Annotated in this window: 94 protein-coding genes, 4 tRNA genes and 2 pseudogenes (2 of these 100 only partly in view); 59 read left to right on the forward strand and 41 right to left on the reverse strand. The window is 65.9% G+C overall.

Annotated features, from left to right (window positions below; all coding sequences use genetic code 11):
• A protein-coding gene (locus tag ACVILH_RS20025; protein ID WP_456714433.1) for a type II toxin-antitoxin system ParD family antitoxin crosses the window boundary here: on the forward strand, nt 1-252 show its 3' portion. The gene continues 9 nt to the left of window position 1, outside the view; the window shows 252 of its 261 coding nt (coding positions 10-261); its start codon lies beyond the left edge, outside the window; the stop codon is at nt 250-252.
• Nucleotides 242-448 (forward strand): type II toxin-antitoxin system RelE/ParE family toxin, encoded by a 207-nt coding sequence (locus ACVILH_RS20030; protein WP_456714434.1) that lies wholly within the window; start codon nt 242-244, stop codon nt 446-448. Before ACVILH_RS20025 ends, ACVILH_RS20030 begins: the two co-directional genes overlap by 11 nt.
• A 199-nt stretch (nt 449-647) precedes the next feature.
• Here the strand turns inward: ACVILH_RS20030 and ACVILH_RS20035 are convergent.
• Nucleotides 648-734: transfer RNA gene (locus ACVILH_RS20035), tRNA-Leu, on the reverse strand.
• A 413-nt stretch (nt 735-1,147) separates the two neighbouring features.
• On the opposite strand from ACVILH_RS20035, the gene ACVILH_RS20040 reads away from it, so the two are divergent.
• The gene (locus ACVILH_RS20040; RefSeq protein WP_456714435.1) at nt 1,148-1,606 is read left to right on the forward strand and encodes a hypothetical protein; all 459 of its coding nucleotides are present in this window, start codon (nt 1,148-1,150) and stop codon (nt 1,604-1,606) included.
• Nucleotides 1,607-1,633: 27 nt separating this feature from the next.
• Here the strand turns inward: ACVILH_RS20040 and ACVILH_RS20045 are convergent, their stop codons facing one another.
• Together ACVILH_RS20045 and ACVILH_RS20050 are read right to left on the reverse strand one after the other, a co-directional pair.
• Nucleotides 1,634-2,833, reverse strand: coding sequence for an FAD-dependent monooxygenase (locus tag ACVILH_RS20045; RefSeq protein WP_456714436.1), 1,200 nt, complete (start codon nt 2,831-2,833; stop codon nt 1,634-1,636).
• Nucleotides 2,834-2,843: 10 nt separating this feature from the next.
• A complete protein-coding gene (locus ACVILH_RS20050) occupies nt 2,844-3,086 on the reverse strand; it encodes a zinc-finger domain-containing protein (RefSeq protein ID WP_006611181.1) in 243 nt (80 codons plus the stop codon).
• A gap of 319 nt (nt 3,087-3,405) precedes the next feature.
• Here ACVILH_RS20050 and ACVILH_RS20055 point away from each other — a divergent pair, with 319 nt between their 5' ends.
• The gene (locus ACVILH_RS20055) at nt 3,406-4,548 is read left to right on the forward strand and encodes a hypothetical protein (RefSeq protein WP_456714437.1); all 1,143 of its coding nucleotides are present in this window, start codon (nt 3,406-3,408) and stop codon (nt 4,546-4,548) included.
• Between the two features lie 44 nt (nt 4,549-4,592).
• Nucleotides 4,593-5,342, forward strand: a complete 750-nt coding sequence (locus tag ACVILH_RS20060) for an alpha/beta fold hydrolase (protein ID WP_456714438.1) — start codon at nt 4,593-4,595, stop codon at nt 5,340-5,342.
• A gap of 153 nt (nt 5,343-5,495) precedes the next feature.
• On the opposite strand, the gene ACVILH_RS20065 is transcribed toward ACVILH_RS20060, so the two are convergent.
• Nucleotides 5,496-6,893 (reverse strand): hypothetical protein, encoded by a 1,398-nt coding sequence (locus ACVILH_RS20065; protein ID WP_456717029.1) that lies wholly within the window; start codon nt 6,891-6,893, stop codon nt 5,496-5,498.
• Nucleotides 6,894-7,288: 395 nt separating this feature from the next.
• Between ACVILH_RS20065 and cysE the strand changes: the two genes are divergently transcribed.
• Nucleotides 7,289-8,116 (forward strand): serine O-acetyltransferase, encoded by an 828-nt coding sequence (gene cysE, locus ACVILH_RS20070; protein WP_006611185.1) that lies wholly within the window; start codon nt 7,289-7,291, stop codon nt 8,114-8,116.
• 270 nt (nt 8,117-8,386) lie between these two features.
• Complete coding sequence (locus ACVILH_RS20075; RefSeq protein ID WP_006611186.1) at nt 8,387-8,599, forward strand: DUF3126 family protein; 213 nt, start codon at nt 8,387-8,389, stop codon at nt 8,597-8,599.
• Nucleotides 8,600-8,912: 313 nt separating this feature from the next.
• Here the strand turns inward: ACVILH_RS20075 and ACVILH_RS20080 are convergent, their stop codons facing one another.
• Nucleotides 8,913-9,611, reverse strand: a complete 699-nt coding sequence (locus tag ACVILH_RS20080) for a hypothetical protein (protein ID WP_456714439.1) — start codon at nt 9,609-9,611, stop codon at nt 8,913-8,915.
• A 194-nt stretch (nt 9,612-9,805) separates the two neighbouring features.
• Here ACVILH_RS20080 and ACVILH_RS20085 point away from each other — a divergent pair, with 194 nt between their 5' ends.
• Nucleotides 9,806-10,135 (forward strand): DUF6949 family protein, encoded by a 330-nt coding sequence (locus tag ACVILH_RS20085; RefSeq protein ID WP_006611188.1) that lies wholly within the window; start codon nt 9,806-9,808, stop codon nt 10,133-10,135.
• Nucleotides 10,136-10,220: 85 nt separating this feature from the next.
• Entirely contained in the window at nt 10,221-10,751 is a 531-nt protein-coding gene (locus ACVILH_RS20090) for a gamma carbonic anhydrase family protein (RefSeq protein WP_456714440.1), read from the forward strand.
• A 36-nt stretch (nt 10,752-10,787) separates the two neighbouring features.
• On the opposite strand, the gene ACVILH_RS20095 is transcribed toward ACVILH_RS20090, so the two are convergent.
• Both ACVILH_RS20095 and ACVILH_RS20100 read right to left on the reverse strand, forming a co-directional pair.
• Nucleotides 10,788-10,955, reverse strand: coding sequence for a hypothetical protein (locus ACVILH_RS20095; protein ID WP_006611190.1), 168 nt, complete (start codon nt 10,953-10,955; stop codon nt 10,788-10,790).
• On the reverse strand, nt 10,952-11,242 hold the full coding sequence (locus tag ACVILH_RS20100) for a hypothetical protein (protein WP_456714441.1): 291 nt from the start codon (nt 11,240-11,242) through the stop codon (nt 10,952-10,954). The genes ACVILH_RS20095 and ACVILH_RS20100 overlap by 4 nt, the downstream gene beginning before the upstream one ends.
• A gap of 75 nt (nt 11,243-11,317) precedes the next feature.
• Between ACVILH_RS20100 and ACVILH_RS20105 the strand changes: the two genes are divergently transcribed.
• The 3 genes from ACVILH_RS20105 (at nt 11,318) to ACVILH_RS20115 (ending at nt 12,665) form a co-directional block, all read left to right on the forward strand.
• Nucleotides 11,318-11,932 carry a hypothetical protein gene (locus tag ACVILH_RS20105; protein ID WP_456714442.1) on the forward strand — a complete coding sequence of 205 codons (615 nt, stop codon included), beginning with the start codon at nt 11,318-11,320 and terminating at the stop codon, nt 11,930-11,932.
• A 155-nt stretch (nt 11,933-12,087) separates the two neighbouring features.
• On the forward strand, nt 12,088-12,387 hold the full coding sequence (locus ACVILH_RS20110; RefSeq protein ID WP_456714443.1) for a hypothetical protein: 300 nt from the start codon (nt 12,088-12,090) through the stop codon (nt 12,385-12,387).
• 137 nt (nt 12,388-12,524) lie between these two features.
• Nucleotides 12,525-12,665 carry a hypothetical protein gene (locus ACVILH_RS20115; RefSeq protein WP_456717168.1) on the forward strand — a complete coding sequence of 47 codons (141 nt, stop codon included), beginning with the start codon at nt 12,525-12,527 and terminating at the stop codon, nt 12,663-12,665.
• A 264-nt stretch (nt 12,666-12,929) separates the two neighbouring features.
• On the opposite strand, the gene ACVILH_RS20120 is transcribed toward ACVILH_RS20115, so the two are convergent.
• The 6 genes from ACVILH_RS20120 to ACVILH_RS20145 all read right to left on the reverse strand — a co-directional run bounded on the left by ACVILH_RS20120 (nt 12,930) and on the right by ACVILH_RS20145 (nt 18,001).
• Nucleotides 12,930-13,742, reverse strand: a complete 813-nt coding sequence (locus ACVILH_RS20120; protein WP_456717030.1) for a dienelactone hydrolase family protein — start codon at nt 13,740-13,742, stop codon at nt 12,930-12,932.
• A gap of 407 nt (nt 13,743-14,149) precedes the next feature.
• On the reverse strand, nt 14,150-14,668 hold the full coding sequence (locus ACVILH_RS20125) for a hypothetical protein (protein ID WP_456714444.1): 519 nt from the start codon (nt 14,666-14,668) through the stop codon (nt 14,150-14,152).
• A gap of 264 nt (nt 14,669-14,932) precedes the next feature.
• Nucleotides 14,933-15,364, reverse strand: a complete 432-nt coding sequence (locus ACVILH_RS20130) for a hypothetical protein (protein ID WP_456714445.1) — start codon at nt 15,362-15,364, stop codon at nt 14,933-14,935.
• A gap of 322 nt (nt 15,365-15,686) precedes the next feature.
• Nucleotides 15,687-16,313, reverse strand: a complete 627-nt coding sequence (locus tag ACVILH_RS20135; RefSeq protein WP_456714446.1) for a transglutaminase-like cysteine peptidase — start codon at nt 16,311-16,313, stop codon at nt 15,687-15,689.
• 332 nt (nt 16,314-16,645) lie between these two features.
• A complete protein-coding gene (locus tag ACVILH_RS20140; protein ID WP_456714447.1) occupies nt 16,646-17,260 on the reverse strand; it encodes a PilZ domain-containing protein in 615 nt (204 codons plus the stop codon).
• Between the two features lie 183 nt (nt 17,261-17,443).
• A complete protein-coding gene (locus ACVILH_RS20145) occupies nt 17,444-18,001 on the reverse strand; it encodes a PAS domain-containing protein (RefSeq protein WP_456714448.1) in 558 nt (185 codons plus the stop codon).
• Between the two features lie 517 nt (nt 18,002-18,518).
• Between ACVILH_RS20145 and ACVILH_RS20150 the strand changes: the two genes are divergently transcribed.
• Both ACVILH_RS20150 and ACVILH_RS20155 read left to right on the forward strand, forming a co-directional pair.
• The gene (locus tag ACVILH_RS20150; protein WP_456714449.1) at nt 18,519-19,313 is read left to right on the forward strand and encodes a rhomboid family intramembrane serine protease; all 795 of its coding nucleotides are present in this window, start codon (nt 18,519-18,521) and stop codon (nt 19,311-19,313) included.
• A 288-nt stretch (nt 19,314-19,601) separates the two neighbouring features.
• Entirely contained in the window at nt 19,602-20,030 is a 429-nt protein-coding gene (locus tag ACVILH_RS20155) for a CBS domain-containing protein (RefSeq protein WP_456714450.1), read from the forward strand.
• Here the strand turns inward: ACVILH_RS20155 and ACVILH_RS20160 are convergent.
• A complete protein-coding gene (locus tag ACVILH_RS20160; protein WP_456714451.1) occupies nt 20,017-21,036 on the reverse strand; it encodes a patatin-like phospholipase family protein in 1,020 nt (339 codons plus the stop codon). The two genes, ACVILH_RS20155 and ACVILH_RS20160, sit on opposite strands and share 14 nt — an antisense overlap.
• 261 nt (nt 21,037-21,297) lie before the next feature.
• Between ACVILH_RS20160 and ACVILH_RS20165 the strand changes: the two genes are divergently transcribed.
• Together ACVILH_RS20165 and ACVILH_RS20170 are read left to right on the forward strand one after the other, a co-directional pair.
• On the forward strand, nt 21,298-22,395 hold the full coding sequence (locus tag ACVILH_RS20165; RefSeq protein WP_456714452.1) for a hypothetical protein: 1,098 nt from the start codon (nt 21,298-21,300) through the stop codon (nt 22,393-22,395).
• A 301-nt stretch (nt 22,396-22,696) separates the two neighbouring features.
• On the forward strand, nt 22,697-22,867 hold the full coding sequence (locus ACVILH_RS20170; protein WP_456714453.1) for an RNA polymerase sigma factor region1.1 domain-containing protein: 171 nt from the start codon (nt 22,697-22,699) through the stop codon (nt 22,865-22,867).
• A 164-nt stretch (nt 22,868-23,031) separates the two neighbouring features.
• On the opposite strand, the gene ACVILH_RS20175 is transcribed toward ACVILH_RS20170, so the two are convergent.
• A complete protein-coding gene (locus ACVILH_RS20175) occupies nt 23,032-23,685 on the reverse strand; it encodes a TetR/AcrR family transcriptional regulator (RefSeq protein ID WP_456714454.1) in 654 nt (217 codons plus the stop codon).
• A 96-nt stretch (nt 23,686-23,781) separates the two neighbouring features.
• Here ACVILH_RS20175 and ACVILH_RS20180 point away from each other — a divergent pair, with 96 nt between their 5' ends.
• Nucleotides 23,782-24,624, forward strand: a complete 843-nt coding sequence (locus ACVILH_RS20180) for a class I SAM-dependent methyltransferase (protein ID WP_456717031.1) — start codon at nt 23,782-23,784, stop codon at nt 24,622-24,624.
• Nucleotides 24,625-24,742: 118 nt separating this feature from the next.
• On the opposite strand, the gene ACVILH_RS20185 is transcribed toward ACVILH_RS20180, so the two are convergent.
• The gene (locus ACVILH_RS20185) at nt 24,743-25,213 is read right to left on the reverse strand and encodes a hypothetical protein (protein WP_456714455.1); all 471 of its coding nucleotides are present in this window, start codon (nt 25,211-25,213) and stop codon (nt 24,743-24,745) included.
• A gap of 911 nt (nt 25,214-26,124) precedes the next feature.
• Between ACVILH_RS20185 and ACVILH_RS20190 the strand changes: the two genes are divergently transcribed.
• Entirely contained in the window at nt 26,125-28,641 is a 2,517-nt protein-coding gene (locus ACVILH_RS20190; protein ID WP_456714456.1) for a putative bifunctional diguanylate cyclase/phosphodiesterase, read from the forward strand.
• A gap of 165 nt (nt 28,642-28,806) precedes the next feature.
• Here ACVILH_RS20190 and ACVILH_RS20195 read toward each other — a convergent pair whose 3' ends face one another.
• Complete coding sequence (locus tag ACVILH_RS20195) at nt 28,807-29,370, reverse strand: nitroreductase family protein (protein WP_456714457.1); 564 nt, start codon at nt 29,368-29,370, stop codon at nt 28,807-28,809.
• A gap of 301 nt (nt 29,371-29,671) precedes the next feature.
• Between ACVILH_RS20195 and ACVILH_RS20200 the strand changes: the two genes are divergently transcribed.
• Nucleotides 29,672-30,571, forward strand: a complete 900-nt coding sequence (locus ACVILH_RS20200) for a hypothetical protein (RefSeq protein WP_456714458.1) — start codon at nt 29,672-29,674, stop codon at nt 30,569-30,571.
• Nucleotides 30,572-30,734: 163 nt separating this feature from the next.
• Here the strand turns inward: ACVILH_RS20200 and thrS are convergent, their stop codons facing one another.
• Nucleotides 30,735-32,801 (reverse strand): threonine--tRNA ligase, encoded by a 2,067-nt coding sequence (gene thrS / locus ACVILH_RS20205; RefSeq protein WP_456714459.1) that lies wholly within the window; start codon nt 32,799-32,801, stop codon nt 30,735-30,737.
• A 199-nt stretch (nt 32,802-33,000) separates the two neighbouring features.
• Between thrS and ACVILH_RS20210 the strand changes: the two genes are divergently transcribed.
• The 3 genes from ACVILH_RS20210 to ACVILH_RS20220 all read left to right on the forward strand — a co-directional run bounded on the left by ACVILH_RS20210 (nt 33,001) and on the right by ACVILH_RS20220 (nt 36,272).
• A complete protein-coding gene (locus ACVILH_RS20210) occupies nt 33,001-34,479 on the forward strand; it encodes a hypothetical protein (RefSeq protein ID WP_456714460.1) in 1,479 nt (492 codons plus the stop codon).
• A 96-nt stretch (nt 34,480-34,575) separates the two neighbouring features.
• Nucleotides 34,576-35,763 (forward strand): MFS transporter, encoded by a 1,188-nt coding sequence (locus ACVILH_RS20215; RefSeq protein ID WP_456714461.1) that lies wholly within the window; start codon nt 34,576-34,578, stop codon nt 35,761-35,763.
• A gap of 146 nt (nt 35,764-35,909) precedes the next feature.
• Nucleotides 35,910-36,272, forward strand: a complete 363-nt coding sequence (locus tag ACVILH_RS20220; protein ID WP_456714462.1) for a hypothetical protein — start codon at nt 35,910-35,912, stop codon at nt 36,270-36,272.
• A 32-nt stretch (nt 36,273-36,304) separates the two neighbouring features.
• On the opposite strand, the gene ACVILH_RS20225 is transcribed toward ACVILH_RS20220, so the two are convergent.
• Nucleotides 36,305-37,435, reverse strand: a complete 1,131-nt coding sequence (locus ACVILH_RS20225; RefSeq protein ID WP_456717032.1) for an alpha/beta hydrolase — start codon at nt 37,433-37,435, stop codon at nt 36,305-36,307.
• Between the two features lie 453 nt (nt 37,436-37,888).
• Between ACVILH_RS20225 and ACVILH_RS20230 the strand changes: the two genes are divergently transcribed.
• Both ACVILH_RS20230 and ACVILH_RS20235 read left to right on the forward strand, forming a co-directional pair.
• Entirely contained in the window at nt 37,889-39,277 is a 1,389-nt protein-coding gene (locus ACVILH_RS20230) for an APC family permease (RefSeq protein WP_456714463.1), read from the forward strand.
• A 2-nt stretch (nt 39,278-39,279) separates the two neighbouring features.
• Nucleotides 39,280-40,515: a hypothetical protein gene (locus ACVILH_RS20235; RefSeq protein ID WP_456717033.1), complete on the forward strand. Its 1,236-nt coding sequence runs from the start codon at nt 39,280-39,282 to the stop codon at nt 40,513-40,515.
• A gap of 151 nt (nt 40,516-40,666) precedes the next feature.
• On the opposite strand, the gene ACVILH_RS20240 is transcribed toward ACVILH_RS20235, so the two are convergent.
• Nucleotides 40,667-40,894 carry a hypothetical protein gene (locus ACVILH_RS20240; RefSeq protein WP_456714464.1) on the reverse strand — a complete coding sequence of 76 codons (228 nt, stop codon included), beginning with the start codon at nt 40,892-40,894 and terminating at the stop codon, nt 40,667-40,669.
• Nucleotides 40,895-41,042: 148 nt separating this feature from the next.
• Nucleotides 41,043-41,396: a membrane protein insertion efficiency factor YidD gene (gene yidD / locus ACVILH_RS20245; RefSeq protein WP_456714465.1), complete on the reverse strand. Its 354-nt coding sequence runs from the start codon at nt 41,394-41,396 to the stop codon at nt 41,043-41,045.
• Nucleotides 41,397-41,658: 262 nt separating this feature from the next.
• Between yidD and ACVILH_RS20250 the strand changes: the two genes are divergently transcribed.
• Nucleotides 41,659-42,546 carry a hypothetical protein gene (locus tag ACVILH_RS20250; RefSeq protein ID WP_456714466.1) on the forward strand — a complete coding sequence of 296 codons (888 nt, stop codon included), beginning with the start codon at nt 41,659-41,661 and terminating at the stop codon, nt 42,544-42,546.
• Between the two features lie 113 nt (nt 42,547-42,659).
• Here the strand turns inward: ACVILH_RS20250 and ACVILH_RS20255 are convergent, their stop codons facing one another.
• The gene (locus ACVILH_RS20255) at nt 42,660-43,118 is read right to left on the reverse strand and encodes an iron-sulfur cluster assembly scaffold protein (protein WP_456714467.1); all 459 of its coding nucleotides are present in this window, start codon (nt 43,116-43,118) and stop codon (nt 42,660-42,662) included.
• A gap of 238 nt (nt 43,119-43,356) precedes the next feature.
• Between ACVILH_RS20255 and folE the strand changes: the two genes are divergently transcribed.
• From folE to ACVILH_RS20275, 4 genes are all read left to right on the forward strand, one after another.
• Complete coding sequence (gene folE / locus ACVILH_RS20260) at nt 43,357-44,064, forward strand: GTP cyclohydrolase I FolE (RefSeq protein ID WP_006612926.1); 708 nt, start codon at nt 43,357-43,359, stop codon at nt 44,062-44,064.
• Nucleotides 44,065-44,093: 29 nt separating this feature from the next.
• Nucleotides 44,094-44,522, forward strand: coding sequence for a phosphoribosyl-AMP cyclohydrolase (gene hisI, locus ACVILH_RS20265; RefSeq protein ID WP_456714468.1), 429 nt, complete (start codon nt 44,094-44,096; stop codon nt 44,520-44,522).
• 151 nt (nt 44,523-44,673) lie between these two features.
• A complete protein-coding gene (locus ACVILH_RS20270; RefSeq protein ID WP_456714469.1) occupies nt 44,674-45,702 on the forward strand; it encodes a transglycosylase SLT domain-containing protein in 1,029 nt (342 codons plus the stop codon).
• A 279-nt stretch (nt 45,703-45,981) separates the two neighbouring features.
• Nucleotides 45,982-47,157 carry a DUF2336 domain-containing protein gene (locus ACVILH_RS20275; protein WP_456714470.1) on the forward strand — a complete coding sequence of 392 codons (1,176 nt, stop codon included), beginning with the start codon at nt 45,982-45,984 and terminating at the stop codon, nt 47,155-47,157.
• 154 nt (nt 47,158-47,311) lie between these two features.
• Here ACVILH_RS20275 and ACVILH_RS20280 read toward each other — a convergent pair whose 3' ends face one another.
• From ACVILH_RS20280 to ACVILH_RS20300, 5 genes are all read right to left on the reverse strand, one after another.
• Nucleotides 47,312-47,896 carry an Hpt domain-containing protein gene (locus ACVILH_RS20280; RefSeq protein WP_456714471.1) on the reverse strand — a complete coding sequence of 195 codons (585 nt, stop codon included), beginning with the start codon at nt 47,894-47,896 and terminating at the stop codon, nt 47,312-47,314.
• 111 nt (nt 47,897-48,007) lie between these two features.
• Entirely contained in the window at nt 48,008-48,553 is a 546-nt protein-coding gene (locus ACVILH_RS20285) for a response regulator (protein WP_006612921.1), read from the reverse strand.
• A gap of 114 nt (nt 48,554-48,667) precedes the next feature.
• A complete protein-coding gene (locus tag ACVILH_RS20290; protein WP_456714472.1) occupies nt 48,668-49,447 on the reverse strand; it encodes an NAD kinase in 780 nt (259 codons plus the stop codon).
• Nucleotides 49,448-49,606: 159 nt separating this feature from the next.
• On the reverse strand, nt 49,607-51,754 hold the full coding sequence (locus ACVILH_RS20295) for a CHASE2 domain-containing protein (RefSeq protein ID WP_456714473.1): 2,148 nt from the start codon (nt 51,752-51,754) through the stop codon (nt 49,607-49,609).
• Between the two features lie 18 nt (nt 51,755-51,772).
• Nucleotides 51,773-52,435, reverse strand: coding sequence for a hypothetical protein (locus ACVILH_RS20300; RefSeq protein WP_456714474.1), 663 nt, complete (start codon nt 52,433-52,435; stop codon nt 51,773-51,775).
• A gap of 221 nt (nt 52,436-52,656) precedes the next feature.
• Between ACVILH_RS20300 and ACVILH_RS20305 the strand changes: the two are divergent.
• Nucleotides 52,657-54,244, forward strand: a pseudogene (locus ACVILH_RS20305) (S10 family peptidase).
• 37 nt (nt 54,245-54,281) lie between these two features.
• On the opposite strand, the gene ACVILH_RS20310 reads toward ACVILH_RS20305, so the two are convergent.
• Both ACVILH_RS20310 and ACVILH_RS20315 read right to left on the reverse strand, forming a co-directional pair.
• The gene (locus ACVILH_RS20310; protein WP_456714475.1) at nt 54,282-55,670 is read right to left on the reverse strand and encodes a serine hydrolase domain-containing protein; all 1,389 of its coding nucleotides are present in this window, start codon (nt 55,668-55,670) and stop codon (nt 54,282-54,284) included.
• A gap of 136 nt (nt 55,671-55,806) precedes the next feature.
• Nucleotides 55,807-56,343 (reverse strand): tetratricopeptide repeat protein, encoded by a 537-nt coding sequence (locus tag ACVILH_RS20315; RefSeq protein ID WP_456714476.1) that lies wholly within the window; start codon nt 56,341-56,343, stop codon nt 55,807-55,809.
• A gap of 294 nt (nt 56,344-56,637) precedes the next feature.
• Here ACVILH_RS20315 and ACVILH_RS20320 point away from each other — a divergent pair, with 294 nt between their 5' ends.
• The 4 genes from ACVILH_RS20320 to ACVILH_RS20335 all read left to right on the forward strand — a co-directional run bounded on the left by ACVILH_RS20320 (nt 56,638) and on the right by ACVILH_RS20335 (nt 59,090).
• Nucleotides 56,638-57,024 carry a hypothetical protein gene (locus ACVILH_RS20320; RefSeq protein ID WP_456714477.1) on the forward strand — a complete coding sequence of 129 codons (387 nt, stop codon included), beginning with the start codon at nt 56,638-56,640 and terminating at the stop codon, nt 57,022-57,024.
• A 163-nt stretch (nt 57,025-57,187) separates the two neighbouring features.
• Nucleotides 57,188-57,634 (forward strand): hypothetical protein, encoded by a 447-nt coding sequence (locus ACVILH_RS20325; RefSeq protein WP_456714478.1) that lies wholly within the window; start codon nt 57,188-57,190, stop codon nt 57,632-57,634.
• A 284-nt stretch (nt 57,635-57,918) separates the two neighbouring features.
• On the forward strand, nt 57,919-58,647 hold the full coding sequence (locus ACVILH_RS20330) for an outer membrane protein (RefSeq protein WP_456714479.1): 729 nt from the start codon (nt 57,919-57,921) through the stop codon (nt 58,645-58,647).
• A gap of 203 nt (nt 58,648-58,850) precedes the next feature.
• Nucleotides 58,851-59,090, forward strand: coding sequence for a hypothetical protein (locus ACVILH_RS20335; RefSeq protein WP_456714480.1), 240 nt, complete (start codon nt 58,851-58,853; stop codon nt 59,088-59,090).
• Between the two features lie 222 nt (nt 59,091-59,312).
• On the opposite strand, the gene ACVILH_RS20340 is transcribed toward ACVILH_RS20335, so the two are convergent.
• Nucleotides 59,313-59,561, reverse strand: coding sequence for a hypothetical protein (locus ACVILH_RS20340; protein WP_456714481.1), 249 nt, complete (start codon nt 59,559-59,561; stop codon nt 59,313-59,315).
• A gap of 181 nt (nt 59,562-59,742) precedes the next feature.
• Between ACVILH_RS20340 and ACVILH_RS20345 the strand changes: the two genes are divergently transcribed.
• Nucleotides 59,743-59,850 (forward strand): glucose transporter, encoded by a 108-nt coding sequence (locus ACVILH_RS20345; protein WP_456714482.1) that lies wholly within the window; start codon nt 59,743-59,745, stop codon nt 59,848-59,850.
• A 45-nt stretch (nt 59,851-59,895) separates the two neighbouring features.
• Here ACVILH_RS20345 and ACVILH_RS20350 read toward each other — a convergent pair whose 3' ends face one another.
• The 3 genes from ACVILH_RS20350 to ACVILH_RS20360 form a co-directional block, all read right to left on the reverse strand.
• Nucleotides 59,896-60,399 carry a hypothetical protein gene (locus tag ACVILH_RS20350; protein WP_456714483.1) on the reverse strand — a complete coding sequence of 168 codons (504 nt, stop codon included), beginning with the start codon at nt 60,397-60,399 and terminating at the stop codon, nt 59,896-59,898.
• A gap of 275 nt (nt 60,400-60,674) precedes the next feature.
• Nucleotides 60,675-60,749, reverse strand: a tRNA-Thr gene (locus tag ACVILH_RS20355).
• Between the two features lie 283 nt (nt 60,750-61,032).
• Nucleotides 61,033-61,494: a hypothetical protein gene (locus ACVILH_RS20360; RefSeq protein ID WP_456714484.1), complete on the reverse strand. Its 462-nt coding sequence runs from the start codon at nt 61,492-61,494 to the stop codon at nt 61,033-61,035.
• Nucleotides 61,495-61,777: 283 nt separating this feature from the next.
• On the opposite strand from ACVILH_RS20360, the gene ACVILH_RS20365 reads away from it, so the two are divergent.
• Together ACVILH_RS20365 and ACVILH_RS20370 are read left to right on the forward strand one after the other, a co-directional pair.
• Entirely contained in the window at nt 61,778-62,239 is a 462-nt protein-coding gene (locus tag ACVILH_RS20365) for a hypothetical protein (protein ID WP_456714485.1), read from the forward strand.
• Between the two features lie 54 nt (nt 62,240-62,293).
• Nucleotides 62,294-62,809: a hypothetical protein gene (locus tag ACVILH_RS20370; protein WP_456714486.1), complete on the forward strand. Its 516-nt coding sequence runs from the start codon at nt 62,294-62,296 to the stop codon at nt 62,807-62,809.
• 66 nt (nt 62,810-62,875) lie between these two features.
• Here the strand turns inward: ACVILH_RS20370 and rlmB are convergent, their stop codons facing one another.
• Nucleotides 62,876-63,718 (reverse strand): 23S rRNA (guanosine(2251)-2'-O)-methyltransferase RlmB, encoded by an 843-nt coding sequence (gene rlmB / locus ACVILH_RS20375; RefSeq protein WP_456714487.1) that lies wholly within the window; start codon nt 63,716-63,718, stop codon nt 62,876-62,878.
• Nucleotides 63,719-63,953: 235 nt separating this feature from the next.
• Between rlmB and ACVILH_RS20380 the strand changes: the two genes are divergently transcribed.
• From ACVILH_RS20380 to ACVILH_RS20410, 7 genes are all read left to right on the forward strand, one after another.
• Nucleotides 63,954-64,039: transfer RNA gene (locus ACVILH_RS20380), tRNA-Tyr, on the forward strand.
• 129 nt (nt 64,040-64,168) lie between these two features.
• Nucleotides 64,169-65,728, forward strand: a complete 1,560-nt coding sequence (locus ACVILH_RS20385) for a TolC family outer membrane protein (protein WP_456714488.1) — start codon at nt 64,169-64,171, stop codon at nt 65,726-65,728.
• A gap of 153 nt (nt 65,729-65,881) precedes the next feature.
• The gene (locus ACVILH_RS20390) at nt 65,882-68,182 is read left to right on the forward strand and encodes a type I secretion system permease/ATPase (RefSeq protein ID WP_456714489.1); all 2,301 of its coding nucleotides are present in this window, start codon (nt 65,882-65,884) and stop codon (nt 68,180-68,182) included.
• A gap of 1 nt (nt 68,183) precedes the next feature.
• Complete coding sequence (locus tag ACVILH_RS20395; RefSeq protein ID WP_456714490.1) at nt 68,184-69,518, forward strand: HlyD family type I secretion periplasmic adaptor subunit; 1,335 nt, start codon at nt 68,184-68,186, stop codon at nt 69,516-69,518.
• A gap of 450 nt (nt 69,519-69,968) precedes the next feature.
• Entirely contained in the window at nt 69,969-70,805 is an 837-nt protein-coding gene (locus ACVILH_RS20400) for a transglutaminase-like cysteine peptidase (protein ID WP_456714491.1), read from the forward strand.
• A gap of 82 nt (nt 70,806-70,887) precedes the next feature.
• Nucleotides 70,888-71,238 (forward strand): hypothetical protein, encoded by a 351-nt coding sequence (locus ACVILH_RS20405; RefSeq protein WP_456714492.1) that lies wholly within the window; start codon nt 70,888-70,890, stop codon nt 71,236-71,238.
• A gap of 411 nt (nt 71,239-71,649) precedes the next feature.
• Nucleotides 71,650-87,291, forward strand: coding sequence for a T1SS-143 repeat domain-containing protein (locus ACVILH_RS20410; RefSeq protein ID WP_456714493.1), 15,642 nt, complete (start codon nt 71,650-71,652; stop codon nt 87,289-87,291).
• Between the two features lie 88 nt (nt 87,292-87,379).
• Here the strand turns inward: ACVILH_RS20410 and ACVILH_RS20415 are convergent, their stop codons facing one another.
• A complete protein-coding gene (locus ACVILH_RS20415; protein ID WP_456714494.1) occupies nt 87,380-87,862 on the reverse strand; it encodes a hypothetical protein in 483 nt (160 codons plus the stop codon).
• A 285-nt stretch (nt 87,863-88,147) separates the two neighbouring features.
• On the opposite strand from ACVILH_RS20415, the gene ACVILH_RS20420 reads away from it, so the two are divergent.
• Both ACVILH_RS20420 and ACVILH_RS20425 read left to right on the forward strand, forming a co-directional pair.
• Complete coding sequence (locus tag ACVILH_RS20420; protein ID WP_456714495.1) at nt 88,148-90,052, forward strand: acyltransferase family protein; 1,905 nt, start codon at nt 88,148-88,150, stop codon at nt 90,050-90,052.
• A 165-nt stretch (nt 90,053-90,217) separates the two neighbouring features.
• On the forward strand, nt 90,218-92,116 hold the full coding sequence (locus tag ACVILH_RS20425) for an acyltransferase family protein (protein ID WP_456714496.1): 1,899 nt from the start codon (nt 90,218-90,220) through the stop codon (nt 92,114-92,116).
• A gap of 21 nt (nt 92,117-92,137) precedes the next feature.
• Here ACVILH_RS20425 and ACVILH_RS20430 read toward each other — a convergent pair whose 3' ends face one another.
• Entirely contained in the window at nt 92,138-94,021 is a 1,884-nt protein-coding gene (locus tag ACVILH_RS20430) for an acyltransferase family protein (RefSeq protein WP_456714497.1), read from the reverse strand.
• 239 nt (nt 94,022-94,260) lie between these two features.
• Here ACVILH_RS20430 and ACVILH_RS20435 point away from each other — a divergent pair, with 239 nt between their 5' ends.
• The 3 genes from ACVILH_RS20435 to ACVILH_RS20445 all read left to right on the forward strand — a co-directional run bounded on the left by ACVILH_RS20435 (nt 94,261) and on the right by ACVILH_RS20445 (nt 96,440).
• Nucleotides 94,261-95,196: a hypothetical protein gene (locus tag ACVILH_RS20435; RefSeq protein WP_456714498.1), complete on the forward strand. Its 936-nt coding sequence runs from the start codon at nt 94,261-94,263 to the stop codon at nt 95,194-95,196.
• A gap of 141 nt (nt 95,197-95,337) precedes the next feature.
• Nucleotides 95,338-95,940, forward strand: a complete 603-nt coding sequence (locus tag ACVILH_RS20440) for a TMEM175 family protein (protein ID WP_456714499.1) — start codon at nt 95,338-95,340, stop codon at nt 95,938-95,940.
• 426 nt (nt 95,941-96,366) lie between these two features.
• A tRNA-Gly gene (locus tag ACVILH_RS20445) sits at nt 96,367-96,440 on the forward strand.
• Nucleotides 96,441-96,494: 54 nt separating this feature from the next.
• Here ACVILH_RS20445 and ACVILH_RS20450 read toward each other — a convergent pair.
• Together ACVILH_RS20450 and ACVILH_RS20455 are read right to left on the reverse strand one after the other, a co-directional pair.
• Nucleotides 96,495-96,818 (reverse strand): hypothetical protein, encoded by a 324-nt coding sequence (locus ACVILH_RS20450; RefSeq protein WP_456714500.1) that lies wholly within the window; start codon nt 96,816-96,818, stop codon nt 96,495-96,497.
• A gap of 72 nt (nt 96,819-96,890) precedes the next feature.
• A pseudogene (locus ACVILH_RS20455) lies at nt 96,891-97,818 on the reverse strand (LysR family transcriptional regulator).
• 110 nt (nt 97,819-97,928) lie between these two features.
• On the opposite strand from ACVILH_RS20455, the gene ACVILH_RS20460 reads away from it, so the two are divergent.
• From ACVILH_RS20460 to ACVILH_RS20495, 8 genes are all read left to right on the forward strand, one after another.
• Nucleotides 97,929-98,810 (forward strand): NAD(P)-dependent oxidoreductase, encoded by an 882-nt coding sequence (locus tag ACVILH_RS20460; protein ID WP_456714501.1) that lies wholly within the window; start codon nt 97,929-97,931, stop codon nt 98,808-98,810.
• A gap of 8 nt (nt 98,811-98,818) precedes the next feature.
• The gene (locus tag ACVILH_RS20465) at nt 98,819-100,348 is read left to right on the forward strand and encodes an aldehyde dehydrogenase family protein (protein WP_456714502.1); all 1,530 of its coding nucleotides are present in this window, start codon (nt 98,819-98,821) and stop codon (nt 100,346-100,348) included.
• A 74-nt stretch (nt 100,349-100,422) separates the two neighbouring features.
• The gene (locus ACVILH_RS20470; protein ID WP_456714503.1) at nt 100,423-101,379 is read left to right on the forward strand and encodes an N-carbamoyl-D-amino-acid hydrolase; all 957 of its coding nucleotides are present in this window, start codon (nt 100,423-100,425) and stop codon (nt 101,377-101,379) included.
• A 263-nt stretch (nt 101,380-101,642) separates the two neighbouring features.
• The gene (locus tag ACVILH_RS20475; protein ID WP_456714504.1) at nt 101,643-103,244 is read left to right on the forward strand and encodes an ABC transporter substrate-binding protein; all 1,602 of its coding nucleotides are present in this window, start codon (nt 101,643-101,645) and stop codon (nt 103,242-103,244) included.
• A 14-nt stretch (nt 103,245-103,258) separates the two neighbouring features.
• Nucleotides 103,259-104,200 (forward strand): ABC transporter permease, encoded by a 942-nt coding sequence (locus ACVILH_RS20480; RefSeq protein WP_456714505.1) that lies wholly within the window; start codon nt 103,259-103,261, stop codon nt 104,198-104,200.
• Nucleotides 104,197-105,111, forward strand: a complete 915-nt coding sequence (locus ACVILH_RS20485; RefSeq protein WP_456714506.1) for an ABC transporter permease — start codon at nt 104,197-104,199, stop codon at nt 105,109-105,111. Before ACVILH_RS20480 ends, ACVILH_RS20485 begins: the two co-directional genes overlap by 4 nt.
• 502 nt (nt 105,112-105,613) lie before the next feature.
• Complete coding sequence (locus ACVILH_RS20490) at nt 105,614-106,603, forward strand: oligopeptide/dipeptide ABC transporter ATP-binding protein (RefSeq protein ID WP_434875581.1); 990 nt, start codon at nt 105,614-105,616, stop codon at nt 106,601-106,603.
• Nucleotides 106,600-107,574, forward strand: a complete 975-nt coding sequence (locus ACVILH_RS20495; RefSeq protein WP_456714507.1) for an ABC transporter ATP-binding protein — start codon at nt 106,600-106,602, stop codon at nt 107,572-107,574. The genes ACVILH_RS20490 and ACVILH_RS20495 overlap by 4 nt, the downstream gene beginning before the upstream one ends.
• A gap of 339 nt (nt 107,575-107,913) precedes the next feature.
• On the opposite strand, the gene ACVILH_RS20500 is transcribed toward ACVILH_RS20495, so the two are convergent.
• Entirely contained in the window at nt 107,914-109,617 is a 1,704-nt protein-coding gene (locus ACVILH_RS20500) for an EF-hand domain-containing protein (RefSeq protein WP_456714508.1), read from the reverse strand.
• A gap of 1,234 nt (nt 109,618-110,851) precedes the next feature.
• Between ACVILH_RS20500 and ACVILH_RS20505 the strand changes: the two genes are divergently transcribed.
• Together ACVILH_RS20505 and ACVILH_RS20510 are read left to right on the forward strand one after the other, a co-directional pair.
• Nucleotides 110,852-111,223 carry a tRNA-binding protein gene (locus tag ACVILH_RS20505; protein ID WP_456714509.1) on the forward strand — a complete coding sequence of 124 codons (372 nt, stop codon included), beginning with the start codon at nt 110,852-110,854 and terminating at the stop codon, nt 111,221-111,223.
• A 14-nt stretch (nt 111,224-111,237) separates the two neighbouring features.
• Entirely contained in the window at nt 111,238-113,199 is a 1,962-nt protein-coding gene (locus ACVILH_RS20510; RefSeq protein ID WP_456714510.1) for an alpha amylase C-terminal domain-containing protein, read from the forward strand.
• A 308-nt stretch (nt 113,200-113,507) separates the two neighbouring features.
• Here the strand turns inward: ACVILH_RS20510 and ACVILH_RS20515 are convergent, their stop codons facing one another.
• Nucleotides 113,508-114,437 carry a sugar kinase gene (locus ACVILH_RS20515; protein ID WP_456714511.1) on the reverse strand — a complete coding sequence of 310 codons (930 nt, stop codon included), beginning with the start codon at nt 114,435-114,437 and terminating at the stop codon, nt 113,508-113,510.
• Nucleotides 114,424-115,343 carry the 3' portion of an SPFH domain-containing protein gene (locus ACVILH_RS20520; RefSeq protein ID WP_456714512.1) on the reverse strand. The gene runs 118 nt beyond the window's last position, so the window shows 920 of its 1,038 coding nt (coding positions 119-1,038); the start codon falls outside the window, past its right edge — the gene reads right to left on this strand; the stop codon is at nt 114,424-114,426. The genes ACVILH_RS20515 and ACVILH_RS20520 overlap by 14 nt, the downstream gene beginning before the upstream one ends.

Here is a 115,343-nt window from a genome sequence, read left to right on the forward strand (position 1 = left end):
AGCTACACCATCGGCAAGCACTACGAGGAGTTCATCAAGGGCCTGGTGGACAGCGGTCGTTATTCGACCGTCAGCGAGGTCATGCGCGAGGGGCTGCGGCTGGTCGAGGAGAAGGAAGAGCGACGCAAGGCCAAGCTCGAGGCGCTTCGGAGCGCGATCAAAGACGGTCTAGACAGCGGCCCTGCCGAGAGCTGGGACGTCGAAGACCTCATCGCGGAGGCGAAACGTCGGAAGGCGGCGCGTGCAGAGTAGCCGCCTGCTGCGCCCGCAAGCGAGGGAAGACGCGCTGGAGATCTGGCAGTACATCGCCGCCGACAACGAGACGGCGGCCAGCGCGCTCCTCCACCGCTTCGATCGTGCGGTCCAGACGCTTGCCGCCAACCCGTTCGCCGGACGAGAGCGTGCCGAGCTCGGCCCCGGCATCCGCAACTTTCCGGTCGGCAACTAGATCTTCTTCTACGTTCCCGGCGCAAATGCCATCGAGGTCGTCCGCATCCTGCACGCGGCTCGGGACATCACGACTGAAGATCTGGGCTAGCCGACGCCAGCCTATCCGCTGTACCGACCCAATCCTCCGGCAGAGGACATCTTCGGCGACGGCGTGTCCAGGTGCCCGGTGGGCGGCGCGCTTCGTGGCTTACGGACCTTGGTGCGGACGGTGGGACTCGAACCCACACGACGTTGCCATCGAGGGATTTTAAGTCCCTTGCGTCTACCGATTCCGCCACGTCCGCCTTTGTGATCAGAGACCTAGCGCATCATTCGCCAAGACGGAATGAGCTTGCTTGGGCCTCTCGGCTCATCTTGTGCTTAAGCCGGCGCGGCTGCCTTGGTAAAGCCTCAATCCGGCCGTCACCAGCTGCTTTGAAGGCGTGTCTGCCGTGCCGCAGTGGACCGCGACCGATCGGGTGCGGGACATTGTGCAGGACACGAGCGAGGTTGTCGGTGTAAGCCTCGCCGCCGTCAGCGGAAAACGATTCTGGCGGACCGCGGCGCAGGTTGTCGGCACCGGCTGAGGTCCGCGAAGCGGTCGCGCAAGGTCGCGTCCTACGGCGTGGATCGCCGCCGAATGGGCGGCATCGTTGACCGGTCCGTCTCCGGTCGTCGATCGCGGGAAGGTTTAGGACGGTTGGATGATCGAGGCCTCATGACGACCGACTGCCATCGCCTGGGCTATCACCGCCTCGCGCTTGCCGCGGGATTGTTTGCGCTTGCGTCGCTGCTGTCCGGTTGCGCCGGCATGAGCGACAGCGTGTCGACGGCGTTCGCCGATCCGGCCAAATACGAGCTCTACGACTGCAAGCAGCTCGAGGCGGAGCGCAAGTCGCTCGCGGCGCGGACCGCCGAGCTGCAGGGATTGATGGCCAAGGCGGAGACCGGGGCAGGCGGCGCCGTGGTCGCCGAGGTCGCCTATCGCAACGATTACATCGCTGTCCGCGGCCAGTCGCAATTCGCCGAGGAGGCCTGGCGCCGCAACAAATGCGTCGAGACGCCGCCGACGCCGGTCGCGGCCAAGGGCAAGCCGGCGAAGCCCGCGCGCACCGCGCGGCCGATGGCAAGCTCCGGCGGACCGTCGACCTTGCCGCGCGACGGCTCGGTGTATTGAGGATCGGCGTCTTGGGCGCTGCGGCGCCTATAGCCGCCAATCGTAGATCCAGCGCTGTCGGGCCGACAGCCGCTGCGGCCCCAGCGCCTGGATGCTGAGGTCGCGCGCGAGCGCCAATGGTCCGGCCATGTGGTAGATCCGGCCCTGGCTGCGCGCCGTGCGCTGCACCCGGCCGACCCGGGGGCGGCGGAGCTTGGCATAAAGCTTCAGCGCGCCCTCGACCGCGGCCGGCCCGTCCGGGCGCGCCTCGCTCAGCGTCTTGGCGAGCACGGCTGCATCCTCGATCGCCATGCCGGCGCCCTGCGCGGCGAACGGCAGCATCGCATGGGCCGCATCGCCCAGAAGGCCGATATTGCCCTTGGTCCAGTCGATGCCCTCGGGCACGCCGAACAGCGCCCATTTGCGCCAGCCATCGACGGCATTGAGCAGAAGCCGCGCCGAGGCCGGCCAGCGCGGCGGACCGAACACAGCCTTCAGCTCGTTCGGATCGCCCTCGGTGCTCCAGCCGGGCCGGTTCCAGGTGCCGGGCAACACGGCCACCACATTGACCTGCCGGCCGGCGGAGATCGGGTAAGCGACCAGATGGGCGGCTGGGCCCATCCACAGCTGCACCCGCGCGCTGGTAAAATCACGCGGCAATTGCCGGGCATCGAGCGTGCCGCGCCAGGCGATCAGCCCGGAGAATTCGGCGCGGACCTGCGGAAACAGATGGTGCCGCACCGCCGACCACACGCCGTCGGCGCCGACCAGCGCCAGCACCACGTCCTGCCGCCGCTCGTTGCCCTGGCGATGCACCACGGTCAGCCCCTTGGCATGGGCGGCGACGTCCTCGAACTGGCAGCCGAGCTTGAGCTCGATGTCCGGATGCGCCATCGCCTCGGCGGCCAAGGCCGCCTGCAGGTCGGCGCGGTGGATCACCCAATAGGGCGCACCGGCGGCCTCGCTCGCGGCCGATCCGAGCGGCAGCCTCGCGATCTCGCCGCCCGCCCGTGCGCTCATGATGCTGACGGCCTCGGGCACCACGGCGCGCGCCGAGAGCCGGGGCCCCAGGCCGAGATCGAGCAGGATGCGGCTGGCGTTGGGCGAGAGCTGCAGGCCGGTGCCGACCTCCTCCAGCCGCTCGGCCTTCTCCAGCACGACGACGCGAAAGCCCTTGGTGGCGAGCGCCAGCGCGGCGGTCAGGCCGCCGATCCCGGCCCCCGCGACGGTGACGGTCCGCAGTGCCACGACAAGCCGGTCAGGCGACGTCCTTCAGCACGCATTCCGGCGGCCGTGCCTCGCCCGCGGCGAGGTCGGGCGCGTAGCGGTACAAGGTCGAGCAGTACGGGCAGATGATCTCTTTGTCGTTGCCGAGATCGAGGAACACGTGCGGATGGTCGAACGGCGGATTGGCGCCCACGCACATGAACTCATGCGAGCCGATCTCGATGACCGGCACACCGGCATCGTTGTGGAAATGCGGGACGATGTTATCGGCCATCGGTTTCACCTCGAGTGGCAAGAAGAGAGAAGTCGAATCAGCACGGGGAAGCGGCCGACGGACAGTATCGAGGCGCCAAGCCGTCGTGAGGACGGCGGCGCACCCTGCTGAGCCATAAGGCCAATTCCTCGGGTTGGGAACCTCGTCGGGCGTGACGCACGCCGATATTTTTGCGCTTGTGGATTCGACACAAACGGGAGCTTCCCGAGAAGCCCTTCTTTCGTCGGGGCCGTTGTCTCCCGGGCCGGATATCCTATGTCTTGGAATGGATCGATGCGCGAAAACGTGAAGGCGGCGTGATCTCGATGCGGTTCAAGTGATGCGAATCAATTGGAGGCTCAGCCTGGCCGTGACCGGCCTTGCCGTCAGCGCCGCGATCGGCGCTGCGCTGTGGCCGCATGCCCAGGCCTCGCTGGCGGTGGTCGCGGCACAGGAGGATCCGGCACGGCTGTCGGAGCTTCAGGTCGCATCCCTGCTGCGGGACGATCCGGCGCGGATCGCGCGCGGTATCGACGAGGCGCTCGCCGCCGGCGATCCCGATCTCGCCGAGAGCTTCGTCGCGCTTGCGAGGGAGGATCAGGTTGCGCTCGATGACGCGCAGGTCCAGCGCGTGAGCGATGCCGTCGCTGCGGAGAAGGCGCCGACGAGCGTTGCCAAGCGGTTCGCGACCGGGCTCGTCACCGGCCAGGCAGATGACGTGGCCAGCCTCTCCGGCACCGTGGCCGGCGATCTCTTTGTCTTCGGCGACATTCGCGACGCCATTCGCGAGGGCAAGCATCTGGTGATGGGCGAGGAGACCGATCGCCTCGTGCTTGGCCTGGCGACCGCCGGACTTGCCGTGACCGCGGCGACCTATGTCTCGGCGGGCGGCGCCGCGCCGGTGCGGGCCGGGCTTACGCTGGTCAAGGATGCGCGCAAGGTCGGCCGGCTGGGCGAGGGGCTGGCGGCCTGGGCCGGACGGTCGGCGCGCGAGGTGGTCGATACGCCGATGCTGCAGCAGGCCGTCGCCTCGGGCTCGGTGCTGCGTCCGGGCGAGACGGCGACCGCGATCCGCGCCGCGTTCCGGGCCGAGAAGGCCGGCGCGCTGGTGCGGCTGGCCAAGGATGTCGGCCGCATCACCGAGAAAGTGGGCACGCGCGGCGCGCTCGATTCGCTCAAGCTCGCCGACGGTCCGAAGGACATCGCCCGCGCCGCCCGCCTCGCCGAGGCCAAGGGCGGCCAGATGCGGGCGATCCTCAAGCTGCTCGGCCGCGGCGCGCTGCTGCTCACGGCCGGCGCGTTCAACCTGGCGCTCTGGCTGTTCGGCGCGCTCATGACGCTGGTCAGCGCCGTCGCCTCGCTGAAGGCGATGACCGAGCGTACGACGCAGGCGGTGATCGACCGCGGCAAGCGCCGGCGGCTGCGCCGCATGCAGGCCACGGCGGCGAGCGGCCAACTGGTCGCCGCCGCGCCCTGCGGCTAGACTTCACGCATAACCATCACTCCAGATTCCCGGGACCACGTCCGATGCCGAGCTTTTCCAACGGCGCCGTCGAAATCGCCTTCATCGATGAGGGGGAGGGCGATCCGATCGTGCTCGTGCACGGCTTCGCCTCGACCAAGACCGTCAACTGGATCTATCCGGGCTGGGTGACCGAGCTGCGCAAGGCCGGCCGCCGCGTCATCGCGCTCGACAATCGCGGCCATGGCGACTCGGCCAAGCTGTACGATCCCGCGCAGTATTCCATCGCCGAGATGGCGAGCGACGTCACCGCGCTGATGGATCATCTCGGGCTCGCGAGCGCCGACGTGATGGGCTACTCGCTCGGTGGCCGCATCGCCGCCCATATCGCGCTCACCACGCCGGAGCGCCTGCGCTCGGCGATCTTCGGCGGCATCGGCATGGCGATGATCGAGGGCGGTGGCCCCGGCGAGAACGTCGCCGCGGCGCTCGAGGCGCCGTCGCTCGACGACGTCACCGATCCCGTCGGCAAGACGTTTCGTGCCTTCGCCGACCAGACCCGCTCCGATCGCCTCGCGCTCGCCGCCTGCATGCGCGGCTCGCGCGGCCTGATCACGCGTGAGGATGCCGGTCGTATTGCGGTGCCGGTGCTCGTCGCCGTCGGCACGACCGACGAAGTGTCCGGTTCGGGACCTGCGCTCGGCGCGCTGATCCCCGGCGCCGAAGTGCTCGACATCCCCAACCGCGACCACATGCGCGCCGTCGGCGACAAGGTCTACAAGGCCGGCGTCGTGGATTTTCTTTCGCGGCGTTGAAAGCGCGGCTGCTGTAGGGTGGGCAAAGGTGCAGCCGCGCTCTCTCCACAGACGAGCTTTCGGTGGCGCCGTGCCCACCATCTCACCGCAGATGATGCGGCGTCACGGTGGGCACGCTGCCGCCTGCCGCGGCCGCTTTGCCCACCCTACAGGTTATGACTCTGTCGTCCGCTCGGCCCCGAACCACCCGGCCACGGCAATCAGCACGGTGAACGTCGCGATCCACACCAGCCTTGCGCCGTAGCGGTCGTGCGGGCCGGAGATGACGCCGCAGATCACGGCGTTGCCGAGCAGCGCGAGCGTCACGGTGGCGGCGAGCAGCGTGATGTCGTCGCGGCGGCGGCGCCAGATCGCATGGGCCGCGATCGCGGCGGCCGCGAGCATCGAGCCCAATGCCACCGGCACATGCAGCCAGTTCACGACCGCGAAATTGATCTCCCAATGCTGCTGATGCGCCGCGCGCATCTGCCGGACCTGGGAGGGGATGTAACGCTCGATGATCCCATAGGTGTGCGGCACCCAGCCGCTGGTGCCTTCGCCGGTCGCCACATGCATCAGCTGCTCGCCGGTCGCGACCGCCGCCGCCTTCGCCTGCCACAGCGGGTAGGCGGCGAGCGACTGCTTGACGATGAAGCCCATCTCCTCGTTCATGCCCTCGAAGCGGCCGAGCTTGTTGAACATGGAGTTGCCCCACAGGAAGTCGTCCGCCGTGGGCGGCAGCTCGTTGCGATAAGGGCAGAGCTTGAGCTTCTCACGCCCGCAATGGTCGTTGAGATATTGCGCGACGATGCCGTCCTGGAGCATGCGGCCGAAGGCGACGCCGGTGCCGCCCGGCGTCCAGGCCAGCTGGCCCGACAAAGCGAAGTTGGCGGCGAGCAGCATGGCGGCGCCGGCGACGATGGTCAGGCTGGCCTGGATCAGCCCGGACAGCGCGATCTGCCGGCGCAGCCACGGATAGGCGATCCAGCCGGCGCAGCACAGTCCGAACAGCACGCCGAGCGTGGCGCTGTGGGTCGCCGAGGCGAAGGCGACGAACACGAACAGCGCGGCTTTTTCCAGCGCCGAGATCCGGCGCGCCTGCGTCACCAGCAGGAACAGCGCGAGCACCGACAGCCCGGCGAAGATGTCGGTCAGCAGCATGCTGGCGAGCCAGGGCAGGGCGGTGGTTAGGATCAGCAGGAGGCCGATCCACAGCAGGCGCAGCGGCTGGTAGAGCCCGAGGACGCGCAGCGTGAGCTGGAGGATCCATAAGGTGGCCAGCGCCTGCAGGCCGAGATTGAGCCAGAAGCTGGAGCCTTCGCCATAGTGCAGATAGAGCCCGAACACGGTCGACCGGCTCGGCACCAGATAGCCTTCATACCAGCGCGCGAGATAGCCGCCGGTGTCCCACTGCAGCAGCGGGTAGCCGTTCCACAGCGCCGGCGCGACCAGGAAGAGGGGGATGACGATGACGGGAAGCCAGGCCGAGCCGGCCTCGCTTGCGCGTTCGTCGAGGATCTGAGTGTTACTGATGCCTTTATCCCCCGGTTCGGAGCACCATGGCCAAAACATGGTCAAGGCGGTATTCACCAATAGACGCAGGCTGATGGATGGTAAAGTCAGCCCCGTGATCCCGCGGGGGACGCGCCTCCCTCGGTAGCCGACTGGTTCCTTTTTGCCTCAGGGTGGTCGCTGGCGCCCGCTTTTATCCCCAGGGAACCGGAGGTCTTTGTTTCGGGTCTCGTCCCCGGAGCGCCTTGATTTCCGGTTCCCACCGACCACCTTGAGCCGACCGCGGCCTTCCCGCTGGCGGGGTCACCTTGCGCGTAACGGAAATGTCTCAATCCCGTGGTCTCCTGGCGGCGCGGCCGGAGAGAAGGGATCGATGGCCTCGCGCAGCGTGTAGAGGACATCATTCCACGCGCCGTGCTATATTGCCTGCCCACTGAACTCCGCGAGACGCAGCCATGGCTATGCATCAGACCCATCCCCAGAGCGGGAAGCTGGCGACGCTCGATCCGATCTGGGATCGGATCCGCAGCGAGGCCGAAGAGATCGTCCGCCGCGAGCCGGAGCTTGCGACCTTCATCTATTCGACGGTGCTGCATCACAGCCGGCTGGAGGATTCGGTCGTGCATCGCGTGGCCGACCGGCTCGATCATTCGGCGCTGTCGGGCGACCTGATCCGCCAGACCTTCGACGATGCGCTGCGCGACGAGCCGGATCTCGGCCACGCGTTCCGCGCCGATCTCGTCGCCGTGTACGACCGCGATCCCGCGACGTCGCGCTTCATCGACCCCTTGCTCTACTTCAAGGGTTTTCACGCGCTGCAGACGCACCGCCTTGCGCATTGGCTGTATCGCAAGAACCGCAAGGATTTCTCGTTCTATCTGCAGAGCCGCTCCTCGGCGGTGTTCCAGACCGACATCAATCCGGCCGCGCGCATCGGCCGCGGCATCTTCCTCGATCACGCCACCGGCTTCGTCTGCGGCGAGACTGCGATCATCGAGGACAATGTCTCGATCCTGCATGGCGTGACGCTCGGCGGCACCGGCAAGGAGAACGAGGACCGTCATCCGAAGATTCGTCATGGCGTGCTGATCGGCGCCGGCGCCAAGGTGCTCGGCAACATCGAGGTCGGTCATTGCGCGCGCATCGCCGCGGGATCGGTGGTGGTGAAGCCGGTGCCTAACAACGTCACGGTGGCCGGCGTGCCGGCCAAGATCGTCGGCGAGGCCGGTTGCGCCGAGCCGTCGCGCACCATGGACCAGATGATCAACGCGATCGGCATCTGAGCCGCGGCGCGCGCTCGCGCAATCTCGAAGTCAAGAGCTTTTCAACCACGGGATTTCGTGCGAACACATCGCTGATCTGTGGATCTGACGATCCGCCATTGCCGCGGCGGACTGAATGTGAGATCCACTCCGTCCCTTTTCAGATGCGTTCGATGACGCTGGTGTCAGTGGTGGGCATCGACCGGCTGAACTAACAAGCTTCGAGGACACGGACGTGCCGCGCTGTCACGTCCTGAACAACAAGCAACCCGCTGCAATTGGAGATCTCCCGTGGACGTTCAGGAAGTCAGGAAGCTCGACGCGTATCTGAAGCGCGTGTTCGGCAATCCCAAGATCCGCGTCGTGCCGCGGCCGAAGAAGGAAGATTCCGCCGAGGTCTATATCGGCGAGGAGTTCATCGGCGTCCTGTTCGTCGATGACGAGGACGATGATCGCTCGTTCCAGTTCCAGATGGCGATTTTGGAAGACGATCTGGTCGAGTAAGTCGCGGAGCATTCGCGCGCGGTCCAAGTACAACTGCGGGCGCGGTGCAAGCGAATGCGCCCTCTCCCCTTGCGGGAGAGGGCATGTTCGGCCTTTCCACGTACGCGGTCGGGTGAGGGGTATCTCTCCGCAAGCAACGTTGGTGGAGAGATACCCCTCACCCAACCGAATATGTTGAGCTTTCCTACATGCCCTCTCCCGCAAGGGGAGAGGGCGCACATATGAGCACCGCGCCAATCTCTTGAGGCTCGTCAGCCGAAGTTCAAGCGCAGTGGTGATGAGCCTATGAGTTCGGTAAGCTGGCCACGCCCAGCTACTTCACCGCATGCATCTGCGCGGTCAGCCGATCCATCGCGGTCGCGACGTCCTGCCATTGCGACAGCCAGCTGCGCGGGAAGCGAAACACGAGGTCGGCGCCGTCGATGCGGCGCTCGCTGAGGCACATGCCGGGGGTGGCTGCGTCGCGGGTGCAGCGCGCCACCAGCGCCGGCTGGTCCGCCATGAACAGGTCCTCGACATCGTAGGGCGTGCCGGCGCGGAAGCCGCGCATCGTCAAGCCGTCCTGCACCGACACGGGCGCAGTGTTGAGATAGCGCGGATAGATCGTCTTCAGCCGCGCCTCCGGCGACAGCGCGTCGTGATGCGCCGAGATCGACACGAAGATGCGATCGATCGGATGCGGCGCCTGGTCGACCTGGTCGGCGGAGACGTGATGCGGCGCCTCGGGCGGGGTGAGGGCGGGATAGTCGAAGCCGAGATCGACCCGCTCCTGCGGGCCGGTGTGGCGCTGGATCTTCACCCGGATGGCGGCCGAGGGCACGTTGAAGATGGTCCCGCCGATGCTGACGGGCAGGCGCTCGGGCCCCTTGAAGGCGCCGGCCTGCCATGTCGGCCACAACAGATAAGCGACCACGGCCACGGCCGATGCCGCCAACGCGCAGCCGATCGCGATCGGCACGGCATGGCCGTGTCCGTTCGAAGGGCGGGCACTGCGGACTGAAAACATCGTCATGCGGGCGGGGATCTCGACGGCGAATCAGCCGCGACTATGCCACGGCGATGCGACTTTCTGCAGAATCTTACCGGTACGGACCGCACATTTGCCGCAGGCTGGATTAACCCTTTCTTAAGGATAATGTGGCGGGCGGCGCTGGATTTTGCCAAACCAGCATCGGGCAGTTCTGCAAGTTTGTGTGAGTGCGTACGATGTCGGCAGAGGCGTTCAATTCCCTGTTCTCGCTCCTGATCGGGTTTGCCTTGGCGGGGGCCTTGGCCAGCGGCTATCAGGCCTATGCCGAGCGGCCGCCGGGCTTCGAGCTGCTGCAGGAGGGCGTGACCCCGCGCCGCTTCGCCGCCGTGCCGTTCCTGGTCTTTGCCGCGCCCTTCATCATCATGCGCAACACGCTGCGCGGCGCCCGCATCGAGCGGCGCCGTTTCGAGTTCGTGATGCTGGCGACGGTGATCGCCGGTTTCTGGAGCATGATGTCGGGCACCTTCATCGTGATGACGCTGCGCGCCGCCGGCGTGCTGGCCTGAGTTCCGGGCGCAGCGCGCAAGCGCCGCGGTTGCTTGAATTCGTCGTTCTCGCTGTGCCAAGGTCTCCCGCGAATGGGAGACCTCGATGGCCATCTACGAACTCGACGGGCAGGCGCCCGAGCTGCCGGCGGACGGCAACTATTACATCGCCGACAATGCCACCGTGATCGGCCGGGTGAAGCTCGCCCGCGAGGTCACCGTCTGGTTCGGCGCGGTCATTCGCGGCGACAATGACGTGATCGAGATCGGCGAGAGCTCCAACATCCAGGACAACGCCACCTGTCACGTCGATCCCGGCTTTCCGCTTCGCGTCGGCCGCAACGTCACCGTGGGCCATAACGTCATCCTGCACGGATGCACCGTCGAGGACGACGCGCTGATCGGCATGGGCTCGATCATCATGAACGGCGCGCATATCCGCCGCGGCAGCGTCGTCGGCGCCGGCGCGATCATCACCGAGGGCAAGGACTTTCCCGAATATTCGCTGATCATCGGCGCGCCCGCGCGCGTCGTGCGCACGCTGGAGCCGGCGCAGGTCGAGCGCATGGGCATCGCGGCCAAGGCCTATGTCGCCAAGGGACCGCGCTACACCAAGGGCCTGAAGAAGATCGGCTGAGGCTGTCTGATCAGCGATATGCTGATCACGCCCGGCTCACGTCCCCTCGGACTCGCTGGCCTCGCGCGCGCTGGCGATCCGCTCATGGCCGCTCGCCCAGAGCGCATGCTGCTCGCTGCCGTCCTGATAGGGGTTGGCCTCGGCCGGAATGTTCTCGCGCGCGGCGCGCTCGCCCTGCTCGAACGGATCGGGGTCGGTGCTCATGCTGAGATCTTGCTCCTCTGCTTGCGTGTGGGGCGGACTCTGGTTTTCGGTTTGACCTTGCGTGCGGGTGGGGTGTCGTCGTCGGTCGCGTCCTCCGCCGCGCTCCGGCGCAGCGCGTCCTTCAGGTCGGCCGGCACGCCGTGCTTCTCGAGCAGGTCCATGAAGGCCTCATCCGCGAGATCCTGCAGGCCGAGCATCTGGTCGCGGCCGAGCTGCTTGAGCTTGTCGAACGTGTCCTCGTCGAAGGCGATCAGCTTGCGCACCTGTCCTTGCTCTCCTCGCGCCATCAATCCTCTCCCGTCAGCGTTGGTTCCGGAACGCGGCCTGCCCGGTCGGGTTGAAGCGTAAAGGGAGAGCCTCCGATGACCAGACATTCCTTGCGCGCATTGATCGTGATTGCAGGTCTTACCGCGGCGACGGCCGTCTTCGCCCAGGGTGGTGGAGGCGGCGGCGGTGGTGGCGGTGGCGGGAGCGGGGGAGGTGGCGCGGGCGGCGGTGCAAGCGCCGGTGGTGCGGCCAGTGGTGGCGCGGCAGCGGGCGGCGGCGCTGCCAGCAGCGGAGCTGGCGGCAGCAGCTCCAGCGCGGCCGGTGCGCCCAATGCCGGGACCACGACCGGGACGGCGGGAGCAGGGACGAGCGGCATTGGTGGCGCGGCCTCCGGAAATGCCGCCGGCCTCGGCAACACGACAGGCAACCCGAACGGGATCAACAATGGTGCGCAGCTGTCGCAACCTGGGGCGGCCGGCGCCAACGGCACCAACAGCCTCGGCACTGCGCAGTCGAGCGGTTCGGGCGCGAGCGGATCCGGCTCGTCGTCGGGCAATTCCGGCGTGACGACCGGCGCCGGCCGGGGCGCCGCCGGCGGCACCGGCGCGACCGGACCCAACCGTACGGGCGATGCCACTGACGATGCCGAGATCCAGCGCGAGAACCGGAAGGTCGATCAGACAGTGAAGAGCATCTGCCGCGGTTGCTGATCGTTGCTGCGGCCGTTGACGTGACGATCAGACATCAGATCGCGCAGATGTGAGCGCCGCTGCCCGCGAGCTGTTCCAAATGAGGCCTTAAGACATCTGCGTTGCAATGGCCGTGATCATTGCCGCTGAAGCGGGCTGAATTTGGAGACGGATCGATGCGTAAGACTTGGATGGGATTGCTGGCGGCCGCTGCGCTGGCGGTGCTCGTGACGCCTGGCACGGCGTCGGCCCGCGGCGGCTTTCATTACGGCGGATTTCATCACGGCTTCTACCACCACGGCTTTGGCCCAGGCTTCGGGATCGGCTTTGGCTTCGGCTATCCCTATTATTACGGCGGCTATCCCTACGACTACTACCCCTACACCTATGAAGACCTCGGCGGCTGCTACGTCGTGAAAAAGCGCGTGCGGACAGCGCATGGCTGGCGCCTTCGCCCCGTTGAAGTCTGTGAGTGAGCGGTGAACCTGCTGATGGGGTGACGCGTTGGCCAGTCACTTCGCCTTAACGATATCCCGTCACCATTTCCTGCCGCTGCGATGCACGACGCGGCCATGGAGCAAGAGCTGGCGCAACGCTTGCATGGAATCCAGGCATGATGAACTCACTCACATCCCCTGAACTCACCTTCGTCTTCATGGGCGTCGTCGTCAGCCTCGGCGCCGCTTTGGTCTGGATGGCCTGGGAGCTCGAGCAGGGCGCCCGGCAGCCGGCGAAGGTCCGTCGTCGGCGCTAGAGCATGATCCGGAAAAGTGGAAACCGGTTTTCCGAAAAGATCATGCTCAAACAAAGAGATAAGATCATGATGCGTTTCCGCCGAAACGCATCATGATCTAGCCGTGACGCTCGCGCGTAAGGGTAGGCAAAGGCGCTCCTGTGCTGTCACCGCACGCGAGATTGCGAGCGCCGTGCCCACCATGCCGCTTGCTGATGAGTTCGCGGGCCTGCGGTGGGCACGCAGCCGCCTGACGGCGGCCGCTTTGCCCTACGTGGGTGTCGATCAGCTCAGCACGCCGTACCTCTTGAACCACGCCTGCATCTTCGACCACGCATCCTCCGCCGCCTCCTTGCGGTAGCTCGGGCGGTAGTCGGCGTGGAAGCCGTGCGGCGCGCCGGGATAGAGCTTGAACTCCGCGGTCTTCTTGTTCTCCGCGAGCGCTGCCTTCATCGCCTCGACGCTGGTCACGGGAATTCCGGTGTCGGCCTCGCCGTAGAGACCGAGCACGGGTGCCTTCATCTCGGGCGCGAGCTGTGTCGGGCTCTTTGGCCAGGCCGGATTGGGCGGATCGATCAGCGGACCATAGAACGCGACACCGGCCTTCAGGCCGGCATTGTGCGCGGCATATTCCCAGACATTGCGGCCGCCACGGCAGAAGCCGACGATGCCGAGCCGCGAGGTGTCGCCGCCCTGTGACTTGGCCCAGGGCACCGTCGCGTCGAGATCCGACAGCAGCTCGGCATCAGGCTTCGCATTCACGATCGGGAGCAGGTCCTTGATGTCGCTGATCTTGGTGAGCTCGGTGCCACTGCGGAAGTAGTAGTCGGGCGCCACCGCGAGCGCACCGAGCTTGGCGAGGCGTCGCGTTACGTCCTTGATGTATTGGTGCAGGCCGAAGATCTCCATCGCCACCAGGATGACGGGCGGGTTGCTGGCGCTGGCCGGCCTGGCGAAATACACCGGCATCTCGCCGTCGGCGACCTTCACCTTGGCGTCGCCGGCATTGAGGCCGTTGGTGTCGGTGGTGATGGCCTCGGCCCGGACGGGGCCCGCGGCCAGCGTGTAGCCGGCGGTGACGGCTGCGGACGCGGTCATGAAGCCGCGGCGGGAGAATGGGGTGACTTTGGTCAGTCCGATCACGTCGGACGTCAGTGCGGGGTCGGCGGACATGGCGGCTTCTCTCCACGGGTGAGGCGTGCATTCAGCCGAGAAGCGGCTGTGAAAAGCAAGTCACCAGCCGGCGAGGGCGCCGTGCGCACAGCGCAGTTCCGAGCAGGTTATGCGGTCAAGGGGGCCTACAAAGAACAAGGCCGTCGGCGCAGTATGGCGCCGACGACCTTGCCAGCCCCGGATCGAAATTGGCCCTGCGCCATCCTGAAATTGGCTCGCCATCCGGTGATCACAAGATGGCCCGAATCCGCGGCCCGCTATGTGAAGCACTTCACAAGCCACCGGGAATTTTCGGCAGGGATTGTACCGGCTCTACGACTAAGGACTAACGACTAACCGCGGCTGCGGCGATGCCGGTGCCCGCTGCGGCTCGCATGGGCGCGCTCGCGGATGTTGCGATTGCGCGGGGGCGGCGAGGCCTGCTCGGAGGATTGCGTGCTGGCGAACGACTGGCGCAGGCCGTCGATCGAGTCCCGCAACGTCTGGACCTGCTCGGACAGACGCTTGGAGTCGGCCTGCTGGGCAGCGAGCAACTGGCGCATGCTCTGCAACTGCTCCTGCATCATCTGTAGCTGGTCGATCGATTCCTGCTGGGTGGCCTCGAGGCCCTTGGTCTTCTCCACCAACTGCTCGGACGCCTGAACCGTGCGCGCCTGGAGCTGTCGCGTCACCGCGCCGCGCTCCGCCTCGACCGGTGAGCCGCCATAGGCGCGCCACAGCAGGATGCCGCCGATGCCGGCGACCAGCACGAGCAGGGTGGCGGCGGCGAGCGCAATCGGCTGCGTGCTCTTGACGGCGCTGGCGCCGGACTTGTCGAGATAACGTCTGGTGTCGCGCGTCACCGGATCCATCACGAAACCACCCTAACGAAAAAGCTTCGGAAGGCCGTTCCGGAAAATGGAGCGGCCCAGAAAGGCATGCTCGGCGGGAGCAGCCTATGAGCAGCAAAACGCATGCCCAGCCATGCCGATCCCGACGGCAGGACTTTATGAGCAAATCTGACAAAAGAGAGGCCGGCAAGCCGCAAAAGCGCCGCCGGCGGCATCCTCGCCGTGAGAGCAGGTCGCCGTCAGCCGGTCTCGGCCGACGCGTTGAAACCGAGCCGCGTCAGCGGCTTACTGGGTCGTGTTGCAGTTCCGGCAGATATTGAGCTTCTGCTTGAGGCGGGTCTCGTCGGCGAGATCGGCCGCCTGTTCCTCCTCCCAGCTCATCCGGCCGCGAGAGCTCGCCCCCGACTGCGAGGACATCACGTCGACGCGCGAGTCGCCGCGGCGCTTGCCGGTCTTGCGCGGGGCGGCGCCGATGTCGGGCTCCATCACCATGTCGGTGTCGGCCTCGGAGGAGGCGACCCGGCCGTCCCAATCGGCGGCGCCCATTCCGGCCTGCGGTGCTGTCATCGCGGCGGGTGTGGCCGCAGGCGTTGCAGCAGCCATGGCCGGCGTGTTGGCCGAGGCCAGCGGGCCCGAGCAGCCGCTGCCCGACATGCAACAGTTCGCCAGGGTCAGGGCTGCAGCCACGAGCGCCGCGCTTCGCAGGATCATCATCATGCCGACAACCTAAACCCGACCGTCGAGGGAAAACAAGGTTGGCCGGCGATCGCCGCGCCCCGCCTGCGACATATCGTCAAAGCAAGGCCAAAACAAGTTGGGTCAGGATGGGGCGAGCACCTGATGCCATCCAGCAGCCGCCCGTTCAAGACAGCCGCTCCATGCTCGGCGGTCATGAAGGCCGCCGCAAAAAAAGGTGCGGCCAGCCCTTGGGGGAGAGCTGGCCGCGCGCGAACCGGTCTGGGACGGGGAGGGGTGGGGATGTGACCGGGTCGCGTAACTCGAATTCTGTCTCGCCTCTGGTTCAGCGCTCTCGAACGCGTCAGCGCTCTCTTGCGCTTGCGGTGGCCACTGCCGGGCGGCCATCGCCGAGCGAGACCCAGACGTTCGGGTCGCTCTGCGACTGCCGCTTGACGAAGCGGTAGCCGGTCTCGGTCCAGGCGACGACGTTCTCGTTCTGATTATCGAGCACGTATTCGCCCTTGTCGGTCTTCACGGTGAGGACGGCATGTCCTTCACCCTTCTTGTCGCGCACCACCGTGATCAGCAGCGCCTCGCGGGGCCAGCCGGCATCGATCAGCAGCTTGCGCTTCAGCAGCACATAATCCTCGCAGTCGCCGTAGCCATCAGTCGGCAGCGACCATTTCTCGACCACGCCCCAATGGTCCATGTCGGTGATGGGCTTGACGTTCTCATTGACCCAGCGATTCACCTTTAGCAGATCACGCCAGGCCGTCTGGGACAGCACGATGTCGCGGGGCTGCGACGCGCCGCCGCGGCATTCCTCAGGGGTCTCGGTGCAGAACTCGATCCAGCCGATCGGGGCCCGCGTGGTGTCGCCAAGGCTCGCATAGAGCACCCGGTCATCACCGGCATGCGCCATCGTCCCCATCGCCATCAGGATGGCTGCGACCGCCAATCCCTTCGCCTGTCCCGTCCGCTTGACCATTTTGGCCCCCGTTTTCGTTGGGACCATGTGTCTCACAAAGATTTTTCGCTGCCGCTAAATCGCCACGATGGATTTGACGAAAACCCAATTCAAACAAGGCGATAATTCGAATATCTGTTGAATCAAATAAGCGTAAAATTTGAATCGATCGGAGTTGATTCAAATGCGCTGCATTAAGGTGCGGACCGCTGTGATTGCAGTCTCATCGATGCGTTTCAGGCTGCGTATTAACTGCGCCGGCCGCCACGTGCGGTCGTCGAACGCCACACGGCGCCCGTGGTGGCGGGCGCCGTGTGCTCCGGAGAGTTGCGGGATTTGGGCGAGTTGCGGCTTTACCGCGCGGTAACGCTCTCTTCGAGCGTTTCGGCGAGCTGCGCGTGCATGAACTCGATGGCGAAGCCGCCTTCGAGATTTCGCACCACGCGCGCCTGCACGCGGCCGAGCATGACCTGCGATTTCAGCGGCGGCTTGGTCTCGGCCGCGATGGCTGCGCCCGACAGCGACATGTCGATGATGCGGCAGGTCATCTTGGTGCCGTCCTCGAGCGTCAGCACCGCGATCGGGTTGCGCGGAATGATACGGTCGTGGCGGCGATCCTCCGGCAGATTGAGGATGTCGCGGTTGGCGAGCCAGGTCAGCTGCGCGGCGAGCTTGTCACGCTTGCGGGCGGTGGCGCCGATCGTCATCGCAAAACCGTTGTCGATGATGCGGGTGATCTTGCCCTCGACGCGGCCGATATGGTCGAGATAGGCGATCACGCGGTCGCCGACATTGCCGATGCCGGGCGCGAGCAGCGCGAGACCCCCGGGCGACATGTTGATCACCTGACAGGGAAACTCACGGCGATCCGGCAGCATGTAGCGGCCGAGCAGGTGGACCTTGACCCGCTGGAAACGGCGGCGCTCCTCGGCGGCCGGAAGGGATTGTTTGATGTTCGGCAACGCCATGTTTCGCCACTCAAAGCCGGCTCTTTACAGGACCGGACGATCCAGCAACGAAACTAAATGCTGCACGGTTAATTCAGCGTTATCGCAGCGCTGCGGGCGTTCATGTTGTTCGCGCTTTGCGCGAGGCGGGGCGCGGCATGACGCCGTCGCAGCTCGGATGCGAGCTCCGACGGCGATCTGAGATCAGCGCAGGCCCTCATACACCATCAGCCCACGCGCCAGCGCCAGCTTGCGCAGCGCGCGCGGCACGATCGGCTGAACCGGCGGATGGACGTAGCGCCACGACACCATCTCCAGCGGACCGAGCGCGCCTTTCGGCGTCTCGAACGGGGCGAGCAGGCCGGTCAGGCTGATCGGCTCATGCGCGCGCATGGCGAACGGCAACAGCAACAGCTCGAAATGCGCCGTCGTGCGATCGGGCGCCTGCGCGCTCACGCCGGCGATGGCGGGAAGCGTCTCCTCGCAGACCACGGTCGCGATCTCCTCGATCTCGCGACGGCTTTGGTGCGAGAACTGCGCGGCGAAGCTCTTGTCCTTGACGTCGCCGCCGAGCAGGGCGCACAGCCGCGTGCCCGCCATCCGGAACGGAAAGCCGCTGTCGAGATCGCACGACAGCACGAAGATGTCGCCAAGCAGCTCGCGCACGGCCTGCGGCTCGAAGTCGCCGCGCTCGGGCGCCTTGGCATGGCCGCGTCTGTCGTTCCAATAGGCGAAGAGCTCGCGATTGGACGGATGTTTCATCGGATGGACCCCTCGCGCCCTCGACGTCGTCAGGACATCGCTGTCCCGCTTTCGTCCAGGCGCCTCCCTGGTTGTTTGTGCAGGAGGGGCTTTGCAGCGTCCATGCCGATGGTGCGATCGTGCCGGCTTTACCCCGACCTTCCGCGCGTTAAGGTTAAATTAACGATGTGCTTGGCGCCGGACGGGGGATCGTTAAAAAAGCGTTCATGCCATCGCGGCCGGACGAGGTCCGCCGCGACCGGTAGAGGTACACGAAGGCGGCGTCAAACAAGTCCGGTCGTCGCGACGGGGAGGGGTGGGGACAACAACCCCGGGCTCTCCGGACGCGCAAACAAAGCCGGCGAATCTTGCGAGGGAGAGCTTTCTCAGGGCTCTCCCTCTTTTCTTTTCGAGCCTGCTCGTTTCGCGCCCGCGAGCCATTGGGCCGCACATCAACTCTGCATGTGTGCGCTTGCACAAATCCGCCAAAGCCGCCTATCTGACAGATCTGTTCCTCTCGTCGAAGGCGTGCGGCCCGTTGGATTCTCCGTCAGACGTCACCCAAGATCCGCCGTTGCAGGCCGCGCGCGAGCCCGTCTTGAACCTGCCGGGCGCGCTGACGGCCTATATCGCCCTGATCGCCGTGATCCATCTGCGCGTGCTGCTGCCAGAGGAGTGGGACGGCTGGATCCTGGACCTGTTCGCCTTTGTCCCGAAACGATACGACCAGACGCTGCTCGACGGCGCGTTCCCCGGCGGCACGCCGGCGAAGATCTGGACCTTCGTCAGCTACTCGCTGCTGCATGCCAATCTGACGCATATCGGCTTCAACGTGCTGTGGCTGCTGCCGTTCGGCAGCGCGTTGGCGCGCCGGTTCGGCGCAATGAGGTTCTATCTGTTCATGGCGGTGACGGCGGCGGCGGGCGCGCTCGCCCATCTCCTCACCCATGAGCATGCGCTGGCGTCGATGATCGGCGCCTCGGCCTCGGTGTCCGGGGCGATGGCGGCGGCGATGCGCTTTGCCTTCGTGCGCGGCGGCTTCCTGTCGTTCGGCCGCGGCGATGCCGATGCGGCGGCCAAGGTGCCGGCGCTGTCGCTGTCGCGTGCGCTGCGCAATCCGCGTGTGCTCGGCTTCCTGGCTGTGTGGTTCGGCGTCAACATCCTGTTCGGCGCCTTCGGCCTCACGCCTGGCGCTGATGGTGCCGATGTCGCCTGGCAGGCGCATATCGGCGGCTTTGTTGCCGGACTGGTGCTGTTTGCGCTGTTCGATCCGATCCCGCATGTGCGTGAGGATGCTGCACCTGCGTTGCCGTCGGAGCCGGTCGACAGTTAGTTGCCGCTCAACTGCGCTTGCGGGCGCGGGTGATTTCATTCATCATTTGCAGTCATGCAACCGGGGCACGATTCCGGGCAAATAAGGCAGGCTGTTTTCGTGGCCATCGGCCGGGCCTGCCGAGCGCAGCGCAACCAGAACGCGACTGGGGCATTGCTACCTCTTGATTGCCAGCTGTTGATTGGCACTCGTGACCATCGAACTCGCTTGAACTGAAGACTTCTGCAGGCATCGGCCGCAACGACGCCTCGCGCAAGAAGGCGCATCGGCCTCTCAAGGAGACGAGCAATGACAGTACGTGCGATCCTCGACATCAAGGGCCATCAGGTCGAGAGCGTCGACCCGAAGACCTCACTCGCCGACGCCGCCAGGCTGCTCGCCGAGCGCAAGATCGGCGCGGTGCTGGTGATGTCGGGCACGCGGATGGAGGGCATTCTCTCCGAGCGCGACATCGTGCGCGCGCTGGGCGAGCGCGGCGCTTCTGTCCTCACCGAGCCGGTCTCGGACGTGATGACGCGCCGGGTCGTGAGCTGCAAGCCGGCCGACACCGTCGCCTCGCTCATGGAGACCATGACCAACGGCAAGTTCCGCCATCTGCCGGTGATCGAAGGCGGTCTCGTGGTCGGCCTGATCTCGATCGGCGACGTCGTGAAGTGGCGCGTCCAGGAATACGAGACCGAGCAGGAAGCGCTGCGCCAATACATCAAGACGGCGTAGGCGCTCCGCCGGCGGCCGGCGCCGTTGCGCCGATCGCCTCATGGATCGAATCCAGCGCGCGTTCGGCCGCCTTGGTGCCGAACGCGATGAGATCGGCCGCGCGATGAAAATCGAACCAGCCGATCTGGCCGACGCGCGGCGAGATCAAGAGGTCCGGCGGATCGCCGGCGAGCCGCGCGCGCGTGATGCGGTCCTGCATGATGTTGAAGGCATCGACCATGACCGATGAGATCCCCGGCCGGCCGCCTTCGCCGAAGAACTGCCGCTTCACCGCGCGCTCCGGCGAGAACAGCCGGCGGAAGCGCCGCTTCTGCGGCGCGCTTTCCATCACCGTCTCCGGCACCTCCACCGGCTGGCCATGCGAATAGATCGTCGTCGAATGCGTGAACACGTCGCTCGACAGATTCGCGGCGATCACGATCTCGGCACCGAGCGCGCGCGCCGCCGACACCGGCACCGGATTGACCATCGCGCCGTCGACCAGCCAGCGGTCGCCGATCAGAACCGGCGCGAAGATGCCGGGCAGGGCGTAGGAGGCGCGCATCGCGTCGACCAGGCTGCCATGCGTGAGCCAGATCTCGTGCCCGGTGCGAATCTCCGTCGCCACGGTCGCGACCTTCATCGGCAGCTCCTCGATGGCGACGCGGCCGAGCGAAGCCTCGAGCTGCGCCGCCAGCTTCTCGCCGCCGATGAGGCCGGAGCCGTTGAGCCGGATGTCGAGATAGCCGAGCACATTGCGCATCTGCAGGCTGCGCGCCCATTCCTCCAGGGTGTCGAGCTGGCCGGCCGCATAGGCGCCGCCGACGACCGCGCCGATCGAGGTTCCCACGACCACGTCGGGCACGATGCCATGCGCCATCAGGGTGCGGATCACCCCGATATGAGCAAAGCCGCGCGCCGCGCCGCCGCCGAGCGCCAACCCGATCACCGGCTTGCGGATCGTCCCGAGCCCGACATTCACGCCGTCTGTTCCGCCCTGACGGCGTCCCATCAACATGTCCAGCACCATCATCTCCACGCAAACGCCATTCACGGACGAGGCCACGCCGTGCCCCATTGCCGCGATTCCGGGCATCAACCTAGCAGAAGCATCCTTCATGCCGGTTGACGGCGCCATGAGATGCCGTCGATGTGATGGTCTCGCGATGTCCGCGACGATCGTTCTGCGGCATTCCGGCTGCGGCCAAGCCGCGCGCCACGCCCCACCAATCCCGGATCGGTTCAGTACAGGCTTGAATTTGCCCCGTTTTCGGTCAAAACCAGCGTGATGACGAGCGGTCGCGGTTTCTTCGGAGTCCGGCGTGGCGTGCGGCAATGGCCGGCGCTCGTGCGGTCATGTCTCGTGGCCGTCTCTCTCGTGGCCGTCCCGGGTCTCACCGCCGCGCAGGCGCAGTTGTTCAGCGACCGGCCGCCGCCGATTCCGCCGGCCTCGGTGCCGGATCCCGGCGCGGCCGTCAGCCTGGCGCCGCCCTCCGGGCCCGGAGCGGGGCCCGTGGTTCCGCCGCCGCCGCCCGCGCCGCAGGCCATTCCGGGCCCGCCCGTGGCCGCGATCCCGCCGGGCGCGCCCGCCGCCATTCCGCCGGTGGCTGCTCCCCCCGCGGCACCGAACCAGGGCGTGCTGTCGCTGTCGGCCCGCTATGGCAAGGACCTGCCGAACATCAATGGCGGGCTCGTCTGGCGCGTATTCGCCGACCGGCCCGACGAGACCGGCGCCTTCAAGATGCTGCGCGAGGATCGCGGCGCCACGCCGAACATCGTGCTGCCGCCGGGCAACTACGTCGTCCATGTCGCGCTCGGCCTGGTCAGCGCGGTCAGGACGGTGAGCCTGAAGACGGAGACCGATCGTGAATCCTTCCTGCTGCCGGCCGGCGGCCTGCGGCTCGAGGGCCGGGTCGGCGCCAGCAAGATTCCGCAGAATCAGATCTCCTTCGCGATCTACAAGGGCAGCCAGTTCGACGGCCGCGAGCGCCCGCCGCTGGTGCCGAACGTCGCCGCCGGCGACATGCTGATGCTGCCGGAGGGCACCTATTACATCGTCTCCAACTATGGCGACGCCAACTCGGTGGTGCGCTCCGATATCCGCGTCCAGGCCAGCAAGCTCACCGACGTCACGGTGACGCATCGCGCCGCGGTCATCACCCTGAAGCTTGTCTCCGACAAGGGCGGCGAGGCGCTCGCCAACACCGCCTGGTCGGTCATCAACCCCGGCGGCGACGTCATCAAGGAATCGGTCGGCGCCTTCCCCAAGGTCGTGCTGTCCGAAGGCGACTACCGCGCCATCGCCAAATACGAAGGCAAGGTGTTCGAGCGCTCCTTCAACGTCGTCAACGGCGTCGACGGCGAGGTCGAAGTGCTCGCGCGCTAGCGCGAAGCAGGTGCCCAAAAATACAGCGCCCTCTCCCCTTGCGGGAGAGGGCATCGCCCGGCCCATCCGCGCATGCGCTTGGGTGAGGGGTCTCTCTCCGAGAGCGACACACGTCGAGAGAACCCCTCACCCAACCGAGCTTGCAGCGCTGTCCTACATGCCCTCTCCCACAAGGGGAGAGGGCGCAGTCACTGGCACCGCGCTCGTCGTCTGATCATCAAACAACACGGCGTGAGCTCAACGCTTGCTGCGGAAGCGATTCCTCTTCCCATCTATGAGAGCCATTCATCGGGAAGCTTACATGCACATCTCCGAGATCATCCGCCGCGCAATCGACATCGGGGAGCGTAAAGGCTGGATCACGTTCGACGAGCTCAACGCCATCTGTTCCGGCAGCACCGTCGCGCCCGAGGACATCGAGCGGGTCATGCAGGCCCTCAGCGACGCTGAGATCCGCGTGGAGGAAGACTGACACAATGGTGGAGTTTCTGCATGGGCGGGGTCTGGTCACCAGTCGTCCCGACGAACGCCGGGACCCATGCCGCGGAATCCATCGAGGAACGTTCTGTCAGTGGCCTTCCTTCGTCGCGGCTGGTGCCACGTGCAAGAGCAGGCGGCGAGCCTGTCTTGATTGCCTTAAGCTGAGCGCTTTCCCGGTCGCGGTGACGGCGGGCCCGCTTTTCCGTCGTCATGTCCTCGGCCATGCAGCAGTCCCGTTCCAGCCAGCGTCAACACCCGGCGGATGATGTCCTCGATGTCGCCGTCCCGAACGATCTGGCGATCGACGAGCAGCAGCCCCAGGCCGTGCACCAGCGCCCATAGAAACAATCCGGCAATCGGCAGCTCCGACGCCGGCAGGCGCTGTTCGAGACTCGCTTTCATGATCTCGTAGCTGCGCGTCCGCAGCGCGCGGATCGCTTTGCTGTGCTGTGAGACTTCCGGAAAACCTTCACCGAACATCAGCCGGTAGAGCGCCGGATTGGCACGCACGAACGCGACATAGGCCTCGCCATAGGTCAGCAGCGAGCCGCCGGCATTCGGGGGCGCAGCGGCGAGGCATGCGGTAAGCTCCGTGGCGCCTTGCTCGGCAAGGCCGAGCGCGATGGCATCGCGGCTCGGGAAATGATGATAGGCCGATGGTGCTGACACGCCGACCCGGCGCGAGATCTCGCGCAGGCCGAGGAATGATGGGCCGCGCTCTTCCAGCACCTCGCGCGCCGCCGTCAGCAGCGCGTTGCGTAGGTCGCCATGATGATAGCTTTTGCGCGGCTTCCTCGCTGGCCTCGCCATCCGGACCTCGATCAAATCTTTACAGTGTTAGGATTGTGCGCTATCTCGCTAGGATGCGCAACCGGATGCCCCGGTTTCAGAAGGGGACGCTTCGTCATGCAGATGGGACAGCCCAGCCGTACTGCCTTGGGGGCCGCGGTTCACCGCGCCACGCATCAAGCCGTCGACGGCGCCAGCATCTTTGCTGATCCGCTGGCCCGTGTGCTTCTCGGCGACGAGGCCGACGCGCTCATCGCCGCTGCCTCAGCGGACGAGAGCAGGCATCGCCTGCGGTTGTTCATCGCCGCGCGCAGCCGTTTCGCCGAGGATGCCCTGGCCATGGCCGTGTCCCGCGGCGTTCGTCAGGTCGCGGTCATTGGCGCCGGCCTCGATACGTTCAGCCTGCGCAATCCGCACGCAGCCGATGGGCTGCGCGTGTTTGAGGTCGACCATCCGGCCACTCAGGCGTGGAAGCGGGAGCGCATCGCTGCCGCCGGCCTCACTTTGCCTGCCTCGCTTGTCTTCGTACCGGTCGATTTCGAGCGGCAAAATCTCGGCGATGCGTTGGCTGACGCCGGCTTCCGAACCAGCGAGCCCGCTTTCTTTCCCTGGCTCGGGGTCGTGCCCTATCTCAGGCGCGAGGCGATCCTGGCGGTGCTGACATTCATGGCGAGCGTGCCCGGCGCGGAGGTCGTGTTCGACTACACCGAGCCGCTCGACAACTACGCTCCGGCGCGCCGCGCCAATGTCGCCGCGCTCGCCGCGCGCACCGCCGCGATCGGCGAACCCTGGCTGAGCCGGTTCGATCCTTCGGATCTGCGCCGCGACCTGCTGGGCTGCGGCTTCAATGAGATCGAGGACATCGGTCTCGCCGACATCATCGGCCGCTACCTCGGCGCGCCCGTCGGCAGCGCAAGAGAAGCAGGACCGCATGTCGTGCACGCGCGACGAGTCGTGTAGGGCGGAGCCGGAGCGCGTCGGTCGAAGCAACAGGCGCGTCACCCGGATGAGCGCCGCGACATCCGGGGTCTCACCCGCAGCCCGTTGAATATGCGCGTCCGCCGAAACGCATCATGATCTAGGGCACGCAGCCCCACAGCATCGACGTCTTACCTTTACCCAGCGCCTTTGCCGCGCCGGCAAGCGAAAAAGTTTCCACCAGACCGTATTTGGGAAATTCGACCGTGAACGACTTTGCACGGCTCGCAGCGAGGGCTGCGACCAGTGCCTGGAAGTCCTGCATGCCGGGACGTGACTCAGCTTTGAATTGCTGCCCATCGAGGTCGAACGCATAGTTGTGACCATCAACGATGATCCGCGCCGCCACACGCTCGCCCGCTGCCGGATGAAGTCCACTCGCGGTGATGAACATGCCTGGTGTGTGGTCCTCCTGCTCGCTTGGGCAGTAGATGTTGAGGTTCGATCCGCGCGCGTTCCTGATGATCGCCTCCACCGTTCCCTGCGCGAAGCCCGCTGTCCAGCGATAGTCCTCGGCCTGCGCGTCGGCTGCACCGAGGCAAATTGCCAACAGAACGATTTTGCTCCTCATATCACTTTCCCCTTAGCGCGCTCGCGATGCTCGTGGCGATGAACCAGATCCTCTGTATCATCGCTCGCGCGCGTGTACAGCCTCGTTTTGCGTTCAGAAGTTGAATTTCAGAATCCGAACCCGGCGCAGTCGGAAGACAGGATCTTAGCTTGAGCCGTTAGTGTTGCGTCACGTTGGATGACGTCGCATCTCGCGTGAATTTTGCCGCAACTCCAATCCCGCAAACGTCAGCATCTGCCCGTCGGGTTACTTTGTCGCACTTATTAGTCCTTGCCTCGTCGGGCAAATCAGATCGATGCTCTTGCGCATCCCGTCCCGGGATGAGGGGCGTATCGCGGTCGTCACGGCACGCGGGGCGGGGAGCGGTGGGCGTGGCGGATTGCAGCGCGGGTCTCTCGTGCGGACGAACAATCTGCTGCGCACGGTCAAGTCGCGCGGTCCTGATATCCCGAAGCTGATATCACCCGTGCAAGGCGCGCGAGCGCGTTGCACGGCATGGTGGCCAGAAAGCCCGGCGCACCAGGGAGAACGCGAAGCAGCCGTTAAAGCCATCGCGCAGGGAGGGCCGGGTCTGTCCGGCTGAACCTGTGGTACCTGCCGCCTGCATTTTTTTCAGCAGGCGGGCCACGGGCCTCAGTCGAGGTCCGGTCCTCCTTGCGCCCTCACATTCATCGAGGGTCTCGCCGATGCATCGCTCGGGCGGATCTCCGCCGCGGGATCGCATGGTTATGTCAGGTTGTCGCAACTCATCGCAACGAGCGCAGGATGTTACCGCATCGGCAATCTGAGGCGCGGCGCGGCTGTCATAGTCTCTAATGCGCGATAACCATGGAACGACTTCGATCTGTCATATTCGCTGCACGCGATTGCACGGACAATGCGGATTCACAACCCGTTAAAAACAAATCTGCATGGGATACCGCTTCGAGAAGCTGGCGATTGAGTACGATGCGATGAGTGCCGCGAAGAAGAAGACGTCCGCGACGGTCAGCAATGATCTGTTCGAGGACATCCCGGTGCTCAAGCGCAAATGGCACGCCGCCTTGAAGCCTGGCCAGAGCCTGCCGCGCTACGAGGACGTGATGCTCGGAAGCCTCGGCCGTCTCGCCGACCACGTGGCGCTGCTGCGCGAGGAGGACGACCGGCTGGAAATCACCCGCAGCGGCCGCTACGTCCAGCAATGGCTCCAGAACGACGGTTGGGACATTCCGGTCGAATGCGTGTCGCCGGATTGCGCGACGGTGCTGACGGAAGCGGCGATCTGTGCGGCGACGAGCTGCAAGCCGCATCTGTCGACGGCGCATTGTGTGCGGGACGGCATGGTGCGCACCTATGATGTGCTGGCGCTGCCGACCTGCTCGCGCTGGGGCAGGACTCTCGTCGGCGTGTATGTCAACGAGCGCGCCACGCAATACAATCTGCTCGACTCGATCTTCTCCACCACCGAGGATGGCGTCGTCTCGCTGGCGACCATTCGTGATAGCACAGGTCAGCCTTGCGACTTCCAGGTCGTGCATCACAATCAGTCTGCGGCGAGCCTCCTCAAGCTGTCGGCGGCCGAGCTGCAATGGCGCCGGCTGCGGCAGGGCGGGACGATGCTCGGCACCGCCGAGGTGCTCGCGCGCCTGTTTGCCGTGGTGACGCAGAGCGGCCGCGATCAGCTCGAGCTCGATTGCGACGATCGCAGCCTGCGCCTCGGCGTGCATGCGTTCGGCGACATCGTCTCGCTGACGGTCTCCGATGTTACGGCGCTGAAGCGGCGCGAGGCGTCGTTCCGGCTGCTGTTCGATGCGAACCCGCTGCCGATGGGCATCTTCGACACCGAGACCGGGCGCATCCTGAAGGTCAACGCCGCGGCGGAGGAGCATTACGGCTACGACCGGAGCAGCCTGCTGGAGATGACGATCTGGGATCTCTGGCCCGAGAGCAAGACGTCCAATCTCGATGAGGCGATGGCGCGCCTGACGGCGCGGGACGATTTTCACCGCGAATGGCAGCACTACAAGGCGGATCGCTCGCTGATTGACGTGCTGGCCTATGGCCGCAGGATTCGCTACGAGGGACGCGACGGCTTTCTCGTCGCCATCGTCGACATCACCGAGCGGCGCAAGGTCGAGGCCCGCATCGCGCATATGGCGCATCATGACGGCCTGACCAATCTGCCCAATCGCGAGCTCTATCAGGAGCGCCTGAGGCGGGCGCTGCAGCCGGGACCGGCCGGCAACAAGCCCGTCGCGGTGCTGTGCATCGATCTCGACCTGTTCAAGAACGTCAACGACTCGTTCGGCCATCCGATGGGCGACCGCCTGCTGCAGGCCGTGGCCGACCGGCTGAGGGAGCGGGTCGACGGCGGCAATCTGGCGGCCCGGCTCGGCGGCGACGAGTTCGCCGTCATTCTCGGCGATGCGCCGTCCGTGAACGAGGCGAGCGATGTCGCGGCCAGGCTGATCCAGGCCTTGAGCGCGCCGTATGAAATCGACGGCCAGGAGCTGGTCATCGGCGCCTCGATCGGCATTGCGCTTTCGCCGTCCGATGGCGCGACCAGCGAGGAGCTGATGAAGAATGCCGACATGGCGCTGTACCGCGCCAAGGAGGAGGGCGGCGGGGTGCATCGCTTCTTCGAGAAGGAGATGGATCTCCAGGCGCAGAAGCGTCGCGACATGGAGCACGATTTGCGCCACGCCTACGCGCAAGGTGAGTTCGAGCTGCACTATCAGCCGCTGGTCGAGGTCGCGACCAACGCGATCTCCGGCTTCGAATGCCTGCTGCGCTGGCGCCATCCGGACAAGGGCATGATCTCGCCGGCCGATTTCATCCCGGTCGCGGAGGATATCGGCCTGATCGTGCCGCTCGGCGAATGGGTGCTGCGCGAGGCCTGCCGCGAGGCGGCGCGCTGGCCTGACGGCATCAAGGTCGCGGTGAATCTGTCGGCGGTGCAGTTCCGCAGCCGCAACCTGGTGCAGGTCGTGATGCAGGCGCTGGCGCAATCCGGCCTGGCGCCGGATCGGCTCGAGCTGGAGATCACCGAGTCGATCCTGCTCGCCGAGACCGAGGCCAATCTGGCGATCCTGCATCAGCTGCGCGGGCTCGGCATCCGCATCTCGATGGATGATTTCGGCACCGGCTATTCCAGCCTCAGCTATCTCCGCAGCTTCCCGTTCGACAAGATCAAGATCGACCGCTCCTTCGTGAAGGACCTGGCGCAGCGCTCGGACTGTCTCGCGATCGTCCGCGCCATCTCCGGCCTCGGCAAGAGCCTCAACATCACCACCACGGCGGAGGGCGTCGAGACCTCCGACCAGCTCGACTGGCTGCGCGCCGAAGGCTGCAACCAGGTGCAGGGCTATCTGTTCAGCGCGGCACGCCCGGCCTCGGAGATCGCGGGCCTCCTGGCGCAGTTCGGCGCGAGAGCATCGAAGGCCGCGTGAGAGAGGGGCCGTAGGGTGGGCAAAGGCGCACACACCACTGCTTCATCCGAGCGAGATCGCTGTGGCGCCGTGCCGACCGTCTGGCCGCGCATGGGTGGCCCGACGGTGGGCACGCGTCGCCTGCGGCGCCGCTTTGCCCACCCTATGGCAGGGTGCCCGTGGCGATCAGAACCGCGTTACGATATCCGCCAGCGCCGGGCGCGGGCGATCCTCGCTCGGCTTGGTGGGCTTGCCGATATGAATGAGCCCGGCGAGCTTCTCCTCCGGCCTCAAGCCGAAGCCGTCCATCACGTCGCGGTCGAACATGAACCAGCCGGACAGCCAGCAGCCGCCATAGCCGAGCGCGGTCGCCGCGGTGAGGATGTTCATCGCGCTGGCGCCGGCCGAGAGCTCCTGCTCATAGGCGGGCACCTTGGGATGCGGCTTGGTGAAGCTGACGAGGCCGATCACGAGCGGCGCCTCCATGAAGCGGTTCTTCTCGACCTCGAGCTCGGCGGCGCTGGCCTGCGGGTTCTTCCTGGCAAAGGCAGCAGCAATCACCTCGCCGGCGCGGCGGCGGCCGTCGCCCTCGAACACGATGAAGCGCCAGGGCGCGAGCTTGCCGTGGTCGGGCACGCGGGCCCCGATGGTCAGGATGGTGTCGATCTCGCTGGGCGAGGGACCGGGGCCGCTCATCTCACGCGGCTTCACGGAACGGCGGGTCTTCAGGAGTTCAAGAGCATCGGGCACGTCGGTGGATCTCGTTCGTTGCACGCCGGACAGATAGCACGCACCTCCGCCTGCCACGAGGCCGTGCCACGGCGTTTTGATCGGTTCTACCGGCTCGGTATCAGCAGCTTTCCAGCCCCGCCGCATCTGCAGCTTGGGCGGGTTCCGGCGAAGGGCCTCGCGAAATGCGAGGCGGGCGGAGCGGCTGCGGCCATCTGTCCAAAACGGCTCGATCCGGTGCGAATTGTCGAACCTGAGGGGGACCGGTAAAAACATAATGCTGAGAGCTGAGGCTGCATTCCTTGCAAGATCCGACCTGCCGATGACTGCATTGAGACCGTCACCTGACGCCGTCGCGCGGCTGCGCGAGATGCCCGGTTTTGCCCAGGCGATGCGGGCATCGGCGGCCGCTGCCGTCCGGCTGTATCGTGGCGACCGCATCCTCAATGCGCTGTTGAGCGACCGGGCGCGCGCGCTGTTTCCGCATGTCGCGCTGTACCTGCACTTCGCCGAGCAGCGCGACGGCGAGCTCGGCCTCACTGTCGGCGCGATGAAGGAGATGTGCGCCAGGCTGGATTTGTGCAGCGCCGGCCGCTGCGAGGCCATGCTGGCCCTGATGCGCGCGACCGGGCTGGTGGCTGCGGCCGCAAACCTCGACCGCCGCAGGCGGCCGCTGGTGCCGACCGACAAGCTGATCGCGTTGCATCGGGAGCGCTGGGGCGTGCAGTTCGACGCCATGAGCGCGGTGCTGCCGGCCGCCGTGGCCTATCGGGCCGGATTGAACGACCCGGCCTTCGTGAAGCACTTCGTGCTCGAGCTCGGGCGCCGCTTCATCGCGGGCGCGCGGGTGCTCGACGGCGCGCCGGAGCTGGAGCCGTTTGCCGAGCGCACCGCCGGCATGGTGATCCTGTTCAGCCTGGCCCAGAGCGCCGGGCCGGACGACGCGTTCCCGCCCGACAGTGCCGTGCCGTACTCGATCAACGGCCTGGCGACGCGCTTTTCGGTGTCGCGCAAGCATGTGCTGACCTTGCTGCGCGAGGCCGAGGAGAAGGGGCTGCTCGTCCGCGGCACCGACGCCATCACCATCCTGCCGCTGGGCCGCGAGGCGATCGAACGGATGCTCGCGACGATGTTTCTCTACATGGCCGAATGCGCCGAGGTGGCGCTGCAGGCGGGTCGGGAAGGGAGTGCGACCGATGCTGTTGCCACTCTGTCCGCCTAGCAGTTCGCAACAGCCGGCGCAGCAAGCGAGGTCTCTCCGCGCGCTATTGCGAGCGCAGCTCGCACTAAGGGGACATGAGAGCGTCGCGTTTCGAACTGCAAGCAGCCCCCGGGGATGCTGTCCCCGGAGGCCGCTGCACACCTTCAGTCGGCGAGCGACGACGTCACGCCGCCTCGCGAGCGCGGCGCCGCACGTCCGGCGGCGTGGCCTCGTCGACCAGCGCCGCAATCGCGTCGGCGGTCGGCATCACCGTCTGGCCGTCGCGGCCGAGCCGACGCACGGAGACCGAATGCGTCTCGGCCTCCTTCTTGCCGACCACGAGCAGGGCCGGGATCTTCTGGAGCGAGTGCTCGCGGACCTTGTAGTTGATCTTCTCGTTGCGAAGATCGATCTCGGCCCGCAGACCCGCCCGCCGCAGCGCCGCCAGCACCTGCTTGGCGTATTCGTCGCCTTCCGAGGTGATGGTGGTCACCACGACCTGGGTCGGCGCCAGCCACAGCGGGAAGCTGCCGGCATAGTGCTCGATCAGGATGCCGATGTAGCGCTCCATCGAGCCGCAGATCGCACGATGCACCATGACCGGCGCCTTCTTGGCGCCGTCCGCGTCGATGTAGAACGCGCCGAACCGCTCCGGCAGGTTGAAGTCGACCTGCGTGGTGCCGCACTGCCAGTCGCGGCCGATGGCGTCGCGCAGAACGTATTCGAACTTCGGCCCGTAGAACGCGCCTTCGCCGGGATTGATCTCGGTGCGGATGTTGTTCCGCTGCGCCTTGATCTCGTTCAGCACGGTCGCCATCACGCGCTCGGCGTGATCCCACATCTCGTCGGTGCCGACGCGCTTCTCCGGCCGGGTCGACAGCTTCACCGTCAACTCGCCCTCGAAGCCGAAGTCGGAGTAGGTCGACAGGATCAGATCGTTGATCTTGAGACACTCCTCTGCAAGCTGGTCTTCCGTGCAGAAGATGTGCGCGTCGTCTTGGGTGAAGCCGCGCACGCGCATCAATCCGTGCATGGCTCCCGAGGCCTCGTAGCGGTGCACGACGCCGAACTCGGCGAGCCGCAGCGGCAGGTCGCGGTAGCTCTTCAGGCCATGCTTGAAGATCTGCACGTGACCCGGGCAGTTCATCGGCTTCAGCGCGAACCAGCGCTTGTCCTCGGCCTCGTCGCCGGCGGACTGCGCCGCGAACATGTTCTCGCGGTACCAGTTCCAGTGGCCCGAGGTCTCCCACAGCGACTTGTCGAGGATCTGCGGCGCATTGACCTCGTCATAGTCCCCCGCCAGACGCCTGCGCATATAGGCGATCAGCGCCTGGAAGATGCTCCAGCCCTTGGGGTGCCAGAACACGACGCCTGGGCCTTCCTCCTGGAAGTGGAACAGGTCGAGCTCGCGGCCGAGCTTGCGATGGTCGCGCTTCTCGGCCTCCTCGATCTGCCTGAGGTAGGCGTCGAGCTGCTCCTGCTTGGCGAAGGCCGTGCCGTAGATGCGGGTGAGCATCGGGTTGTTGGAATCGCCGCGCCAATACGCGCCCGCCACCTTCATCAATTTGAAGGCGTTGCCGATCTTCCCCGTAGAGGTCATGTGCGGACCACGACACAGATCGAACCAGTCGCCCTGGTAGTAGATCTTGATCGGCTCGTTGCCGGGAATGGCGTCGACCAGCTCGACCTTGAACGCCTCGCCCTTGTCGCGGAACACCTGCTTGGTTTTCTCGCGGTCCCACACTTCCTTGGTGAAGGGTTTGTCGCGGCCGATGATCTCGCGCATCTTCTTTTCGATCGCAGCGAAATCCTCGGGCGTGAACGGCTCGTTGCGGAAGAAGTCGTAATAGAAGCCGTTCTCGATCACCGGGCCGATCGTGACCTGGGTGCCCGGCCACAGCGCCTGCACGGCCTCGGCAAGCACGTGCGCGCAATCGTGTCGGATCAATTCCAGCGCGCGCGGATCGTCGCGGTCGACGAGCTCGAGCTTGGCATCCTCTTCAATGGGATCGTTGAGGTCCACGACGTCGCCATTCAGCGCCATCGCGACGGTGCGCTTGGCGAGCGAGGGCGAGATGCCCTTGGCGATGTCGAAGCCGGTGGTGCCCCTGGGATATTCGCGCTTGGCGCCGTCGGGGAAGCTGATGGTGATCTTCTCGACCGGGGCGGCGGGCTTCAGATTGCTGAGGCTGTACTGGAAGCCGGGCTTCTGCTGGTCGGTCTTCGAATCGGGGGATTTCGAGTCAGGCATTGTCTCTCTCCGTTAGCTCACTCCTGCGAACGAGCGCAGGTAAGCGGGAGCAAGCGGTATAGCAGGGGATTTGCAGGCTGCAACCGGGGGAGAGGCGGGAAAACCGGCCGATTTGGCTGGCCTGTTGCGATGCGGACATTGCTGCCGGGGGCCCGGTATGATACAACTTCAAGTGTTCAGGGCATGGGGACGCGTGGCGATGGTGTCTTTTGGGGAGGCGCCGCTCTCTCTTGTGGTCAGGCGTTGCGGCATCCAGATCGCAGCGCTGCTCGTGCTCGTGCTGATGGACGTGTCCGCCCAAGCGGCCGTGCCGCCGGCCGGAAAGCCAGCGACAGCCGCCAAGCCGTCCTTTCAACAGAAGCCTTCCTTTCAACAGAAGCCTATATTTCAACAGAAGCCGCTCCTGCCGCAAAGGCCTGCAGCGCAGTCCAAGCCATGGACGCCCGCCAAGCCGGGGGCCGAGGTCAAGCCTTCACCGCGTCCCGGCAAGTCGCCGCGGATGGCGGACAATTTTGCGCCGATCTCGTTTGCCCTCATCAAGGGACCGGCCGATGCCTGCGGTCCAGGTTGCGACAGCTGGATCGCCGCCGAAGGCAAGATCGACGGCGGCGCGGCGGCACGGCTGCGCAAGGTCTTCAAGCAGATCGGCGACCGCAAGCTGCCGATCTACTTCAATTCGCCCGGCGGCAATCTCGAGCAGGCGCTCGCGATGGGCAATCTGCTGCGCGAGAAGAAGGCCGCCGTCCGGATCGGACGCACCACCGTGCGCGAATGCGGCTTCGAGTCCCAGGAAGGCGACGTCTGCACCAAGCTCAAGCAATCCGGTCGCGAGCTGCATGGCGAGGTCTGGACGCGCGGGGCGATGTGCAACTCGGCCTGTCCCTATCTCATCCTCGGCGCTGCCACGCGCGAGATCGCGCCAGACGCAACGCTGGCGGTGCATTCGCCGCGCGTGATCCTCAACTTCACTGGCGGCGTGCCGCCGCCCGAGGTACGCGCGAGGGCGTTGCAGGCGGCGATGGCGCGGTCTGACAAGATGGTCCTCGACTACATCACCAAGCTCGGCGCGGACCCGGGCCTGCTCACGGTGGCGCGCTCGGTGCCGTTCGAGGGCATGCGCATCCTGACCCGTGAGGAGATCGTGCGCTTTGCGCTCGACCGTCGCGATCGCGTCGAAAGTCCCTGGATGTTCGAGGCCGCCAGCCGCGGCATTGCGTACAAGACGATCCTGTCGCGGGAGGACGGCAAGGGGACGTTCCGGACCACCCGTCTTCAGCTTGTCTGCTTCGACCAGGACCGTTTCGAGCTCGACGTCGAGCGCAATGCGGCGGTCGGGGCCGCGGGCGGCGCGTTGTCGATGAGCAGCGGCGATGTCAGGCTGAATTTCCTGTCGCCGCCGCGCCGGTCCGGCGATCGCGAGACCTGGGGTGTGTTCATGAATGCCGGCCAGATGAGGTCGCTCGCGGCGGCGCCGCGGGCGGAGCTGAGCGATGCGCTTATCAATGTCGCGCGCCCCGGGGCTCCCACTTTTGCCGTCGGCAGCGAGGGGCTGGAGCCGGCGCTGAAGAAGCTGACGGACAGCTGTCCGCCGTCGAAGGCCGTCGTTTATCCGTCGGGCGTGCCGGTTCCCTGGACCCAAGTGTCCTCACCGCAGGCTTTGGTGCAGCCGGATCACTGACCACGAGGGTTGAGAAGGGACGAGGAAAACAGAATGTCATGGACCGCATGAGACCTTTTCATGCAAATGCATGCAAATCTCTGCTATTGAAGCGCCATGACCGCCCATCAGATGACACCCGCTCACTCCTCGCGCTTTGCCCCGACCGCCTTGATGCTCGGCAACATCGTCACCGGCTGCTCGGTGCTCGCACCGGCCGGCCTGCTGCCGCAGCTCGCGGAAGGGCTGTCCGTCGAGGTTCACACCGCCGGCCTGCTGATCACCTTCGGGGCGGTGGTGCTCTGCATCTGCTCGCCGCTGACGGCCTGGCTGACCAGCCGCTTCGACCGGCGGCTGTTGCTGGCGGTCACGCTGCTGGTTCTCGCGCTCGGCAATCTCGCCTCGGCCTTCGCGCCGGATTATGCGAGCCTGCTGGCGATCCGCCTGGTGATGCTCGCCGTCGGTGCCCTGTACACGCCGCAGGCGGCGGGGACCGCTGCGCTGATCAGCCCGGTGGAGAAGCGCGGCAGCACCATCGCCTTTGTGTTCCTCGGCTGGTCGCTGGCCGCCGCCGTCGGCCTGCCGCTGATCACCTTCATCGGCAGCCACACGGGCTGGCGAACGGCCTATCTGGCGGTCGCTGCGGCCGGAGCGGTCAGCTTCATCCTTCTGACCTGGCGGCTGCCGTCGGGGTTGAAGGGCGCGCGGGTCGAGCTGACGACCTGGGTCGCGCTCGGCCGCAATCGACTCGTCGTGCTTCTGCTGTTGATCACGATGCTGCAGATGTCCGGGCAGTTCGTGATCTTCACCTTCATGGGGCCGTTGCTGACCAAGCTGACCGGCGCCGATCCCAACCAGGTCGGGCTGGTGTTCGCGATCTACGGCGTCTGCGGTTTCCTCGGGGTGGTCATCGCGACCCGCATCGTGGACGGCTGGGGCGCCTATCGGACCTCGCTGCTGTTCTCCTGCCTGCTTTTCACCGGCATCGGCCTGTGGACGATCGGCGCGGGTGTCTATGCGCTGATGGCCGGGGCGGTCGCGGTGTGGGGCCTGGGCTTTGCGTCGACCAACTCGATGCAGCAGGTCCGGCTGGTTGCTGCGGCGCCACCGCTCGCCTCGGCCTCGGTGTCGCTCAACACGTCCGTGCTCTATATCGGCCAGGCGATCGGCTCCGCCGTCGGCGGCAGCCTGTTCGCGCACGATGCTCTCAATGCCACCGGCCCGGTCGCGATGGGGTTCGTCGTGCTGGCGCTGCTCGCGATTCTGGCGAGCCGGCCGCGGGCCCCGGTTGCAGCGATGGCCTGAGGTCCACCGGGAACGACCGCTTGGCGCTTGGCAAAACCTGCCGGACCGGATTAAAGCCGCTGTGGTGGGAGGCCATAGGGCAGGAGATTGCGCCACAAGCGGCGCCGATCGCATGTGCCATGGCCTGCATGAAGAAGAGACATGGCATGAAAAAGATAGTGTTGAGCCTTGCCGCAATGTTGGTTTGCGCGCCAGCCCTGGCCCAGAGCAGCCCCCCGATGGTCGGTGACCGCCCGTTGGTGCAGGTCAAGCCGAAGGGAATGAAGACCGCAGCGGCCGCGCCGGCCAAGCCGCAGTCGACGGCCGTGAAGCTGCAGGCCTGCCTGGAAATCGAGGACGGCAGCAAGGAGCGGCTGGACTGCTACGACGCCGTCATTCCGCCGGCCGCCAAGCCGAAGGCGATGAAGGCGAAGTCCGTTGCCGACTGCAAGTTCACCAAGGAGCAGGACGAGCGGCTGGCCTGCTTCAACGGCTTCGTCGAGGCCATGCCGAAGCTGCCGAAGAGCTGACGCGCTCTCGCGCGCCGGCCGACAACGGGGGCTCAGCGGCTCGATGTGCCCTGAGTGCCGGATGCAATCCGGATCGGCGGCTGCGCGGCCGCCATCTTCGTCAGCACGTCCCTGATCGGGTGCCGGGTCCAGGCCTGGGTGACGTAGTCGCGATGGGTGATCCCGTCCTCGGTCTCGACGAAGACGACGCTGCCGGGACGCAGCGGCCGGTCCATATCCTCGGACACCTCGATGCCGCGGTTGCGCAGCATCGCCATCAGCTCCTGATCGTGACGCGCGGTATAGCGCGTGTAGGAGCTGATGAAGAAGCCCGAGCGGTTGCGCTCGATCCAGTTGGCGAACTTGTCGAGCTGGCCATACACCGCATCGAGCAGCACGACGCCGCGCACGCGCTCGCTGATGCCGCCGACCTCGAGGCTCCAGGCGGTCGGGAGAAAGCCGCCGCTGTAGCCGACGATCACGATGGGCATGCTCGCAAACGCCTTGGCGCTGGCGGGATCGCCGGTGAGGCGGGCGAGATTGCCGGCGGCCTCGTCCATGAAGCGCTTGAAGCCGCCGGGCTGCCAGAACTTGCCGGCCGAGGAATCCGCGGCATCGACCGCCATCTGCGGCGCGAGCAGCACGGCATTGACCCCGGAGCTGGTGATCTGTTGCGGCACGAGCTGCCGATCGCGCACATCGCGCTCCAAGGTGGCGCCGTTGCCGTGGAAGAACACCACGATCACGCCGGGCTTGCGCGCGTCGAACTGCTCAGGGACATGCACGAGCACGCGGCTGTCATTGTAGGTCTGGTCCTGCCAATAGACGCGGCCCGAGAAGCTGCGATGACCCCGCCGCTCGCCGCTGGAGACGTTGAGGAACGGCGCGTCGGACGCTGGATTGTTGCCGAAATAGGGGAACGCGGACGTCTTCATGCTGACGAGGGTGGTGAGATCCTCGCGCTGTGGCCGGGCCGGCGCCTGCGGTTCCAGTGAGGCGACTTGATAGGGCGGCGGCTTCGGCGCGAAGTCGGATGGCGTGTGCAGCGAGAAACTCTCGCGCGCTGATGGGAAGCGGTCGCTGAACTCGGGGGCGGGAAACCGCTGATCGAAGGTGAGTTCCTGCGCGGGCGCCGCGTTGGCGGCGAGCGCTGCGGGATTGGGCGCCTGGCCGCACTGTGCCAGCGCAAGCGACAGAGCGGCCGCAGCAAGGCCGGAGGCCGCTCGTGGCACACCGCATCCAGCCAGGGACGCACGCACGCGGCTGAAGCGGCGCATGCGCTTGTGTCCCCAATTTGCCAGAGCGGTCCCGATCATACGTCCCCAAGACGAATCCCGAGCCGCGCAGCGGCTCCCCACAACCGTCGGTTTCATCAATTTGCGTCGCCGATGTTGAGGTCGCGTTAAGGATGGTGCCCGGTCAACCCCGGCGCTTCAGGCGACACACCACGCGATCATGTCGCGATTGTGGGCCGGGCTGCGGGGCGACGCAACGCGAGAACCGCGTTTCCTCAAGAAAAGGTATTATAAAACCTATTACTGCGGCCATATTTAGCGCGCGTTAACTATGATTGAATGCTTTCGCCGGAACCTGAGGTGTAAGCAAGGGAAGGGGCGCTGCGCGCGCCCTTTGAAGAGATGGCTGCATCCGAGGCGGACGATGCCACCAGGGCGGGCCGGTCAGGCGCCGCCGTTCCGTCCGTGTCTTGTCCGTCCGTGTCTTGGCCGGTCGCGACCGCCATCGTGATCGCCGACATGATCGGGGTCGGCGTGTTCACCAGCCTCGGCTTCCAGGTCAAGGACCTCCCGTCAGGCTTCGCGATCCTGCTGCTGTGGGCGTTTGGCGGTCTCGTCTCGTTGTGCGGCGCGCTGTGCTATGCGGAGCTCGGCACGATGTTTCCGCGCTCGAGCGGCGAGTACAATTTCCTCAACCGCGCATTCCATCCCGCGATCGGCTTCATGGCCGGCTGGGTCTCCGCGACGGTCGGTTTCGCCGCGCCGGTCGCGCTCGCGGCCATGGCATTCGGTGAATATGGTCGTGCCGTCCTGCCGAATGTCCCGCCGATGCTGCTGGCGGTCGGCGCGGTCTGGATCGTGACCATCGTGCAGCTCGGCGGCATCCGCCAGTCGAGCCGCTTTCAGCTGCTGTCGACCGTGGTGAAGCTCGGACTGATCGTCGCCTTCCTCGTCGCCGGCTCGGCCATCTCTGCACCGCAGCCGGTGAGGTTCCTGCCGGCTGCGTCCGACATCGGCTATGTAGCCAGCGCCGCATTCGCGACCAGCCTCGTCTTCGTGATGTACGCCTTCTCCGGCTGGAATGCGGCGACCTACATCATCGGCGAGCTTCACGCCCCCGAGCGCAGCCTGCCGCGCGCGCTGCTCTTGGGCACGCTGATCGTGATCGTGCTCTACATGGCGCTCAATGCGGTGTTCCTGCGGGCCGCGCCTTCGAGCGAGATCGCCGGCCAGCTGCAGGTCGCGAGCATTGCCGGCGCGCATATTTTCGGCGAGGCGGGCGGACGCTTCGTCGCCGCGATGATCTGCGTCGGACTTGTGCCGTCGATCGCCGCGATGATGTGGATCGGGCCGCGGGTGCTGATGACGATGGGCGAGGACATCCCGGCGCTGTCGCTGTTCGCCCGCCGCTCGCGCAACGGCGCGCCGGCCTGGGCGATCTTGTTTCAGCTCACGGTGGCGACGTTGATGCTGTTCACCGAGAGCTTCGAGGCCGTGCTCGACCTCGTGCAGTTCGCGCTGTTGTCCTGCTCGTTCCTCACCGTGCTCGGACTGATCAGGTTGCGCATCACGCAGCCGGAGCTCAAGCGGCCGTACCGGGCGTGGGGCTATCCGCTCACGCCCTTGATCTTCCTCAGCGTGACCGGGTTCATGATGTACTACCTGATCACCGCGCGGCCGTGGCAGGCCGGGCTCGGCGCTTTGGCGATGCTGTCGGGATTGCTGATCTATTGGTTCGCTCACGCGCGGCTCCGCCGGACCGCCGCACCAGCCATGTCAGGTTCGGAATGAAGATGCTGTTGGTGTCGAGACTTTGGTTTGCTGTCGCCTGCCTGCTCGTGGTGACTTGCGGCGCCGTGCAGGCTCAGACCGTCACGCCGGATGACACGGCGCGCGTGCTGGCGGGCATGGCGCCCTCGGCGGGCTCGCCGCTCGCCGCGGTGACGCAGGATCCGGCTTGGCGGCGGCATGCGGCCTTCCTCGACAATGCGTTCAATCAGCTCGAGCAGCGCCAATTGTCCAAGATCCGCGCCTGGACGGAGGCCAATCTTGCCGCGCCACGGCCGACGATGTTCTATTTCTTCTCGGGTCCTGACTTCCTCTACGCCGACGCCTTTGCCCCGAAGGCAACGACCTATGTGATGGCCGCGCTCGAGCCGACGGGACCTATTCCCGACCTCACGAGATTGCCCCGCGGCAGCATCGGTCCGGCGCTGTCCTATGTCGAGCGCTCGCTGCAGTCGATCCTGAGCTTCTCGTTCTTCATCACCAAGGACATGAAGGTCGACCTGCGCGAAGGCGAGATCGAGGGGACGCTGCCGATCCTCTACGTGTTCCTGGCGCGCACCGGCAAGGCGATCCGCAGCGTGAGCCTCGTCTGGCTGGATGAGACTGGCGCGTTGCGCGCGGCGAACGAGCCGCAGACTCGGAATGCGACGAAAGGCGCTCGACTCGTGTTTGCCGCTCCTGATGGTGTCGAGAAGACGCTTTATTACTTCTCGACGGATCTGTCCGATTCCGGGGTAAGGGCCAGCGGCTTTCTCAAATTCTGTGATCCGCTCGCTCCGGGCAACAGCCTGCTGAAGAGCGCGTCCTACCTGCTGCACGAGAACAGCTTCTCCCGCGTGCGCAGCTGGCTGCTCCAGAACAGCGCCACGATCGTGCAGGACGATTCCGGCATTCCGCTGGCGAGCTACGATACGCGGGCGTGGCGGTTCTTCCCGTTCGGGCGCTATGCCGGTCCGATCGACAAGTTTCCGGGCATGTATCAGAACAGCTACGCGAGGCTGTTCGAGCGCGCGCAACCGCTCGACTTTGGCATCGGCTATCGCTGGCGGACGCGGGAATCCAACGTACTACTCTCGGTGCGGTCGCCTTCCGGCGATACGACGGTGTCAGCAGAGGCCACGGGGCCGGCTGAAACCAGCCCGCCGCCGCGCGTGCGCCGCGCACCGCGTGCGCCGGAGCTTGGTCCAGCCTATCTGCCGCCACCGCGGCGCGATGAGTTCTTCTTCTGGCCGCGCTGGTAGGGACAAGCGCCGCCAAGATCATGATGCGTTTCGGCGGAAACGCATCATGATCTTATCTCTTTGTTTGAGCATGATCTTTTCGGAAAACCGGTTTCCACGTTTCCGGATCATGCTCTAGCTTCGTCGCGACATCCCGCAAGGCTCATGCGAGCTACCAATGCACGCTCTGGCTCGGCACGATGTAGGAGGTCGTCGTCGGGGGCAGGGTGGTGCTGTCGGCGAGATAGCGCCAGGCGCCGACGATGACGATCAGCAGCGCGATGATACAGAGCAGGTCGACCTGGCGCGCGTCGTGGCCGACATGATCCTGGCCGTGCGGATGATTGGGGTCGACACCGGTGCGGGATCGGCGCGATCGCGGGTTGATCGTCCAGCGCATGGTTGGTCCTCCCGAAACGGAAGTTTCAACATCAATGCAACAGCTGTAGGCGACGTTCCTTTGCGGCAAGGCCGCCTCATGCGTGAGACTAATCCTGCTACGAAATCTTGCCAGTCCGATTTGCTTCAAATCAAATGATGCGCTGCAACTAAGCTGGTCCGTTGACGCCGCGCCAGCGCGCGTAGCGCCAGGGCAGATACCAGCGCGCGCCGGCGGGCGCTTCGCTAGGCACGTTGTCGATGCCTGAGGTGCCGAACGGCTGGCAGCGCAGCAGCCTTGCCAGTGTCATCCAGCCGCCGGCCCACAGCCCGTAACGCTCGATCGCTTCATCGGCATAGACCGAGCATGTCGGCATGTGCCGGCAATTGTAGCCAACCAGTGGCGACAGTGTGTGCCGATAGAGCCAGATCAGCGCATGGGCTGCGCGGCGGGGGAGTCGCGACAGCGTTCCCGACCGGATGTGCGCGGAATGGCAGGTCGAGTCAGTGCATGAGTGCTTCATGGGCGCTGTGCCGGACGGATGTGCGGGCTTTGACCGGTTCCTCGGCAAGGAACCTCCGCTCTCGCCCTCGTGTGGTGATGTGATGCAACAATGACAGGTTTTCAGCTGCGCCGCAGTGCGCCGCACCTGGACGCTCGGGGATTGCCCGGATACGTTTCCTGGCAACGATGTGACAGACTAATAACGGATTTGAGGCCAGCTTGTCAGGTCTTGAGACGAGGAAGACGAGGCACTGCGTACCGAGCTTTACGAGGGGGACGGATTGGGCGTGAGATTGCTGCGGTCGCGTAAGTTGCGCTGGATGCTTCTCGGTGTTGCAGCGCTGGGTGCCGTGCTCGGATGCACGGTCACCATCAATTCGAACACCGCGCGCGCCGGCGGCGCGCTCGAAGAGCGCAAGCTCCCGATGCGGTTCAGCTGGGTGGCCTGCGAGCCGAATTGCGGCTGGGTCAGCGCCGTCGGCATCGTCACCAGCGACAGCCCGAAGGATTTCGAGGATTTCGCCCGCGATCGCGATCTGACGGGTGCCACTCTGGTGCTGGACTCGAGCGGCGGCTCGGTCAACGACGCGATCACCTTGGGCCGCCGGTTCCGCGCCTTGAAGATGCGGACCACCGTCGGGATGACCCAGCGCCCGAGCCGGGCCAATGAGCGGCCGAAGGTCGTGCCCGAGGCCTATTGCGAGTCGATGTGCGTGTTCCTGCTGCTCGCTGGAACCACCCGCTACGTTCCAGACGGCGCTCATGTTCGCGTCCACCAGATCTGGATGGGCGACCGGGCCGACGACGCCAAGGCGGCGAGCTATTCGGCGCAGGATCTGATGATCGTCGAGCGCGACATCGGCCGTCTCGCCAAATTCACCTTCGACATGGGCGGCGCCGGCGACCTCTTGCTGCTCGCTCTCAACGTGCCGCCGTGGGAGGACCTGCACGAGCTGTCCCGCACCGAGCTGCGCAGCACCAACGTGATGACCACCGAGTTGCTGGCCGACGTGCTGCCCCCGAAGGGGACGATGCCGGTGGCGGAGCTTGCGCCCAAGCCGGGCCGCGACAAGCAGCAGGACCGCTTCTCCGCGGGGCTCGACAAGCCGCTGTCCCGCACGGCTGAAGCGCTGCCGCAGGCGACGGTGGCGGCGACGCCGCAGCAATAACTCAGAGGCGATGGGGCGAGGCAGCTCTGCCTCACCGAAGAAAATGGTGACGGTTTTCGACGTCCGGATGAGCGATGCCCGTCCGGAGGCCTTTTCGACGGCAGGCTGGCAGCTCAGCCCTGCGCCGCGACCCGCTCGTCCTTCGCCTTAGCTTCAATCTGTCCGATGGCATCCACCACCGCGTCGAAGGTCAGCAGCGTCGAGGCGTGGCGGGCCTTGTAATCCCGCACCGGCTCGAGCAGGGCGACGTCGGCCCACTTCCCCTCCGGCGGGGCGCCGTTCTCCTTGAGCATCCGGCGGACCGTGTCGCGCAACTCGCGAAGCTCAGCCGCGTTGGAGCCGACGACGTGGCGCGCCATGATCGAGGAGGAGGCCTGGCCAAGGGCGCAGGCCTTCACGTCATGGGCGAAATCGGTCACCACCGGGCCGTCCATCTTGAGGTCGACCTTCACCGTCGAGCCGCACAGCTTGGAATGGGCCGTGGCGGTCGCGTCCGGGTTCTCCAGCCGTCCCAGTCGCGGAATGTTGCCGGCGAGCTCGATGATCCGCTTGTTGTAGATGTCGTTCAGCATGGGCCTGACGTCCAGAACTCCCGCCGGAATTACCGGCGGCTCGGCCTTGGCGGCCGGGTTTCATCGCCTTATATTGCGAGTATATGGAAATGATTGGCAGGAATTCCAGCCGCATCCATAGGCGTCCGGCGCAGAGGCGCCAAGCCTGCGCGTGGCACCTCTGCAGGTGACGCCGTCCAAGGTGACGCTCTGCCGGTGACACTCCGGTCGGATTGCCGACCGGTCGAACGGAGTTGAGATGGACACTTTGATCAAGACGCTGCGCGCGAACAAGCCCGAGGGCAAGCCGTCCGAGACCAAGCTGACCGGCGAGCGCCCCGCGGAGCTCGACCCGGCCGAGTTTCTCGCCGCCGCCGTGCGGCCCGACCGTCCGCGCCCCTCGCGCGCCGAGGCGGAGGCCGCGGTCTATACGCTGCTGAATTACATCGGCGAGGATCCGACCCGCGAGGGCCTGATCGACACGCCGCGCCGGGTCGTCGAGGCCTATGACGAGCTGTTCCAGGGCTATCACCAGTGCCCGGCCGAGGTGCTCGACCGTACCTTCGGCGAAACCGCCGGCTATGACGACTTCGTGCTGATTCGCGACATCGAGTTCACGTCGCAATGCGAGCATCATATGATGCCCTTCTACGGCCGCGCGCATATCGCCTATACGCCGGTCGAGCGGGTCGTCGGCCTGTCCAAGCTCGCGCGCCTGACCGACATCTTCGCCCGCCGGCTGCAGACCCAGGAGCATCTGACCGCACAGATCGCAGCAGCCATCGACGAGGTGCTGAAGCCGCGCGGCGTCGCCGTGATGATCGAGGCCGAGCACACCTGCATGTCGGTGCGCGGCGTGGCCAAGCATGGCGCGGTCACCTTCACCAGCCGCTTCACCGGCATGTTCCGGGACAATCCGGCCGAGCAGTCGCGATTCCTGTCCATGGTGCGCTCGCCGCAGAGGTGAGCCGCCCAAGCCCTTAAGCAGAGATTTTCGTGTCTTCATCCTCAGTTGAACGCGAGGAGGGCGCTGCCTTCCTGCCGAAATTCGACGCGGCCGGTCTCGTCACCTGCGTGACCACGGACGCCGTGAGCGGCGACGTGCTGATGGTCGCGCACATGAACGAGGAGGCGCTGCGCAGGACGGTCGCGACCGGCGAGGCTTGGTATTTCAGTCGCTCGCGCAACGCCTTGTGGCGCAAGGGCGAGAGCTCGGGCCAGACCCAGCGGGTCGTCGAGATGCGCACCGATTGCGACCAGGACGCGGTGTGGCTGCGCGTCGAGCAGACGGGAGCGGCGTGCCACACCGGGCGCCACTCCTGCTTCTATCGCAAGGTCGAGCGTGCGGATGACGAGGGCGGCGCGCGGCTCGTGTTCGTCGATGCCGAGCGTCTGTTCGATCCAAGCGCGGTCTATCGCAAGTAGGTCAGAGGCCTGCATCCGCAAACCCCCGGGTCGGTCATTGGCCGGCTCGATCGCGCGGAATTAACCGGCCATTAACCATACCGATCGCATTTTCCCCGACGTTCCCCGGCGCGTTTGTCTGCCAGCGAATCTGCAAACAGCGGGTCTTCTCATGTCGGTCGACGCTTCCAACTCCTCGCCCACCGGGCTTCTCGACGGCGTCCGGGCCAAGGTCGCCGGCGCGATCAAGCAGGCGGCGGATACGGTCGGGACCAGCTTCGAATATCTGCTGTCGACGGCGAAGATGGAGTCGGACTTCAATCCGAGCGCTGGTGCGTCGACGTCCTCGGCGCGCGGGCTCTATCAGTTCATCGACCAGACCTGGCTCGGCACGGTGAAGCAGGCCGGCGCCGATCTCGGCTACGGCCAATATGCCGATGCGATCACCCGGACCTCGTCGGGCGAGTACACCGTGACTGATCCCGGCATGCGGCAGGCGATCATGAAGCTGCGCGACGACCCCCAGGCCTCCTCCGCCATGGCCGCGGCGCTGACCCAGTCGAACAGCTTCCAGCTCACCGGCATGATTGGCCGACGGCCTAGCGATGCTGAACTCTATATGGCGCATTTCATGGGCGCGGGCGGCGCGGCGAAGCTGATCACCAGCGCCCAGAGCACGCCGAATGCGTCCGCCGCAGCGATCTTCCCGAGCGCCGCCGCCGCCAACCGTCCGATCTTCTACGACCGCGACGGCCAGGCCCGCAGCGTTTCGCAGGTCTATTCGGTGCTGACCTCCCGCTATGCCGGCGCAGCAAACTCCTCGACGACCCGCGGCGCGCTCGCCCTTTATGGGGTGGGGAGCAATGTCGCAGCCAATTCGGCCGGCGGCGGTGCGCTGCCCACCACGGACACCGCCACCTTCCTGTCGATGTTCCCGGATGCGCGGGGAGCGCAGGCCGCCTCCGCCAGGTCAGCCGACGCCTCAGGCGCGAGCCGGCCGGCGGATCCGATGTTCCGCTCGCTCTTCCAGGTCGACGGTCAGTCGGGCCAGGCCGTGTCGTCTGATGTCCGCGACTTGTGGGGTAGCTCGCCGGTGGCGAGCGCCGCCTCCAGCGACGGCAGCGGCGGCAACACCGGCAACGGGACGGGGCAGCGCAGGCTCGATCTGTTCAGCGATCCCAACGGGACGTTCTCAGGCTGACATCTCGCCGCCAGCCGGCGAGCTTCCGACCTTCATCTGGATAACTTTTTGTCACGCCGCCGCGGTTCCCGCGGACGGCGAAGGCTGCGTTTTACCCGTCGGATTACGGCAAAACCGGGCATTTTGAGGTATCATAGTATAGTTTTCGCTTGCCGGCTTAATAAAACATCAACAAAACCAGCAACTTATGGTGAACGCTTTGTTAACCGTCGTGGTTTATTTTCGGTGCTGTTGAGGCCCTCGTGGCCTTGTTTGCAAGTTGCGTAAGCCGGAAAGACCATGATCGTTCGGCAGTTTCTCAGTTGGGTCAGAACCGCGCCCGCCGGTGAGCGGGCAGAGGCCACCAGGGCTCTCGCGCGGGCGTGGTTGTTGTCGGATCTCTCGGATGAGGATCGCGGCGCCGCAGAGGGCGCGCTCCTCATGCTGCTGGATGATCCGTCGCCGTTGGTGCGGCAGGCGATGGCGGAGGTGTTCGCGCGCAGCGAGGATGCTCCGGCCGCCATCGTCCAGGCGCTGGCCACCGACCAGCCTTCGGTCGCAGCCATCATCCTCGAACACTCGCCGCTGCTGATCGATGCCGACCTCGTCGACATCGCCGCGACCGGCAATTCCGAGACACAATGTGCGATCGCCCGGCGCATCGGCCTGCCGGCGCCGGTCTGTGCGGCGATTGCGGAGGTCGGCAGCGCGGCGGCCGCGCTCGAGCTGATCGAGAACGCCTATGCCGAGCTCGCCCCATTCTCCTGGGATCGTATCGTCGAACGCCACGGCCATCTCGCCGCCATCCGCGAAGCGATGCTGGTGCTCGACGATCTTCCGGCCGCGACCCGTGCGGCGCTGGTCGACAAGCTCTCCGAAACGCTGGCGCAATTCGTGGTCGCCAGGAACTGGCTCAGCGCCGACCGGGCCGGGCGCATCACCAGCGAGGCGCGCGACCGCTCGACCATCACGATCGCATCGCGCTCGCGCGGCGAGGAGCTGCGCGGTCTGGTCCAGCATCTCCGCGCGACCTCTCAGCTGACCGCCGGGCTCATCCTGCGCGCGCTGCTCTCGGGCAATATCGAGCTGTTCGAGATCGCGCTGTCGGAGCTCGCCGACATGCCGCGCGCACGCGTCTCCTCACTGCTCAACGAGCGTGGCCGCGCCAGCCTGCAAGGATTGCTGCGCAAGGCTGGAATCCCCGACACCACCTTCGAGGCGTTCGCTGTTGCGCTCGAGGTCTGTCGCGAGAACGGCTTTGCCGACACGCTGAGCGGCGCGGCGATCCTGCGCCGCAAGATGGTCGAGCGCGTGCTGACCCATTGCGCGACCGATCGCGACGCCGCCGAGCCGCTCTTGATCCTGCTGCGCAGGTTCGCCACCGAATCCGCCCGCGACGAAGCCCGCGAGTTCTGCGACGAGGTGATCGCGGAGGATTTCGTGGCCGGGCTGGAGTTCGGCCTGATCGCAGCCTGATGACGCCGCTGTCGGGTGGGCAAAGGAGCGATGGTCTCGCGTGCGAGATTATCGATGCGCCGTGCCCACCCTCGTGCCGCAGATTGTGTTGATGGTGGTGTGCACGCGACCGCCGCTGCGCGGCGGCTGCCTTGCCCAGTCTACGAGACTACAATTACGGCTGATCGCTCGGCACGAGGCTCGGCGCCAGGATCGCTTCCAGATGTTCCGGACGGTTGCGGTTGACCTGGATCAGGTAATCGTCCGCGACGCGGCGCAGGCGACGACTCAGCTCGGCGGCGACAGTCGGGCTGTGATATTTGGTGTGATCATGCACGATCGCCAGGATGGCGTTGACGTGATGCTCGAACAGCTCGTCGGGGACCTTGTCCAGGTCGGGTGCGTGCTCGATGATCCGGCACAGGCTGTCGGCGACCTCGGCCGCCGCGGGATAACCGAACGTCGCGGCGTCGCCCTTGATGTCGTGCGCGGCGCGGAACATCTCCTCGCAGGCGTCGTCGTCGAAATGGGTTTTGCGCACGGCGGCATAGGCCTTCGACAGGCGATCGGCCTCGGTGTCCATCCACGATTTGAACTCGCTCGAGAGACCGGCGAGCGCGGCCTCCGCGCGCGCGATCGGATCGTCGAGTTCCTCCTCGTCGGTTCGCCGCAGCACCTTCTTCAGCGGATTGGGCTGGGTGATGACATGGTGCGAGGCGTAGGTCTTGACCTGGATTGCCGGGGCCTTGTCTTTCGCCATCTCGATATCCTCAGGTGATGCCGACCAACGCAATCTGATTGATAGCCGAGGAGCCGGAGGGGCTGTGCCGCGAATCCGGGACGGCGTTAACAGGTGCTCACTGTTGCGCCGCTAAACTGCGGAGCGGGCTTTATCCAGAAGTGACGGCTGCTGGAAGATCTCTGCCTCGCCGCCGACCCGGCGCTCGGGCCCGATATAGGCGGTGTTGGTGTTGCGTCGCCGGTCCGGACCGAAATAGGTCTTGGTCTTGATGAAGGGGCGGGGATTGGCGACCACGTTGAGGATGCGCTGATACAGGCCCTTGGCCGAGATCGGCTTGGCGAGAAACTCCGTGACCCCGGCATCGCGCGCGACGGTGACGCGGCGCTTCTCCGAATGACCTGTCAGCATGATGATCGGCGCGTAGGGATTGCCCTTCGCTTCAGGCTGGCGGATCATCTGCGCGAGCTCGAGGCCGTCGAAGATCGGCATCGCCCAGTCGGTGATGACGATGTCCGGGGAGAAATGCGTGTACATTTCGAGCGCAGTCGCGCCGTCCTCGGCCTCGTTGACCTCGCGGGCGCCAAACGAATGCAGCAGCGTGCGCAGGATGCGGCGCATGTGCGGGTTGTCGTCGCAGACGAGGAAACGCAGCTTGTTGAAGTCGATGCGGTACATTTGGGCCGGCCTGAAGGCATCACCAATGAAGGTGGTCAACGCGCATTAACCATAGGGAGCACCGGGTTAACAAAGCGTTGCGGGGCGGCCGTGCGGCCGCGAAAACCGCTGCAATCAGTAGCCGAACTGCTCGCTCAGGATGCGCTCTTCCAGGCTGTGACCGGCGTCGAACAGCATCCGCATCGAGATCGTCTTGTCCGAGAGCACCTCGACGCGCTGGACGTTGCGGACCTCGTCGTGGTCTGCGACCGCCGCGACCGGCCGCTTGTCGCCCTCGAGCACCTCGATGATGACATAGGCCGTGTTGGGCAGCAGGGCGCCGCGCCAGCGCCGCGGGCGGAACGCGCTGATCGGCGTCAGCGCCAGCAGCGCGGCGTTGATCGGCAAGATCGGGCCCTGCACCGACAGATTATACGCGGTCGATCCCGCCGGCGTCGCCACGAGCACGCCGTCGGCGATCAGCTCGGACATGCGCTCGCGCTCGTCGATCAGGATGCGCAGCCGCGCGGTCTGCGCGGTCTGGCGGAACAGGTAGACCTCGTTGATGGCGTGATGGATGTGCACCACGCCGTGGGCATCGGTCGCACGCATCAGCAGCGGGTGGATCACCGATTCCTGCGCCGCCTCGAGCCGGCCATGCAGGTCGATGGTCGAGAACTCGTTCATCAGGAAGCCGACCGTGCCGCGGTGCATGCCGTAGATCGGCTTGCCCGAGCGCATGTGGTCGTGCAGCGTCTGCAGCATCAGCCCGTCGCCGCCGAGCGCGACCACGACATCGGCCAGATCCGGATCGGAGTTGCCATAGAGCGCGGAGAGCTGCGCAAGTGCGGCCTGCGCCTCGGCACTTGGACTCGCGACGAAGGCGATCCGCTCATATCGCTTGGACGTGGTCATGCGTCGATCGGGCTCGCTGGTCGTTGGCCGGTTGAAGGCGCCGTGTCGTCTAGCCGACCTTGGCCATGCTTGTCCATCGCGGCCGGTATGCGGGGCCAATAGGGCCGCCATGAGGGCCGATATCGCCGGGAAATGGGCCCGGACACCGTCATCCCTACGTCATTTTTCCTGCAGGCTGCGGACGGGATCCCAGGCGGCTTCGCCGTGCTGCCGAGCGGCCGCAACGCGTTCCGCGAACAGGGCGCTCGGGCCGTCGTTTGCCGCGGCCGATGCAAAGCGCTCCGCCGCCTGCGGCAGCTCGCCGGCGCGCCAATGTGCGAGACCCGCGGCGTAGCCGGAAAGCAGGGCGTGTTCCTCTGGCGAAAGCTCGGCGTTGCGGCCATGCAGCTCGTAGATGGTCAGCGATTGCTCGCGGCCCTTGACGCGGATGGTGTCGAGCTCGCGCCAGGCGAACTCAGCGCCCGCCAGCGACCGGGTGCTTTCGGACGCGATGATCGTGGTGCCGTAGAATTTGTTGGCGCCTTCGAGCCGCGAGGCCACGTTCACGGCATCGCTCATCACCGAGTAGTTGAAGCGCCGCTGCGAGCCGAAATTGCCGACCAGCGCGGCGCCGCTGTTGATGCCGATGCGCTGCGCCACCTTGAGGCCCTGGAACGCGGTCGAGGCGCGATTGAGCTCGTCGAGCTTCGTCTTGCAATCGAGCGCCGCGCGGGCGGCGCTCTTGGCATGATCGGGATCGTCGAGCGGGGCGCCGAACACGGCGACGACGGAGTCGCCGATATATTTGTCGACATAGCCGTCATGGGCCTCGATGACGTCAGTCATTGCCGACAGATATTCGTTGGTCAGCGCCATCAATTGCTCCGGCGACATCTGCTCTGCGATGCGCGAAAAGCCTTCGATGTCGGAGAAGAACACCGTCACCTCACGGGTCTCGCCGCCGAGCTGCGGCAGGCGGCGCGAGGCCAGCATGCGGTCGATCTCGCGCGGCGCGAGATAGTAGGCGAAGCTCTTCTGCAGCAGCCTGCGGTCCTTGTCGGTGACCATGAAGCGATAGCCGGTGGTTGCGACGAGCGCGAGCACGCCGGCGGCCAGCGGCTCGCCGAGGGGCAAGGCAACAGCGCGGTTGAAGAGGGTGGTGGCCAGTCCAACGTAGAGAGCCGCGAGCAGCGCGAGGATGGCGGCGGCAACCGTCGGTCGTAGCAGCCGCGCGAGCAGGGCGGCCAGCAGCGCCATGCCCACAGCGATGGCAAAGATCACGGGCCGATCCAATTCCACGGCGGCCTCCTGCCTCACCAGATTGTTCACCGCCGTGGCATGGATGTAGACGCCAGCAATGGTGCTGCGGGCGAAGCTCTCCGCAACCCTGCGCTCGCCGAGCACGCAGCGCGGCCGCCGCGCGCCCTCGGCGCGGGTCGCGAAGCGCTTCGACGTCACCCGCCGGTCCTCGATCCCGACAGTGCCGATCAGGACGACCTTGCCGGCGAACTCGCGGCGGAAATAATCTTTGTCGCCCTTCAGCGCGCAGGCGCGCAAATCGGCGAAGGAATAGGTGGGAATGTCATCGGCGCCGCCGGCGAAATTCAAGGTCATCGTGCCCGGCACGCGCCCGGGAATCGCGTAGTCGCCGAGGGTGACGCGATCAGCGGCGATGATCGGCACCGTGCCGGTCGCGCGCGCGGCCAGCTCCAGCGCCATGCTCGGAATGATCTTGCCGTCGGCCGTCAGCGACAGCGGATGACGACGGACGACATCGTCGCTATCTGTGTAGGTGTTGAGCGGTCTCAGATTCTGCTGCTGGCGTACGGCAATGCGCTGCCCTGGCGCGGGCAGGATCGGCGGCTCGCCGAAGATCTCGCCCAGCACCACCTTGCCGCCTGCGGCCGCGGCGGCCAGCGCACGCAGGAAGTCGCGATCGAAACCGCGCGTCTTCTCGCCCAGCGTGGACTCGCCGAGCGGAATCTCCGACTGCTCGATCGAGGTCTGAAACACCATGTCGAAGCCGACCACCTTGGCGCCACCGTCGAGCACGGACGTCAGCACGCGGCCGATTTCGCCGGTCCAGGTCAAGAGCGGGGCGCCCTTGAAGGGCGGCGCCTGATAGCTCTCCTCGTCGATCGCGATCACGACCGCGGGACTCGTCGCAGCCTCGTGGCGATTGCCGAACGCCTCGAAGCGCAGCCACGTCAAGGCGTCGAGCGACAGCCCGCGGCCACGCTCGAAGGCGGGCGAGACGAGCAGGCCCGCGCACGCCAATGCGATGGCGATGACGGCAAGCGCGTCGCGCGTCCGGCGTCCGATCGCCACCGATGACCGCTTTCGGTTTCAGTTGAGGCGGATCAGCCGCCCGACCGCGGGGCCAGGGCCCGCCTTGGCCTGCGCGTCGACCTTAAAGATGATACGGGCAGGGCCGAAGGTTGCGACATAGGTGCCGCCCGGCGTCAACGGATGGCTGGTGCCGGCGAAATCGTAGAAGCGTCCCTTGTACTGCCGGCCGGAGAGCTCGACCTCCTGGCGATCACCGGGCTGGTCGAGCCGCTCGACGACCAGCGTGCCACGCCCCTTGGCTTCGAAGATCGGCGAGGCGCCATAGATCACCGCCTGCGCGATCGGCGCGCTGTCCGGCCCGACGCTGCGCACGATCGTCGCCGCGACCTCGCTGGTCTCGCGTGTCGTCGCCTGGGCGTGACTGGCGTCGCAATTGACGATGTCGCTCTTGAGCGCGGCGCCCTCGACCTTGCTTTCGGAGGGGCCGACGGTGACGCTGCCGGTCCCGTTGACCGTCTCGCGGCGGCAGGATTTCAGGTAGCTCATGACCACGGCGCCGTCGGGACCGAGCTTGATCACCTGGCCCGGCGCGACATAGTCCATCAGCTCGGCGCCGGACACCTCGCCCTGCACGTCCTCCACCAGCGCGGCCGGCGGTCCGGCAAAGGCCGGTGCGACGAGCCCGGTCAGGGCTGCGACGATGAACGTCGGGTATTTCATGATGAGCTCCGTGATCGCAACCGGCGGCGCGCCTTTTGTCCCATGGGTGGGACGCTGGACGGGATCGAGAGGTTCGAGCCCATAACACAAGTCGGCCGAACAGGCACCGGGCCGGGTGTGACCTGGATCACGGAAGAGTTGGTTGAGGTTGGTCCCCAGGCGCGGTTCATGCGTTTGAAGACGAGCGGGTTGTACCAGTACCCGGTCGAGGGAGTGAGATGATGGCAGGTTTCACGTCGTCCATTGGACGTTCGGGCTTGGTGGCTTCGGTCTTGGCCTTGACGGCGCTGGTCGCCGGGACGGCGGTGCGCGCCCAGGACGCCCCGCCTGCTGCGCAGGAGCATGCCGCACCGGGCGGAGCTCGCACCGGCTCAGCCGGCAACCGCGCCGCGACCCCGCCGGGCTCGGCCTCGACGGCCGAGCAGCACAGGCTGCCGGCCGACTCCACCACGACGCAGACGCTCGAATTGCCCGGGCGGACGTTGTCGTTCACGGCGACCGCCGGCGCGATCCGCCTGTTCGACGACAAGGGCGAGCCGCAGGCCGATATCGCCTACACCTCGTATCAGCTCGACGGCACCGATCGCGCCAGCCGCCCGGTGACCTTCTTCTTCAATGGCGGCCCCGGTGCGTCCTCCGCCTATCTGCAGCTCGGCAATGCCGGGCCGTGGCGGATTGGGATCGACGCCGCCAGCGTCACGCCGTCGTCGAAGCCGGACCTGCTGCCGAACGGCGATACCTGGCTCGACTTCACCGATCTCGTTTTCATCGATCCCGCGGGCACCGGCTACAGCCGCTTCGTCGCCACCGGCGACGACGTCCGCAAACGGTTCTTCTCTGTCGATGGCGACGTGCGCTCGCTGTCGCTCGTGGTGCGCCGCTGGCTGGAGAAGAACGACCGGCTGGCCTCGCCGAAATTCGTCACCGCCGAAAGCTATGGCGGCATCCGCGGCCCGAAGATCGTGAACAATCTGCAGCAGGACCAGGGGGTCGGCGTTAGCGGACTCATCCTGGTCTCGCCGCTGTTGGACTTCCGCGACTATTCAGGCTCCAGCCTGTTGCAATATGTCGCGAGCCTGCCGAGCTTTGCGGCCGTGGCCAAGCAGATGAAAGGCCCGGTGACGCGCGCCGATCTCGCCGATGTCGAGCGTTATGCGAGCGGGGACTTCCTGCTCGATCTCGTCAAGGGCGAGGCGGACCTCGAGGCGACCAACCGGCTCGCCGACAATGTCGCCAGCTTGACCGGCATCGACCAGGCGGTCAGCCGCAGGCTTGCCGGCCGTTTCGATGTCTCGGAGTTTCGCCGCGAGTTCGACCGCAAGAACGGCCGCATCACCGGCCGCTATGACGGCTCGGTGCTCGGGATCGACCCGTATCCGGATTCGAGCACCTCGCGCAGCTCCGATCCCTCCGGTGACGTGCTCACGGCGCCGCTGACCAGCGCGGCCGTCGAGCTGACGACGCGCAAGCTGAATTGGCATCCCGACGGCTCCTACGAGCTGCTCAGCGGCGCGGTCAAACCGCTCCTGGGATTTCGGCCGCGGCATCAGCCCGCCGGAGTCCACCGGCGAGCTGCGGCAGATCCTCGCGCTCGATCCCAAGCTCAAGCTCCTGGTCGGCCATGGCCTGTTCGATCTCGCCACGCCGTATTACGGCTCGAAGATCCTGCTCGACCAGTTGCCCGCCTTCGCACGGCCGCCGCGGGTCAAGCTCGTGGTCTATCCCGGCGGGCACATGTTCTATTCGCGCGACGATGCGCGGAAGTCGTTCCGGGGTGAGGCCGAGGCGTTGGTGAAGGAGAGCAGATAGTCGCTGCGTGAGCAGGCGCTCAATCTACACCCCGCGGCTAACTCTCCTTCTTCCGTCGGCCCTTCGGATATTTCCGCTCCATCTCCGCCTTCAACACGCGTTCCGGCCGCAGGCGCGCGCCGCCGAGCCACACTTCGCTGACGCCGGACTTGGAGCGCACGCGCCGGACGGGCTCGCCATGGCTGGAATAACCGGCGGCTTGCGCGATCCGGCCTTGGTCGCGCCCCGTCACCTCGATGCGCGGCGCATCAAGGAACGGGTTGATGAAGGACGGATTGGCCACCATCACCTGCTCGCCGAAGGGGACGAGGTCAAAGGCGCTCCACAGCGTCCACCAGCGCCCGGTCCAGTCGCGCGTCTTGCGCGACGGCGCGCCATGGGTGGCAAAGGCTTGCAGGATGAACTTGACGCCGTTCGCCCATCCCGGCGCCCAGCCGTCGATGGCGTTGGTCAGCACGGTGATCGCGATCTCGCGCGAGGGGATGACAGAGGTGCGCGATATGTAGCCCTGGAAGCCGCCGCCATGGCCGAACCAGTCGAAGCCCGCGGTGGTGCCGCTCATCAGCGCCAGGCCGTAATAGGCCTCCTCGATGTCCTGCGGCACGCGCCATTGCCGCCGGACCATCTCGCGGCGGCTCGCCACCGAGAGCAGGCTCTTCTTCGCGTTGGGTGCGAGCTGGGCGAAGAAGCGCGCGGTATCCGCCGCGGTCGCAACGACGCCAGCGGCCGCCATGATGGCGTGGGTCGGATTGTCGCCGGGAATCACCGCGCGGCGTCCCAGGGGCACGATGCGGGAATGGCCGCGCGCGAACGGCACGGTCTTGGCCAGCAGCGTCATGTCGGGCGCACTCTCGCGCAGGCCCAGCGGGGTCATGATCTCGCGCTGCAGCCAGCTCGGGTAGGGCTCTCCCGCGACCGCCTCGATCACCAGGCCGAGCAGGCCGTAGCCATGATTTGAGTATTTGAATCGGCTGTTGGGCTCGATCGCCGGCGCGAGCTTCAGCTCGGCGAGCAGCTCGTCCTTGTCGAGATAGGCTCGGCCATCGGTGAACTGGCCTGAGTCCTTGCCGTCGCGGGTCAGGCCTGAGCTATGCGACAGCAGCTGGCTGATCGTGGCCGTCGCAACATCGGGATGCAAATTCTTGACGTGGTCGCCGACGGCATCGTCGAGCTTCAATCGCTTCTGCTCGCGCAGCCGCATGATGCCGGCGGCCGTGAACGCCTTGGTGTGAGAAGCGATGCGGAAACGATGCCGTGGCGTCAGCTTCTCGCCGCTGTCGAGATTGGCATGCCCGAACGCGGCTTCGAGCACGATCTCGCCGCGATGGGCGACGGCGATGATGCAGCCGGGCTGTCCGGAGACCTCGACCTGAAACGCCAGCCAATCCTTGATATAACCGAGAGCAGCGCCAAGCCAGGGCTCCACGAGTCAATCTCCTATCAAATCGTGATGAAATGAACTGCGAGGATTGATCCATAGCCGAGGAATGGCAGCGCACAAACGAAAATGGCGCAACCCTTTCGGGTTGCGCCACTGTCGAGATCGGACGTGTCCGATCGCCTCAGTAGACGAGGCCGGTGCCCGGCTGCTTCTCGAGCGCGTCGGCCAGCGAGCGATATTCGGCGCTGTTGGTGCCGGCGAGCTGCGCCACCTTGTCGAGGTGGTACTTGGCCTGCTCGCGGTTGCCCTGTTCGAGCTGCCACAGGCCGTAATACTGCCAGGTGCGGACGTGGTTCGGATCATCCGCCAGGGCCTGCTCGTAGTACTGCTTGGAGGCCTGGTAGTTGCCGAGCTTGCGGTAGGAGTAGCCGATCAGGTTGGCGACGTCGGCGACGTCCTCACGGTTCAGCGCCTTGAGCTGCTGGATCGCGGTGGCGTAGTCGCCGCGATCATAGATCGAGGTGTAGGCCGTGCGATAGGCAGCGAGGAACTTCGGATCGTCGATGCTCGAGCTCTTGTCCTTCTTCTTCTTGTCCGGCGGCGGGGCAGACGGGGTCTCGCTGCCCGCGGCATAAGCCTTCGACAGAAGCAGCGGCCCGGAGGCCACGGCCATCGCGCACAGTGCCAGCGTGGCAATCCTGATCGCAGACTTTTTCATTCGTATCTCCCGAGTTGTCGATCCAACAGGTGGTGACTGCATGCGGAGAAGAACTTCCGCAGCTGCGAAATATTCCCGGTCGTTTGCGCGGATTTTGCGCCGCGATCGGTGCATTATACTGGCCAGATGATGACAGGCTAGTCATCTCGATGACTATCCCTTCATGTCCATGAACTGAAAGCCGTGCTTTACTTCAGGGTGGGTTCAGTGCCCGTTCCCTATTGTCGTTTCCATGATCACGAGCCCATCCGCACTGGATGGTGCCTTGCAGATCTTCACATCACGGAGACGACCATGCTGAAGACCATGTCCGTTGCACTGCTCGCCGCGTCGATCCTGGCTGCGCCCGCCTTCGCCGCAGGCCCTGCAAAAACCGATGCTTCCGCGAAGTCGACCCAGACCACCGGCACGTCGACCGGCAAGACCGACGCCACCAAGACCGACGCGAGCAAGACGACCGACGCGAAGGCTGGCAGCACGCCGACCGGCGACAAGGCCAACGAGATGAAGCCGACGGTCGGCAAGGCCAAGGGCAAGCCGCACGCCTCGCTGCTTCGGCACACGCATCGCCATACCGCGCATCTTCGCCATCACGACAAGGTGAAGGTCCAGCATGCGTCCGCGACCGCCCACAAGCAGGTGAGCTTCAAGCGCGTGACGCCGGCGACCCGCCGCGGCTGATCGGCCGCCCGCATCGTCTGACGACGACGCTCGCATTGCCGCCGGCACGCCTCCCGCGTGTCCGGCGGCAGCGGCTTGACGGCACTGTGAGGCCGGGTGGATTTGCTGTTCGCAGGCTTTCGGCTAGAAGCTGACGCGGAGAGGTCTGGCAAGGTTGGGCGCGGTGGGGATGGGGAGAGCGAGCTGGTGGCCGGTGGCCGTGCTGGCCTTGCTGCTGGCGGGCTGCGCGAGCGGCGATACCGCCGCGTTCATGAGCGACGACAACCGCGGCATCTCCTATACGGGCGACCGTGGCGTCTCCAGCCAGCCGTTTCCGGCAAACTATCGCGCCGAGCTCGTGGCCTATCTCAGGACCTATCTGAACAATCCGGTCGGGGTGCGCGAGGGCGTGCTGGCCGAGCCGGTGCAGCGGACGGTCGGCGGCCGCCTGCGCTATGTCAGCTGCATCCGCTATGCGGCGCGCGAGTCCGACGGCAGCTACCGCCCGGCCAAGGAGCGCGCGGCGATCTTTGTCGATGGCCGGTTCGACCGGCTGCTCGAGGAGGCCGGCGAGCTGTGTGCCGGATCGAGCTATGCGGCCTTCCCTGAGCTGGCGGCCATGACGCGCTAGCAAGAGCGTCTACGGCAGCGGCGCCACGTCGTCGCAGCGGCTTGCGAGCAGGCTGGGGCGATCACAATTTAACGATAGGTTCAAACGCTTTGCCGCCTCGGGGCGACCAAATGTCGGGCGAGGCGTCAGCTTCACGAAATCTTCGGGAAGCCTATGGAACAAAAGGCCTTTGTTGCCCCCTGGTGACACGCGCTGGACAATCACAGCTGCGTCACCGCCACCGGGCAACCCAAATGCGGCCACGATGTTCGATAGATGTCGCAAATGAATAACGGGGATGTCCCATGAAACGCGTTTTTCTGAGTGCAGTGGCTCTGACCGCCATGGCTTCGACGGTTGCCGCCGTGCCGGCGTTCGCCGCCGACATGCCCGCGCGCACCTACACCAAGGCGCCGCCTATGACCCCGCCCCAGGCGATCTACGATTGGACCGGGTTCTATATCGGCGGCCATCTCGGCGGGGCGTTCGCCGCGAATAACAGCCTCGACGGCAACAATGGGCGTTTCCTCGGCGGCGTCCAGGGCGGCTTCGACTACCAGTTCGCGCCGAACTGGGTGCTGGGCATCGAGGCCCAGTACAGCTGGATGGACCGCAACACGACCAATTTCGGCTTCCCTGGCGCGACCGTCGTAAGCTCGACCGGCGCCAACCAGCTCGGCTCGGTGACCGGCCGGCTCGGCTACACCTGGGGGCCGGCGATGGTCTACGCCAAGGGTGGTTACGCCTGGCGTGACGGCAATGGCCTCGGCGTGAACGTCGCCGGCGCGCCGGCCGGCTTCACCACCTCGGGCAACAGCAAGGACGGCTACACCGTCGGCGCGGGCCTCGAATACATGTTCGCCCCGAACTGGTCGGCCAAGGCCGAGTACCAGTATTACAATTTCGGCAATACGACCTTCACGGGTGGACCGGCCCCGATCGTGGGCAGCCGCTTCAACAACGAGGACCATACGGTGAAGGTCGGCGTGAACTACCGCTTCGGCTGGGGCGGTCCGGTCGCCAGCAAGTACTGACCGTCGGGCCGGCGCTGCCGCGTCACCACGGCGACGTCAATTTGTCTCACGCCCGCGCCTTGGCGCGGGCGTTTTGCTGGGCAGAGTGTGGCCGCCGGTGGTGTCGGGGGCTCTCACGCAGTGCAAAATAATTTTTCAAACCTTCGTGAAACTTTCGCCACCACTTGTTATTATGAGTCCGCCGGTTTGATGGATCATCCCACATGCGTATCTTGTTGTCCGTGCTGTTGCTGTCAGCGGCTGTTTTGCCGTGCTCCGCCCAGACCGTCCTGAAGTCCGAACCGTTGATGCTGGCGCCCTATGAAGTGGCGCTGGTGCAGACCGCGTCCTGCCCGTCGGGTAAGGTGCTGAAGGTGACCGGTGCGATCCGCGGCCTCAGCCGCAAGCGTGCCTGTGTCGCCCTTCCGTCCGAAACCGCCTCGCTGGCCACGGCCACGCCATAAGGTCCGGATTCCAGGCCACGCTTCCGGCGGGCAGCCTAGCTGCCCGCCGATCGTGGTGTCGTCACTAGCGAAATCCTGCCGGAAAACTCTTCAAAGCTGCGGCTCCGCGGTCCCTTTCATGGGACGATCGCAGTTGAGTGGTCCACCGATCAGCCCGTGAGCGCGTCTTGATGGCGCCGGCTCGGGTCAGCCGGTCGCCGATTCGTTGATCCCTCGCTTAGCTCAGGAGGCGTAGGGGATATTGAACTCCTGCTCGGCCTCGACGCGGTTCTGCCAGGGATCCTCCTCCGGCTCGGCGGCGCACGGCCTGATCTCGTAGTCATTGTCGAGTTGCAGATGCCCGGCCTCGCGCCGCGCATTGATCATCACATCCACCACCAGTCCGCTTTGCCGTGCGAGCCGCCAGACGTCAGCCTCGGTCGGGTAGGCCTTGCTCAACTTGGCCTCGTTGCAAAACAGCGCATAGGGCATTCCAAACGGCTCCAAAGAAGCGAAGGATGAACCGACGATGAATAGGGGTTGTAGCGAGACACGGGCGTGTTCGCGGCGGGAAAGCGGCCTTTTCGGTTCGCGCGAGTCGTAAACGAGTCCTAAATTTTTGGAAAAAGAATCCGTGGGACTCCGGGGCTAGAATCGCCGGATGGTTAAGCCCATGGGAACCGATCTCCACATCTTCTGCGGGCGGATCCAGCTGACGCTCGCTTTTGGATTGTTGCTGGCTTTCGTCGCCAATGTGGCGACGTTGTTCGCCTGGCTGTGAGCCGGCGCGTTCTCTTATGATCTCAAGCCGACCCAAACGACGGACTTATTCCTCAGGGAGCACCGTGCCCTCGGCCGAGGCCTTCAGGCGCGCCAGCGTCGCGCTGAAATATTCCTGCCGCTCGCGGTTGAAGCGCTCCTGATGCGCCCGGAAGCGGGCGACGCGGGCGCGAATCTCCGCCTGCATGTCGCGCTGCAGATCGAGTTGCGACGCGATGCTGGTGAAGCGCTCGGATGCGACAGAGCCGGGTGTGGTGGGCGGCTGCAGAGCAGGGGAGTCCTGCCCGCGCATCCTGGCCGATCCTTGCGTCTGTCCAGGCGAGGGCTCCGCCGCCCGATCCAAATCCCGCGGGAGATCCCCATGGGTCGGCTTTGGGACCGCAATTTGGGCAGCAATCGGCGTTCCGCCGGGGGCGGGTGCCGACGTGGAGGTAACAGGCGGAGCGACTGGGAGTTCGAACTGGGAGAAGTCGACCGGCTTGCCGGTGACCGATTGCACGAAGGCCATGGTCTGCGCGATCAGCGCATCACGCTCTTCCTTCCACGTCATGACGATGTCCCCCAGAAGGCCGCAATTGCAACAAATGGCTGTCGCTAAATCAAGTTGATAGGCCAGTGACTTCTGGGGATAAGCGCGAGTCCTGGTTGAGATGTGGCAATATTGTTGCCACAGTTTGAACCTGTTTCGTCCCCACCCGCCGAAGCCGGTAGCCTCAATGCGATTCCGTGCAGATGGTTCCTAACGTGGAGCGTGGCTCGCGCGTGACGGATCGAGCCTTCCGGCGAGGACGCATCGAGGGGAAACCGGAAGCTTGCGATCGTCACTGGTGCCGGCTGAGGGGATTGAACCCCCGACCTTCGGTTTACAAAACCGCTGCTCTACCGCTGAGCTAAGCCGGCGAGTGCATGCTGACGCGGACGATGCGGACGCGATCGTCACCCGCTGATGTCAGATGCCCGGTGCGGGCCGTTCCTAGCAGAGTTGGCGCGGCTAGGCTACACCCCGCGGCCGCCTGGAGCGGCGTCAGCGCACAGGAAGCGAGACGGGCGAGGATGAAGCTCGCTCGTCCGCCTTCGACTGGCGGCCTTGCAACGGGGTCAGCGATGTCTGATCGCCGAGCCGACCATGATCGGATGCAGAAGGGGCGGCCCTTTGGCCGCCCCCCACATCAAGAGATGGAGCTTATTGGCAGATGTGCATGGCGCCGTCGGCGCCCTTGAACATCGTGCCCGGACGGCAGACCAGGCCGTTGCGCGTGGCGTAGCTGTTCCAGTCGCCGTAATAGCCGAGCTGGCCGCGATCATAGGTCGGCTGATCGAAGCGGTACGGGCCGGGATCGTAGGCATAGGCGTCGGCCGTACGGAAGGGCGCCGTGGCGATGGCGCCGGCGGTGCCGATGGCTGCACCAGCCACACCCGCGGCCGCGCCGACAGCGCCGGCGGCAATGTCGGCCGGCCAGAAGCCGGTGCCGCGGCGATTCCAATCATTATTCCAGCCATTGTTCCAGCCGCCGTCCGCGCGCTGCTGCATCATCGCGGCGTCCTGGCGGGCCATGTGGTGGCGGTGGTGCATGTCGCGCGCCATGGCCGGTGCGGCCAGCGCCGTCGCGAGCACCGCAGCCCCGAGAATTGCAGATCTGATCATGGAATAACTCCGTCGTTGCGCCCCGACTCCTAAGTACAAGCGGCCTTTGCCGTTCCGCAGTGGCCACGATGTTTTTGCACGGCACGCGCAAGGCGCTCGATGTAAGGCTGGACGCCAGCGCGCTCCTGATGAGCGGGCATTAACCTTGCCCCGTGAACCCGTCCCACGCCTTAACTCGAACGAATGGCCCGCGCGTTAGCCTTACCGGCAGATTGATCCGCGCGCTTAACCCATGACGACGCGCGTTGCGGTATTTGTAGCGTGGCAACCGGGGCGTGAATTCATGCGTATTGCAACGGCACTTGCGGTTTTGATCGGCACGGCGTCCGCCGCGCTCGCGAGCGAAGGGTTCGAGATCGTCATCCCGCAACGGCCGGGCGTGCCGGTCGTGATCAACGGCATCGACGCTTCTTACGCCGTCGTCGAAGGCCAGTATGGTCTCGGCAGGGGCAACTACATGCAGCCGCAGATCTATGGCGGGCGGCCGGTCGATCCCGAGCCGAATGTCGGCCACTATTATCCGACGCTCGGCTCCAAGCCGGGCTACGGCCGGATGGAGATCGAGCCGCCGGCCAACCGCAAGCTGCCGAAGCCGGCCGAAAGCTATTCCCGCTCCTGGGGCGCGCAGTCCCAGATGCAGCCGGCGGAGCCGCCGGTGCCGATGTATCCACCCGCGGTGATCGTCGCCCCCGAGGGCGGCGGCCCCCGCGGTGACGACAATCTGCCCCCAGACTACCGTCGCTAAAATCGAACCACCGACAACGAGATCAAACAAAAATCAGATCATCAGGAGAGAGTTATGCGTCATATGATTTCAGGACTTGTGGCCATCGCCGGCCTCGCCGTCGCCGGCAGCGCGCCGGCCATGGCCTGCGGCTATTCGTCATGCGCGCCGTGCGGCTATGCGAGCCCGTGCGCGCCGACCGTCACCTACCAGCCGACAGTGACGTACCAGCCGACGGTCACCTATCAGCCGACCTATAGCTATCAGCCGAGCTACACCTATCAGCCCGGCTACACCTATGGCGCGGCCGGCTGCGGCAGCTGCGGCGCCTCCTATGAGCGGCTGCCCGAGCCGACCCGCCAGTATTATTATGTGAACCAGGGCCCGACCTATAGCGGTCCCGGCGCGTTTGCGCCGTATCCGGCCTATGAGGAGCGCGCGCTCCCGGTGTATCGCTATCACCACCGCCACCACGCCTATGAGGCGACCCGTGTCGCGCCGGAGGTGGTCTACGCCCAGCCGCAGGGCGGCTATCGCTGGGGCGCCTCGTCCTACTATCACGGCCGTCGCGTGCTGCGCCGCTACTACTGATCATCGAACGTTCAGGTCGATCCTCGTCACAAACGCCCGTGCGCAAGCCTGCGCGCGGGCGTTTCGTCATTTGGCCATCAGCCCGAGCCGGCTCGCGCCGACATAGAGCGCGAGCACGGCGGCGTTGGAGACGTTGAGGCTCTTGATCGCGCCGGGCATGTCGAGCCGCGCCACCACGCTGCAGGTCTCGCGCGTGAGCTGGCGCAGGCCCTTGCCCTCGGCGCCGAGCACCAGCGCCAGCGGCTGGCGCAGGGGCACCGCGGCGATGTCGGCATCACCGGCGCTGTCGAGGCCCACGGTCTGGAAGCCGCGCTCGTTGAGCCGGGTGAGGGCGCGGGCGAGATTCTGCACCGTGATGATCGGCACCAGCTCGAGCGCGCCCGAGGCGGATTTGGCCAGCACGCCGGTCGCCTCCGGGCTGTGCCGGGCGGTGGTCACGATGGCCTTGACGTCGAAGGCGGCCGCCGAGCGCAGGATGGCGCCGACATTATGCGGGTCGGTGATCTGGTCGAGCACGAGGATCAGCCCCTCGGGCGTCAACGTATCAATGTCTGGCGAAGGCAGGGGATCGGCCTCGGCGAGCAGGCCCTGGTGCACGGCGTCGGGGCCGAGCCGCTGGTCGATCTGGCTGGGACGCACCATCTCGGGCGCGACCCGGGTGTCGATGCCTTCCTCGGCGAGCCGGCGCGCGGCGTTCTCGGTCAGATAGAGCTTCCGGATGGTCCGCTTCGGATTGGCCAGCGCCAGGCTCACGGTGTGCCAGCCATAGAGAATGACCGGACCGTCCGAGCCCGCCTCGCGCTCCCACCGGCCATGCGGCCGCTCGAAGCCGCGCGGCTTGCCTGAGAATTTGCCGGGAGATTTGCCGCCTTGACGGCGAAAAGGGGGCTTGCGGTCGCGTTCGCTCATGGCGTGAGCTTCTGTCACGGCCGGCGGATTCTGGCAATTTGGCACCGGCGGCTTGGAAAAGACCGGCTTGGGAAAATTCGTCGTCCCTTGGTTGACTTTGAGGGGCCGGTTCGATCATAAGGGCCCCGGTCGCGCGCGCCCCTTCATCCGGGCCCCCGCGGCCTTACCGTCTCCATGGCGCTGATGGTCGCTCAACCGCTGTTTTCCGCGGCCGGCCTTCAACTGCCATCGATACGGGGGAGTGTCCCGAGTGGCAAAGGGAGCTGACTGTAAATCAGCCGCCTCATGGCTTCGCAGGTTCGAGTCCTGCCTCCCCCACCATCTTGCTTCAGGTTAGTCATTTCCCCAATCCTGATGCAGAGTCGCCGATCTGCAACATCCGGTCGTTTTTTGGTCCGAAGTGTGGCGAGGTTCCTTGCGAGTTGATCGCGGCTTTGTTACCGATCTCGTATGTTGAAGATCATACATTCACTCGGTTTCATTTGTGTCGTGGGGATGGGCTTTAGCCCGGCAGTTGGGGCGGAACCCTTCACGATTCAGGACGCCATCAATCAGGCGGTGAAGACAAACCCGGGCGTTGGCGAGGCGGCAGCAAACCGTCGCGCCACGGAATCGGAGCTTCGCCAGCAGCAGGGAACCCTGCTCCCCCAGGTCCGGCTCGATGCGAGTGCCGGGCCTGAAATGCTCAAGCAATATGTCACGCCCGCGCCGAACAACAACGGTCGCTATCTCCGCGGCCGCGAGGCCAGCGTGGTCGTGCGCCAGCTGCTGTTCGATGGATTTTCCTCCATCAACGAAGTGTGGCGACAGGCTGCGCGCGTGGATGCGGCTGCCTTCCGCGTGCTCGAGCGCACCGAGTTGATCGGGCTCGACGCCGCCGAGGCCTATGTGGACGTGGTGCGCTACACCACGCTGGTCGGTCTCGCCGAGAAGAACCTCAAGGTCCATCTCGAGCTGCGCAAGAACGTGCTGGCGCGTTTCCAGGGTGGCCGGGCAGGCGAGGGCGATACGCAGCAGGCGGAAGAGCGCGTCGCTGCGGCTCAGGCCGTGCTCGAGGAATTCCGTCTCAGCCTGGAAGTGGCGCGGGCGAAGTATCGCAAGGTCGTCGGCGTCGAGCCCTACAATCTGCGCTTCCCCGGCCGTTTGCCGGACTTGCCGCGGGACAAGGCGGAATCGCTCGACATCGCCTATAAGTTCAATCCGACCTTGCGCGCGGCGGCGGCGGACGTGACCGCCGCGAAGCGCGGCTTCGATGCCACCACCGGCACCTTCCTGCCAACGGTCTCGCTCGAAGGCCGTGCGACCACCGGCAAGGAGTCGGTCACCTATAACAACCGCTACGACGAGGTGAGCGGCAAGGTCGTGGCCTCCTGGGACATCTTCAACGGCGGCCAGAACTCCTGGCGCCGTGAGGAAGCCGCCCAGCGCATGATCCAGGAGCAGCAGAAGCACGCACGGCTGCAGCGCGATGCGCTGGAGTCGATCGACAAGGCGTGGGCGGCCCGGATCATCACCGCCGATCGTGTTGCGGCCCTGGTCCGTGACGTCGAGGCCGCACGTCGCACCTTCATCGCCTACAACAAGGAATACGAGCTCGGCCAGCGCACGCTGATCGATTTGCTGAATTCGCAGAACCAGTATTTCAACGCCAATGTGTCGCTGGTGTCGGCACGCGGCGTCGTGGTGTTCGCGGACTATCAGCTGCTCGCCGCGATGGGGCAGATGCTGGCCTATCTGAAGACCGGCCATCCGCCGGAGACTGAACCGCTCGACGTATATGGCGGCTTCGTCGGCTATCGCCTGCCGCCGGTGCGGCTGAGCGCGCCGTCGCCGGGGCCGGAGCCGCTGAACGCGTCAGGTCCGGTGCCGATGTACGGCCAGGACGGTGCGGCGAAACAGCCCACGCCGATCACCTTCGGCGATCGCTGGGCCTCGAGCGATCCTGCGGACGCCCCGCTGTTCGTGACGTCGGGCAAGTACGGCGGCTACGGCGGCCCGCCACCGAAGTAGTTAGATCAACGAAAAAGGCTGGCGCAGACCGCGCCAGCCTTTCTCGCTTTCGCATTTACTGTGCTGCGACATACTCACCCTGTTACCGGCGAACGGCCCCGAAAAGCCTGGGTCCAAGTCACAGAATTGGGCTAAACGACAATCATTGGCACAATGCGTTGGGCGCAGGCGCGCGTTGCCTGGCTGGCCCGCTGGATTTTTGAGGCGTCGTTGAATATTCGTCCGACCAGATTTGAGCTGGAAGAGGCGCCGCCCGTGCTGCCGCCGCCCAGCGTCGCTGCACCGGCCCCTGATCCTCTCAGTGATAGTCTGCTCTATCTCGCCGCCCATCACGGCCGCGCGCTGAGCCGCAGCGCGTTGCTGTCGGGGCTGCCGCTCGACAGCGGCGTGCTCACCATCGGCCTATACGATCGCGCGGCGCGGCGCGCCGGGCTGGAGGCGCAGCTCGTCGAACGGCCGCTGAGCGAAATTCCCGCCCTGGTGCTGCCATGCGTGCTGATGTTTCACGACGGCACCACCCGTATCCTGCTGACGATCGACGAGGCGGCCGGACGCGTCACCATCGTCGATCCATCGCACCACGAGGCCCCGGCGATCGAGCGCTTCGAGGCGGTTGCCGCCCGCTATGTCGGCTTTGCCTATCTGGTGCGTCCCGCCGCGATCGCCGACGCGCGCGTCGATGCCGCCGGCGAGGTGCCGAAGACGCATTGGTTCTGGTCCGTCGTCACCCGCTTCGGCGCCAATTACAGCCACGTCGCGATCGCCGCCTTCATCGTCAACATCCTGGCGCTGGCGGCGCCGCTGTTCACGATGAGCGTCTACGACCGCGTGATTCCGAACGGCGCCATCCCCTCGCTGGTGGCGCTCGGCATCGGACTTGCGCTCGCCATCGGCTTCGACTTCCTGCTCAAGGTGGTGCGCAGCCGCATCATCGACATGACCGGCAAGAAGATCGACGTGGTGCTCGCCGCCAACATCTTCGAGCACGTGATGGCGCTGAAGATGGACAAGCGGCCGCCGTCGGTCGGCATTCTCGCCAACCAGATGCGCGACTTCGACTCGGTGCGCGAATTCTTCACCTCCGGCACCGTGGTATCGGCGACCGACATGCTGTTCGCGGTCGTCTTCATCATCGTGCTGTTCGTCATCGCAGGCCCGATCGCCTGGATTCCGTTCTTGATGCTGCCGGTGATGATCGCGGTCGGGCTTCTGATCCAGCGGCCGCTCGACAAGGCGATGCGCAAGATGCAGGCGCAGTCGGCGGCGCGGCACGGCATCCTGGTGGAATCGCTCAACGGCATGGAGACCGTCCGTGCGGTGGCCGGCGAGAGCAGGGTGCAGACCGTTTGGGAGCGGTCGGTGGCGGCGCAGGCGCGCTCCAGCGAGGACGTGCAGTTCTGGGCCTCGATGGCGATGACCGCGGCGTCCGTCGCCAGCCAGCTCTGCAGCCTGCTGCTGGTGGTGGTCGGCGTGTTCCTGATCCTCGACGGCAAGCTCTCGGTCGGCGCGCTGGTGGCGGCCAACATGCTGTCCGGCCGCGTGCTCGGCCCGATCGCCGGCATCGCCGGCCTGATGACGCGCTTCACCCAGACGACGTCGGCGCTGCGTTCGATCGACCGGTTGATGTCGCTGGACCGCGAGCGCCCGCCGGAGAAGATCTACGTCGCGCGCGAGATCAAGCAGGGCCGCATCCAGTTCAAGAATGTCAGCTTCTCCTATCCGGGAAGCCAGGCCAAGGCGCTCGACAACGTCTCCTTCGACATCAAGCCTGGCGAGAAGATCGGCATCATCGGCCGCGTCGGCTCCGGCAAGACCACGGTCGGCCGCCTCACCACCGCGTTCTATCCGCCGACCGAAGGCTCGATCCTGATCGACGGCATCGATATCCAGCAATACGACCCCGCCGACCTGCGCGCCGGCATCGGCTTCGTCTTGCAGGACACCGACCTGTTCTACGGCAAGCTGCGCGACAACATCACGCTCGGCCGTCCCGCGGCGACCGATGAGGAGGTGCTGGAGGCGGCGCGTCTCGCCGGCGTCGAGAGCTTCATCGCCGGCCATCCGCAGGGCTATGAGATGATGATCGCCGAGGGCGGCCGCAGCTTGTCGGGCGGCCAGAAGCAGGCGATCGGGCTGGCCCGCGTTCTCATCCGCAAGCCGCGGGTGCTGTTCCTCGACGAGCCGACCGCGCATTTCGACGTTCGCAGCGAGGGCGAATTCCTCGAGCGGCTGAAGGTCCTGGCCAAGGGCGACAAGGCCGGCGAGATGTCGATCATCGTCTCGACGCATCGGCCGTCGCTGCTGTCGCTGGTCGACCGCATCCTCGTGTTCGACTCCGGCAAGATCGTCGCCGACGGGCCGACCGCGCAGATCCTCACCATGCTGCGTCCGCAGCCGCCTGCGGCAGCGCAGGGCGCGACGGCAGCCATGAAGCCGGTGCAGGGCGCGAAGTAACATGTCGCACAGTGATTTCGCTTTCTCCAACGACATCCGTGCCGCCGTCGAGCTGCGCACGCCGAAGACGGCGCGGATGCTGCTGTTCGCCTCGCTCGGCCTGTTCTTCACCTTTCTGATCTGGGCGCATTTCGCCGTGCTCGACGAGGTCAAGCGCGGCAACGGCAAGGTCGTGCCGTCGCGCCAGACCCAGGTGGTCCAGTCGCTCGAAGGCGGCATCATCGCCGACCTGCTGGTGCAGGAGGGCGCGATCGTCGAGAAGGATCAGCCGCTGGCGCGCATCGAGGACACCAATTTCGCCTCGCAGTTCGGCGAGATTCGCGAGCGCCGCGGCGCGATGGCGGCGCGCGTTATCCGGCTCGCGGCGGAGACCGAGGGCCGCAGCCCGGTGGTGTTTCCCGACGATCTCGTCGCCGAGGCTCCGCGCGCCGTGCAGAGCGAGCGCTCGGTGTTCGACGCCCATGCCCGCAAGCTGGCGCAGGACATCGACGTCGTGCAGCAGCAGGAGCAGCAGAAGAGCAAGGAGATCGACGAGCTCCGGGCGACCGAGAAGCGCTTCTCCGAGACGCTCGCGCTGCTCAATCGTGAGCTCGGCCTGACCCGCAAGCTCTATGAGCAGAAGGTGGTGCCGGAGATCGAGATGCTGCGCGCCGACCGCCAGGCCACCGACATGCGCGGCCAGCTCGCGGTCGTCCAGGCCAGCATCGTCAAGACGGAAGCCGCGGTGCAGGAAGCGCGCGCCCGCCGGCTCAACATCGTCACCGCCTTCCGCGCCCAGGCCGAGGACGACCTCGCCAAATCCCGCGCCGATCTCGCAGTCCTCGACGAGAACATCAAGTCGGCCCAGGACCGGGTGCGGCGCACCGAGCTGCGCTCGCCGGTGCGCGGCATCGTCAATCGCGTCAACGTCACCACGATCGGCGCGGTCGTCGCGCCCGGCGCGAGCCTGATGGAGATCACGCCGCTCGATGACACGCTGCTGGTCGAGGGCCGCATCCGGCCGCAGGACATCGCCTTCATCCGCCCGAACCACGAGGCGGTGGTGAAGCTCAGCGCCTATGATTCCTCGGTGTATGGCTCGCTGCACGGCCGCGTCGAGCGCATCAGCGCCGACACCATCACCGACGAGAAGGGCGACAAGAACGAACGCGGCGAGACCTTCTATCGCGTGATGGTTCGCACCGAGAAGAACCATCTCGGCACCGCCGAGCAGCCGCTTCCCATCATTCCGGGCATGGTGGCGACGGTGGAGATCCTGACCGGCAAGAAGTCGGTGCTGGACTATCTGGTCAAGCCGGCCCGCATGCTGCGCGACGAGGCGCTACGCGAGCGCTGAGCGTGTCGCGCAGCCAGCCGGCCGTCGAGGGCCGCCAGGGCAGGCAGCGGTATTCCCGGCCTTCCGGATGGCAGCGATCTGTCTGCTTTGCGCTGGGACGGGTCGGCGACCAGCGAAATAGCTACAATTTGAGACGGTCTGGTGCGGCGCTGTTAGTCGCGTCGGCAAACATGGCCGCCCTGATCAGCCCCGTTTAACCGGCCCGAAGCAGCGCCGGTTCTATCCCTGATCCCCATAACGACCGGGACAGGGACCGACACGACGATGTCGGCCGATGCCCCGGAGCAGACGGGGCGTCAGTGATGTTGCGGATCGATCGGCCGCGGGTGTTCCCGCGTGCGCTGGGGCTTGCGCTTGCCCTCTCGGTGGTGGCCGGCTGTGCCGGTGTCGCGTCGGCCGAAACATCGGGGCGCAGAGGCCAGCGGGAGACGGCCGGAGCCTGCTCTGTCCGTGCCGCCGCCCGTGCGTTTCTTCACCATCAATTCCGTGCTCGCCAAGCATGACGGCCTGCGCCGAGCAGCCTCTGGACCGGTCGAAGTGGCGTCGACCGACGCGGCAACGCGCGCTGGAATCAGCAGCGATGCGCCGCAAGGGCCCGCTCTGGCAGCGCCGAGCGACGAGCCGTTCGGCCTGATGACCTTCCGCGCGCCGGAAGGCCTGTTGTGGATCAAATGGCGCGGCGTCCAGGGTGCCATGGCCAGCGAGCAGATGTCGGTCGAGCGCTGCAACGCCGATGATGCGCGCTGCTCGCCGTCAGAGCGCGGTTTCGTTGCGCTGAAGCGGCAGGCAGCCGCGGCCTCCGACGCGCGCGTCCGCGCGGAGATCGTCAATCGCGGCGTCAATCAAGCCGTGCGTTATGTCAGCGACGATCAGCAGCACGGCTTGCCGGACGTCTGGAGCTCACCGTTGCAGACCCTGCGCGCTGGCCTCGGCGACTGCGAGGACTATGCCATCGCCAAATACGCCGTGCTGCTCGCAGCCGGAACGGCGGACGCTGATCTCAAGCTGCTCCTGGTCCGCGACCTCGCCGTGCGTCAGGATCATGCGGTTCTCGCCGTGCGGATCGACGGCAAATGGCTGGTGCTCGACAATCGCCGGGCCGCCTTGATGGAAGGCCGTGATCTGCAGTCCTTCATGCCGCTGTTTGCAATCGATCATCGCGGTGTCAGTCTGTTCGCTGCGCCCTATGCCGAGCGGCTGCACCACGAGAGCGAGAGCGATCTCGCGCCGGCCGCCGAGGCGGAGAGTGGTGGTAGTTGGGGGCAGGGTCCGCCGCTCTTGCTCTGAGCTGCGCGGACATGACGGCTTGTGGAAGGATCGATTTGCGGTCTTAATGCGCGCGGGGAAGCTGGCGAGCAGAGGGATAGCAGTGAAGATCAAGCAACTCATGATTTCCGGGGCAGTGGCCCTGTCGGCACTCGGTGGATTCGTCGGTAGCGCAAAGGCGCATGATCTCATGCTGCCTGGTGCGGCCTTCGCGATCTCCTGCGACAATGGCGGCTCCTACGTGCTGCGCTCTCGTCCTGTGCTCGCGCCGGGACAAATCGTCACAGGCGAGCTGCGCCTCAGCCCGCGTCACGCGATTCCGGTCCGCTTGATGCCGATGGGCGATGGTTACCGTTATGCCGGCCGCGGTGTGTGGCTCGACGGCATCAATGACCAGGCTTTGTTGTACCTGCACAAGTACCAGCCGATCCCCTGCGTCGTCAGCCGTATCTGATCCCGCGCGCATTTTTCAGCATTTCAGAAGAATAACCCGCGCCTGCCGCAAATAATTTGCGGCGGGCGAGTTCCATTTCGTCGATTTTGAGGCGTTCCCGCCACATTCGCGCGAGGCGCGTATTGCCGCGTCCAAGTATAGATCCTGCGAATACCGCTCGGGCCCGGCGCGTCTATACAGACTAGCGCCGTTCTATTCTTGAGGCCTGCGCGCCATCCCCCGCAGTCGTAAAGCATTCTCGCTAACCGGTTTACCTTGGTAAACGCGGCTGCACTTGACTGCATTTACCCAAAGTCCCTAAAGTCAGGTTAAGAGACCGTGGTAATATTGACCCGAATTAAACTTTAATAATAGTTTAATCGCAGAAATGGGAGCGCCACCAAGGCGCCCCGCATATGGAGATTGTGGCGCATGAATGCTCCTGTCCTGCTGGCCCAGTTGACCGGCACGTCCTCGCAGCCATCCAGCGCCAACGCAAAGCATGTGAAGATCGAGAAGCCGCAGGGCAGCCAGGCTGTCACGGTTCATCTCGATGGTCAGAGCCAGATCGATTTCAGCGACATCGCCAGCGAGAAGCTGACTTTCGTGAAGATCGGCAACCGGCTGATCATCCTGTTCGACAATCAGTCGACGGTGTCGATCGATCCGGTGTTCGACAACAATGGCGCGCCGCTCAAGGATGTCAGCTTCGAAGTCGGTCCCGACCGCATCATCAATGGCGATCAGTTTGCCGAGCTGTTTCCGCTCACGACCGATCAGTCGGTGCTGCCCGCGGCGGGAACGCCGGGCGCTCCGGGCGTGCCTGCGGGCGCGAATTTCGGCGGCTTCACCATCGATCCGCTGAACGGCGGCACGCCGCTGGCGCTGCTGACGGGCGAATCGATCTCGGGCAATTTCGGCCAGACTCCGACCACGCCGAACTCCACGCCGATCCCCGGCGGCGTCCAGCCCGCGCTTCTCAATGAGGACGGCCTGTCCGAGGGACGGCCGGGCGGCCCCGGTGATGTCGGCGGCGTCGTGACGAGCTTCACCGGCTCGCTGAACGTCGATTTCGGCACCGACGTGATCGGCCGCGCCTTTGCATTCGCGGCCTCGCAGCCCGGTCTCGCAGGCCTGACGTCGGGCGGCGAGGAGGTGCATTTCGCGATCACCACGATCAACGGCCAGCCCGAGCTGATCGGCTATATCGGCACCGATCCGTCGATCGCCGCCAATCAGGTCTTCACCATGACGCTCGACGCGAATTCGACGATCGAGGGCACCTACACCGTCACTCTGCTGCGTCCGCTCGACCATCCGGTGTTCGGGACCGAGGACACGCTGAACCTCACCGTCAACGTCATTGCGATCGATGGCAGCGGCGACACTGCGCCGGTGACGATCACGATCGGGGTCAACGACGATTCGCCGGTCGCGGCGACCGTCGAGACGACCAGCCTTGCCGAGCAGACCAACGTCGAGGGCGGCTTCGTGCAGACCACCGAGACGGTGGATCTCGGCATCTCCTGGGGCGCCGACAACGGCAACAGCAAGGTCAATGGCGGCTCGAACGGCACTGTGGTGGACGGCGACCGCTCGCTGGTGTTCGCATCCTCGGAGATCGCGACGCTGCAGGCGCTCGGTCTGACCTCCAATGGCGAGACCATCTCGTACAGCGTCTCGGCCGACGGCACCGAGATCATCGCCACGGCCGGCAGCGGCGAGGGCGTGCGCACCATCTTCACGGTCACGCTGTCCGACACGGGATCCGGCAGCTACACCTTCACGCTGTCCGACAATATCGATCATAACGGCGTCCATGGCGCGTCGCAGCCGCTGACCTTCAACGTGGTGGCGACCGACGCCGACGGCGATCCGGTCAACAGCGCCTTCACGGTGAATATCGGCGACGACGGTCCGAGCTTCGGCGAGCGGCCGAGCTATTCGGTGGTCGATGAGGACGGCCTCGGCAATGCCGGCGACAGCTATCATCCGGGCGGCGACGAGGGCGCCTCCGAGGGCGACAGTGTCAAGCCTGTGGTCATGAAGGCCGGCAGCGACGCCGATGGCGAGGACCTCACGGTCACCGAGACGCTCGGCATCCGCTGGGGCTCCGACGACGCCAATATCAACGTCGACGGCGGCATCAACGGTACGCCGATCAATGGCGACCGCGCCGTCACCTTCTCGGCGAACGTGGTGTCGACGCTCGAGGCCCAGAATCTCACCTCCGACGGCTTCACGCTGCGCTACGAGCTGTCGTCCAACGGCACCGTACTGACCGCCTATCGCTACGACGCCGAGCACGAAACCTATGTCGGCGCCGACGGCAAGCCGCTGAACGTCGAGGGGAGCGAAGGGCTTTCGGGCGCTACGGTGTTCACCGTATCGCTGTCCGACGTGGACCGCGGCTCCTACACCTTCACGCTGTCGGGCAATCTCGATCACCCGGTGCATGGCGCCGAGGACGACATCACCCTCAATCTCGGCTTCGTCGCGACCGATTCCGACGGCGACCAGATCACCGACACTTTCACGGTTAAGGTCAACGACGACGCGCCTGTCTTCGGCGAGAAGCCGAGCTATTCGGTGGTCGACGAGGACGGCCTCGGCAACGCCGGCGACAGCTACAAGGGCGGCAGCGACGCCTATGGCGAAGACCTGAAGGTGACCGATACGCTCGGCATCCGCTGGGGCGCCGACAGCGCCAACAGCCATGTCGATGGCGGCATCACCGGCGCGCCGGTCAATGGCGACCGCGCCGTGACCTTCGCATCCAACGTCATTGCGTCGCTCGAGGATCAGCACCTGACCTCGGACGGCTTCGCGCTGCGCTATGAGCTCTCAGCGGACGGCACCACGCTCACCGCCTATCGTGCCGACGCGGTCGGCGAGGGCAGCGAAGGCGGCTCCGGCACCTTGGTGTTCACCGTGTCGCTGTCCGACCAGGGCTACGGCTCCTACACCTTCACGCTGTCGGCGAATCTCGATCACCCGGTGCACGGCGCCGAGGATGACATCACGCTCAATCTGGGCTTCGTCGCGACCGATTCCGACGGCGACGCGATCTCCGACACCTTCACCGTCAAGGTCAACGACGACGCGCCTGTGATCGGCGCGGAGCAGAGCTCCGGCCAGGTCGACGAGGACGGCCTCGGCAATATCGGCGACAGCTACAAGGAAGGCAGCGACGCCGCTGGCGCCGATCTGACGGTGACGAAGACGCTCGGCATCCTCTGGGGCGCCGACAGCGCCAACAGCCATGTCGATGGCGGCATCGACGGCTCGCCTGTCAATGGCGACCGCGCCGTCACCTTCGACACCAATGCGATCCCCTCGCTCGCCGAGCTCGGGCTGACCTCGAACGGCGTTTCGCTGAACTATACGGTGAGCGAGAACGGCACGCTGCTGACCGCCTACCGGTTCGACGGCGAGCACTTCATCGACGCCAACGGCCAGACGACCGAGGATCCGGCGAGCGCCGCGGTGTTCACGGTCTCGCTGTCGGACCAGAATGCCGGCTCCTACACGTTCACGCTGATCGGCAACCTCGACCATCCGGTTCACGGCAGCGAGGACAATCAGGCGCTGTTCTTCAGCTACACCGCCACGGATTCCGATGGCGATGCGATCAACGGCAGCTTCGTCGTCGAGGTCAATGACGACGCGCCCGTGCTCGACGGCAAGCCGAGCCACGGGGTGGTCGACGAGGACGGCCTCGGCAATGCCGGCAACAGCTACGACGATCGTGGCGACGTCGCCGGCGCCGAGCTGACCGCGACCGGCACGCTGGGCATCCTCTGGGGCGCCGACAGCGCCAACAGCCATGTCGATGGCGGCATCAATGGCTCGCCGGTCAATGGCGATCGTGCGGTCACCTTCGCTGCGGATGTGGTGTCCTCGCTCGAGGCTCAGCATCTGACGTCAAACGGCTTCGCACTGCATTACGAGGTGTCGGCCGATGGCACCGTGCTGACGGCCTATCGCTACGACGCAGCCAACGAAGCTTTCGTCAGCGCCGGCGGCAAGCCGACCGAGCAGGCAGGCACTGCGGTGTTCACCGTGTCGCTGTCGGACCAGAATGCCGGCTCCTACACCTTCGAGCTGACCGGCAATCTCGATCATCCGGTGCACGGCACCGAGGACAGCATCACGCTCGATATCGGCTTCGTCGCGACGGACTCCGACGGTGATGCGATCACCGGCAGCTTCTCTGTCGACGTCAATGACGACGCCCCCACCTTCGGCGAGCGCGTCGCCTATTCGGTGGTCGACGAGGACGGGCTCGGCAATCCCGGCAATTCCTATGCGGACGGCAAGGACGCCGACGGCGCCAATCTGACCGTGACCGATTTCCTCGGCATCCGCTGGGGTGCCGACAGCGCCAACAGCCACGTCGATGGCGGCATCGACGGCGCGTCCGTCAATGGCGACCGCGCCGTGACCTTCGCGTCGGACGTGGTCACCACGCTCGAGGCCAAGCATCTCACCTCGAATGGCTTCGGCCTGACCTATGTCGTGTCCGAGAACGGCACGCTGCTGTCTGCGTATCGCTACGATGCCGCGCACGAGACCTATGTCGACGCGAACGGCAAGCCGACGGAAGATCCGTCCAGCGCCGCGGTGTTCACGGTGTCGCTGTCCGACCAGGGGCAGGGCGCCTACACCTTCACCTTGATCGACAACATCGATCATCCCGTCCGCAACACCGAGGACGACGTCACGCTGACGCTCGGCTTCGTCGCCACCGATTCCGACGGAGACGCGGTCGCCAGCACCTTCACGGTGAAGGTCAATGACGACGCGCCGGTGCTGAACCGGGAGATCGCGACCGGCGTGGTCGATGAGGACGGCCTGCCGACCGGCATCGCCGGCGGCCCGAACGACGTCCCCGGCCAGAGCACGGTCGCGACCGGCCATCTCGGCATCTCCTGGGGCGCCGATAGCGCCAACAATCTCGGCAATGTCGGCATCACCGGCTCGGCGCCGGTCAATGGTGATCGCGCGGTCACCTTCGCGTCCGACGCCACCACCACGCTCGCAAGTCAGCATCTGACCTCGAACGGCGTGGCCCTGACCTACGCGGTCGGCGATGGCGGCACCCTGATCACGGCCTATCGCTTCGACGGCCAGCATTATATCGACGGCAACGGCAACTGGACCAACAGCAAGGCCAACGCCGCGGTGTTCACGGTCAAGCTGTCCGACCTGGATTCCGGCTCCTACACCTTCACGCTGCTGGACAATCTCGACCATCCCGTTCCGAACAGCGAAGACAACATCGCGCTGACGCTGAAATACGTCGCGACCGATTCCGACGGCGACCAGGTCGGCGGCTCGTTCAAGGTCAACGTCAACGACGACAGCCCGGTCGCCCAGGCCGGGACAGCCAAGAGCATCAGCGAGGCCGATCTCAACGGCGGCGGCGATTGCGACTTCGGCGGCCGTGACGACGACCGGCATGATGGCTATGGACATGGCGACGATGGACATGGCGGCGGTGATCCGCAGGTCACCGGCGCGCTCAACATCAATTGGGGCGCCGACAACAACGACCGCGGCGCAGCCGATCGCTCGGTCCGCTTCACCAACACGTCCAACGCTGCGGCCGACGTCCATGTGACCAACGGCAGCGATGTCGCGATCAACGGCCTGACCTCCGACGGCCAGACCGTGAAATATGCCTTCGATCACGGCGTGCTGGTCGGCTACACCGGCAGCAGCCTGGCCTATGGCCAGCGCGTCTTCGAGGCCTCGCTGGATGACGACGGCACCGGCACCTACACCTTCAAGCTGCTCGGCAATCTCGACCATCCGGCCGGGCAGGGCAGCAACGTCGTCAAGCTGACCTTCGACTACACCGCGACCGATTCCGACGGCGATTCGAGCAGCAACACGTTCACCGTCACCGTGGTCGACGACGTGCCGACCATCGGTCACGCCGAGAACGAGACGGTCCGGGAATCCAACCTGCCCACCGACATCGTCGATGTGGCGTTCCCCGACGCATCCTTCTCGACCGTGCAGACCGGGCGGCTCGCCATCTCCTGGGGCGCCGACGACAACGATTCCGGCGTGACCAACAACCGCTCGGTGTCGTTCTTCAACACGGTCGCACCGGAAGGCCTGACCTCGAATGGCGAGGCGGTCAGCTATGTGATCTCGTCCGACGGCACCACGCTCTCCGCCGTCACCGCCGATCACCGCACCGTCTTCACCGTCACGCTGAGCGACGACGGCGACGGCAGCTACAAGTTCACGCTGCTCGACAACATCGACCATAGCGGCGCTGGCGCCGACAGCCGGACGCTGAACTTCGGCTTCAAGGCGACCGATTCCGACGGCGACAGCGCCACCAGCAGCTTCACCGTTTCGATCGTCGACGATGTGCCGATCATCGGCTGCCCCGAGGACGAGACCGTCAGCGAAGCCAGCCTGCCGACGACCAGCTACGACACCGGCCACCCCGATGCGTCGAACTCGACGGTGCAGACCGGGACCCTGGACATCTCCTGGGGCGCCGACGACAATAACAGCGGCGTGGGGCACGACCGCTCGGTGGTGTTCACCACCGCTGCCGGTGCAACGGGCCTCACCTCGGACGGCTCGGCGGTCAGCTACAAGGTCTCCGCCGACGGCACCTTGCTGACGGCCGTCAGCGCCGACAACCGTACCGTCTTCACCATCCAGCTGTCCGACACCGGTGACGGCAGCTACAAGTTCACGCTGTACGACAATCTCGATCATCCCTCGTCGGGGGCCAACAAGGACAGCCTGCCGCTGACCTTCGGCTTCAAGGCGACCGATTCCGACGGCGACAGCGTCACCAGCACCTTCAAGATGAACGTGATCGACACCGCGCCGGTCGCGGCGTCCGGTGACTCCCGGACCGTCGACGAGGACGATCTGTCGAACGGCACCGATTCCTCCAAGGAGTCGACAACCGTCAGCGGCGACCTCAACATCACCTGGGGCAGCGACGACAACAACAAGACCGCCGGCGGCGGGCTGGGCGACCGCTCGGTCTCGTTCCGCTATTCGAGCGCCAGCGCCAATGTCGACGCCGAGGACAGCTCAGGCCGCAACCTGAACCTGACGTCGGACGGCCAGACCGTCAAATACGCTTTCGAGAACGGCGTGCTGGTCGGCTACACCGGCACCGATCTCGCTCACGGCACCCGTGTGTTCGAAGTGTCGCTGAGCGATCAGAACGACGGGTCCTACAGCTTCAAGCTGCTCGGCAACATCGATCATCCCGCCGGCTCCGGCGAGAACATCGTCAATCTCTCGTTCAGCTTCACGGCGACGGACGGCGACGGCGACACCTCGAGCAACAGCTTCACCGTGTCGGTGAAGGACGACGTGCCGGTGATCGGCACGCCCAACGGCGCGACCCTGACCGAGAACACCATGGGCGCCGCAGGCGCGGAGGTGTTCGAGACGCAGACCGCCTCGAACGTGGCGCTCAACATCAATTGGGGCGCCGACGACGGCAATTCGGGGACCGCCAATCGCAGCGTCGGGTTCGATGCATCGATCCACAGCGGCGATATCGTCAAGACGACCGGTTCCGGCAGTCCGACGCTGACCTCGAACGGCGTGGCCGTGCAGTTCATCCGCGTCTCGGATACCGAGATCTGGGGCGTCGCCAACGATAATGGCGGCTCGCTGACGCTGAGCGACCGCAAGGTCTTCCACGTCACGCTGTCCGACAACGGCTCGGGCAGCTACACCTTCGAGCTGCTCGACAATGTCGACCACATCGGCTCCGGCCAGACCAATGCGCTTGCATTGAAGCTCGGCTTCGCCGCCACCGACGCGGACGGGGATTCGGCCACCGGCAACTTCACCGTCACCATCAATGACGACAACGGCCGGCCGGCGATCGGGGCTCCCGTCGCAGTCACGGTTGACGAGGACGGCCTGTCCGGCGGCAATACGGCACCTGCAGCGGGCGACGCCCCCGGGGCCGACGTCACCGCAACAGGCTCGCTCGCGATCTCCTGGGGCGCCGACGACAACAACACTGGCTCGGTCAATCGCGCGGTGGCCTTCTCCGGCTTCACGAACGGCGCGAACGTGTCCTCGGATGCCGGCCTGCTCAAGGTCGACGGCGCGCAGGTCAAGTACTGGGTGGTCGGCAATACGCTCTACGGCTACACCGGCTCCAATCCGGCCAATGCCAACACCGCGCCGGCAGCCTCCAACCAGGTGTTCAAGGTCAGCGTCGATGACTCCAGCGCCGGCAGCTACAGCTTCACGCTGCTGAAGCATGTCGACCATCCGGCGGGCCAGGGCGAGAACGACGTCAAGCTGACCTTCGGCTTCACCGCGACTGATGGAGATGGCGACAGCGCCAGCTCGTCCTTCGTTGTGACGATCAACGACGACAGCCCGGTGGCGACGGCGACGACGCTGGCAGCCACCGTCTACGAGACTGAGCTGCCGAACGGCATCTTCACGGTCAACAATGGCGGTGGGCACGGCAGCGACCTCAACGGCGACGGCAACAGCGACGATTCCTACTTCACGGGCAATCTGACCTCGCTGGTGTCGTTCGGCGCCGACAAGCTCGGGACCTATACGGTCGAGAAGACCGATCTCGCGCCCGAGTTGCTCTCGCTCACCTCCGGCGGGGTGGCGCTGACCTACAGCATCGATACCGCCAACAACATGCTGGTCGGCAAGGCCGGCAACGTCACGATCCTCGAGTTCCAGGTCGACGCCAACACCGGCCAGTATTCGTTCCGCCTCAAGGGCCCGCTCGACCACGTCGGCACCGGCCACGACAATACGCTGACCCTCGACCTCTCGACGGCCGTGACCGCGGTCGACTCCGACGGCGACAAGCTCGCGCTGCACGACCAGATCAGCATCACCGTCCGCGACGATCGTCCGTCGTCCCAGGATATCGACACCGTCACGATCTCGGAGGCGGCGGGCAGCGTCTCCACCGGTGCCGTCGATCTGCAGGTCAAGTATGGCGCGGATGGCGACAGCGCCGGTCCGTCGCTGACCTTTGCGAATGCAACGCCCAAGGTCTTCGACGCCGACAATCACCAGCTCTCGGGCCTCACATCGCTCGGCGTCGGTCTCACTTACGCGCTGTCGGCCGACCACACCACGCTGACCGCCTATCGTATGAACGGCGTCGGCAGTTATATCGGCCAGGACGGCAAAGCGACGACGAACCCCGCCGACGCCGCGGTGTTCACGATGTCGCTGTCGGACGCGGGCTCCGGCTCCTACAACTTCACGCTGCTGCAGCCGCTCGATCATCCCGCGCCGTCGGGCAATGCGAATGCAGCCAGCCAGTATCTCGACCTCAATTTCAGCTTCACGGCCGAGGATCGCGATCACGACACCGCCACCAACAACTTCACCGTGCGGGTCGATGCCGCGGGCACGGCGACCACGGTGCGTTACGACGCGCCGAATTCGCCGGTGTTCGTCAATCTCGGCGACAGCTCGGCCACGATCCTTGGCGAGACGGTTGGTGCGCACAGCGTGACCGATCGTGCGTCGGTCACCGACAAGGTGGTGGGCATCGACAAGCTGGGCGGCATCACCGAGGCCCATGGCTCCGGCGGTGACGACATCCTGGTGGGCGGCAGCGGCGCCGATGCTCTATACGGGGGCGCTGGCAACGACATCATCAAGGGCGGGGCGGGTGACGACAGGTTGTTCGGCGGCGCCGGCAACGACACCTTCCTCTACACGGTCGGGGACGGCAACGACGTTATCGATGGCGGCTCGGAAACCGGCTCGACCCTCCCGAACTACGACGTGCTTGCGATCACCGGAGATTCGAACGCGCGCAATTTCACCATCGGCAAGGCCGGTTCGGGCACCGATATCAACCCGACCCTGAACGATGCCGGGGCGAGCAACGCGACCGATATTCTGGTGCGCTATGATGGTCCAAACGGTGCAACGATCCGTGCCGACGAGATCGAGCGTGTCACCATCACCGGCGGCACTGCCGCCGACACGGTGACGATCACCGACATCAGCGGCACCGCGATTGCACCCTCGACCATCGTGTTCAATGGCGGGTCCGGCAACGACACACTCGACCTGACCCGGTTCGCCGGCAACACCAGCGTGGTCTCGGACGGCGGCGCCGACAGCGACACCGTGAAGTTCGGCTTCAAGCTCTCCGAGGCGACCTACACCAAGGTGTTCGCCGACGACGGCAAGACGCTGATCGGAGTGAACGTCACCCATAACGGGGTGACCGATACTTTCACCAATTACGAGAGCTTCGCCTTCACCGACGGCACGCGCACGCTGACGGGCGTGTTCAATACCCCGCCGGTCGCGCATGACGATAAGGTGCAGACCTCGGAAGATTCACCGCTGACGATCAATTCGCTGCTGAGCCTGCTCAACAACGACACCGACGTCGACAACAATACGCTGACCGTCACCGGCGTCGGCAATGCGACGCACGGCACGGTCTCGCTGAACAACGGCAATCCGCTGTTCACGCCGGACAAGAACTTCTCCGGCGTCGCCGGCTTCGACTATACGATCAGCGACGGTGATGGCGGCACCGCGACTGCGCATGTCACCGTCGACGTCGCGCCCAAGGCGGATGCACCGACCCTGGGCTTCTCCGATACCACGCCGGCGACGGGCGCCGAAGACACGGCGATCGCCCTCAAGGTCATCACGGCCGCGGTCGGCGATCACGACGGCTCCGAAAGCCTGCGAATGCTGATTACGGGCTACCCGGACGGTGCGACCTTCTCGGTCGGCCATGCCGGCACCGGCGATGATGCGGGCAAGTGGGTGATCGACGACCAGGCCGCAATCGCCAACTTCAACAGCCAGCCGCTCAAGGTGACGCCGCCGCTGAACTACAATGGCTCGTTCACGCTTTCGGTGGATGTCGAGGTTACCGATCACGCCACGCTGTCCGACGGGAAGGATCACGCAGACGTCGCGACCGCCCATGTGCAGAACATCGGCGTCATCGTGGCCCCGGTCAATGATGCGCCCGAGATCCACGCGCCGACGCAGGTGACCACGAACGAGGACACGTCGTTCCAATTCACGGGTGCGAACGCGATTACATTCTCCGACGCGGACGGTGATGTCGTCGAGTTCGTGCGGATAGAAGTCGTGGGCGGCTCGCTCTCGCTCCCGTCGATCGGCGTGTTTGACGTCAAGCACTCGGTCTCGCTGTCCGGGTTCAATATCAGCGAGCTGAACCAAAATCTCCAATCGGCCGTGTTTACGCCGGATGCGGACAGGGATGTTCCGGCGTCGGTCACGATCACCATCAACGACAATGGCAATGTCGGCAGCGGCGGCGATCTGAGCGCGACGCAGACGGTCACGATCAATATCGACCCGGTCGAGGATGCACCTGTTGCCGTCGATGATGCGGTAACGGCGACCGAAGACACGACGCTGACCGTGTCCGATCCGGTGAAGGGCGTCCTGCACAATGACCGTGACCCGGACACCGGCGACACGATCAGCGTTGTCGCGGGCGACTTTACGACGGCCAAGGGCGGCACGATCCACTTCAACGCCGACGGCACCTATGTCTACAAGCCGAAGGCCGACTTCTACGGCGCGGATACCGTCGACTACACGGTGCGTGATGCGGCCGGGCAGACGGACACCGGCACGCTGACGATCAATGTGACGCCGGTCAACGATGCGCCGGAGGTCCATGCCCCGACGCAGGTGACCGCCAATCAAGGCGTGGCGTTCGCTTTTAGCGGCGCGAATGCGATCACCTTCTCGGACGCGGACGGCGATGTTGCCGAGTTCGTGAGGCTTGACATCGTTGGCGGCTCGCTCTCGATCCCGTCGCTCGGCGTGCTCGATGCCAAGCAGTCGGTCTCGCTATCCGGGTTCGCGATCAGCGATCTCAACCACTATATGGAGTCGGCCGTGTTCACGCCGACTAGCGACCAGCCCGGTTCGATCACGATCACCATCAACGACAACGGCAATGTCGGTGGCGGTCCCCTAAGCGACACGCAGACCGTCAATATCGCGGTGATCCCCGCCAACCATCCGCCGGTGGCGAACTCCGATACCAATACGGTGCTGGAGGACGGCACGCTCAACATCTCGGTGGCGAACGGCGTGGTCCGCGGCTCCACCGGCGGCTCGGTGGCCGATACGGATGCCGACACCGGCGCGTCTTCGCTCGTCGTATCCGGCGTCGTCGCCGGCACCGGCAGCGTGACGCAAGGGGCAAGGGTCGGGACCTCGATCGAGGGGACCTACGGCCACCTGACCTTGAAAGCCGACGGCTCCTACATTTATGTCGCCGACAAGGCCGACCCGCTCGCGGCCGGTGTGCAGGCGATCGACACCTTCACCTACACCGACAAGGATCCGTCGGGCGCGGTCTCGAACACCGCGACGCTGAAGATCACCGTCACCGGCGTCAACGATGCGGCCGTGATCACCGGAGATTCCAGCGGCACGATCGCGGAGGAGGGGGGCATCGGCAATAGCCAGAGCAGCCCGCTCTATGCCATCGCGCGCGGTGACCTCAACTCGACCGATGTCGACGGCCACAACGACGTCTGGCAGGCGGCAGCCTCGAACACGGCGAACGGTTACGGCTGGTTCGACATCGGCAGCGACGGCAAGTGGACTTACGGGCTCTACAACAACAACCCGACGATCCAGGCGCTGAAGGAAAACCAGGCCACGCTGACCGACAGCTTCACGGTCTACACCGAGGACGGCACCGCCAAGACGGTGACGATCCAGATCCTCGGCAACAACGACGCGCCGACCCTGCAGAACGCGCTCGTGGACCGCAACTCGGCCGAGGACCAGCCGTTCAGCTTCACCATTCCGGCGAACACGTTCGCTGATGTCGACGGTCGCTTCGACGGCAGCAACGGTCCGCTGACGCTGTCGGCAAACCTCGCCAACGGCAGCGACCTGCCGGCGTGGCTGCATTTCGATGCGGCGAGCGGCACCTTCAACGGCACGCCACCGGCGAATTTCGCCGGCGCCGTGAACGTCACGGTCTATGCCTCTGACGGCGAATATGCCGCCTCGGACACGTTCACGCTGACCATCACGCCGGTGAATGACGGGCCGGCGACCGTGACGGTGTCGGGCAACGCTGTTCAGGGCCAGACGCTGACCGCCAATCTCGGCAGCGACCCCGATGGCGCCGCGTCCAATGTCGCCTATCACTGGCTGCGGGACGGCGCCGTCATCAACGGCGCGACGGGATCGACCTATACGCTCGGCTCGAACGATGTCGGCCACAAGATCTCGGCCAACATCACCTATACCGATGGTCAGGGCTTCGCCGAGAACGTGACCAGCAGCCAGACCGGCTCCGTCACGCTGCCGAACCATGCCCCGACGTTCGGGGCGGGAACCACCGCGGGAAGCGTGACAGAGGATGCTTCCTACGGCGTGCAGACCGGCAATCTGGTCCAGAACGGCACGTTCAGCTACTACAACAACCACTGGTACACGCTCGATGCGTGGACGGTCGGAGGCGCGCAGGCGGTCAAGGTGATGGGCGGCCACACGGACGGCGGCTCGGCCGAGTTCTACGGCTCATCGAGCTCGATCAGCCAGACCATTACCACCGTCGTCGGCATGACCTATACCGTCGACTTCTACGTCATGGCCAACGGCACGCCCGTCACATCGGCCGTGGACGGAACCACCCTCCTGACGAGCACCACTTGGCATCGTGACTGGACGGAGCAGACCTACCAGTTCACCGCGACCTCGACGACGACGACGCTCAAGTTCACCAGCGCGGGCGGAGCCGACATCGACGACATCTCGGTGCAGGTCACGGGCGTCACGCCCGGGGTCGAGAAGGCGTCCGGCGCGATCGCCTTCACCGATGTCGACGGTGACAGCCAGACGGTGAGCTACACGACACCGGCGGGCAGCAACTACTACGGCTCGTTCAACGCCACGGTCGACAACACCAATCACAAGGTGAACTGGACCTTCACCGTCAACGACTCCGACATCCAGTCGCTGCGCGCCAGCGACCACATCGATCAGACCTACACGGTGCAGCTCAACGACGGTCATGGCGGGACGAGCACGCAGACCGTCACGGTCACCGTGAACGGCGCCAACGATGCGGCGTCGATCAGCGGCCCGGCGACGGGCACGGTGAAGGAGGACGGCACGCTGACCGCCGGCGGCACGCTGAAGGTCACCGATGTCGACAGTGGCGAGGCCGTGTTCCAGACGCCCGCCTCGCTGGCGGGCACCTACGGCAACTTCACCTTCAACGCGGCAACCGGCGTCTGGGGCTACACGCTCAACAACTCGGCCGGCAACGTGCAGGCGCTCAATGACGGCGAGGTCAAGCATGACACGCTGACGGTGAAGTCGCTCGACGGCACCGCCAGCCAGATCATCGACGTCACGATCAACGGCACCAACGAGCCGGGCCCGCTGGCGGTCGTCGACACGACGAGCGTGGACGGACGCTACGCGCTGTCCCAGAACACCGACTCGCCGAACACGATCGGTCTGAATGCTGCGTCGTTGTTCTCCGGCGGCACCGGGACGGTGACCTACACCACGGCGCTCGTCTACGCCTCGACCGGCGACGACGGCTGGATTCACCGTAGCGGCACCCAGTTCAGCGGTGATCCGAACAACAATGATGCGGGCCTGTACGTCTACAAGGTGACGGCAACCGACTCGGTGTCGTCGGTGTCGACCTATGTCGCCTTCAACGCGCTCGACAATCAGGCCTACAACCTCACCATCAACTCCCTGTCGAGCAATCCGAACCTCGCGGGCTCAGCACCCTGGCTGTCCGGCTTCAGTGCCTATGACGGCGACGCGATCACCGCGACCGTCGACAACACGCTCGAAGCCAACGCCAACAACGGCTACGACGTCATGATCGGGTCGAGCGGCGGCAACAACTTCAACGGCGGCGCCGATGATGACGGCATCTACGGCCTCGGCGGCGCCGATACGCTGCTCGGCGGTGCCGGCAACGACTTCATCGACGGCGGCGCCGGAAACGACTCCATCCGGGGCGGCAGCGGCAACGACATCACCATCGGCGGCTCCGGCAATGACACCTTCTATTGGGGCGTCAATGACGGCGTCGACATCGTCGATGGCGGCTCCGGCACCGACACGTTCTCGATCGAGGGCACCAACGGCCAGGATTTGCTGTATGTGACGCTCGCCAACGGCGTGATCACCGACGTGAACGGAACGAAGCTGAGCAATATTGAGTCGGTGATCGCTGATCTCGCCGGCAGCTTCAACGACACGCTGACCTACACCACGACGGAATCGGTCAACGTCAACCTGGCGGCAGGCACCGCGACCGGCTTCACGTCGCTGCTCAATGTCGAGCGGGTGACCGGCGGCTCGGGCGACGACACCCTGGTCGGGAACAGCTTTGCCAACACGCTCAACGGCGGCAATGGCAACGACATCATCCGCGGCGGCGACGGCGATGACAACATCGACGGCGGTGCCGGGATCGACCTGCTCGACTTCTCCGACGCCACCGCCGGAATCAGCTTCACGCTGGTGCAGGGTAGCAACCCGACGTATATCGGCGCCAACCTCTCGGGCGTCGGCCACGACACCTACAAGAACATGGAAGGCGTCATCGGGTCTGCCTACAACGATGAGCTTTACGGCTCATCGGGCAACGACGTGCTGATCGGCGGCCGCGGCAGCGATCAGCTCACCGGCAATGGCGGCTCGGATACGTTCAAGTGGCAGGCCGGCGATCTCACCGGCGGCGGCGTCGATGCGATCCTGGACTTCCAGACCGGAACGTCCGGCGATGTCATCGATCTCTCGGCGCTGCTCGCCAACGTCTCCGGCAATCACGCCGATGCGGTGCGGTTCGTCGACAGCTCGAACCCGAGCCACTCGAGCCTTGCCTCCGCCAACGGCGCCGGCGTGCTGAGCAACGGCGACCTGACGGTGCAGATCAACACCGGCTCGGGCTGGACCAGTGTCGCGACCATCAGGGACAACGGCACCAACCTCACCGGGGGTGACGACGTCATCAAGATGATCCTGGACAACAGCCAGACGCAGGTGCAGGTCCACGTCTGATCGGACCAGCTTCGGAGACACGAAGGGCCGCCCGTGAGGCGGCCCTTTTCATGTCTGAAGCGATTGTCGCGCCGCTGAGCGGACGACGTCAGATCTTCTGGCCCGCGGGGCCGACGCCAACGTTGATCGTGATCCGCTGCAGCTCGGTGCGGCCCTGCGGAAACTTGACCTCGAGCGTCACCGTGTCGGTGCCGGCAAAATCGGCCTTCGACTGGTAGAAGGCGATGAAGCCCGGCACTTCCAGCGCCAGGCATTGCTTGTAGTTCGTGGCCGAGATCTTGCCGCGCTTGATCGAGACGGTGCCGTTGCCGGGCGGCGTGACCAGGCGGATCGAGGGCAGGGGGCCGGAGGAGCAGTCGGGCTGCACGTTGAGATAGACGCCGACCTGAATGGCCTTTCCGGCAACGCCCTTGGCGTTGCGCTCGACCGTGGTCTGGGCAGGCGCTGGAGCCGGAACAGGCGCGGGGACAGGAGCAGGGACAGGCGCAGGCGTCGCGGGTGCAACCGGCGCTTGCGCCAGGGCCGCCGAGGCCGCGAACAGCAGGCCTGCGACGGCAAGCCCCTCGCGCAAGCTGCACCATCTCAGTCTCGATCGATTCGTCCTTGGCATCAGCCCCTCGCTCCCTGCGTCGCCACCAGATTGCCGCATTCGGACCAATCGTTCAACGGATCGTCGTATTTGCCTGGACTGCGAGCATGAGCTGTAGCGCTGGCAGCGCTCGGGTCCCCCATCCTGAAGTCGCAACTGCGATCGGCGCCGTCTGCTGATCATCATGACGCGATCCTGACTGTTTCCAATTGTGGCCATTCATGTCTGTCCATATCGTGCGCGCGAACAGGCGTAGGATGGACTGAGTTGGAAGCGCGTTATCGGGCGGATATCGATGGCCTCAGGGCGATCGCGGTCTGCATTGTGGTTTTGTTCCACCTGAAGGTTGCCGGCTTTGGTGGCGGCTTTGCCGGCGTCGACATCTTCTTCGTCATCTCGGGCTATCTGATCACCGGGCATATCCTGCGCGACATCGAGCTCGGCGTGTTTTCCTTCGCTGCGTTCTATGCGCGCCGTGCGCGGCGAATTCTGCCCGCGCTCATCGTCACGATCATGCTGACCTTCGCGGCCGGCTGGCTGTGGCTGCCGCCGGACGCCTTGCGCCAGCTCGCCAAGGAGGCGACGCACGGCCTGCTATCGATCGCCAACATTCAATATTGGCGCGAGTCCAACCAATATTTCGCGCCGAGCTCGGATCAGCTCGGGCTGCTGCATCTGTGGTCGCTCTCGGCCGAGGAGCAGTTCTACCTGATCACGCCGCTGATTCTTGTGCTGCTCAGCCGCGTGCGCCTGGTCGCGTCGGGAATCGCGCTGTGCGGCGTGGCGTCGCTCGTGGCCGCCGTCCTCTGGTTGCGGCGAGATCCCGAGGCCGTCTTCTTCCTGACGCCGTTTCGCGTCTTCGAATTCGCCCTCGGCGCACTGGCGATCGCGCTGGAGCGGCGTTTCGCGACCTGGCCGATGATCCGGACCGTGGCTGCGTGGGGCGGTTATGCGCTGCTGTTCTCGAGCCTTCTCGTCATCGCGCGCTTCCAGCACGACGCCGGGCTTGGCGCCCTGCCACCGAGCATCGCGACGGTCGCGATCATCGCAGCGAACAGGCCGTTGCGCCTGTTCGCCAACCGCGCGGTTCTGGCTGTCGGACGGTCGTCCTACTCGCTCTATCTCGTGCACTGGCCGGTGATCTACTTCGCCGCCTTCATCTTCGGCGAGCAGGCCTCCAGCACCACGGGACGGATCGTGCAACTGCTGCTCATGGCGGTGCTGACCGCGGCGATGTTTGTTCTGGTCGAGCAGCCCATTCGTCGCCTGCAGGGTGCGCCATGGAGGCAGGGCGCCGCCTTTGCCGCGGTGATCGCCCTCTGTGCCGTCGCCACGCATGCAACCTTCAAGGCCGACGGCGTGGCGGGGCGGCTTCCGGAGGAGCAGCGCGCGCGGCTCGAGCTGCAACGCTTCGGCATGAGCCCCTGCGGTCGGTCCGGCGAGGACTGCGCGTTCGGTGCGCCGGCCGGCTCCCGTGGACTGGAGCTGCTCGGCGATTCCTACGTGCATCAATATGTCGCCGCGCTGGACGAGCCGCTGAAGGCCCGCGGCATCAATGGCAGAACGTCGACGGTCGGCGGCTGTCCGATGCTGCTGGGAGTCGCTCCACTGCCGCCGCGAACGGCCGAGTGCATTGCGCTTCGCGATCGCGAGCTGGCGCGCGTCAAGGCGTCTCCGGCCGATCTCGTCGTGATCGGACAGGCCTGGCACCTCTATGTCGAGGGCCCCGGGCAGCCGGATGAGCGGAGGGCAAGCGAGATCCGCGATGGCCTGCAAGCTCTGCTGGCTCTGCTCGACCGGCCGGGCCGCCGCTTCCTGATCATCGGCGGCCAGATCAGGCCCGTGGCGTGCAGCTTCGATCACATGCGGATGCAGCCGGGTCCGTTGTGGCACGCGCCGCCGCCGCGCTGCGCTCCGTTCGACACCGCTCGGGCGCGCGCAGATACGCGTGAGATCGATGGCCTGCTCGAGCATGCCTTGATGGGACGCGACAATGCCGTGCTGCTGCGGCCGGCCGAGCTGTATTGCGACAAGGACTGTCCGGTCGTCCGCGACGACGGCGTCTGGCTGTTTCTCGACCCCGGCCATTTCACGGTGGCAGGGGCGCAGCTGATGGGACAACGCGCCGACTCCGTGATCTCCCAATTCCTCTCCGACCAATCCAGGCCGTAACGCAGCCCGCGGTCGCCGTCGAACATGGGCCATTCCTGGGCGCTGCCATGCGGCTGCCGGCCCGCCGTCATGGGATCGGTCCGATGACGTCATCACTGTTTCCTGCTGTTGCCATTCGCGTCTGCGCATGTCTTTCGCCTCCAACAATGTGCGGGGTGGACCACATTGGAACGCAGTCATCGCGCCGATATCGATGCGCTCCGGGCGATCGCCGTCGTCATCGTCATCCTGTTCCATCTGAAGATCGCGGGCTTCGAGGCCGGCTTTGCTGGCGTCGACATCTTCTTCGTGATCTCCGGCTATCTGATCATCGGCCAGATCCTGCGCGACGTCGGAGCAGGGCGGTTCTCGTTGTCGGAGTTCTATCTGCGGCGCGCGCGGCGCATCCTGCCGGCGCTGGTCACGACGATCGCGGCGACCTTTGCGGTCGGCTGGCTGTTCCTGTCGCCGGAAGCGCTACGCCAACTCGCCAAGGAGGCGACGCACGGGCTGCTCTCGATTTCGAACATCCAATATTGGCGCGAGGCGAGCGCCTATTTTGCCCCGACCGCCGACCAGCTTCCGCTTTTGCATCTCTGGTCGTTGTCGCTGGAGGTGCAGTTCTATGCGCTGGCGCCGCTGCTGCTGATATGGGCAGGGCGCCGCGGCCAGTTGTTCAGGGCGATCGCTGCAATCGGGCTGTTGTCGCTCGCTGCGGCGGCACTCTGGCTGCCCTGGGATTCGGAGGCCGTGTTCTTCCTGACGCCGTTCCGGGTGTTCGAGTTCGCGCTCGGCGCGCTCGCCATTCCCCTGGAAGCGCGTCTGGCGTCGCTGCCGCGCGCGCGGACCATCGCTGCAGCCTGCGGCGATATCATCCTGATCGGCAGCCTCGTGATCATCGGCCGCTACCAGGCCTATGCCGGTGTCGCGGCGCTCGTGCCCTGCGCTGCCGCCGCCCTGGTCATCGCCGCCAACGCGCCGACCTCATTGGTGATGGCCCCTCCGCTGCGCGCCATCGGCGCAGCCTCCTATTCGCTCTATCTCGTGCATTGGCCGATCATCTTTTTCGCCGGCTTCATCTTCGGCGAGGCGGCTCAGACATCCACGGGGCTTGCGGCCCAGCTCGCGCTGATGGCATCATTGGCCGCGTTGATGTTCGTCGCGGTCGAGCAGCCGCTGCGACGTCTCCCCTGGCCGCGCTGGGCGCAAGTGGCGAGCTTTGCGACCGTGCTGCTGGTCGGGGCCGGCTTCACCCACGTAACGTATCGCGCCAACGGCGTCGCGTCGCGATTGCCTGACGATCAGCTCGCGCTGTTCAAGCTGCAGGGCTTCGGCCTGAACAAATGCGGCGGCACGGTCGGGCGGCTCTGCGTCTTCGGCGATCTCCAGGGCACGCGCGGCGTCGAGCTGCTCGGCGACTCCTATGTCCAGCAATATGTCGCGGCGCTCGATACGTCGTTGAAGGCGCGCGGCATGATCGGGCACGTCTCGACGATGAGCGGTTGCCCGACCCTGGTCGGCCTGACCGCGGAAGGACCGCGTGCACGCGCCTGTGCCGAGCTGCGCGACAGCGAGCTGCCGCGCATCCGGCAATCGCCGGCCGATTTCGTCGTCATCGGACAGGCATGGCAGAACTATCTGGATCTGCGCGAGGGACCGGCGGCGCAGGCGCGCAACGCCGAGGTCGCCCAACGCCTGCTCGAGACGATCCGCCTGCTGGATCGACCGGGCCGCCATTTCCTCGTGATCGGCGGCCAGGTGCGGCCGGTGAACTGTGCCTTCGATCAGCTACGCATGCTGCCGGGCCCACGCTGGCACGCGCCGGCGAGGCCCTGTGAGGCCGTGCCGAAGAGCGAGGCGATCGCCGCCAATCACACCATCGATGTGGTCCTCGGCGAGGCGATCAGGCCCCTGGCCAAGGTGATGCTGCTGCGGCCGTCGGAGGTGTATTGCGACCGGGATTGTCCTGTCGTCGAGGACGGCGTCTGGCTGTTCCAGGACGCGGGCCATTTCACGGTGGCGGGTGCGCAACGCATGGGCGAACGCGCCGCGCCGATCTTTGCGACGTTCCTGGCTGACGATTAGTCCGGGTCGCCGCTGGGGTGTTCACTCGCTCCGCGGCGTGATCGACGCAGCCAGCGCCGGCGAGGCCTTGACGATCTCGATCGCCGCCAGCGCCGAGCCTTGGGCGGTGAAATGACCGTCATCCCAGGCGAGCGGCGCGCCGTCGGATGTCTGCAACACGCAGGCGTCGTTGGGGCAGAGCCGGTCGATCAGCGACACGTAGTCGGTTTGCGGCAGGCCGTTCAACCGCTCGCGCAGGACCACGTCGACCTCGCCGAGCAGACCCAGCGTGTGGCCATCGGTGGCGACACCGAAGCGCTGCGCCGCGATCAGCAGATGCGGCAACGGCCGGTCGAATTGCGGGCTCGGCCCCACCACGACGATCTCGGCGCCGCTCTCCGCGATCGTCTTGAGCGCGGCCTGCAGGCTCGCGCGCGCGGCGGGTGCCATCACGGTGCGTGTCCAATTGCCTGAGAGGATGACGATGTCAGGCGCGAGATCGCGGACGACGCCGGGCAGCCTGCGGTTGAACTCTGCGCAGGCGGAGGATTGGCCGGGTTCGTCATAGGGCACGCATTGCGCCATCGTCGCACGCGCCAGCGTGACCTGCGGCAGAGCGCGCTTCAGCCCGTCCACCAGATGCGCCGCATGGCTGTCGCCCCACAGCAGGATGCGAGGCCGCGTGCCCCTGGCAAGACAGTCGGGCTGCAGCGCTGCAAACGTCTGGCCCGGCGTCAGGAAACAACGCCCTTCCTCGTAGACGCTCCGGTGGTCGTAGTCGAGGAAACCGGCCATGGCCTGCTGCTGCGGCGAAAAACGGCCGGGAAAGCCGGATAGCACGATCATGGCGACGCTGGCTGCCAGCGCGGTGGCGCCGGTCGCCGCCAGCGCCCGAGCCGTGATCGGCCAGTCGGCGCGACGCGCGGGTTGCTCGACGAGGTAGAAGCTCGCCAGCCCCAGCATCGTGCAGGCGCCGAGCAGAGCCACCTTGTCCATGGGCGAGCTCGGCGGTCCCCACACAGCGGTGGCGAACGACACCACTGGCCAGTGCCAGAGATACAGCGAATACGACCACAGCCCGATGGCGATCATCGGCGATGCGAGAGCAAGCGCCGTCCTGTTCAGGTCCGGCTTGCCCCAGATCACGGCGGCGGTGCCGAGGCAGGGCAGCAGCGCGGCGACGCCGGGGTAGGGCGTGCGCGGCGAGTAGATGTTCACGGAGACGCCGAGCGCGATCCATCCAAGCGTGGTCACGGTGATCCTGAGCGACTGAGAGCGCAGCGCCGGCAGCGCTTCCACCGCGAGCAGCGCCCCGAGCGCCAGCTGCCAGGCCCGTGCCGGCAGCAGGTAGAACGCAGCGGCCGGGTGCGTGCGGGTCTGGATCACGCAGAGCAGCAGCGAGGCCGTGCACACGGCGACGAGGCTCGCGAGCATCAGCGGCCGGCGCAGCCTGAACACGGCGAGCGCGAGCAGCGGAAACAGCAGGTAGTACTGCTCCTCGACGCCGAGCGACCAGGTATGCAGCAGCGGCTTGGTGATCCCAGCCGCATCGAAATAGCCCTGCTGCGACCAGAACAGGATGTTCGAGGAGAAGGTGAGCACGGCGAGGGCCTGCTGCGCGGCCGACACCGTGTCCTGCGGCAGCAGGATCATGCTGGCGCCGAGCAGGGTGGCGCACAGCATGGCGAAGGCTGCCGGCAGGATGCGCCGGGCGCGGCGGCGGTAGAACGCCGCGAAGGAGAACGCGCCGGCGCGCGCTTCATCACGGATGATCCGGGTGATCAGGAAGCCGGAGATCACGAAGAAGATGTCGACGCCGACATAGCCGCTGCGGAATGGTGGGATGTCGTAATGGAATGCAATCACCGCGACGACGGCGAAGGCGCGTAGGCAGTCGATATCGGGACGATAGTTTGTCGTGCTCAAGATGACGGTCCGGACGCTTGCGGGCGGCGACCGTCACTGCGTCCGGTGGCTGCGCATGGGCGTCCTGCCTAAGCCCCGATTGCAACCGAGTTGCGGGCTTCCTGTGGCGAGCCGGTCGTGCAGAGAGGCCACAATGCCACTGAATTGACATCGCCCGGGCTCGCCGCAGCGCGCGTTCACACACTTGCCTCAATGGCGTGTTCGCCTCGCAATCAGTTTGTGCGTCGAGCGAGCGTGTCATGCGTGCATTGGGGCGGAAGGCCGGCCAAGCCGGTGTGGTGTGTGGCGTTTTACTATTTCAGGTTGTGACCGGCGTCACCCTTGCGCACAGCGCAGAGCAAGGTGCCGCGGAGACAGCCAAGGAGACGCTGAAGGAGAGCGGGCCATTCGGCGGCTGCGAGCCGATCGGGCTCACAGCGTCGGGCGAGCTGGTGTTTCCGCTCGAATGCAAGAAGCTGATCAAGAAGCCCGTGGAGGCGCCGGTCGCCGAGGACAAGAGCTCGGCCGATGACCGGACCGCCTCGACTGAGCCGGCGCCAAGCCCGTCTGCGGCTGCCGACAAGCCGGCTGCGGATGCCAAGCCCGCGGCGAGCGAAGCTGCCTCGCCCGCCCAGCCGACGCCCGTTGAGCCGAAGCAGGCGGCGGTGACTGACAAGCCCGAGGCGCCGCAAAAGGCCGCCGGCCTCGATCCGGTGACAGCCCGCAAGGCCTCTGCCGGCAAGTCCTCCATGACCAAGCCGCTCGCGGTCAATCCGGCGGCGAGCAAGCCGGCTGCAACAAAGTCCGTGCCTGGGAGCGCTGTCACCGCCGGCGCCGCGGCGGGCAATGTCGCGCCGAGCAAGCCTGCGACGGCGACGACGCAGCTTGGCAAGCCGTCGGCCGGCAAGCCGGGCAAGCCCGTGGTGATTGCAGTCAAGGATCCCGCGGCGGCGAAGAGTACACAAGCCGAGGCTCCGGCCGCGTCGGGCAAGCCGGGGGCGATGTCGGCGATCCGCAAGATGATCGTGATGGCCAAGCCGGCCAATACCGGGACGCCGGTCGCGGCCCGGCCGCAAGCCGAGGACAAGCCGCGGCTGCGCACCGCCGGAATGCCCGGCTGCATGCAATTCCGCAGCTATAATCCGAGCACGCGGAGCTATCGCGGCTTCGACGGCCACGTCTATGCCTGCCGCTGAGGTCGAGCGGCGGAGATGGTGACGAGGGATTGGACGGCGCGTATCGCGCCGTCTTCGTGCGGGTAACGCGACGGGGCGACAGACCTGCTATAGGATCGGCGTCGCATTGACCCCCATGCCCGCTGCTGCCGCCGATCTGACATGACCGAGCCTCAACCCGACCTGTTCGAGATGCGCCGGCTGGAATCGCTCTCCAACACCATCTTCGGTGTGGCGATGACGCTTCTGGCCTACGACCTGCCGAAGCCGAATTTCGCCCAGATGCCCGGCTGGGACGATCTGGCCCACATTTATTCCGGCCGCCTCGCCGGGCTCGTGCTCAGCTTCATCATCGCCGGGGTGTTCTGGATCAGCCATCACCGCCGGCTGGCGCGGCAGCCGTTCGGCAGCCGTTTTGTCGTCATCCTCAATCTGTTTTTCCTGCTCTCGATCGTGCTGCTGCCGGTCACCAATGGGCTCTACGGCAGCTACCGGCTGTCGAGCGCGGTGGCCGTGCTCTATGGCCTGCATCTGACGATCATCGCCGCTTTGAACGCTGCGCTCTGGTGGCTTGCCCTCTCGGGCGGCCGTCATGCCGAGATCGCCGGCGCCGTGTTTCCCGTCATCGTGTTCGTGCCGGGAATCGCGCTGGCCGCCTACGCCCCGGAATACGTCCAGTATTTCTGGATGCTCGGCTTCGGTGGATTTCTGGCGCGCCGCTTCGTCGGGACGAGCCCGGTCAAGCCGGCGGGCGACGGCGGCTGAGCCCATAAAAAACGCGGCGGGCCGTCTGACCCGCCGCGCTCCCGATCTTGAACTCGCTGGTCCAGGGCTGAGACCGCCCCGTTGCCGAGCCGCGATGGCGCCGATCGCTGACGAATCACGCGCTCATCGAACGTCGCTCATGAAGAGCCGCTCAGCGGGCGATCCCAGCGAGGTGACAGCGCTTGGTGAAAGACACTGGATCACCTCCTTTCGTTGTTGATGGTCCAGTCAATATAGGCGGCTGATCCGGCGGGCGGTAGGGGGGCCGAATACGGAACTCAGGCTATGCTGCACTGCGGCTTCAAAGCGACGCGCGCGACCGACTTGGCCAGTGTTCCCGACTGCTCAGGCCGTTCCGATCCCTCCGCCGACCCCGCCCGAAGAGGTTGAGACCCGCCACGGACCGTGTTAGGGAACGCGCCAGATGCGGGTGTAGCTCAATGGTAGAGCAGCAGCCTTCCAAGCTGAATACGAGGGTTCGATTCCCTTCACCCGCTCCAGCCCCAGGGATCTGCAAGCTGACGCTGCCCCGGCCGGTCCCGTCGGGACGCCGATCAATCGCAATAGATCTGATTGCCGATTCGCCGGCAGGATTTGCCGTCGCTGAAATAGGTGGTGCTGCCGATCGTCTGAGATGACCTGCCGTCGCTGTAATAGGTGTGTGGGCCGATCTGCTGCGAGCTGGTGCCGTCGCTGTTGTAGGTGAAGCTTCCGAGCTGCTGCGACGAGGAGCCGTCGCTCCAAAAGATGTTGTTGCCGATCCGCTGGCCGGACAGGCCGTTGTCGCACATGATCTGGTTGCCGATGGTTTGGCAGGTCTCGGCGTGAGCTGTCGTGACCGCGAGCAGGCCGAAGGCGATCGTCAGAATCGAGCGCATGTTGGTGTTTCCCGGGATTGACGCATTCAAGCGCAACCGGAGCGGGAGCACAACGGCAGCCCCTGTGTCATGCTACTTTTTTCGCGCGATCTTGAACGCCCGCATCTGGCCGCTGAGGAAGCGCAGCAGGTGACCTGCCGCATGCGGCAGCTCGCGGCCGCGCCGGGTGATGACGCACGCTTCGCTCGATGACAGGAGGCGGTTGTCGATCGGGACGGCGGCGAGCGATCCATCGGCGAGATCGGCGGCGATCGAGAAGGCCGGCAGCAGCGTCAGGCCGAGGCCGCTCTTGACGAAATGGCGAAGCACGTTGATCGAGCTGGTCGTGAGCTTCGGCTGGAGCGCGATCTGCTCGGCGGCCTCCGCCATCGCCACGATCTGCCGCGTGCCATAGCTCGAATGCATCAGGCCGAGCGGATGGTCGGCGAGCTCGCGCAGGCGCAAGGGGCGGCCGAGCCGCGCCAGCGCATGATCCGGCGGCACGATCGCGCACAGCGGCTGGCGGCTCGCGGTGGCGACGCGGATGCGCGGATCGGCTGATGGGTTGAACACCAGGCCGATGTGGTAGCGATCCTCGGCCACGGCGTTGACGACCTCGTTGGTGCCGGCGAGATCGAACGCCATCGTCAATTCCGGGGTGCCGCTGCCAGAACCGGCCGAGCGGGCCCGACATCAGGTCGCTGACGAAACCCTCGCCGAGCACGATGTCGACATGGCCGCGTTTGAGCCCTTGCAGCTCGCGCAGCTTGGCGACGGTGTCGGCCTGATCGGCCTGCCACTGCCGGAAGCGCTCGACCAGCAGCATCCCGGCCTCGGTCGCGCGGATGCCGCGGCTGAGCCGCTCGATGAGCGTCAGCCCGAGCTCCTTTTCCAACAGCGCGATCTGCCGGCTGATCACCGAGGCGTTGACCTCGAGCGCTTCTGCCGCTGCGCGCACCGAGCCGAGCCGAATGGTCTCGTGAAGGTAACGCAGCCGATGATGATCGAGCAGGGCCGACATGGCAGATCCGAAGTGTTGCCTTGAGGTCAACACTATCGGCGGACGCCGCTGATGTCTGCCCCGAAATCGGGCGGCTAGGCTGGTTGCCGCAATCTTTCGCAGGAGGCGTCGTGACCGCAGTCGGCATCATCGGGCTTGGCAATATGGGGCGCGGCATGGCCCTCACGCTCAAGGGCGCAGGGCTTGCCGTCACCGGCTACGACGCGCTCGCTGCGACGCGCGAGGCTCTGGCTGCAGAGGGCATTGCCATCGTAGACGGCATCGGCGCGGTCGTCGCGGCCGCCGACATCGTCATCCTGTCGCTGCCGACGGCCGAGATCGTCGAGCGCGTGGTGACGGGGAGCGACGGTGTTCTCGCACATGCACGCGCCGGCGTCGTCATCGTCGACACGTCGACCTCGCATCCCGAGACCTCGCGCAGGCTCGCTGGCCTGCTCAAGACGCGCGGCATGGGCTTCGTCGATGCGCCCGTCAGCGGCGGGCCGAAGGGCGCGGCGAGCGGAACGATGACCATGGTGATCGGTGCCGAGGACGAGGACCTCGCGCGCGTGCTGCCGGTGCTGGAGCGCATGAGCGCCAAGCGCGTGCATGTCGGCGGCGTCGGGGCCGGCAACGTCGCCAAGATCGTCAACAACCTGCTCTGCGCCGCGCATCTGCTCACCGCAGCCGAGGCGCTGCGCATCGCCGGTGCGGCCGGCGTCGACGCCGAGCGGCTGCTCGAAGGTCTCAACGCCGGCTCCGGCCGCTCCGGTGTGACACAGGTCAACGTGCCCAACTGGATTCTCAACGGCGCCTTCGATTCCGGCTTCACGATGCAGCTGATGCGCAAGGACGTCAGGCTCGCTGCGCAGTTCATCGGCGAGCTCGGCCTCGCTTTGCCGATGGCTGCGGACACCGCGCGCATCTGGGCGGACAGCGCCGGCCGCATCGCGGACCCTGAGGATTTCAACCGCATCGTCGAGCTGCAGCTCGGCCCGATCTCGAAGACATGAGTGCAGCCATGACCCATTTCATCGATCCGCGCCTGCGCGAGGCCGTCAGGCTGTTCTGGCCCGACTTCGCGAGCATCGGCTCGCATGTCGGCGGCGAGTGCGTCATCGGCGATGGCGCGACCGTCGCAGTGAATGATCCTGCAACCGGGCAATTGCTGTTTAGTTATTCCGATGCAGGGGCTGATGTCGCGGCAAGAGCTGCCGCCGCAGCCGTTGCCGGGCAGGCGGAGTGGGCGCGCGTCACGGCTGCCGGCCGCGGGCGCGCGATGCAGGCGGTGGCCCGCGCGATCCTGGCTTCAGCCGAACAATTGGCGCAGCTGGAATCGCTCTCCGCCGGCAAGCCGATCCGCGACACCCGCGGCGAGGTCGCCAAGGTCGCGGAGATGTTCGAATATTATGCCGGCTGGGCCGACAAATTCCACGGCGACGTCATTCCGGTGCCGACGAGCCATCTCAACTACACGCGCCGCGAGCCGATGGGCGTGGTGCTGCAGATCACGCCATGGAACGCGCCGGTCTTCACTGCCGGCTGGCAGATCGCGCCGGCGATCAGCATGGGCAATGCGGTGCTGCTGAAGCCATCTGAGCTGACGCCCTTGACCTCGCTGGCGCTTGCGGTGATCGCGGAATCCGCCGGCCTGCCGAAGGGCGTCATCAACGTGCTCGCGGGCTACGGCCATACCACGGGGCAGGCGGCGCTCGCGCAAGCAGCGGTGAAGAAGGTCGTGTTCGTCGGCTCCGTCCCGACGGGGCGGCTGATCGGCGAGGCTGCCGCGCGGCGGCTGGTGCCGTCGGTGCTCGAGCTCGGCGGCAAGTCCGCCAACATCGTGTTCGCCGATGCCGATCTGGAGCGCGCCGCGATCGGCGCGCAGGCGGCGATCTTCGGCGGTGCGGGACAGAGCTGCGTCGCGGGCTCGCGGCTGCTGGTGCAGAGCGCGGTGTATGACCGCTTCGTCGATCTGGTCGCGAAAGGCGCGGCCAAGATCAGATGCGGCGATCCGCTGTCGGCGGACACCGAGATCGGCCCGATCAACAACGCCAGGCAATATGATCATGTGCTGTCGCTCATCCGCGAGGGCGCGCAGGAGGGCGCCGAGGTCGTCGCCGGCAACAATGGTCAGCGCGCGGACGGCGGTTACTACGTCAAGCCGACCGTGCTCAAGAACGTCACCAACGCGATGGGCATCGCGCGCAAGGAAGTGTTCGGCCCCGTCGTCGCCGCGATCCGCTTCGAGACCGAGGAGGAGGCAATCGCGATCGCCAATGACAGCGAGTTCGGTCTGGCCGGCGCGGTGTGGACGAAGGACGTTGCGCGCGCGCATCGCGTCGCAGCAAGCGTGAAGGCCGGCACGTTCTGGATCAACTCCTACAAGACCATCAACGTCGCCTCGCCCTTCGGCGGCTACAACAATAGCGGACACGGCCGCTCCTCCGGCGTCGAGGCGCTCTACGAATATACGCAGGTGAAGAGCGTGTGGGTCGAGACCGCGGCCGAACCGGGGATCGCGTTCGGCTACGCACCCGGCTTGCGCGATTGAACCTGCATGGCATGATGAGTGCAGGAGCAGCGCACCCCGCGAACTCAACAGTTCCGGAATAAGGAACAGCTATCATGCCGCGCTTCGTCAACCTCGCCATCGGTCAGCTCGGCCCCATCGCCAAGAGTGAGCCGCGCCGCGCGGTGGTCGCGCGGCTGAGCGCCTTGATGCGCCAGGCGCATGCCAATGGCTGCGACCTCATCGTCTATCCCGAGCTCGCGCTCACGACCTTCTTCCCGCGCTGGTACATGGCCGATCAGGCCGAGATCGACACATATTTCGAGCGCGAGATGCCTGGGCCGGAGACGGCACCGCTGTTCGCGCTCGCGAAGGAGCTGCGCGTCGGCTTCTGCCTGGGATATGCCGAGCTCACGGTCGAGGATGGCATCGTCCACCGCTACAACACCGCCATTCTCGTCGATAAGGACGCGCGCATCGTCTCGAAATACCGCAAGGTGCATCTGCCGGGGCATGCCGAGCATGAGCCGTGGCGGAAGTTCCAGCATCTGGAAAAGCGCTATTTCGAGCCCGGCAAGAGTTTCGGCGTGGCGAACGCGTTCGGCGGCGTCATCGGCATGGCGATCTGCAACGATCGCCGCTGGCCCGAGACCTATCGCGTGATGGGCCTGCAGGGCGTCGAGATGGTGCTGATCGGCTACAACACGCCGGTGCACAATCCGCCCGCGCCGGAGCATGACGACCTCTCGTCGTTCCATAATCGCCTCGTGATGCAGTCGGGTGCCTATCAGAACGGCACCTGGGTGATCGGCGTCGCGAAAGGCGGCATCGAGGAGGGCGTCGACCACATCGCCGGCAGCTGTATCATCGCGCCCTCAGGCGAGATCGTCGCGGCCTGCGCCACCAAGGACGACGAGATCGCGCTGGCGCGCTGCGACCTCGATCTGTGCAATTCGTACAAGCAGACGATCTTCAATTTCGACGTCCATCGCCAACCCGGGGCTTACGGCATGATCGTAGAGCGCAAGGGCGAAACGCTGATGGCCGATGGCTCGCCGGTGAAGAAGCCGTGACGGGTAGGGTGGGCAAAGGCGCTGCCGTGCTGTTTCCAAAACGAGATCGCAATGGCGCCGTGCCCACCGTCTGGCGACGGAATCTGCTGGGCGGTGGTGGGCACGCTGCCGCCGAACGGCGGCTGCTTTGCCCACCCTACGGCACCTTCATCCTTGCGCCCCATGCCTCATTTGCGTTCAAATGAATGCACGCGACGTGCATGGCATGGGCCTTGCTTACAATTTCGGCAATTGAACTCGGTCACGTTGCATCAGGAGAGAACATGGATCGCAGAACGGTATTGAAGGGATTGGCGGGCGCGGGTGGTCTGGCGCTGACGGGCTTTGCAGCCCCCGCGATCGCGCAAGGCGCGGCCGCGCGCACCCTGCGCTTCGTCCCGCAGGCCAATCTCGCCAATTTCGATCCGATCTGGGGCACGCAATATGTCGTGCGTAACGCAGCCGCGATGGTGTGGGACACGCTGTACGGCATCGACGACAAGTTCGTGCCGCAGCGCCAGATGGTCGAGTCGGAAGAGGTCTCCGCCGACGGACTGACCTGGACCTTCAAGCTGCGTCCGGGCCTGAAATTTCACGACGGCGAGCCGGTGCTCGCCAAGGACGTCGTCGCCAGCCTGACGCGCTGGTCGGCGCGTGACCCGATGGGCCTGATGCTGAAGGCCATCCAGAACGAGCTCACCGCGGTCGACGACAAGACCTTCAAATGGGTGCTGAAGCAGCCTTATCCGAAGATGCTGTTCGCGCTCGGCAAGGGCAATGCGCCGTGCGCTTTCGTGATGCCCGAGCGCATCGCGCAGACCGATCCGTTCAAGCAGATCTCCGAATATGTCGGCTCCGGCCCGTTCAAATTCGCCAAGGGCGAATGGGTGCCGGGCGCCAAGGCCGTGTTCGAGAAGTTCACCGACTACGTGCCGCGCGAGGAGAAGCCGGTGTGGCTTGCCGGCGGCAAGAAGGTGCTGGTCGATCGCGTCGAATGGGTCATCATGCCTGACCCCGCGACCGCCGCCGCCGCGCTGCAGAATGGCGAGGTCGACTGGTGGGAGAACCCCATCACCGATCTCGTGCCGGTCTTGAAGGGCAACAAGAACATCGGCGTCGACATCGGTGATCCGCTCGGCAATGTCGGCTCGTTCCGCATGAACCATCTGCATGCGCCGTTCAACAATCCGAAGGCGCGCCAGGCGATCCTGATGGCGCTGAGCCAGGAGGACTACATGCGCGCGCTGGTCGGCGACGACAACGCGCTGTGGAAGCCGCTGCCCGGCTTCTTTACGCCCGATACGCCGCTCTACACCGAGGCCGGCGGCGAGATCCTGAAGGGCAAGCGCGACTTTGCGGCGGCCAAGAAGCTGCTGGAGGAGGCCGGCTACAAGGGCGAGCCGATCACCTGCGTGGTCGCGCAGGACCAGCCGATTACCAAGGCGTTCGGCGACGTCACCGCGGATCTGCTCAAGAAGCTAGGCATGACCGTCGACTTCGTCGCCACCGATTGGGGCACCGTCGGCGCCCGTCGCGCGCAGAAGACGCCGCCGTCGCAGGGTGGCTGGCACATGTTCCACACCTGGCATGCGGGCGCGGACTGCATCAACCCGGCGGCCTACACCGCTCTGCGCGCCAACGGCGACAAGGCCTGGTTCGGCTGGCCGAGCAGCGAGAAGGTGGAGACGGAGATCACCAACTGGTTCAACGCCAAGTCGCTCGATGAGGAAAAGAAGGTCGCTGCCAGCATCAACAAGGCGGCGATCGAGGACGTGGTGTTCGCACCGACCGGCTTCTTCCTCGGCTACACCGCGTGGCGCAAGAACGTCGCCGGCGTGGCCAAGGGGCCGATCCCGCTGTTCTGGGGCGTGTCGAAGACCGCATGAGGCGCTGACATCTCATGCTTAGCTATGCGCTCCGACGCGTGCTGTCGACCTTGCCCGTGATGGCGATCGTCGCGCTGTTCGTCTTCAGCCTGCTGTACATCGCGCCGGGCGATCCGGCCGTCGTCATCGCGGGCGACCAGGCGAGCCCGGCGGACGTCGAGCGCATCAGAGCCAATCTCGGACTGGACCAGCCCTTCCTGGTCCAGTTCGGCAGCTGGGTGTGGCGTCTGCTGCACTTTGATCTGGGCACATCGATCTTCACCAATCTTCCGGTGTCGGCGATGATCGCCCAGCGCATCGAGCCGACGCTGTCGCTGATGATGGTGACGCTGTTTCTCACCATTCTCATCGCTGTCCCGCTCGGCGTAATCGCGGCGTGGAAGGCGGGCACCTGGATCGACCGCGTGATCATGGCCTTTGCCGTGTTCGGCTTCTCGGTGCCGGTATTCGTGGTCGGCTACATCCTCGCTTACGTCTTCGCCTTGAAGTTCGATCTGCTGCCGGTGCAGGGCTACACGCCCCTGTCGCAAGGTTTCTGGCCCTGGCTGCAGAACCTGATCCTGCCCGCCGTGGCGCTCGGCTGTGTCTACATCGCGCTGATCGCGCGCATCACCCGCGCCGCGATGCTCGAGGTGCTGCAACAGGATTATATCCGTACCGCGCGCGCCAAGGGCCTCGGGCAGGGCGGCATCCTGTTCATCCATGCGCTGAAGAATGCGGCGGTGCCGATTGTCACCGTGGTCGGCATCGGCATCGCGCTGCTGATCGGCGGTGCGGTCGTCACCGAGAGCGTGTTCGCCATTCCCGGCCTCGGCCGCCTCACGATCGACGCCATCTTGCGCCGTGACTATCCGGTGATCCAGGGCATCGTGCTGCTCTTCAGCTTCGTCTACGTGCTCGTCAATCTCCTGATCGACATCACCTACACCCTGGTCGACCCGAGGATCCGCTATTGACCGCCACGACAACCTCTCCGCCGCCGGGCCTCGTCGTCGCACCTCGCCTGCCGGACCTGATGACGGCGCCGAAGATCCGGCGCGGCGTCCTCGGCTTCCTGCGCAACCATCCGACGGTCGCGATCGGCGGCGCGCTGCTGCTCGTGCTCGTGATCATCGGGGTAGCAGCGCCGTTCCTGTTCACCGTCGACCCCACCGCGATCGCACCGGCCAAGCGCACGCGCTTGCCGTCGGCGGATTTCTGGTTCGGTACCGACGCGCTGGGACGCGACATCTATTCGCGCGTGCTGTACGGCACCCGCGTCTCGCTCACGGTCGGCCTGTCGGTCGCGCTCGCGGCCTCGCTGATCGGCCTCACCATAGGCCTCGTCGCCGGCTTCGTGCGCTGGGCCGACGGCGTCTTGATGCGCTGCATGGACGGGCTGATGTCGATCCCGCCGATCCTGCTCGCGGTGGCGCTGATGGCGCTGACCCGCGGCAGCGTCGGCAACGTCATCCTCGCCATCACCATCGCCGAGATCCCGCGCGTCGCGCGCCTCATCCGCGGCGTCGTGCTGTCCTTGCGCGAGCAGCCCTATGTCGACGGCGCCGTCGCGTCGGGCACGCGCACGCCAATGGTGATCCTGCGCCACATCCTGCCCAACACCATGGCGCCGATGCTGGTGCAGGCGACCTATATCTGCGCCAGCGCCATGATCACCGAGGCCATCCTGTCCTTCATCGGCGCCGGCACGCCGCCGACGATTCCCTCCTGGGGCAACATCATGGCCGAGGGCCGCGCGCTCTGGCAGGTCAAGCCCTACATCGTGTTCTTCCCGGCCGCGTTCCTGTCGATCACGGTGCTCGCCGTGAATCTGGTGGGCGATGGCCTCCGCGACGCGCTCGACCCGCGCATGGCGAAGTCACCATGAGCGGAGTGACGATGAGCCAAGAGGCAAAAGCGGGGGCCTCGCCCTTCGAGACGCCCGCCTTCGGCGGGCTCCTCAGGGTGAGGAGTGAGAGCGCTTCCTGTAAGGACGGTGCTCATCGTCGATGTGCAGCGCAGCTTTCGACGCTAAAGCGTCGTGATGAGAACCATGAGGACTCAAACCTGTCCTCCCCACCGCACGTAAATGCGTCAAGACTGCTCCCTCCGTCATTGCGAGCGCAGCGAAGCAATCCAGAGTCTTTCCGCGGAGGGATCCTGGATTGCTTCGCTGCGCTCGCAAGGACGGAGGACAGACCGGTTTCGGACCCAAACCCTCTCCATGAACACGCCTCTTGGCGTGTTCATGGTCGGTGTGCAGGACCCCTTCGGGTGCCAGAACCTCATGGTGAGGAGCGCCGCGCCGAGATGATCGTTGTATTTGGCAGTCGCAATCCGCGGCGCGTCTCGAACCATGAGGCCCCAAACTGCGGCCCGGAGCTGAACTGATGCCGCTGCTCGAGGTCGAGAATCTCCAGGTCCACTTCCGCACGCCGACCGGCATCAACCGTGCGGTCGATGGCGTGTCGTTCCACGTCAATCCCGGCGAGACGCTCGCCATCGTCGGCGAGTCCGGCTGCGGCAAATCAGTCACCTCGATGTCGATGATGCGCCTGATCCCGGAGCCGCCGGGCAAGATCGCGGGATCCATCAAGCTCGAGGGCCGGGATATCCTGACGCTCTCGGACCGAGAGATGCGCGCGCTCCGCGGCAACGACATCTCGATGATCTTCCAGGAGCCGATGACGAGCCTCAACCCCGTGCTGACCGTCGGCCGCCAGATCGGCGAGACCCTGCGGCTGCACCAGGGGCTCGACCAGGCGCAGGCCGAGGCGCGCGCCGTGGAGATGCTGACCTTGGTCGGCATTCCCGAGCCGGCACGCCGCGTGCGCGAATATCCGCACCAGCTGTCGGGGGGCATGCGCCAGCGCGTGATGATCGCGATGGCGCTGGCCTGCAATCCAAAGCTCCTGATCGCGGACGAGCCGACCACCGCGCTCGACGTCACCATCCAGGCGCAGATCCTCAAGCTGATGCTGGAATTGAAGCAGCGCGTCGGTGCCGCGATCATCCTGATCACCCACGATCTCGGCGTCGTCGCCGAGGTCGCCGAGCGGGTGATGGTGATGTATGCGGGACGCAAGGTCGAGGAAGCCCCGGTGAAGGAGCTGTTCCGCAGTCCGCGCCATCCCTACACGCAAGGCCTGCTCGGCGCGCTGCCCAAGCTCGGCTCGTCACTGTCGGGCGAGACCAAGCGCCTCGCGGAAATTCCCGGCCAGGTGCCGGACCTCAAACAGCGCATCGAGGGCTGCGTGTTCGCCGGCCGCTGCGCGCTGGCCACGGATCTCTGCCGCCAATACGCACCGGGCCTGGAACAGAAGGCCGCGCATCACATCGCGGCCTGTCACTTCGCCGCCAAGGAGCAGGCCGCCGCATGACCATGCCGCTGCTCCAGGTCAACGACCTCAAGAAGCATTTCCCGATCTCGGGCGGCCTGTTCGGCCGCACCAGGAGCAAGGTGCATGCGGTGGACGGCGTATCGTTCGAGATCGCGCGCGGCGAGACCTTGTCGCTGGTCGGCGAATCCGGCTGCGGCAAGTCGACCGTCGGCCGCGCGATCCTGCGGCTGTTCGACATCACCGGCGGCCAGATCGTGCTCGACGGCCTGCGCATCGACGATCTCGGCCCGCACCGGCTGCGCGAGATGCGCCGCCGCGTCCAGGTGGTGTTCCAGGACCCGTTCTCCAGCCTCAATCCGCGCATGCGGATCCGCGACATCCTGGGCGAGCCGATCAACAATTTCGGCCTCGCCAAGAGCGCCGCCGAGCGCGATGCCCGCATCGCCGAGCTGATGGAGATCGTACGCCTGCCGCGCGACGCGGTGAATCGCCGTCCTCACGAATTCTCCGGCGGCCAGCGGCAGCGCATCGGCATTGCGCGCGCGCTCGCCGCCAAGCCCGACCTCATCGTCTGCGACGAGGCGGTGTCTGCGCTCGACGTGTCGGTCAAGGCGCAGATCGTCAATCTGCTGCAGGATTTGCAGCGCGAGTTCGGCCTCGCGCTCTTGTTCATCAGCCACGACCTCGCCATCGTCGAGCACATGACGCACCGCGTCGCGGTGATGTATCTCGGCAAGATCGTCGAGATCGCGCCGCGGCGGCAGATCTTTGCGAGCCCTGGCCATCCCTACACCAAGGCGCTGCTCTCAGCCGTGCCGGTGCCGGAGCCCGGCGCCGAGCGCTCACCGATCATCCTGAAGGGCGACGTGCCGAGCCCGGTCAACCCGCCCAAGGGCTGCCGCTTCCACACCCGATGCCCGCTGGCCTTCGACCGCTGCCGCAGCGAAGTGCCGGAACTCAGGCTCAAGGGCGAGGACCAGTGGGTGGCGTGCCATCTGGAGAATGCGTGACACGTAGCCGGATGAGCGCAGCGATATCCGGGTTCTGATGAACAGTGCGGTTGCCTCTACCGACGACCCCACTCTCCGCCGTCATTCCGGGGCGGCGCGAAGCGACGAGCCCGGAATCCATAGCCACAGGATCGCATGGGGCGCGAGATGGGCGTGGCCTCTGTCTTTGCCACGCGACCGGTCGGAGTATGGATTCCGGGCTCGCCCAGCGGGCGCCTCGGAATGACGAAAAGGGGGACCGCGGAAGTCGGCGCGGTGCGTGCCGGGACGGCCTGTCCGACACATCGCGCGCGACCCAGCTTCTTGGTCCGCGGCGGTGCCCCACCAACACCCTTCCGACTAGTGGCACGGTCCAGTCGAGCCGCGGATCGGCTTCATGTCGGATTCCGACAGCACGCAAATCTCGCTCAGGTCGCCGTCGGGCCGAGGAACGTCGCTCGGCAAGGTGAAGGTGCCGGTCGCGCCGGCGGGAATGCGCAGCTTTTCGGTGATGCGGAACTTTTCGGGCCAGGTGAACGGCTCGTAGTTGCCATTGATGATGCGGAAGCCGTGGCTCTTGGCGGTGATGCGCAGCGCGCCGGTGTCGACCAGTTCGGCGAGGCCCGCGCCGCCGGGCAGCACCGTATAGGCGCCGGCCTGATGCGCGGAGACCACCGTGGCCGGGTCGATCTGGGCGATGCCTGCCGGATAATCCTGCTGCACTTCTTTCCAGAGCAGCTCGCCGCGTCCAGGCTGCGGCAACTGGATGGCATTGCGCACCGGCCGGTCGGCGAAATGCCGGGTGGCGGGGATGCGGTACGTGCCGGCGCTGTGCTCGCCGCCGATCTCGTCCGCCGCGCGCCCGAGCAGCAGCGCGGCGCTCTCCTGCGCGCTGTTGTCCTTCATGCTCGTCTCGGTCGCCGGCACCAGGCAGCCGGTGTGGGCGGTGAAGCGGATCTTCTCGCGTGGGACGCCGATGACCCCGACCAGCGGCCGGCCATTGCCCGGTGCCGCGGCTGCGTCGTTGGAGGCGACGCGCTGCTGCGCGGCCTTCTCCAGCGTCGCCTCGCCATGCGCCACGATGCCGGCAATGCGCTCGGTGGCGCCGACGAGGTCCCAGATCATGCTGCGGCCGCTTGCCAGCGCCAGAATCAGCGGCTCCGGCCCCGGCGCGATCTCGACCGTGGCCACCGTGGTGAGTTGGTCCTGGCTGCCGATCCAGGCCTTGGACAGCGCCTTGCCTTGATTGGCGCCGAGCAGCACCAGGCGGACGCCCACAGGCGCGGGCGGCACGTCGCAGCCGGCCACGGCTGCCTCCAGCCGGACGCGCTTCGCCTGCATCTCTCGCGCGCGCTGCGCTGTCTGGCGCATGTCCTTGAGGCGGGCCGCGATATCGGCGATCTCGGCGGCGGAGATCACGCCGTCATGGTCGCGGTCGATCATGTCGAACTGCTCGCGGATCGCGGTCTCATATTCGGCCAGCGACACCGCGCCATCGCCGTCGCGATCGAGCGTCATCGGCACATATTGGCTGCTCGTGCTCTGCTTCCAGCTCTTGCTGGCCTGGTCCGCCTGCTGCTGCCCTTCCTGCAGAATTTCCTGCGCGGTGATGACGCCGTTGCGGTCGGCATCGGGCTTCAGCGCATCGGCGACCAGCTTGTCGAGCTGCAGCCGCACCTGCTGCGGCGTCGGCTCGAGCTGCACGCCATTGGCCTGGATCATCTGCCGCGCCCGCGGCTGCATCACCGCGACGATCTCCTCGCGGGTGACCGCGCCGTCGCCATCGAGGTCGTAGGCGAGGATCTGGGACATCGCCTGCGATCGCCGCTGCGCCGCAACGATCCGGCGCAGATTGTCGATGCCCGCCGCGGTGACGCCGCGCTCGTCCGGATTGCTGATGTAGAACGCGGTCATCAATTGCGCGCGTATCTGCGCCCAGCCGACATCTGGTCGCAGCAATCCGCTCATCCTCTCGACGATCCATTCCGGGCTGGCCAGGGCCGGCGTCGCCAGGGCAAGACTCAGCACGGCTGCGCCACCGACAATCATGAGCTTTCGTCGCATCTCGAACTCCGGCACGGGATCTCGACATACTCTGCCGCAAATCCTTTAAACGAGCCGCCGGTCATTGCTTAAAATTGTTTGCCTGCACGCCGGCCGGGAGATTGCAATGCATGGGGCCGCGCGCGGCAGTGAATTCGCCTTCATAAAAAAGACTTTACGAATATCGGAAATCATGCTCTACTCCCCGCCATCCCGTCCCACTCGAAGGGGCGTTGCGCGCGATCGTCACGACACGCGGGGCGGGGAGCGGTGGCCGCGTTTCTGCCGGCAGCGTGCCTTCGGGCGCGCCGACGAACGGCAGAGCGCGGACGTGAAGTCGCAGCGTGCTGGCACCCCGATGCTGGTGTCTCCCGCGCAATGCATGAGCATTGTCGCGGCATGGTGGCCAGAAAGCCCGGCGCACCAGGCAGACTGCGTATAAGCGTGAAGACCATCGCGCAGGGAATGCCGGAATGATCGGCTGAACCTGTGGTACCTGCCGCCTGCACTTTTTTCCGCAGGCGGGCCATGGGCGAGGCCATCGTCCGGCATTCCCTGCGCCCTTCGATTCTGAAAGGGCGGGATGGATCAGCAAATCCCGGGCATGCGTGCCGCGGCAATGCAAAGTCGTGTCTCTGGCCAGGAGAGATGCCAATGAAGCGCGATGCTAGTCCGACATCCGTCATTGCGAGCGCAGCGAAGCAATCCAGAGTTCCGCCCACCATCCTGGATTGCTTCGCTGCGCTCGCAATGACAGAGGAGGTCATTTGCGCTGTCGCGAAGGCCGACGGCCATGTGCGGAGGGCAGTTGGCTGTGGCTCAACTCTCGCATCAGGCTCAGCGCGTCCGCCGCCCTCCGCTGTCGTCCCGGGCAAGCTCGCCGACGCGGAGCGGCGGCGGGCGCCGACCCGGGATCCATACGCCGTGTCGGTTGTTGGCTTGCGCAAGCCTCGCCATCTCGTGTCACGGCATGGTCCTGTGGTTATGGATCCCGGCTTGCGCCGGGATGACGGCGGAGGGTGTGGAGGCAGCGCGGCTTTGCCGAGGGCAGGGTCCGCGGTGCATGCCGTGCGTCCTGCGACCCATCCGCCACACCGAACCGGCCAACCATCGCGCCAGCACGCCATCCCCAGGCCGGTGCATTGTCACCGCCCGACCCGGCGACTAGAAATTGATCCGGTTGAGGAATCTCCAATTCGCGCCGTGCCGGGAACCACGATGCCCGCCGGCCTGTCCCGCGTTCGAAGAGGTCGCCATGCATCTCGCCCATGATCCGACAGCACCCGCGGCGGCCACGATCAGCTTCGACCAGTTCCTGGCGGTCGACATCCGCGTCGGCACCATCGTCGCCGCCGAGCCGTATCCGGAGGCGCGCAAGCCGTCGCTGAAGCTCACGATCGATTTCGGCCCCGCCATCGGAGCCAAGCGCTCGAGCGCGCAGATCGCCTCGCTCTATGATCCGGCCACGCTCGTCGGCCGCCAGGTCGCGGCCGTCGTCAACTTCCCGCCGCGCCAGATCGGCAAGTTCATGTCGGAGGTGCTGACGCTCGGCTTTCCCGATGACCAGGGCAACGTCGTGCTGTTCCAGCCGGACAAGACCGTGCCGAACGGCGCGCGGCTGTTCTGAGCGGGGCGCCGGCGATGGATATGCTGCTGGAACCTGTTACGCTGCCGCCGTTCCCCGAAGGCATCCGAATGTCCTTGAGGCAGATGCATCTTCTCCAGGCCCCCATGGGCGGCACCCTGGTGACCGGAGGCGCCACCTTCCGCGTGTTCGCGCCGCATGCCGAGGCGGTCTATGTCTCCGGCCCGTTCAACGACTGGGCGCAGGATGCGAGCTGCCGTCTGGCGCCGATCGGCAACGGCCATTGGGCGATCTTCGTGCCGTCCTTAAAGGACGGCGATGCCTACATGTACTTCGTCGAGGGCGAGGGGACGTCCGGCTACAAGCGCGATCCGCACGCGCGGCTGCTGACCGTCGATCCGCCGTTCCCGCAGGCGCATTCGGTGCTGCGCAACCCGCAGGCGTTTCCCTGGCATGATCAGGACTTTACGCCGCCGCCCAACAACGAGCTGGTGATCTATCAGCTCCATGTCGGCACCTTCGACATGAAGGCCGGCAATCCCGACGGCTGCTTCTTCGACGTCATCGAGCGCGTGCCGCACCTGAAGAAGCTCGGCGTCAACGCGATCGAGCTGCTGCCGGTGCAGGAATTCCCCTCGATGTTCAGCATGGGCTACAACGGCACCGACCTGTTCAGCCCGGAAACCGATTATGGCGAGCACGAACAGGCGCATCTCGCCGCTTACTTCGCCCGTACCAACGAAATCCTCACGGCCGCCGGCGCCGCGCCTTACGCCGATATCGACGTGGTCAGGCATTGCGACGACCAGCTGCGCGCGCTGATCGACGTCTGCCATGTCCATGGCATCGCCGTGCTGTTCGACGTCGTCTACAACCACGCCGGCGGCGGCTTCGACGAGGCCAGCATCTGGTTCTTCGACCGCCAGCCTTACGGCGATCCCAACCGCAGCCTGTATTTCACCGACCAGGGCTGGGCCGGCGGCCAGGTGTTTGCCTATTGGAACGCCGACGTGCGGCAATACCTCGTCGACAACGCCATCATGTTCTGTCGCGAGTACCACGCTGACGGCCTGCGCTTCGACGAAGTCAGCGTGATGGACCGCTTCGGCGGCTGGGCGACCTGCCAGCAGCTCACCGAGGCGCTGCGCGCGGAGAAGCCGGACGCGATCCAGATCGCCGAATTCTGGCCGGTCAATCCGTGGGTGGTGAAGGACATCGCGCAAGGCGGCGCCGGCTTCGATGCGACTTGGAGCGATGGCCTGCGGCTCGCCGTGCGCGGCGCCATTGCCAGTGCGGCCGGCGGAGCAGGGGCTCACGTCGCCATGCAGCCGATCGCCGCCGCGATCGCCGATCTCGGCCTGAGCAATCGCTGGCGCGCGGTCAATTCGATCGAGAACCACGATATCGTCTATGCCGGCCGCGAGCCGCGCATCCCGCGCCTCGCCGATCCCGTCGACAGCCGCGGCTGGTACGCCCGCAGCCGCTGCCGCGTCGCCACTGGCCTGCTCCTGACCGCGCCCGGCATCCCGATGCTGTTCATGGGCCAGGAGCTGTTCGAGGACCGGCCCTGGAGCGACACGCCGAGCCCGGACACCACGATCCAGTGGGCGCTGCTCGACGGTGAGGACAAGATCACCGCGGATGCGATGCGCTTCACGTCGGAGCTGATCGCGATCCGCCGCACCCATCCGGCGCTGACGTCAGAAGGCTGCGCCATCGTCCACGTCCACGACGCCAACCGCGTACTCGCCTTCCACCGCTGGGACGGCCGGGGCGACGACGTCATGGTGATCGTCAGCCTGAGCGAAACGCCGTGGCGCGACTACGCCATCGGCTTTCCGGCCGGCGGCACCTGGCACGAGGTGTTCAACAGCGACGTCTATGACAACTGGGTCAATCCGGGCGTGGTGGGCAACAACGGCGCGGTCACTGCGAATGGCCCGGCACTGCACGGCCAGCCCAACTCGGCGATGGTGACGATCCCCGCGAATGGCGTACTGGTGTTTGCAAGGAAATGAGAGCGTAGGGTGGGCAAAGGCGCTGCACTGCTCTCCCGACGAATGAGATCGCAGAGGCGCCGTGCCCACCATCTTGCCGCGTGCGCGTTGATCGACGGTGGGCACGCCGCCGCCTTCGGCGGCCGCTTTGCCCACCCTACGGTCCCAGGCCGCATGGCGATGCGTGAGAGATGGAAGCCTGTCTCTCCTCCGTTATTGCGAGCGTAGCAATCCAGGATGATGGGCGGGACTCGGGATTGCTTCGCTGCACTCGCAATGACGTGGTGAGAGCGGGGCACGTCATCGGCGGAGTGATTTTCGGAGGCAGACTACACAATCAATCGCCCCTGCCGCTCGGCAATTCCGATCACGGCCTCCGTGCCGGCATTGAAATCGAGATGATCCGCCTCGATTCCATCCGAGAAGATCACGCCGTTCTCGGGCATCAGCGAGCGCAGGCGCAGGGTCTCGGCGCCGTCGAGTCCGCCGCACACCAGCGAGGTCTGCGACGTCTTACTGGGGAACGGCTCGCGCACGGCAAAGCGGAGAGCGCGGGCGTCCCAGGGCAGGGCGGTGTAGTCGCCATCGCCGTGGCTGCCATAGCTGCCGGCGATGGCCAGCGCGCCGGTGACGATGCTCTTGAACCAAGCGGTCGAGCCGAGTCCGGTCGCCACGATCAGGCCACTCGACGACTGCCGCTCGTGCGCGTCGCGCGTGGCGATCTCGTAGCGCGCCGAGACATGCGTGCGCGCGCCGATGAAGAGGTCGTTGACGGCGTACAGAACCTGTCCGTCGGCGAGGCTCGCGCGCGCCATGGTTACCGCCTTGGCCGCGCGCTTGTCGGCGGCCACGTCAGGCAGCAGGCTCGCGAGATCATCCGGCGCGAACGGCAGCAGCACGCCGTCATGGCGCTGGGCGTCCGGGTTGAGGCCGAGCAGCGGCTGGCCGTCGAGATATTTCATGGTGTTGGCGACCAGCCCGTCGGGGCCGAGGGCGGCGACGATGTCGGCGGGGCCGAAGATGAAGTTCGGCAGGAAGCCGCGGTCGACGATCTGATAGCGGCCCCAGCGCTCCAAGGTCTGCGTCGCCGTGGCGCGCGCGGCCTGGTAGGCCGCGTGCTCGCGTTCGTAGTCGGAGAAGTCGGCGCCGAGATGCTCGACATAGAAGCGGGCCTGGTCCGCCGTGAGGAACTTTGCGATCAGCTCCTCCAGCCGCGTTCTCCTGGTGACCATGATCACCTTGCGGTCATTGCCGGACACGGGGAGCCTCCGCGGGCTTCTGCATCAGGCTGTTCAGCAGCTCCGGTGAGACGTTGAGCTGGCCGATCTTCTCGGCCTTTTCGGCGAGCCCGGAGAACGCCTGCGCGATCAACTGGCCCGGCTGCATGCCGGTCGCGGCCAGCGCCTGGATCACGCGGGTGTCGACGCCCTCGAAGATCTTCATCAGCGCGCCGACCCGATAGGCCTCGGCATCGGCGAGGGTGCGGGTGTTCGCTGCATTTAACGACACGAAGTCCTTGCGCTTGGCCTCCAGTCCGATGTCCGCGACCATGCCGGCCTCGCGCAGCTCGTTCTTCTTCGCGGCGACGCTGGCCTCCGCATCCATCTGCGTCTCGCGGATCGAGCGCTTCTTCTGCTCGACCGCGATCTCGGTATCGAGCTCGCTCTCGCGGATCGCCCGCTCGCGCTCGACGGCAAAGTTGCGCCGGGCGAAGATGGCCTCGTCCGCGGTCTTCAGGATCGCCTCGCGCGCCTCGGCTTCCAGCGCCTTCGCGGTCTCCGGCGTCGGCTTCACCGCGCGCACGGCGACGCCGAGGATCTCCAGCCCCAGCGCATCGATATCGGCGCGTTGCTTCAGTCCGGTCGCGATCGTCTCCGCAATCCGGTCGGAGGCACGCAACGCCTCCTTCAAGGTCATGTCCTTGACCGCCTGCTGCGCCAGCACCTCGACCGCGCCGAGCACGCGCTGCGGCAGCTCCTCGGGGTCATCGGACTCGTAGGACTTGCCGTCGCGCTTCAGGGTGAAGTTCAGCATCGCCGCCGCCTTCCTGGGCTCGCCGATGCGGTAGGTGACCTGGCCCTGGATCGTCAGCGTCTGAAAGTCGCGGGCGATCTGCTGGAAGATGAAGGCGGCGTCGCGGCTGCCGATGGGGACCGCGACCAGCG

Source organism: Bradyrhizobium sp. USDA 4353, from assembly GCF_054063215.1.

Excerpts from the sequence above, each read along its gene's own strand:
- ACVILH_RS20285 (WP_006612921.1), bottom strand. The coding sequence starts at position 48,553 with ATGTACCGCATCGACTTCAACAAGCTGCGTTTCCTCGTCTGCGACGAC.
- ACVILH_RS20190 (WP_456714456.1), top strand. The coding sequence starts at position 26,125 with ATGGGATACCGCTTCGAGAAGCTGGCGATTGAGTACGATGCGATGAGT.
- ACVILH_RS20475 (WP_456714504.1), top strand. The coding sequence starts at position 101,643 with ATGGATCGCAGAACGGTATTGAAGGGATTGGCGGGCGCGGGTGGTCTG.
- ACVILH_RS20385 (WP_456714488.1), top strand. The coding sequence starts at position 64,169 with ATGTTGAAGATCATACATTCACTCGGTTTCATTTGTGTCGTGGGGATG.
- ACVILH_RS20080 (WP_456714439.1), bottom strand. The coding sequence starts at position 9,611 with ATGACGATGTTTTCAGTCCGCAGTGCCCGCCCTTCGAACGGACACGGC.
- ACVILH_RS20465 (WP_456714502.1), top strand. The coding sequence starts at position 98,819 with ATGACCCATTTCATCGATCCGCGCCTGCGCGAGGCCGTCAGGCTGTTC.
- cysE (WP_006611185.1), top strand. The coding sequence starts at position 7,289 with ATGGCTATGCATCAGACCCATCCCCAGAGCGGGAAGCTGGCGACGCTC.
- ACVILH_RS20360 (WP_456714484.1), bottom strand. The coding sequence starts at position 61,494 with ATGATCAGATCTGCAATTCTCGGGGCTGCGGTGCTCGCGACGGCGCTG.
- ACVILH_RS20270 (WP_456714469.1), top strand. The coding sequence starts at position 44,674 with ATGTCGGTCGACGCTTCCAACTCCTCGCCCACCGGGCTTCTCGACGGC.
- ACVILH_RS20040 (WP_456714435.1), top strand. The coding sequence starts at position 1,148 with ATGACGACCGACTGCCATCGCCTGGGCTATCACCGCCTCGCGCTTGCC.
- ACVILH_RS20170 (WP_456714453.1), top strand. The coding sequence starts at position 22,697 with ATGCACATCTCCGAGATCATCCGCCGCGCAATCGACATCGGGGAGCGT.
- ACVILH_RS20320 (WP_456714477.1), top strand. The coding sequence starts at position 56,638 with ATGCTGAAGACCATGTCCGTTGCACTGCTCGCCGCGTCGATCCTGGCT.
- ACVILH_RS20505 (WP_456714509.1), top strand. The coding sequence starts at position 110,852 with ATGCATCTCGCCCATGATCCGACAGCACCCGCGGCGGCCACGATCAGC.
- ACVILH_RS20060 (WP_456714438.1), top strand. The coding sequence starts at position 4,593 with ATGCCGAGCTTTTCCAACGGCGCCGTCGAAATCGCCTTCATCGATGAG.
- ACVILH_RS20395 (WP_456714490.1), top strand. The coding sequence starts at position 68,184 with ATGTCGCACAGTGATTTCGCTTTCTCCAACGACATCCGTGCCGCCGTC.
- ACVILH_RS20345 (WP_456714482.1), top strand. The coding sequence starts at position 59,743 with ATGGGAACCGATCTCCACATCTTCTGCGGGCGGATCCAGCTGACGCTC.
- ACVILH_RS20280 (WP_456714471.1), bottom strand. The coding sequence starts at position 47,896 with ATGGCGAAAGACAAGGCCCCGGCAATCCAGGTCAAGACCTACGCCTCG.
- ACVILH_RS20275 (WP_456714470.1), top strand. The coding sequence starts at position 45,982 with ATGATCGTTCGGCAGTTTCTCAGTTGGGTCAGAACCGCGCCCGCCGGT.
- ACVILH_RS20115 (WP_456717168.1), top strand. The coding sequence starts at position 12,525 with ATGATGAACTCACTCACATCCCCTGAACTCACCTTCGTCTTCATGGGC.
- folE (WP_006612926.1), top strand. The coding sequence starts at position 43,357 with ATGGACACTTTGATCAAGACGCTGCGCGCGAACAAGCCCGAGGGCAAG.
- ACVILH_RS20125 (WP_456714444.1), bottom strand. The coding sequence starts at position 14,668 with ATGGATCCGGTGACGCGCGACACCAGACGTTATCTCGACAAGTCCGGC.
- ACVILH_RS20135 (WP_456714446.1), bottom strand. The coding sequence starts at position 16,313 with ATGGTCAAGCGGACGGGACAGGCGAAGGGATTGGCGGTCGCAGCCATC.
- ACVILH_RS20300 (WP_456714474.1), bottom strand. The coding sequence starts at position 52,435 with ATGAAATACCCGACGTTCATCGTCGCAGCCCTGACCGGGCTCGTCGCA.
- ACVILH_RS20255 (WP_456714467.1), bottom strand. The coding sequence starts at position 43,118 with ATGCTGAACGACATCTACAACAAGCGGATCATCGAGCTCGCCGGCAAC.
- ACVILH_RS20470 (WP_456714503.1), top strand. The coding sequence starts at position 100,423 with ATGCCGCGCTTCGTCAACCTCGCCATCGGTCAGCTCGGCCCCATCGCC.
- ACVILH_RS20240 (WP_456714464.1), bottom strand. The coding sequence starts at position 40,894 with ATGCGCTGGACGATCAACCCGCGATCGCGCCGATCCCGCACCGGTGTC.
- ACVILH_RS20315 (WP_456714476.1), bottom strand. The coding sequence starts at position 56,343 with ATGAAAAAGTCTGCGATCAGGATTGCCACGCTGGCACTGTGCGCGATG.
- ACVILH_RS20340 (WP_456714481.1), bottom strand. The coding sequence starts at position 59,561 with ATGCCCTATGCGCTGTTTTGCAACGAGGCCAAGTTGAGCAAGGCCTAC.
- ACVILH_RS20175 (WP_456714454.1), bottom strand. The coding sequence starts at position 23,685 with ATGGCGAGGCCAGCGAGGAAGCCGCGCAAAAGCTATCATCATGGCGAC.
- ACVILH_RS20105 (WP_456714442.1), top strand. The coding sequence starts at position 11,318 with ATGACCAGACATTCCTTGCGCGCATTGATCGTGATTGCAGGTCTTACC.
- ACVILH_RS20410 (WP_456714493.1), top strand. The coding sequence starts at position 71,650 with ATGAATGCTCCTGTCCTGCTGGCCCAGTTGACCGGCACGTCCTCGCAG.
- ACVILH_RS20220 (WP_456714462.1), top strand. The coding sequence starts at position 35,910 with ATGAAAAAGATAGTGTTGAGCCTTGCCGCAATGTTGGTTTGCGCGCCA.
- ACVILH_RS20330 (WP_456714479.1), top strand. The coding sequence starts at position 57,919 with ATGAAACGCGTTTTTCTGAGTGCAGTGGCTCTGACCGCCATGGCTTCG.
- ACVILH_RS20210 (WP_456714460.1), top strand. The coding sequence starts at position 33,001 with ATGGTGTCTTTTGGGGAGGCGCCGCTCTCTCTTGTGGTCAGGCGTTGC.
- ACVILH_RS20350 (WP_456714483.1), bottom strand. The coding sequence starts at position 60,399 with ATGACGTGGAAGGAAGAGCGTGATGCGCTGATCGCGCAGACCATGGCC.
- ACVILH_RS20145 (WP_456714448.1), bottom strand. The coding sequence starts at position 18,001 with ATGAAACATCCGTCCAATCGCGAGCTCTTCGCCTATTGGAACGACAGA.
- ACVILH_RS20050 (WP_006611181.1), bottom strand. The coding sequence starts at position 3,086 with ATGGCCGATAACATCGTCCCGCATTTCCACAACGATGCCGGTGTGCCG.
- ACVILH_RS20230 (WP_456714463.1), top strand. The coding sequence starts at position 37,889 with ATGGCTGCATCCGAGGCGGACGATGCCACCAGGGCGGGCCGGTCAGGC.
- ACVILH_RS20130 (WP_456714445.1), bottom strand. The coding sequence starts at position 15,364 with ATGATGATGATCCTGCGAAGCGCGGCGCTCGTGGCTGCAGCCCTGACC.
- thrS (WP_456714459.1), bottom strand. The coding sequence starts at position 32,801 with ATGCCTGACTCGAAATCCCCCGATTCGAAGACCGACCAGCAGAAGCCC.
- ACVILH_RS20055 (WP_456714437.1), top strand. The coding sequence starts at position 3,406 with ATGCGAATCAATTGGAGGCTCAGCCTGGCCGTGACCGGCCTTGCCGTC.
- ACVILH_RS20100 (WP_456714441.1), bottom strand. The coding sequence starts at position 11,242 with ATGGCGCGAGGAGAGCAAGGACAGGTGCGCAAGCTGATCGCCTTCGAC.
- ACVILH_RS20180 (WP_456717031.1), top strand. The coding sequence starts at position 23,782 with ATGCAGATGGGACAGCCCAGCCGTACTGCCTTGGGGGCCGCGGTTCAC.
- ACVILH_RS20510 (WP_456714510.1), top strand. The coding sequence starts at position 111,238 with ATGGATATGCTGCTGGAACCTGTTACGCTGCCGCCGTTCCCCGAAGGC.
- ACVILH_RS20085 (WP_006611188.1), top strand. The coding sequence starts at position 9,806 with ATGTCGGCAGAGGCGTTCAATTCCCTGTTCTCGCTCCTGATCGGGTTT.
- ACVILH_RS20440 (WP_456714499.1), top strand. The coding sequence starts at position 95,338 with ATGACCGAGCCTCAACCCGACCTGTTCGAGATGCGCCGGCTGGAATCG.
- ACVILH_RS20480 (WP_456714505.1), top strand. The coding sequence starts at position 103,259 with ATGCTTAGCTATGCGCTCCGACGCGTGCTGTCGACCTTGCCCGTGATG.
- ACVILH_RS20140 (WP_456714447.1), bottom strand. The coding sequence starts at position 17,260 with ATGGCGTTGCCGAACATCAAACAATCCCTTCCGGCCGCCGAGGAGCGC.
- ACVILH_RS20365 (WP_456714485.1), top strand. The coding sequence starts at position 61,778 with ATGCGTATTGCAACGGCACTTGCGGTTTTGATCGGCACGGCGTCCGCC.
- ACVILH_RS20215 (WP_456714461.1), top strand. The coding sequence starts at position 34,576 with ATGACCGCCCATCAGATGACACCCGCTCACTCCTCGCGCTTTGCCCCG.
- ACVILH_RS20450 (WP_456714500.1), bottom strand. The coding sequence starts at position 96,818 with ATGCGCTCGATTCTGACGATCGCCTTCGGCCTGCTCGCGGTCACGACA.
- ACVILH_RS20155 (WP_456714450.1), top strand. The coding sequence starts at position 19,602 with ATGACAGTACGTGCGATCCTCGACATCAAGGGCCATCAGGTCGAGAGC.
- ACVILH_RS20120 (WP_456717030.1), bottom strand. The coding sequence starts at position 13,742 with ATGACCGCGTCCGCAGCCGTCACCGCCGGCTACACGCTGGCCGCGGGC.
- ACVILH_RS20185 (WP_456714455.1), bottom strand. The coding sequence starts at position 25,213 with ATGAGGAGCAAAATCGTTCTGTTGGCAATTTGCCTCGGTGCAGCCGAC.
- ACVILH_RS20490 (WP_434875581.1), top strand. The coding sequence starts at position 105,614 with ATGCCGCTGCTCGAGGTCGAGAATCTCCAGGTCCACTTCCGCACGCCG.
- rlmB (WP_456714487.1), bottom strand. The coding sequence starts at position 63,718 with ATGAGCGAACGCGACCGCAAGCCCCCTTTTCGCCGTCAAGGCGGCAAA.
- ACVILH_RS20065 (WP_456717029.1), bottom strand. The coding sequence starts at position 6,893 with ATGTTTTGGCCATGGTGCTCCGAACCGGGGGATAAAGGCATCAGTAAC.
- ACVILH_RS20370 (WP_456714486.1), top strand. The coding sequence starts at position 62,294 with ATGCGTCATATGATTTCAGGACTTGTGGCCATCGCCGGCCTCGCCGTC.
- ACVILH_RS20290 (WP_456714472.1), bottom strand. The coding sequence starts at position 49,447 with ATGACCACGTCCAAGCGATATGAGCGGATCGCCTTCGTCGCGAGTCCA.
- ACVILH_RS20165 (WP_456714452.1), top strand. The coding sequence starts at position 21,298 with ATGACGAGCGGTCGCGGTTTCTTCGGAGTCCGGCGTGGCGTGCGGCAA.
- ACVILH_RS20110 (WP_456714443.1), top strand. The coding sequence starts at position 12,088 with ATGCGTAAGACTTGGATGGGATTGCTGGCGGCCGCTGCGCTGGCGGTG.
- ACVILH_RS20095 (WP_006611190.1), bottom strand. The coding sequence starts at position 10,955 with ATGAGCACCGACCCCGATCCGTTCGAGCAGGGCGAGCGCGCCGCGCGC.
- ACVILH_RS20200 (WP_456714458.1), top strand. The coding sequence starts at position 29,672 with ATGACTGCATTGAGACCGTCACCTGACGCCGTCGCGCGGCTGCGCGAG.
- ACVILH_RS20495 (WP_456714507.1), top strand. The coding sequence starts at position 106,600 with ATGACCATGCCGCTGCTCCAGGTCAACGACCTCAAGAAGCATTTCCCG.
- ACVILH_RS20500 (WP_456714508.1), bottom strand. The coding sequence starts at position 109,617 with ATGCGACGAAAGCTCATGATTGTCGGTGGCGCAGCCGTGCTGAGTCTT.
- ACVILH_RS20090 (WP_456714440.1), top strand. The coding sequence starts at position 10,221 with ATGGCCATCTACGAACTCGACGGGCAGGCGCCCGAGCTGCCGGCGGAC.
- ACVILH_RS20435 (WP_456714498.1), top strand. The coding sequence starts at position 94,261 with ATGCGTGCATTGGGGCGGAAGGCCGGCCAAGCCGGTGTGGTGTGTGGC.
- ACVILH_RS20235 (WP_456717033.1), top strand. The coding sequence starts at position 39,280 with ATGCTGTTGGTGTCGAGACTTTGGTTTGCTGTCGCCTGCCTGCTCGTG.
- yidD (WP_456714465.1), bottom strand. The coding sequence starts at position 41,396 with ATGAAGCACTCATGCACTGACTCGACCTGCCATTCCGCGCACATCCGG.
- ACVILH_RS20335 (WP_456714480.1), top strand. The coding sequence starts at position 58,851 with ATGCGTATCTTGTTGTCCGTGCTGTTGCTGTCAGCGGCTGTTTTGCCG.
- ACVILH_RS20390 (WP_456714489.1), top strand. The coding sequence starts at position 65,882 with ATGCGTTGGGCGCAGGCGCGCGTTGCCTGGCTGGCCCGCTGGATTTTT.